The sequence below is a fragment of the Eubacteriaceae bacterium ES3 genome, assembly GCA_030586155.1.
Lineage (GTDB): Bacteria > Bacillota > Clostridia > Eubacteriales > Eubacteriaceae > Acetobacterium.
This window is the reverse complement of record CP130741.1, coordinates 519,045-634,387: the sequence shown is the minus strand read 5'-3', so window position 1 is coordinate 634,387 and position 115,343 is coordinate 519,045. Positions and strand designations below refer to the sequence as shown.

The 115,343-nt window shown below is 40.2% G+C and carries 105 protein-coding genes, 3 pseudogenes and 1 riboswitch (2 of these 109 cut by a window edge); of the genes and pseudogenes, 55 read left to right on the top strand and 53 right to left on the bottom strand.

The features are described 5' to 3' along the window. The 15 genes from Q5O24_02835 to Q5O24_02765 all read left to right on the top strand — a co-directional run. Positions 1-167 carry the final stretch of a radical SAM protein gene (locus Q5O24_02835; GenBank protein ID WKY48285.1) on the top strand. 724 nt of this gene lie to the left of the window's left edge, so 167 of the gene's 891 nt are visible here — the last part of the coding sequence; the start codon falls outside the window, past its left edge; it ends in the stop codon at positions 165-167. A 259-nt stretch (positions 168-426) separates the two neighbouring features. Beyond that, entirely contained in the window at positions 427-639 is a 213-nt protein-coding gene (locus Q5O24_02830; GenBank protein WKY48284.1) for a helix-turn-helix transcriptional regulator, read from the top strand. Then, positions 626-1,117: a hypothetical protein gene (locus Q5O24_02825; GenBank protein ID WKY48283.1), complete on the top strand. Its 492-nt coding sequence runs from the start codon at positions 626-628 to the stop codon at positions 1,115-1,117. Before Q5O24_02830 ends, Q5O24_02825 begins: the two co-directional genes overlap by 14 nt. A 194-nt stretch (positions 1,118-1,311) precedes the next feature. Next, the gene (locus Q5O24_02820; GenBank protein WKY48282.1) at positions 1,312-1,953 is read left to right on the top strand and encodes a Fe-only nitrogenase accessory AnfO family protein; all 642 of its coding nucleotides are present in this window, start codon (positions 1,312-1,314) and stop codon (positions 1,951-1,953) included. Continuing rightward, positions 1,950-2,909 carry a hypothetical protein gene (locus Q5O24_02815; protein ID WKY48281.1) on the top strand — a complete coding sequence of 320 codons (960 nt, stop codon included), beginning with the start codon at positions 1,950-1,952 and terminating at the stop codon, positions 2,907-2,909. Before Q5O24_02820 ends, Q5O24_02815 begins: the two co-directional genes overlap by 4 nt. 551 nt (positions 2,910-3,460) lie before the next feature. After that, a complete protein-coding gene (nifH, locus tag Q5O24_02810; protein WKY48280.1) occupies positions 3,461-4,282 on the top strand; it encodes a nitrogenase iron protein in 822 nt (273 codons plus the stop codon). 21 nt (positions 4,283-4,303) lie between these two features. After that, complete coding sequence (locus tag Q5O24_02805; protein WKY48279.1) at positions 4,304-4,630, top strand: P-II family nitrogen regulator; 327 nt, start codon at positions 4,304-4,306, stop codon at positions 4,628-4,630. A gap of 22 nt (positions 4,631-4,652) precedes the next feature. Then, entirely contained in the window at positions 4,653-5,036 is a 384-nt protein-coding gene (locus Q5O24_02800) for a P-II family nitrogen regulator (GenBank protein WKY48278.1), read from the top strand. Positions 5,037-5,051: 15 nt separating this feature from the next. Continuing rightward, the gene (gene nifD / locus Q5O24_02795; protein WKY48277.1) at positions 5,052-6,641 is read left to right on the top strand and encodes a nitrogenase molybdenum-iron protein alpha chain; all 1,590 of its coding nucleotides are present in this window, start codon (positions 5,052-5,054) and stop codon (positions 6,639-6,641) included. Next, positions 6,641-8,011, top strand: coding sequence for a nitrogenase molybdenum-iron protein subunit beta (nifK, locus tag Q5O24_02790; GenBank protein ID WKY48276.1), 1,371 nt, complete (start codon positions 6,641-6,643; stop codon positions 8,009-8,011). The genes nifD and nifK overlap by 1 nt, the downstream gene beginning before the upstream one ends. A 145-nt stretch (positions 8,012-8,156) precedes the next feature. After that, a complete protein-coding gene (nifE, locus tag Q5O24_02785) occupies positions 8,157-9,512 on the top strand; it encodes a nitrogenase iron-molybdenum cofactor biosynthesis protein NifE (GenBank protein ID WKY48275.1) in 1,356 nt (451 codons plus the stop codon). Beyond that, the gene (gene nifB, locus Q5O24_02780) at positions 9,505-12,216 is read left to right on the top strand and encodes a nitrogenase cofactor biosynthesis protein NifB (protein ID WKY48274.1); all 2,712 of its coding nucleotides are present in this window, start codon (positions 9,505-9,507) and stop codon (positions 12,214-12,216) included. The genes nifE and nifB overlap by 8 nt, the downstream gene beginning before the upstream one ends. A gap of 2 nt (positions 12,217-12,218) precedes the next feature. Next, positions 12,219-12,527: a 2Fe-2S ferredoxin gene (locus tag Q5O24_02775; GenBank protein WKY48273.1), complete on the top strand. Its 309-nt coding sequence runs from the start codon at positions 12,219-12,221 to the stop codon at positions 12,525-12,527. Positions 12,528-12,544: 17 nt separating this feature from the next. Then, the gene (locus Q5O24_02770) at positions 12,545-13,459 is read left to right on the top strand and encodes a hypothetical protein (protein WKY48272.1); all 915 of its coding nucleotides are present in this window, start codon (positions 12,545-12,547) and stop codon (positions 13,457-13,459) included. Then, the gene (locus tag Q5O24_02765) at positions 13,452-14,246 is read left to right on the top strand and encodes a homocitrate synthase (protein ID WKY48271.1); all 795 of its coding nucleotides are present in this window, start codon (positions 13,452-13,454) and stop codon (positions 14,244-14,246) included. Before Q5O24_02770 ends, Q5O24_02765 begins: the two co-directional genes overlap by 8 nt. Positions 14,247-14,268: 22 nt before the next feature. On the opposite strand, the gene Q5O24_02760 is transcribed toward Q5O24_02765, so the two are convergent. The 8 genes from Q5O24_02760 to Q5O24_02725 form a co-directional block, all read right to left on the bottom strand. Continuing rightward, a complete protein-coding gene (locus tag Q5O24_02760; GenBank protein ID WKY48270.1) occupies positions 14,269-14,541 on the bottom strand; it encodes an HPr family phosphocarrier protein in 273 nt (90 codons plus the stop codon). Continuing rightward, entirely contained in the window at positions 14,513-14,917 is a 405-nt protein-coding gene (locus Q5O24_02755) for a PTS glucitol/sorbitol transporter subunit IIA (GenBank protein WKY48269.1), read from the bottom strand. Before Q5O24_02755 ends, Q5O24_02760 begins: the two co-directional genes overlap by 29 nt. 37 nt (positions 14,918-14,954) lie before the next feature. Beyond that, the gene (locus Q5O24_02750; GenBank protein WKY48268.1) at positions 14,955-15,959 is read right to left on the bottom strand and encodes a PTS sorbitol transporter subunit IIB; all 1,005 of its coding nucleotides are present in this window, start codon (positions 15,957-15,959) and stop codon (positions 14,955-14,957) included. A gap of 1 nt (position 15,960) precedes the next feature. Continuing rightward, positions 15,961-16,491 (bottom strand): PTS glucitol/sorbitol transporter subunit IIC, encoded by a 531-nt coding sequence (locus Q5O24_02745; GenBank protein WKY48267.1) that lies wholly within the window; start codon positions 16,489-16,491, stop codon positions 15,961-15,963. Positions 16,492-16,494: 3 nt separating this feature from the next. After that, positions 16,495-17,040 (bottom strand): transcriptional regulator GutM, encoded by a 546-nt coding sequence (locus Q5O24_02740; GenBank protein WKY48266.1) that lies wholly within the window; start codon positions 17,038-17,040, stop codon positions 16,495-16,497. A 200-nt stretch (positions 17,041-17,240) separates the two neighbouring features. Then, entirely contained in the window at positions 17,241-18,347 is a 1,107-nt protein-coding gene (locus tag Q5O24_02735) for a trypsin-like peptidase domain-containing protein (protein WKY48265.1), read from the bottom strand. A gap of 29 nt (positions 18,348-18,376) precedes the next feature. After that, positions 18,377-19,165 (bottom strand): MBL fold metallo-hydrolase, encoded by a 789-nt coding sequence (locus Q5O24_02730; GenBank protein ID WKY48264.1) that lies wholly within the window; start codon positions 19,163-19,165, stop codon positions 18,377-18,379. Positions 19,166-19,309: 144 nt separating this feature from the next. Continuing rightward, positions 19,310-20,569 (bottom strand): UDP-N-acetylglucosamine 1-carboxyvinyltransferase, encoded by a 1,260-nt coding sequence (locus Q5O24_02725; GenBank protein ID WKY48263.1) that lies wholly within the window; start codon positions 20,567-20,569, stop codon positions 19,310-19,312. Between the two features lie 215 nt (positions 20,570-20,784). Between Q5O24_02725 and Q5O24_02720 the strand changes: the two genes are divergently transcribed. Then, positions 20,785-21,795, top strand: a complete 1,011-nt coding sequence (locus Q5O24_02720) for a DnaD domain protein (GenBank protein WKY48262.1) — start codon at positions 20,785-20,787, stop codon at positions 21,793-21,795. After that, complete coding sequence (locus tag Q5O24_02715) at positions 21,785-22,747, top strand: ATP-binding protein (GenBank protein WKY48261.1); 963 nt, start codon at positions 21,785-21,787, stop codon at positions 22,745-22,747. Before Q5O24_02720 ends, Q5O24_02715 begins: the two co-directional genes overlap by 11 nt. On the opposite strand, the gene Q5O24_02710 is transcribed toward Q5O24_02715, so the two are convergent. Next, positions 22,744-23,481 (bottom strand): tRNA1(Val) (adenine(37)-N6)-methyltransferase, encoded by a 738-nt coding sequence (locus Q5O24_02710; GenBank protein WKY48260.1) that lies wholly within the window; start codon positions 23,479-23,481, stop codon positions 22,744-22,746. The genes Q5O24_02715 and Q5O24_02710 overlap by 4 nt on opposite strands. A gap of 437 nt (positions 23,482-23,918) precedes the next feature. On the opposite strand from Q5O24_02710, the gene Q5O24_02705 reads away from it, so the two are divergent. Beyond that, entirely contained in the window at positions 23,919-25,394 is a 1,476-nt protein-coding gene (locus Q5O24_02705; protein ID WKY48259.1) for a diguanylate cyclase, read from the top strand. A gap of 122 nt (positions 25,395-25,516) precedes the next feature. Here the strand turns inward: Q5O24_02705 and Q5O24_02700 are convergent, their stop codons facing one another. Beyond that, a complete protein-coding gene (locus tag Q5O24_02700; GenBank protein WKY48258.1) occupies positions 25,517-26,650 on the bottom strand; it encodes a G5 domain-containing protein in 1,134 nt (377 codons plus the stop codon). A 531-nt stretch (positions 26,651-27,181) separates the two neighbouring features. Between Q5O24_02700 and Q5O24_02695 the strand changes: the two genes are divergently transcribed. Beyond that, positions 27,182-28,549, top strand: a complete 1,368-nt coding sequence (locus Q5O24_02695) for a TrpB-like pyridoxal phosphate-dependent enzyme (protein WKY49198.1) — start codon at positions 27,182-27,184, stop codon at positions 28,547-28,549. 48 nt (positions 28,550-28,597) lie between these two features. Here the strand turns inward: Q5O24_02695 and Q5O24_02690 are convergent, their stop codons facing one another. Then, positions 28,598-28,948, bottom strand: a complete 351-nt coding sequence (locus tag Q5O24_02690; protein WKY48257.1) for a rhodanese-like domain-containing protein — start codon at positions 28,946-28,948, stop codon at positions 28,598-28,600. Positions 28,949-29,132: 184 nt separating this feature from the next. On the opposite strand from Q5O24_02690, the gene Q5O24_02685 reads away from it, so the two are divergent. The 4 genes from Q5O24_02685 to Q5O24_02670 all read left to right on the top strand — a co-directional run bounded on the left by Q5O24_02685 (position 29,133) and on the right by Q5O24_02670 (position 33,025). Continuing rightward, a complete protein-coding gene (locus Q5O24_02685) occupies positions 29,133-29,804 on the top strand; it encodes a response regulator transcription factor (protein ID WKY48256.1) in 672 nt (223 codons plus the stop codon). A gap of 3 nt (positions 29,805-29,807) precedes the next feature. Then, positions 29,808-31,385, top strand: a complete 1,578-nt coding sequence (locus Q5O24_02680; GenBank protein WKY48255.1) for a HAMP domain-containing sensor histidine kinase — start codon at positions 29,808-29,810, stop codon at positions 31,383-31,385. Positions 31,386-31,500: 115 nt separating this feature from the next. Then, positions 31,501-32,313 (top strand): polyphosphate polymerase domain-containing protein, encoded by an 813-nt coding sequence (locus Q5O24_02675; protein ID WKY48254.1) that lies wholly within the window; start codon positions 31,501-31,503, stop codon positions 32,311-32,313. A gap of 22 nt (positions 32,314-32,335) precedes the next feature. Continuing rightward, positions 32,336-33,025, top strand: coding sequence for a DUF4956 domain-containing protein (locus tag Q5O24_02670; GenBank protein WKY48253.1), 690 nt, complete (start codon positions 32,336-32,338; stop codon positions 33,023-33,025). 81 nt (positions 33,026-33,106) lie between these two features. On the opposite strand, the gene lipA is transcribed toward Q5O24_02670, so the two are convergent. Beyond that, the gene (gene lipA / locus Q5O24_02665) at positions 33,107-33,988 is read right to left on the bottom strand and encodes a lipoyl synthase (protein ID WKY49197.1); all 882 of its coding nucleotides are present in this window, start codon (positions 33,986-33,988) and stop codon (positions 33,107-33,109) included. Continuing rightward, a pseudogene (locus Q5O24_02660) lies at positions 33,977-34,930 on the bottom strand (lipoate--protein ligase). Before Q5O24_02660 ends, lipA begins: the two are co-directional and overlap by 12 nt. Before the next feature lie 207 nt (positions 34,931-35,137). Between Q5O24_02660 and Q5O24_02655 the strand changes: the two are divergent. Continuing rightward, positions 35,138-36,286 carry a PH domain-containing protein gene (locus Q5O24_02655; protein WKY48252.1) on the top strand — a complete coding sequence of 383 codons (1,149 nt, stop codon included), beginning with the start codon at positions 35,138-35,140 and terminating at the stop codon, positions 36,284-36,286. 112 nt (positions 36,287-36,398) lie between these two features. On the opposite strand, the gene Q5O24_02650 is transcribed toward Q5O24_02655, so the two are convergent. From Q5O24_02650 to Q5O24_02630, 5 genes are all read right to left on the bottom strand, one after another. After that, a complete protein-coding gene (locus tag Q5O24_02650) occupies positions 36,399-37,862 on the bottom strand; it encodes a BCCT family transporter (protein WKY48251.1) in 1,464 nt (487 codons plus the stop codon). 65 nt (positions 37,863-37,927) lie between these two features. Further along, the gene (locus Q5O24_02645) at positions 37,928-38,575 is read right to left on the bottom strand and encodes a corrinoid protein (protein WKY48250.1); all 648 of its coding nucleotides are present in this window, start codon (positions 38,573-38,575) and stop codon (positions 37,928-37,930) included. 13 nt (positions 38,576-38,588) lie between these two features. Further along, positions 38,589-40,016 carry a glycine betaine--corrinoid protein methyltransferase gene (gene mtgB, locus Q5O24_02640; GenBank protein ID WKY49196.1) on the bottom strand — a complete coding sequence of 476 codons (1,428 nt, stop codon included), beginning with the start codon at positions 40,014-40,016 and terminating at the stop codon, positions 38,589-38,591. A gap of 2 nt (positions 40,017-40,018) precedes the next feature. Next, entirely contained in the window at positions 40,019-41,581 is a 1,563-nt protein-coding gene (locus tag Q5O24_02635; protein WKY48249.1) for a BCCT family transporter, read from the bottom strand. A 24-nt stretch (positions 41,582-41,605) separates the two neighbouring features. Then, positions 41,606-42,526: a tetrahydromethanopterin S-methyltransferase subunit H gene (locus Q5O24_02630; protein WKY48248.1), complete on the bottom strand. Its 921-nt coding sequence runs from the start codon at positions 42,524-42,526 to the stop codon at positions 41,606-41,608. Positions 42,527-42,968: 442 nt separating this feature from the next. Here Q5O24_02630 and Q5O24_02625 point away from each other — a divergent pair, with 442 nt between their 5' ends. Beyond that, a complete protein-coding gene (locus Q5O24_02625) occupies positions 42,969-44,411 on the top strand; it encodes a sigma 54-interacting transcriptional regulator (protein ID WKY48247.1) in 1,443 nt (480 codons plus the stop codon). A 76-nt stretch (positions 44,412-44,487) separates the two neighbouring features. On the opposite strand, the gene Q5O24_02620 is transcribed toward Q5O24_02625, so the two are convergent. Both Q5O24_02620 and Q5O24_02615 read right to left on the bottom strand, forming a co-directional pair. Beyond that, positions 44,488-44,742: a hypothetical protein gene (locus Q5O24_02620; protein ID WKY48246.1), complete on the bottom strand. Its 255-nt coding sequence runs from the start codon at positions 44,740-44,742 to the stop codon at positions 44,488-44,490. Between the two features lie 9 nt (positions 44,743-44,751). After that, a complete protein-coding gene (locus tag Q5O24_02615; GenBank protein WKY48245.1) occupies positions 44,752-45,132 on the bottom strand; it encodes a hypothetical protein in 381 nt (126 codons plus the stop codon). Positions 45,133-45,315: 183 nt separating this feature from the next. Here Q5O24_02615 and Q5O24_02610 point away from each other — a divergent pair, with 183 nt between their 5' ends. Then, positions 45,316-45,789: a hypothetical protein gene (locus Q5O24_02610; protein ID WKY48244.1), complete on the top strand. Its 474-nt coding sequence runs from the start codon at positions 45,316-45,318 to the stop codon at positions 45,787-45,789. Positions 45,790-45,878: 89 nt separating this feature from the next. Further along, a riboswitch (TPP riboswitch) is annotated at positions 45,879-45,966 on the top strand. Between the two features lie 43 nt (positions 45,967-46,009). Continuing rightward, complete coding sequence (thiT, locus tag Q5O24_02605) at positions 46,010-46,654, top strand: energy-coupled thiamine transporter ThiT (GenBank protein WKY48243.1); 645 nt, start codon at positions 46,010-46,012, stop codon at positions 46,652-46,654. Positions 46,655-46,722: 68 nt separating this feature from the next. Here thiT and Q5O24_02600 read toward each other — a convergent pair whose 3' ends face one another. Further along, positions 46,723-46,887 (bottom strand): hypothetical protein, encoded by a 165-nt coding sequence (locus tag Q5O24_02600; protein WKY48242.1) that lies wholly within the window; start codon positions 46,885-46,887, stop codon positions 46,723-46,725. Positions 46,888-47,788: 901 nt separating this feature from the next. On the opposite strand from Q5O24_02600, the gene gltB reads away from it, so the two are divergent. From gltB to Q5O24_02585, 3 genes are all read left to right on the top strand, one after another. Continuing rightward, positions 47,789-52,372, top strand: coding sequence for a glutamate synthase large subunit (gene gltB / locus Q5O24_02595; GenBank protein ID WKY48241.1), 4,584 nt, complete (start codon positions 47,789-47,791; stop codon positions 52,370-52,372). 12 nt (positions 52,373-52,384) lie between these two features. Continuing rightward, positions 52,385-53,848 (top strand): glutamate synthase subunit beta, encoded by a 1,464-nt coding sequence (locus tag Q5O24_02590; protein WKY48240.1) that lies wholly within the window; start codon positions 52,385-52,387, stop codon positions 53,846-53,848. Positions 53,849-54,129: 281 nt separating this feature from the next. Further along, positions 54,130-54,759: a BMC domain-containing protein gene (locus Q5O24_02585; protein WKY48239.1), complete on the top strand. Its 630-nt coding sequence runs from the start codon at positions 54,130-54,132 to the stop codon at positions 54,757-54,759. 79 nt (positions 54,760-54,838) lie between these two features. Here Q5O24_02585 and Q5O24_02580 read toward each other — a convergent pair whose 3' ends face one another. Beyond that, positions 54,839-56,167, bottom strand: coding sequence for an aminomethyl transferase family protein (locus Q5O24_02580; protein ID WKY48238.1), 1,329 nt, complete (start codon positions 56,165-56,167; stop codon positions 54,839-54,841). A 157-nt stretch (positions 56,168-56,324) separates the two neighbouring features. Between Q5O24_02580 and Q5O24_02575 the strand changes: the two genes are divergently transcribed. Further along, on the top strand, positions 56,325-57,815 hold the full coding sequence (locus Q5O24_02575; protein ID WKY48237.1) for a helix-turn-helix domain-containing protein: 1,491 nt from the start codon (positions 56,325-56,327) through the stop codon (positions 57,813-57,815). Positions 57,816-57,869: 54 nt separating this feature from the next. On the opposite strand, the gene Q5O24_02570 is transcribed toward Q5O24_02575, so the two are convergent. The 4 genes from Q5O24_02570 to Q5O24_02555 form a co-directional block, all read right to left on the bottom strand. Then, positions 57,870-58,373 (bottom strand): histidine phosphatase family protein, encoded by a 504-nt coding sequence (locus Q5O24_02570; protein ID WKY48236.1) that lies wholly within the window; start codon positions 58,371-58,373, stop codon positions 57,870-57,872. 92 nt (positions 58,374-58,465) lie between these two features. After that, entirely contained in the window at positions 58,466-59,074 is a 609-nt protein-coding gene (locus Q5O24_02565; protein ID WKY48235.1) for a Maf family protein, read from the bottom strand. A 209-nt stretch (positions 59,075-59,283) separates the two neighbouring features. Then, entirely contained in the window at positions 59,284-62,040 is a 2,757-nt protein-coding gene (locus tag Q5O24_02560) for a methyl-accepting chemotaxis protein (GenBank protein ID WKY48234.1), read from the bottom strand. A gap of 523 nt (positions 62,041-62,563) precedes the next feature. Next, positions 62,564-64,513: an NAD(P)/FAD-dependent oxidoreductase gene (locus Q5O24_02555; GenBank protein WKY48233.1), complete on the bottom strand. Its 1,950-nt coding sequence runs from the start codon at positions 64,511-64,513 to the stop codon at positions 62,564-62,566. Between the two features lie 227 nt (positions 64,514-64,740). Between Q5O24_02555 and Q5O24_02550 the strand changes: the two genes are divergently transcribed. The 3 genes from Q5O24_02550 (at position 64,741) to Q5O24_02540 (ending at position 68,926) form a co-directional block, all read left to right on the top strand. Next, the gene (locus tag Q5O24_02550) at positions 64,741-65,292 is read left to right on the top strand and encodes a PadR family transcriptional regulator (GenBank protein WKY48232.1); all 552 of its coding nucleotides are present in this window, start codon (positions 64,741-64,743) and stop codon (positions 65,290-65,292) included. Between the two features lie 155 nt (positions 65,293-65,447). After that, positions 65,448-66,509, top strand: a complete 1,062-nt coding sequence (locus Q5O24_02545; protein ID WKY48231.1) for a DUF389 domain-containing protein — start codon at positions 65,448-65,450, stop codon at positions 66,507-66,509. A 59-nt stretch (positions 66,510-66,568) separates the two neighbouring features. Beyond that, complete coding sequence (locus Q5O24_02540) at positions 66,569-68,926, top strand: ATP-dependent DNA helicase (GenBank protein WKY48230.1); 2,358 nt, start codon at positions 66,569-66,571, stop codon at positions 68,924-68,926. An 81-nt stretch (positions 68,927-69,007) separates the two neighbouring features. On the opposite strand, the gene Q5O24_02535 is transcribed toward Q5O24_02540, so the two are convergent. From Q5O24_02535 to Q5O24_02500, 8 genes are all read right to left on the bottom strand, one after another. Next, positions 69,008-69,718, bottom strand: a complete 711-nt coding sequence (locus Q5O24_02535) for a hypothetical protein (protein WKY48229.1) — start codon at positions 69,716-69,718, stop codon at positions 69,008-69,010. Positions 69,719-69,723: 5 nt separating this feature from the next. Further along, positions 69,724-69,891, bottom strand: a complete 168-nt coding sequence (locus Q5O24_02530) for a hypothetical protein (protein WKY48228.1) — start codon at positions 69,889-69,891, stop codon at positions 69,724-69,726. 11 nt (positions 69,892-69,902) lie between these two features. Continuing rightward, a complete protein-coding gene (locus Q5O24_02525; GenBank protein ID WKY48227.1) occupies positions 69,903-70,697 on the bottom strand; it encodes an acyl-CoA dehydratase activase in 795 nt (264 codons plus the stop codon). Positions 70,698-70,729: 32 nt separating this feature from the next. Beyond that, positions 70,730-72,457, bottom strand: a complete 1,728-nt coding sequence (locus Q5O24_02520; protein WKY48226.1) for a 2-hydroxyacyl-CoA dehydratase family protein — start codon at positions 72,455-72,457, stop codon at positions 70,730-70,732. Continuing rightward, positions 72,454-73,659: a 2-hydroxyacyl-CoA dehydratase family protein gene (locus Q5O24_02515; GenBank protein WKY48225.1), complete on the bottom strand. Its 1,206-nt coding sequence runs from the start codon at positions 73,657-73,659 to the stop codon at positions 72,454-72,456. Before Q5O24_02515 ends, Q5O24_02520 begins: the two co-directional genes overlap by 4 nt. 20 nt (positions 73,660-73,679) lie before the next feature. Further along, positions 73,680-74,441 (bottom strand): AAA family ATPase, encoded by a 762-nt coding sequence (locus Q5O24_02510; protein WKY48224.1) that lies wholly within the window; start codon positions 74,439-74,441, stop codon positions 73,680-73,682. 172 nt (positions 74,442-74,613) lie between these two features. After that, positions 74,614-75,615, bottom strand: coding sequence for a sigma 54-interacting transcriptional regulator (locus Q5O24_02505; GenBank protein WKY48223.1), 1,002 nt, complete (start codon positions 75,613-75,615; stop codon positions 74,614-74,616). Between the two features lies 1 nt (position 75,616). Then, the gene (locus tag Q5O24_02500) at positions 75,617-76,555 is read right to left on the bottom strand and encodes a PAS domain S-box protein (GenBank protein ID WKY48222.1); all 939 of its coding nucleotides are present in this window, start codon (positions 76,553-76,555) and stop codon (positions 75,617-75,619) included. 282 nt (positions 76,556-76,837) lie between these two features. On the opposite strand from Q5O24_02500, the gene Q5O24_02495 reads away from it, so the two are divergent. Both Q5O24_02495 and Q5O24_02490 read left to right on the top strand, forming a co-directional pair. Beyond that, positions 76,838-77,317 (top strand): glutathione peroxidase, encoded by a 480-nt coding sequence (locus Q5O24_02495; GenBank protein WKY48221.1) that lies wholly within the window; start codon positions 76,838-76,840, stop codon positions 77,315-77,317. A gap of 62 nt (positions 77,318-77,379) precedes the next feature. Continuing rightward, positions 77,380-77,832, top strand: coding sequence for a MarR family transcriptional regulator (locus Q5O24_02490; GenBank protein WKY48220.1), 453 nt, complete (start codon positions 77,380-77,382; stop codon positions 77,830-77,832). Positions 77,833-77,865: 33 nt separating this feature from the next. On the opposite strand, the gene Q5O24_02485 is transcribed toward Q5O24_02490, so the two are convergent. The 3 genes from Q5O24_02485 to Q5O24_02475 all read right to left on the bottom strand — a co-directional run bounded on the left by Q5O24_02485 (position 77,866) and on the right by Q5O24_02475 (position 80,909). Further along, entirely contained in the window at positions 77,866-78,510 is a 645-nt protein-coding gene (locus tag Q5O24_02485; protein WKY48219.1) for a hypothetical protein, read from the bottom strand. 218 nt (positions 78,511-78,728) lie between these two features. After that, positions 78,729-79,019 (bottom strand): MoaD/ThiS family protein, encoded by a 291-nt coding sequence (locus tag Q5O24_02480; GenBank protein ID WKY48218.1) that lies wholly within the window; start codon positions 79,017-79,019, stop codon positions 78,729-78,731. A gap of 6 nt (positions 79,020-79,025) precedes the next feature. Further along, the gene (locus Q5O24_02475) at positions 79,026-80,909 is read right to left on the bottom strand and encodes an aldehyde ferredoxin oxidoreductase family protein (protein ID WKY48217.1); all 1,884 of its coding nucleotides are present in this window, start codon (positions 80,907-80,909) and stop codon (positions 79,026-79,028) included. Between the two features lie 635 nt (positions 80,910-81,544). Here Q5O24_02475 and Q5O24_02470 point away from each other — a divergent pair. Further along, positions 81,545-81,988: an Lrp/AsnC family transcriptional regulator gene (locus Q5O24_02470; GenBank protein ID WKY49195.1), complete on the top strand. Its 444-nt coding sequence runs from the start codon at positions 81,545-81,547 to the stop codon at positions 81,986-81,988. A 60-nt stretch (positions 81,989-82,048) separates the two neighbouring features. On the opposite strand, the gene Q5O24_02465 is transcribed toward Q5O24_02470, so the two are convergent. The 3 genes from Q5O24_02465 to Q5O24_02455 form a co-directional block, all read right to left on the bottom strand. Continuing rightward, entirely contained in the window at positions 82,049-83,221 is a 1,173-nt protein-coding gene (locus Q5O24_02465) for an NADP-dependent malic enzyme (GenBank protein ID WKY48216.1), read from the bottom strand. Between the two features lie 180 nt (positions 83,222-83,401). After that, on the bottom strand, positions 83,402-84,751 hold the full coding sequence (locus tag Q5O24_02460; GenBank protein ID WKY48215.1) for a permease prefix domain 1-containing protein: 1,350 nt from the start codon (positions 84,749-84,751) through the stop codon (positions 83,402-83,404). Continuing rightward, positions 84,739-85,098, bottom strand: a complete 360-nt coding sequence (locus Q5O24_02455) for a PadR family transcriptional regulator (GenBank protein ID WKY48214.1) — start codon at positions 85,096-85,098, stop codon at positions 84,739-84,741. Before Q5O24_02455 ends, Q5O24_02460 begins: the two co-directional genes overlap by 13 nt. Before the next feature lie 173 nt (positions 85,099-85,271). On the opposite strand from Q5O24_02455, the gene Q5O24_02450 reads away from it, so the two are divergent. Then, positions 85,272-86,072, top strand: coding sequence for an EcsC family protein (locus tag Q5O24_02450; GenBank protein ID WKY48213.1), 801 nt, complete (start codon positions 85,272-85,274; stop codon positions 86,070-86,072). Positions 86,073-86,116: 44 nt separating this feature from the next. Here Q5O24_02450 and Q5O24_02445 read toward each other — a convergent pair. The 3 genes and pseudogenes from Q5O24_02445 to Q5O24_02435 form a co-directional block, all read right to left on the bottom strand. Beyond that, positions 86,117-86,404, bottom strand: a pseudogene (locus Q5O24_02445) (GNAT family N-acetyltransferase). Positions 86,405-86,462: 58 nt separating this feature from the next. Then, the gene (locus Q5O24_02440; protein WKY48212.1) at positions 86,463-87,377 is read right to left on the bottom strand and encodes an AraC family transcriptional regulator; all 915 of its coding nucleotides are present in this window, start codon (positions 87,375-87,377) and stop codon (positions 86,463-86,465) included. A gap of 330 nt (positions 87,378-87,707) precedes the next feature. After that, a complete protein-coding gene (locus Q5O24_02435; GenBank protein ID WKY48211.1) occupies positions 87,708-87,887 on the bottom strand; it encodes a hypothetical protein in 180 nt (59 codons plus the stop codon). A 268-nt stretch (positions 87,888-88,155) separates the two neighbouring features. Between Q5O24_02435 and Q5O24_02430 the strand changes: the two genes are divergently transcribed. From Q5O24_02430 to Q5O24_02405, 6 genes are all read left to right on the top strand, one after another. Continuing rightward, complete coding sequence (locus Q5O24_02430; protein WKY48210.1) at positions 88,156-89,952, top strand: hypothetical protein; 1,797 nt, start codon at positions 88,156-88,158, stop codon at positions 89,950-89,952. Positions 89,953-90,344: 392 nt separating this feature from the next. Next, a complete protein-coding gene (locus Q5O24_02425; protein WKY48209.1) occupies positions 90,345-90,608 on the top strand; it encodes an iron-only hydrogenase system regulator in 264 nt (87 codons plus the stop codon). An 81-nt stretch (positions 90,609-90,689) separates the two neighbouring features. Continuing rightward, on the top strand, positions 90,690-91,733 hold the full coding sequence (gene hydE, locus Q5O24_02420; protein ID WKY48208.1) for a [FeFe] hydrogenase H-cluster radical SAM maturase HydE: 1,044 nt from the start codon (positions 90,690-90,692) through the stop codon (positions 91,731-91,733). A gap of 51 nt (positions 91,734-91,784) precedes the next feature. Further along, a complete protein-coding gene (gene hydG / locus Q5O24_02415; GenBank protein WKY48207.1) occupies positions 91,785-93,203 on the top strand; it encodes a [FeFe] hydrogenase H-cluster radical SAM maturase HydG in 1,419 nt (472 codons plus the stop codon). A 26-nt stretch (positions 93,204-93,229) separates the two neighbouring features. Further along, entirely contained in the window at positions 93,230-94,438 is a 1,209-nt protein-coding gene (hydF, locus tag Q5O24_02410; protein ID WKY48206.1) for a [FeFe] hydrogenase H-cluster maturation GTPase HydF, read from the top strand. Continuing rightward, positions 94,438-95,760 carry an aspartate ammonia-lyase gene (locus Q5O24_02405; protein WKY48205.1) on the top strand — a complete coding sequence of 441 codons (1,323 nt, stop codon included), beginning with the start codon at positions 94,438-94,440 and terminating at the stop codon, positions 95,758-95,760. The genes hydF and Q5O24_02405 overlap by 1 nt, the downstream gene beginning before the upstream one ends. Before the next feature lie 91 nt (positions 95,761-95,851). Here the strand turns inward: Q5O24_02405 and Q5O24_02400 are convergent, their stop codons facing one another. From Q5O24_02400 to Q5O24_02385, 4 genes are all read right to left on the bottom strand, one after another. Beyond that, positions 95,852-96,661: an ABC transporter permease subunit gene (locus tag Q5O24_02400; protein ID WKY48204.1), complete on the bottom strand. Its 810-nt coding sequence runs from the start codon at positions 96,659-96,661 to the stop codon at positions 95,852-95,854. Then, positions 96,630-97,544 carry an ABC transporter ATP-binding protein gene (locus Q5O24_02395; protein ID WKY48203.1) on the bottom strand — a complete coding sequence of 305 codons (915 nt, stop codon included), beginning with the start codon at positions 97,542-97,544 and terminating at the stop codon, positions 96,630-96,632. Before Q5O24_02395 ends, Q5O24_02400 begins: the two co-directional genes overlap by 32 nt. A 229-nt stretch (positions 97,545-97,773) precedes the next feature. After that, entirely contained in the window at positions 97,774-98,265 is a 492-nt protein-coding gene (locus Q5O24_02390) for a nitroreductase family protein (protein ID WKY48202.1), read from the bottom strand. 56 nt (positions 98,266-98,321) lie between these two features. Continuing rightward, positions 98,322-98,831: a flavin reductase family protein gene (locus Q5O24_02385; GenBank protein WKY48201.1), complete on the bottom strand. Its 510-nt coding sequence runs from the start codon at positions 98,829-98,831 to the stop codon at positions 98,322-98,324. A gap of 519 nt (positions 98,832-99,350) precedes the next feature. Between Q5O24_02385 and Q5O24_02380 the strand changes: the two genes are divergently transcribed. The 4 genes from Q5O24_02380 to Q5O24_02365 all read left to right on the top strand — a co-directional run bounded on the left by Q5O24_02380 (position 99,351) and on the right by Q5O24_02365 (position 105,101). Continuing rightward, positions 99,351-100,604 (top strand): ammonium transporter, encoded by a 1,254-nt coding sequence (locus Q5O24_02380; GenBank protein ID WKY48200.1) that lies wholly within the window; start codon positions 99,351-99,353, stop codon positions 100,602-100,604. 12 nt (positions 100,605-100,616) lie between these two features. Beyond that, the gene (locus tag Q5O24_02375; protein ID WKY48199.1) at positions 100,617-100,955 is read left to right on the top strand and encodes a P-II family nitrogen regulator; all 339 of its coding nucleotides are present in this window, start codon (positions 100,617-100,619) and stop codon (positions 100,953-100,955) included. A 106-nt stretch (positions 100,956-101,061) separates the two neighbouring features. After that, complete coding sequence (locus Q5O24_02370; protein WKY48198.1) at positions 101,062-102,129, top strand: response regulator; 1,068 nt, start codon at positions 101,062-101,064, stop codon at positions 102,127-102,129. A 38-nt stretch (positions 102,130-102,167) separates the two neighbouring features. Further along, on the top strand, positions 102,168-105,101 hold the full coding sequence (locus Q5O24_02365) for an ATP-binding protein (protein WKY48197.1): 2,934 nt from the start codon (positions 102,168-102,170) through the stop codon (positions 105,099-105,101). Between the two features lie 59 nt (positions 105,102-105,160). Here Q5O24_02365 and Q5O24_02360 read toward each other — a convergent pair whose 3' ends face one another. Further along, a complete protein-coding gene (locus tag Q5O24_02360) occupies positions 105,161-105,715 on the bottom strand; it encodes an XRE family transcriptional regulator (protein ID WKY48196.1) in 555 nt (184 codons plus the stop codon). 206 nt (positions 105,716-105,921) lie between these two features. On the opposite strand from Q5O24_02360, the gene Q5O24_02355 reads away from it, so the two are divergent. The 3 genes from Q5O24_02355 (at position 105,922) to Q5O24_02345 (ending at position 107,460) form a co-directional block, all read left to right on the top strand. Further along, positions 105,922-106,629, top strand: coding sequence for an AzlC family ABC transporter permease (locus tag Q5O24_02355; protein WKY48195.1), 708 nt, complete (start codon positions 105,922-105,924; stop codon positions 106,627-106,629). Further along, complete coding sequence (locus Q5O24_02350) at positions 106,626-106,952, top strand: branched-chain amino acid transporter permease (GenBank protein WKY48194.1); 327 nt, start codon at positions 106,626-106,628, stop codon at positions 106,950-106,952. Before Q5O24_02355 ends, Q5O24_02350 begins: the two co-directional genes overlap by 4 nt. A gap of 172 nt (positions 106,953-107,124) precedes the next feature. Next, positions 107,125-107,460: a CGGC domain-containing protein gene (locus Q5O24_02345; protein ID WKY48193.1), complete on the top strand. Its 336-nt coding sequence runs from the start codon at positions 107,125-107,127 to the stop codon at positions 107,458-107,460. Positions 107,461-107,499: 39 nt separating this feature from the next. On the opposite strand, the gene Q5O24_02340 is transcribed toward Q5O24_02345, so the two are convergent. The 5 genes from Q5O24_02340 to Q5O24_02320 all read right to left on the bottom strand — a co-directional run bounded on the left by Q5O24_02340 (position 107,500) and on the right by Q5O24_02320 (position 112,771). Beyond that, positions 107,500-108,870, bottom strand: a complete 1,371-nt coding sequence (locus Q5O24_02340; GenBank protein WKY48192.1) for a HAMP domain-containing sensor histidine kinase — start codon at positions 108,868-108,870, stop codon at positions 107,500-107,502. Between the two features lie 2 nt (positions 108,871-108,872). Next, positions 108,873-109,553 carry a response regulator transcription factor gene (locus Q5O24_02335; protein WKY48191.1) on the bottom strand — a complete coding sequence of 227 codons (681 nt, stop codon included), beginning with the start codon at positions 109,551-109,553 and terminating at the stop codon, positions 108,873-108,875. Between the two features lie 173 nt (positions 109,554-109,726). After that, positions 109,727-109,909, bottom strand: coding sequence for an SHOCT domain-containing protein (locus Q5O24_02330; protein WKY48190.1), 183 nt, complete (start codon positions 109,907-109,909; stop codon positions 109,727-109,729). A gap of 17 nt (positions 109,910-109,926) precedes the next feature. Continuing rightward, the gene (locus tag Q5O24_02325) at positions 109,927-110,310 is read right to left on the bottom strand and encodes a DUF2680 domain-containing protein (GenBank protein WKY48189.1); all 384 of its coding nucleotides are present in this window, start codon (positions 110,308-110,310) and stop codon (positions 109,927-109,929) included. Between the two features lie 88 nt (positions 110,311-110,398). After that, the gene (locus Q5O24_02320; GenBank protein WKY48188.1) at positions 110,399-112,771 is read right to left on the bottom strand and encodes a copper-translocating P-type ATPase; all 2,373 of its coding nucleotides are present in this window, start codon (positions 112,769-112,771) and stop codon (positions 110,399-110,401) included. Between the two features lie 119 nt (positions 112,772-112,890). On the opposite strand from Q5O24_02320, the pseudogene Q5O24_02315 reads away from it, so the two are divergent. From Q5O24_02315 to Q5O24_02300, 4 genes and pseudogenes are all read left to right on the top strand, one after another. Next, a pseudogene (locus Q5O24_02315) lies at positions 112,891-113,145 on the top strand (SPFH domain-containing protein). A 2-nt stretch (positions 113,146-113,147) separates the two neighbouring features. After that, positions 113,148-113,348, top strand: coding sequence for a PTS ascorbate transporter subunit IIC (locus Q5O24_02310; GenBank protein ID WKY48187.1), 201 nt, complete (start codon positions 113,148-113,150; stop codon positions 113,346-113,348). 234 nt (positions 113,349-113,582) lie between these two features. Then, positions 113,583-114,794 carry an IS256 family transposase gene (locus tag Q5O24_02305; GenBank protein WKY48186.1) on the top strand — a complete coding sequence of 404 codons (1,212 nt, stop codon included), beginning with the start codon at positions 113,583-113,585 and terminating at the stop codon, positions 114,792-114,794. A 352-nt stretch (positions 114,795-115,146) separates the two neighbouring features. Continuing rightward, positions 115,147-115,343: the start of a transposase gene (locus Q5O24_02300; GenBank protein ID WKY48185.1), read on the top strand. It continues 340 nt past the right edge of the window; the window shows 197 of its 537 coding nt (coding positions 1-197); the start codon lies at positions 115,147-115,149; its stop codon lies beyond the right edge, outside the window.

The following is a 115,343-nucleotide window of genomic DNA, read 5'->3' as shown; positions in this document are numbered from 1 at the left end:
ATTACGGCAATCGCTATTCCTGTGGATCACTCAAGGCCACAGACTTGAAAAATATTTTCCAGAAAGAATGTGATCATCAGCAACTGCTTTATTCAATGCCGGCCATTATCGAAGCCTATCAGAAAAAAACGCTCCAGAAACAGATTTCAATTTTTGATTTGCCCTAACTCAGAAGTTATCTGACAATCCTGCCAGAAAAATCAAAGATGACAATCTTTGTTCGATCACAAAATATGATCCTCATTATCTATCACAAATCAACTTCTGCCGGTAATTAATCGCATTAAACAAAGGTAATATTTTTTATTAGCTTTTCTTTAATGCATTTTTTATTCCGCTTTATGTAATATATATTTGACATTTTAAGTTTTATATATTACAATGTGCTTGCATTAAAATTTATCTAGGAGGCCAATCAGTGATGTTATGAAAAATTTAAAAATGAAGGCTGCACGCGCTCAGAAAGACTATTCTCAGGAAGATCTGGCCCGGATTGTAGGGGTAACCAGGCAAACAATCGGCATGATTGAAGCCAATAAATTTAATCCATCCCTGCAGCTTTGTCTTTCAATCTGCAGGGCACTTGATAAAACTTTAAATGATTTATTCTGGGAGGAAAATGAAAATGAAAAAATTTAAAAAAGTCATCGATGAGCGCCAGGAAATGGAACTTTATAAAATTGAACATCTTTTTTTCTGGGTGCTTTACTGGCTGCTTTTAGGCAGTATTATTGTTCAAGCGACATTTATGGGTTCGCCTTTTAAAGAATGGGCTTTTGAGTGGTTTATTTTTATGATTGGATCTGTTGGTATGGCAATTGGCAGTTATAAAAAAGGTCAGTGGGACTATTACACTAAACCGACAATCAAAACCTATCTGTTGTACAGTCTGGCGGGTTCCGGCATTTTTTCGGTAATTTTTTCCATTGCTGCATATCTCAATAATGATTACCTGAAAACCAACCTTTCAGCCCTTTTAATATTTACCTTTTTTTTATTTGCATTTCTCTTTATACTAATTTTTGCACTCCTTGCCTTGACAGGCCATCTGACAAAAAAACGCCAGACAAAACTGGCTCAGGAATTTGATGAAGAAGGCGATGACAGCACTCAATAAGCAACGGACTGAATTTCAATCCGTTTTTTGCAATCGTTTTTTTTCTTAATTGTTCTAAACTACAAACATTTTATGCTATACTAACATTAATTTAAGAACCATCTTAAAATCCAGAAAATGTTTGATTTTTTCATTTTTGGCAGCAGAATGAATAATTCAGGCTTTGAGATTTAAATAATCGCGAGGTGAACAAAATGAAAAAAAACTTTGGTATGATGGCTGTATTTACAGATAAAAATGATAATATTTCGGAATTTTCATCTATGGCCGTCATTAAGATATATGAAAATCTTAATGATACATGGGAAATCTCAAAATCAATTGCTTTTTCTCCGGATATGACACTTGCTCCCGGTGAACTAAGGAAAAAGCTCAAAGAAACTGCTGAAAGCATTAAACCCTGTCGGGTAATTATAACCAGTGGCATAAAAGGAATGGCCTATCAAATTTTTGATCAATCCGGCTTTATCATCTGTGAATCTGATTCTTTTGATATTGAACTTCTTGATGCCATTCGTCAGGACCTGTTGGAGACACAAAAAGAGGATATGATGGCTAATACTAACCAGCCAACTGCCCCAATACCAACTGACGAACCCGGCCGATATTTTATTGATCTTGACAAATTACAAAAAAACCGTCCAGACATCTCATCAAAAATGGCTCTGATGCCCTTTTTTGAAAAAGGTGATTTTATACTATTGGATGTTATCTGTGAACATTTTCCACCATGGTTTACGGAACGTTTCCCGCAGATGGGGCTGACCTTTACCATTGTAGAAGACTCCAATAAAATGACCCATGTAATTGTCGAAAAGAAAGGATCTGTCAAATGAGTACCTACACCCACCCCAATTATGGAACACTAACTGGAATAAAACACGTAACGACCTATGAGTCCGGAATGATTAAAGCCTGCAAATTTGAAGAGCCTTTTACTTTAAACACTGATTACGGCGATTTGGTTCCTGCCTATGGTGAAGTTAACGTCAGAAAAAGAAATGGCTATGACCTGGAGTTTTTTGATAACGGCGAAATCAAAGCCATTAATCTTGAGGATTCTGTTATAATCGAAACTCTTTTTGGAAGCTTTCCGGCAGAACGGTTAAGCTTCTATCCATCGGGAAAGTTGCATCGCCTGTTTCCATTAAACGGACAAATCAGTGGCTACTGGAGTGAAGAAGATGAAGCCGCATTAACCACGCCCTATACTTTGGAGCTGACTGTTGGTACCATCACTGCTAAAATTATCTCTTTTTCTTTTTACGAATCTGGTGCCCTTAAAAGCCTGACGATCTGGCCAGGGCAAATGATTGAACTCAACAGTCCAGACGGTCCGGTAAAATGCCGTTTTGGCTTTTCACTATATGAAGATGGTACACTCCATAGTTTTGAACCAGCCATTCCCGAACCACTGACAACCCCTGCTGGTGTAATTCTGGCCTTCGACCCCAATGCCCATGGTATTAACTGCGATATCAATTCGGTTGTTTATAAAAAAGAAGGCGCTATTCAGGCACTTAAAACGATCCACTCAGGAATCCAGGCCATACTGTCCGGTGAAGAAATCCTGATCAAGGCTTTAATGATCCCATCAATGATCAATCCTGAGGTTTCTGTTCCCAACCCATTAATTATTCGTTTTGATACGGATGAAGTATTTATCAGACAAAACAACACCGCCTACACCCTTTTTATTAAGGACATTATCAAAAGCATCCTGGTAGAAGAACCTCAAATATCTGGTTGTGGCGACTGTTCCAGCTGTTCAAGCTGCAGTCACAGCGGTTGACCCTTAAGAATGTTTTAAGTATATTAAGGACATTGTATCATGTATACAATGTAAATTTTTGAAACTGATTTCACCCTTATAAACCCACACTTTTACACCCATAAAAATTAAATACAATTGTTCGCACCACACTATACGTTTTACCATTCTTTTGTCGTATCACGATTCTGTAAAGGGTTTACAGCAAAATTGATTTGACTTTTAATCCTCAAACATGGATAATATGACCAAGAAAACAAACACATACGGAAACGGCAAACGACAAAGAGGTCTTAGTCAGCTCCCTACACGGAGCTTTCTAAGACCTTTTGTTTAACCACAGTAAGACAATGAAGTCTTGGATGTTTTATAAAAAACTCCAAGACTTCATTGCGTTTACAAACCGTTTGACCAAAACTTTTACAGCCGGCACTACAAATTGCTGCCAGTACCAGCTGTAATACAGGCTAAGCCACTGCAAAGACAACGAGGTCTTTTTCGCAAAACGAAAAGGCCTCGTGTTTTTATATCCGTAGCAGTTTTCAAAACTTTTTTTATTCAGGAGGAAGAATATGAGACAAGTCGCAATTTATGGAAAAGGCGGAATCGGTAAATCAACCACAACTCAGAATTTAACAGCAGGTTTAGGTCGTATGGGTAAAAAAATCATGGTAGTTGGATGTGATCCAAAAGCCGATTCAACCCGATTATTACTGGGTGGTTTAGCTCAGCAGACCGTTCTTGATACCTTAAGAGAAGAAGGCGAAGAAATTGAACTGGAGTCAATCTTAAAACCTGGTTACAAAGAGATTATGTGTGTAGAGTCAGGTGGACCGGAACCAGGTGTTGGATGTGCCGGACGAGGTATCATTACTTCAATCAGTATGTTGGAACAGCTTGGTGCTTACACAGAAGAATTAGATTATGTTTTCTATGATGTACTGGGAGACGTTGTATGCGGTGGTTTCGCGATGCCAATTCGTGAAGGTAAAGCTCAGGAAATCTACATTGTAGCTTCTGGTGAAATGATGGCCCTGTATGCTGCTAACAATATTTCTAAAGGGATTCAGAAATACGCTAAAACCGGTGGTGTTCGTTTAGGTGGTATCATCTGTAACAGCCGTAACGTAGACGGTGAAGCTGAACTGGTTGAAGCATTTGCTAAAGAACTTGGTTCTCAGATGATTCACTTTGTACCTCGTGATAATATGGTACAGCGTGCTGAAATCAACAAAAAAACAGTTCTTGAATTTGACGATACCTGTAACCAGGCTAATGAATATTTAACCTTGGCTAACGCAATCGATAATAATGAACTGTTTGTTATTCCGACTCCTATGGAACAGGATCGTCTGGAAGAACTGTTGATGGAACATGGTTTAATGGATATCTAAGTAAGGAAAGGGAGTGGAAATATGTTAATGGTAAGAGCTATTATTCGACCTGAAAAAGCTGGAGTTATTTTATCGGAAATGTTGGATGCTGGTTTCCCGGCTGTTACAAAACTGGATGTTTACGGACGTGGTAAACAAAAAGGAATTAAAGTGGGTGAAGTTCATTATGACGAAATCCCCAAAGTAATGCTTTTAACAATTATTGAAGATGCTGATAAAGATGATCTGGTTCGCGTAATTCTTAAAAATGCCAAAACCGGCGAAGCAGGAACTTTTGGAGATGGACGTATCTTTGTTTCTCCAGTTGAAGAGGCTTATACAATCAGTACAGGAAAAGCAGGACTTTAAGGTCTTGTGAAGGAGGAACCAGATGAAAGAAGTTATGGCTATTATTAGACAGAACAAGGTTAATCAGACTAAAGAAGCCCTGGTTGCCGAAGGTTTTCCCGCATTCACCTGTTTAAAAGTCCTTGGTCGAGGAAAAAAATCCATCGATTTATCCTTAGTCAACGACATTGTCGCATCAGGTGAGATGCCATTATCAGATGTTAGTGAATCTATGACCGAGTCCTCTCGGCTCATCTCAAAAAGATTCTTTACATTAATTGTCGAAGATAATGATGTGGATCAGGTTGTATCCATCATTATGGATGCAAATACCACTGGTAATCCGGGAGATGGCAAAATTTTTGTTCTCCCAATCGATGAATCAATCCGAGTGCGTAGCGGCGAACAGCATGCTGATGCATTTTAGAAAGAGGTGATTTAATTGGATTCAAGAGAAAAAGTATTAGATAAATATAGTTCTAAAGTATATAAAAATAGAAAAGACCATGTCATTACTATTCAAGAAGGCGAACCTAATGTAATTGCTGCCGATACAAGAACGCTTCCTGGTATCATGACTAACCGAGGCTGCTGCTACGCCGGTGCCAAAGGGGTTGTTATCGGACCACTTAAAGATGTTCTAACCATTACTCATGGTCCTATCGGTTGTGGTTTCTACAGCTGGGGAACTCGTCGTAATAAAGCAAAAGGTGATGAAGACACAAAATCCTTCCTGGAGTACTGCTTATCAACCGATATGCAGGAAACCGACATCGTATTCGGTGGCGAGAAAAAACTCCGACAGGCAATTAAAGAAGCGGTAGAAATTTTTGATCCCGAATGTATCGCAATTGCCTCAACCTGTCCGGTTGGACTAATCGGTGATGATATTCACGCGATTGCTTCGGAAGCAGAAAAAGAATACGGGATTACCGTTATGGCATTTAGCTGCGAGGGTTACAAAGGGGTTAGCCAATCTGGCGGCCATCATATTGCCAATAACGGTTTAATGAAAAAAGTCATTGGTACCGGTGATGCAGCACCTGTAAAATACTCCATCAACTTACTTGGTGAGTACAATATCGGTGGTGACGGCTGGGAAGTTGAACGTTTATTAAAACGAATCGGCTACAATGTTATCTCTATCATGACTGGTGACGGATCTTACGCAACCCTTAAAAACGCACATACTGCCGACTTGAATCTTGTTCAATGTCACCGTTCTATTAACTACATCGCTGAAATGATGAAAACAAAATATGGGACTGACTGGATGAAAGTTAACTTTATCGGTATTGACACAACTAAAAAATCACTCCGTGATGTTGCCAAATACTTCAACGATCCGGAGCTGATAAAACGAACTGAAGAAGTTATTGCTGAAGAAGAATCATCAATTGCTCAAGGGATTGCCGCTTGTAAAGAAAAACTTACAGGTAAAAAAGCCGCCATCTACGTTGGGGGTTCACGAAGCCACCACTACATCAATCTGCTAAATAGTTTAGGTGTGGACACTGTTTTAGCCGGCTATGAATTTGCTCACCGTGATGACTATGAAGGTCGTGAAGTTATTCCAACCATTAAACAAGACGCTGATTCTAAAAACATTGAAAGTATTACTGTATCAAAAGACGAAAGCTACTATAAAGAACGTTTAACTGAAGAAGAACTGGAAGCCCTGCGGGCTGATGGTATTCCAATGGAAGAATACAACGGTATGTGGGAAGATATTATGGATGGCGCAGTTATCACTGATGACTACAACCATTTCGAAACTGAACAATTTATTAAAGAACTTGGCATTGACATCTTCTTCTCAGGTATCAAAGACAAATACGTAATTACACGAATGGGTGTTCCTTCTCGACAGTTACATTCATATGACTACTCTGGTCCTTATGCCGGATTCAAGGGTGCTCTCAATTTTGCCAACGATGTAAGCATGGCTACACATATTCCAGCCTGGGATATGCTGACTGCCCCATGGAAAAAAACACCAACATTGAACGGCAGCTTAGGAGGTAACGAATAATGTTAAATTTCACAACTAAAGAAGTCGCAGATCGTAAAGCCCTGCGAATCAACCCGGCAAAGACATGTCAACCGGTTGGAGCAATGTATGCTGCTCTAGGTGTTTATGGCTGTATGCCCCACAGCCATGGTTCACAGGGATGCTGCTCATACCATCGAACCTTCCTGACCAGACATTTCAAAGATCCAGCAATCGCTGCATCAAGCTCATTTACCGAAGGTGCTTCAGTTTTCGGTGGTGGTTCCAACTTAAAAACAGCAATGCGAAATATTTTCGACATCTATGACCCAAAAATTATCGCTGTTCACACCACTTGCCTGAGTGAAACCATTGGTGATGACTTAAATGCTTATATCACTGATTATGAAAGCAAAATTCCCGAAGGAAGATTTGTTGTTCATACAAATACTCCAAGCTATGTCGGTTCACATATCACTGGTTATTCTAACATGATTGCCGGATTTATTAAATACCTTTCTGAAAATACCGGCGAAAAAAATGGCAAAATGGCATTAATCCCTGGCTTTGTTAATCCTGGTGATATGCGTGAAATGAAAAGAATTGCCACACTGATGGGTGTTGACTACACGATGCTTCCAGATACCAGCGGTGTTATGGATGCTCCAATGGGAAATCATTATGAAATGTATCCTAAAGGCGGAACAACTGTTGAAGAAATTCAAGATTTAGGTAACTGCGAAATGTCACTGGCCTTAGGCGAAATTGCTTGTGAAATGCCAGCTGATGTTTTAGAAAAACAATGTAAAGTGGCTTATCAAACTCTGCCACTGCCAATAGGTGTAGAATATACTGATAAATACATTATGGCTTTGAATGAATTCTCAAAAACTGAAGTTCCTTACGCGCTTGAAGAAGAACGTGGCCAGCTGATGGATATCATGCTGGATTCAAACCAATATTCAAATGGCAAAACTTGTGCTATCTACGGAGATCCCGATACTGTACTTGGTATCACTCAACTTGCCTGTGAAATTGGAATGATTCCAAAATATGTTATTACCGGAACGCCTGGATCGCTGTTTGAAAAACGAGCTAATGCAATCCTGGAAAAATTTGGGATTGAAGGTTCTACCGTTAAAGCAAACTCTGACCTCTTTGAAATGCACCAGTGGATCAAAAATGAACCTGTTGATGTATTAATCGGTGGCAGCTACGGAAAAGCAATTGCCCGTGCCGAAGATATTCCACTGGTTCGTGCTGGATTCCCAATCCTTGACCGTTATGTACACTCTTATATGCCAATTGTTGGATATAAAGGAGCAATGCGACTAATCGAACTGATTCTGACAGCTATTATGGATCGTATGGATCGCGATGCTGCTGAAGAAGATTTCGAAGTCGTTATGTAATACCCTGAATTTAAAATTTAAACTGCTCAACTCTTACGCCGGTAAATTACCTCTAGTTTCTTTTATTCCTAATTTATCTAAATTTTCCGGCGCTTCTACCTCAGGGAGGATTTCCTCCCTGTTTTTATTAAATAAGGAGGCTAAAATGAAAACTGCCAATGATATATTACCAGAAAGATCACAGTCCATTCGTTCAACTGGCTGCAGTGGCGATGGCAGTGGTATCAAATGCGAATCTGAGAGCGTCTCCGGAGCTATCAGCCAGCGCGCCTGTGTTTACTGTGGCGCTCGAGTCGTTCTCAATCCCATTACAGACGCATTTCATATTGTCCATGGTCCAATTGGCTGTGCCAGTTATACCTGGGATATCAGAGGAAGCCTCTCAAGCGGTGAAGAAGGCTATCGAAACAGCTACTCCACCGACCTTCGCGAAAAGGACGTAATTTTCGGTGGAGAAAAGAAACTGGCGGCCGCGATCGACGAAGTGATGGAAGTTCACTCACCAAAAGTTATCTTTATTTATGCTACTTGTATTGTCGGCGTTATTGGTGATGATGTGGATGCGGTTTGTCGTCTGGCCTCAGAGAAGTACAATATCAAAGTTATTCCCGTTAAATCTTCAGGCTTCTCCGGAACCAAAAAAACTGGTTATAAAATGGCCTGTAACGCCATTATGGATCTGATTACACCAGAAGAACCACTGGAAAAAGTTGATGGGGTTAATATTTTAGGAGATTTTAACCTGGCCGGTGAAATGTGGATTATGAAATCTTATCTAAGACGCATCGGTGTTAATGTGGTTTCTCACTTCACTGGTGATGCCTCGGTTGATAACCTGCGTGAAGCACCAAAAGCTAAACTCAATCTGGTTCAGTGTGCCGGATCAATGACCTACCTGGCAAAAAAACTGGAAGAAGAATATGATATTCCTTTTATAAAAGTCTCTTTCTTCGGCGTAACTGACACCTCTGATTCGATCATGCGAATCGCTTATGCTACCGGAGATCCTGACGTGATTAGACGAGCAAAAGAGTTTACCAAAGAAGAAGAGCATCGTGTCCTTCCCTTACTTGAAAAATACAAGAAAAATTTGGGCGGAAAAAAAGCCTCTATCTATGTAGGTGGTGGATTCAAAGCTATTTCACTAATCAGACAGTTTAATGAATTTGGGATGAAAACTGTCATGGTCGGTTCCCAAACGGGTAGCAAAGATGACTATGAATTAATCGGTAACCTGGTTGAGGAAGACGCTGTTATTCTTGATGATGCCAACCCCGCAGAGCTTGAAAAATTCATGCGTGAAAAAGGTGCTGATATCCTGGTTGGTGGCGTAAAAGAAAGACCCCTTGCCTATAAATTGGGCGTAGCCTTCTGTGATCACAACCATGAACGAAAGCATCCTTTAGCCGGCTATGAGGGCGCACTTAACTTCGCCTCAGAAATCAACCTTTCGATGAACAGCCCGGTTTGGAGTACAATTGGAGGTGCTGAAGATGTCTAAAAATCTTGTTAATTTAAATGTTAATCCCTGTAAAATGTGTATGCCAATGGGCGCTGCCAATGCCTTCTATGGTATTAAAAAATGTATGAACCTGCTCCACGGCTCACAGGGCTGCTCTACCTATATCAGACGTCATATGGCTACTCATTATAATGAACCAGTCGATATTGCGTCTTCCTCTTTAACTGAAGAAGGAACCGTATACGGTGGCGAGAAAAACTTGAAGCTGGGACTTGAAAATCTGATTAAAATCTATGGTCCGGAAGTCATTGGTGTTTCGACCACCTGTCTGGCAGAAACCATTGGCGAAGACGTTGCTTTTATTATTCAGCAGTTCTATCAGGAACATCCTGAGTATCAGGATGTGACCATTATCCCAGTTCAAACAGCCGGTTATGGCGGTACTCAGTTCGAAGGCTATATGGCTACTATAAAATCCATTGTCAAGAATGTCCCGATGGATACCACGCCAAATAACAAGATTAATGTCATCACGTCAATGATCTCTCCTGCTGATACCCGATACCTGAAAGATCTGTTTGCAGCCTTTGGGCTTGATATCATTTTACTGCCTGATCTTTCAGAAAACCTGGATGGCATTCACCAACCCGACTATGATCGCTTACCTGCTAACGGAACCAGCATTGAAGACATTAAAAAAATGGGCGGAGCCAGACATACTCTGGAAATCTCCAACAGTATTCGCCCTGAATTTTCCGCAGGCGTTTATTTAAATGAAAAATTTGGGATTCCCTATCAGCGCTTAAACCTGCCAATAGGTCTTAAAAATACTGATACCCTGATTAAAACTCTTTCCAAAATTTCCGGGAAAGAGATTCCAGAGGCCATCAAGAAAGCCCGCGGCCGTTTCCTGGATGGGATGGTTGACTCCCATAAATACAATGCCGAAGGTCGAGTTGTTATTTTTGGTGAACCGGACTTTGTGATGGCAGCTGTTGAACTTTGTTGTGAAAATGGCATTATGCCAGTCGTTACAGCAACCGGCTCAAACGTACCGGAGCTTGAAATGCACATTAAACCGATTATTCAAAAACTGGCGGACCGCCTGTTTATTGAAGAATTTGTTATCTTAAATGATGTTGACTTTGAAACCATCGAATCTGAAGCCCTTCGACTCGAAGCAAACATGATGTTAGGGAATTCTGATGCCCGTCGAATCGAAGAAAAAACCGGAATTCCCCTAATACGAACAGCATTCCCGATTCATGATCAGATTGGTGGTCAAAGAATTCGCACCCTTGGATATGACGGATCGATGAATCTACTGGATAAAATGACCAACACCGTTCTTAAAAAAGTTGAAGGCGGTTTTAGAGCTCACTTGTACAATAAGTATTATGAAGAAGGTCCTAAAACTAAATATGGACTGGAATCCCCTGCAGAAGCTGAGGCTCCTGAAGAGAAAGATGCTAAAGAAAAAGAGGTAAATGTAGAGATGACTAATAAAGCGATGACTTTAGAAGAAAAAACAGCAAACCACCCTTGTTTTAACTGTGGCGCTTCACAGAAGAATTCCCGAATGCATCTTCCTATTGCCCCTAAGTGTAATATACAATGTAACTACTGCGTCAGAAAATATGATTGTATGAACGAAAGTCGACCTGGTGTTACTACTGCTGTATTATCGCCTGAAGAAGCTTTTGCTAAATATAAACAGGTTAAAGAGAAAGTTGAAAATTTGACTGTTATCGGTGTTGCCGGACCTGGTGATGCCCTGGCTAATTTTTCCGAGACGAAAAAAGCTTTAGAACTAATCCATGAGGATGATCCTAATATTACCTTCTGTGTCTCAACCAACGGACTGATGCTTCCCTACCATGCTAAGGAGCTGGCAGACTTAAATGTCTCTCATGTTACTGTCACTGTCAATGCAGTTGACCCTTCCATTGGAGCCAAAATCTATAAATTTGTTAATTTCATGGGCAAACATTATACCGGCGAAGCTGCTGCTTCCATTCTTCTGGCCAATCAGCTAGCCGGCATCAAACAACTGGTTGACCTGGGTGTGGTCGTTAAAATCAATACCGTTACTTTAAAAGGCATCAATGATGGTCATATTGAGGAAGTCGTTAAGACCATGCGCGATTTGGGCTGCTATATTTCCAATATCATGCCACTGATTCCGGTTAAAGGCAGTGCCTTTGAAAACCTGGAAATGGCCAGCAATATTGAAATTACTGAAATTCGCGACCGATGCGGCCTTCATTTAAAACAGATGTACCACTGTAAACAGTGTCGGGCTGATGCCATCGGAAAACTTGATGAAGATTTATCGATTGAATTCAGACAAATCAAAGAAGAACCCGCTAAAATTGAAGCTAAAGAAAAACCATTAAGATTTGCAACTGTTTCCAAAAGTGGTATCCTTGTTGATCAGCATTTTGGGCAGGCTACTGAACTTTATATTTACGACTATGCTGAAGATGCCGTCGCTTTCAAAGAAAAGCGAACCGTGAAAAAATACTGCGAAGGCGTTGAAAACTGTGACGATAAAGAAGATAAGATTGATAAAATTTTAAAAGAACTTGAGGACTGCGATGGAGTAATCTCCATGCGAATTGGTGAAGGACCTTCATCTCGGCTTGAAAAAAAGGGAATTAAAGTATTTTCAACCTATGACCGTATTGAAGATGCCGTTAAGACAGCGGCTGATTCATTAATAAAAGTATCAGGAGGAATCTAACAATGGTATCACCTAAACATCACATTTTTGTATGTACAAGCTCACGAATTAATGGTACGCAACAAGGTTACTGCTATCAGCAGAAGGGCGTTAGTATCGTCCAGGCATTTCTGGAAGAAATTGATGATCGGGAATTATCCGGCGATGTTATGATTAACAATACTGGTTGCTTCGGTATCTGTGATAAAGGACCAATCGTGGTTATTTATCCCGAAGGTGTCTGGTACGGTAATGTATCACCCGATGATGTAGAAAGAATTATGGATGAACATATTGAAGGAGGCACCCCCGTCGAAGACCTCCTGATTTAAACAGGAAGAGGTATATTATGATTACCATTATCGATCGGACCATGGGTCATGTAAATAGTTTTCACGCAGATCGTGAATCACTTTATACATTTATTATCAGTCTGTTTAAAAGCGGGGTCACTCATATTGAGGCGGCCCCTGTCCTTTTTTATCGGGTTTTTCCTGAGACTTATAAAGATTTCAGCGCTCTAGCAGCTAAGAAGTCCTGTCTCTTAAGCATTGATGAAAACCATCAATTTTTGATGACGGAAAACCTTTATCTGCCCTTGGATAAATCCCTCAATGACCTTCCAGATTCCAATACTCCCTGTCGTTTGACAGGAATCAGTGATTTAATGGATACTGACCGGTTTGGTGATTATTTAGCACATTTTGAGGACTTTCCTAAGAATTTAAACTTTTCTCCGGAAAACACCCTTCATTGTGCTACGGCTTTAAGTATGGAATGGTTTGCCCAAGGCGGACAAAGTATCAGTGTCAGTTTTACCGGAATTGGCTCCATGGCGCCGCTGGAAGAAGTTTTGATGGGCCTGACTTATCATTTTCCTGATAGCTTTACCGGGGATTTATCAGCCCTTCAAACTGCTAAGTCAGCTTTTCTTGAGTTCTCGAGGGAGGTTATACCAGCTAATAAACCTGTTCTTGGCGAAAGAATTTTTAAGGTTGAGTCCGGTATTCATGTCGACGGTATCCTTAAAAATCCATCTATCTATGAGCCCTTTGATCCTCAAATTGTTGGACAACAGCGGGAAATTGTTTTAGGCAAACATTCTGGCCAAAAGTCAATTACTCATAAATTGAAAGATTATCAGCTTTCTGATTTATGTTTAAAAAAGATTCTTTCAACCATCAAAGAACAATGCACACACCTGGGACGTAATCTCTCAGATCTGGAACTGGCAACACTCGTTATGGAGGTACAAAATGATTAACAAATATATAGTCGATACCACCCTCAGAGATGGTGAGCAAACCCCGGGACTGGCTTTTACCCATAATGAAAAGGTAGCTATTGCTAAATCTCTCGATCAGATGGGGGTCTCCCGAATTGAAGCCGGAACTCCAGCTATGGGCAAGGAAGAATGCCAAAGCTTTGAACGAATTAAATCAATCTGCAATCATTCAAAAATAATTGGCTGGAATCGGATGAAGATGGGTGATATTGAAGCTTCAATCAGTTGTGGTGCTGATATTATCCATGTCTGTGCTCCTGCTTCTGATCTTTTAATTACCGAAAAGTTAGGAAAAACAAGAGATCGTATTCTTGATGAATTGACTCAGTGTGCTGACCGGATTCGGTCAGCTAAAAAAGAATTTACCCTGGGCCTTGAAGATGCCTCACGTGCTGATGCCTCTTTCGTTAAAACATTGATTAAAAAGGGTATCGAATTGGGTGCTACAACCTTGAGGTTCTCTGATACTGTGGGTATTCTGACGCCACGATTATGTAAGGAAGCCATTGCCGCTTTACCAGAAAAAATCAATATTGAAATCCATATGCATAACGATTTGGGCATGGCTGTCGCTAATTCAATTCAAGGGCTGAAGAGTGGGGCAACTTACGCTGACTGCACCCTGTTTGGGATTGGTGAACGGGCCGGCAATTGCAACCTGGAGCATCTGCTGACTGCCGGCGCCCCACATTTTAATTTTGGTATTGATCGTAATGAGCTTAAATGGCATCAGTCAATGCTTCATGCTACTATATTTAAACAATAAAAAAACAGGCTAAGCCTGTTTTTTATTCTCCAAAACCATTGTTGACCAGGGCTGCCAGGGTCTCAACGGCAATCATTTCATCGTTCCCTTCAGCGGTAATTAAGAGGTTCATCCCTTTCTCTACCATCATTGAAACAACACTAATCACCGATTTAGCATTGCCATGCCGTTCCTCATCCCCCATCCTGGTAATCAGAATTTCTGAATTAAACTGGCTGGCAATTCGACAGAATTCAGCGGCGGGCCTGGCATGTAAACCAGACTCATTAATAATCTTCACTTCTTTGCGATGCATTGTAACCTCCATCCTTTCCTGAACTTCTTATCTGAAAACAGTCGCCTGTCTTTAATATCGGTTTTTTAACCCCTTTAAGCTCAATCCAGCCAGGATTTAAAGTCTCTGTTCTGCCACTAAAAGAGAAAGTACAATGGCCCAGATTCTTAAGCGTATTATTTGCCGCACTCCCTACCGCTGTGACCAGATAAATTTGATCGCCAAAAATGACCGAATCACCCTTCTCCACATTTTTTTCAAGGCTTTCAATAGTGTGCAGAACAGTAATTTCCTGAACTGCCACAGGAGCATCTTCGTTGAATACCACCAGTAATCCCGACTTAAGCAGATCTTTTACCATTTTGCCAATCGCAGTTATCCTCGTATTATAATACATTTTCCCCTATTATCCTTTCCAGACAACTCTTATCAGTTTATAACAGACCATAAAGCCATAACGAAATAAACAATACGATCAGAACAGCCCCAGGACCCGTTAATAGTCTGGCGATCAGGACAGCTTTTTGGCCAATTTCCCGGTCGTTTTCATCAGCTTCACCCAATGTCAGTACATCGGATATCAAATCACAGCCAGCCTGGGCATTTACTGCAAATAAAGCCGGTAATGCCAAGTATACAGGAACCGCCCCCAGCGCAATGCCAATCCCAATCAGCACTGATAAAAGCTGGCCGACCAAAGCATTTGACCCAATTTTCGCTGATATAAGCGGAATAGAACAAATAAAAGCCAAAATCAGCAAGCCTGGCACACTGGCAAGATATGGAAAAAGGTACTCTTTCATCAAATCCCCCAATCCAGTGTACATAACTGCACCGGCAATCAAAGCAAAAAACAGCATGAAGGGAATAATATCGCGAATCGCACTATCAACAGCGTCCTTGCCGGCATCTATAACAATGTCTGTTAATGAAGCCCTCTGAACTTTAATTCTCGGTTTCCGCTCCTTTTTTGTATCCGCTTCAAAAGTCACTTCTTCCGCTTCAGTTACAACTTCCTCCAACTTATTTGAAACTACCGGTTCAGGAAGCTCTATATCAAATATTTCCAAACTGTCTACCCGAAAAACATTATCTGGTGTCACCCCTGAAACATAGTTCTCTTTGGTCATAAATTCTTTAAAGGGTCCGGACTGCCCGACAGCAACCAGATTAATCGTTGGAATTTCTTTTTTGGGATAAAGGCCACAACGAAGCATTCCACCACAGTCAATCACCACACAAGCGGTTTCTTCATCCGTAACCGCTTCGTTATAACCATCTACAGCGACAGCTCCGGTCAGCTGGGCAATTTTTAAAGTAACTTCATCAATCCCGCCGCCAGTAATCGATACTATTTTATCCTTCTCTTCGTTCGGTTCGATCAGAAGAGGACCACCCCAACCGTTCTTACCTTTTTCGATAAATACCGTTGAATACATACTACACCTCTTTATTTTTATGATATCTCGTCATAATCTCAACGATAATCCTGGTTATCAGACTTCGAAACAGCATCACGATCAATCCTGTCACGAAATAGGCAATCGCCAGAAAAGAGATATCATAACCGGCCATATAAACACCAGTTCCAATCCCCAGAAAAATAAACAGCTGCCGCCTGTTTGCACTGGGAAACAGCCCTGTTGCAGGATGTGAAAAAGAAACAGCTGCATCTAAAAAAGCTGCTTTCTGCCTGTTTTTCAATAGCGCTGCTGCGCCTAAAAAACCAGGAGTCCCCAACAAAATGACTGAAAAGATTGGAAATAAAGTCCATCTGCTCAGGACATTACTACTTAATAACAAAAGCAGTTTTTCGATCCTTTCCTGACCTAATAAGTTTCTAAAAACATTGACCAGCATAATTAAAAGAAGAATCACTGGTAAAAACTTCTCAAGATACATCAGGAGAAATTCTGCACCTTCCTGAAATAGTCCATAATATTTTTCACCAGCATCTGCCAGAAGATTCATATTTTAAGCTCCTTCCACTTCTTTTTCCATTTCATTCAATAAAGAATGAAAGCTAAGACGCTTAGAGTCTTCAATTTTCTTAAGTCTCTTTTCGTTGATTGCCATTATCTTTTGCTTCTGAATCCGCTGCTCTAGTGCTTCAACTGCTTGGAGCAGTGCGCCTTTACGGTAAAAAAGATCGGCTAACTTTGTATAATTAACTTTGAGTTTTTCAGCTCGGCGATTAAGTAAAAAATCCTCATAAATTGCTAGTTCCCGTAGTTCATCCAGTGAATAACTGTCATATATTGTAAGTTTTTCAAAGGGTTGCCATATTTTTATCCCTGCCAGTCTTCTGCACCCGACTATCCGATTCGACTTTTTATCCACTGCCAGAATTATGATCGTTGCATTGCCAGGAAATGGAATGCCATTTTGATGACCGATTCCCAGTACTACCTCTTTATTATAAAGTTCTTTCAAAGCTTGATGATAATTTTCAACCTGCCGCTTCGAAAGATATGCTAGAATTATTAATATTGATATAAACAATAGCATCAGATAAACCAAATTTTACCTCCAGCTTTCGTCCTGTTATTATTCTCATTATAATACATTTATTCACTTTTAGCCATTCTCTTTTAAAATGATTCAATGGTCATCTATTTTATCCCCCTACTGCCAACTATTAAACGAACTGACTAACAGTCATAAAACATAAAAGTGCATCGAAACACACGTTTTCGATGCACTTTTTAAACTTTTTATATTTATGATGCTGATACTGTCACTTCAGCAGTCTGACTACTGCCGTTTCTTAAAAAGGTCACTGTGACCGATTCACCGGGATCTTTTCCGTAAAGGATTTCTTTCATTTTAAGCATAGTGTTAGTTTCCACACCATCAATAGAGAGAATAATATCCCCTTGTTGCAGACCAGCTTCAGCAGCTCCATAGCCCTGTTGAATAGAGGCGATGTAAATGCCCTCATCAAAGTCATCTCCAGCATCCGTCAGATAATAATCGGCAATTGCCCGGTCGTAGCCGGTAATACCGATTACTGTCGGAGTAAAGGTACCAGTTGCTACAATCTCATTGAGGATAGGTTTTAAAATATTGATCGGAATCGCAAATCCCATTCCTTCGCCAGAGCTGAGTTTATAGGTATTAATCCCAATTACTTTTCCGTTTTTATTGACCAGGGGACCACCACTATTTCCTTCGTTAATAGAGGCGTCAGTCTGAATCAGGTCTTCAGCCAAACCGTTATCCAGTGGAATGCTTCGATTAAGTGCTGAAACAATCCCGGAGGTAACTGTCCGTTCAAAATTTAAACCCATGGGATTCCCAACTGCAACAGCCAACTCGCCCACAGAAATATCATCAGAATCACCTAATTCCAACACCGGTAAATCTTTGGCATCAATTTTAATAATTGCCATATCGAGAACTGAATCTGACCAAATCAGATCGCCCTCATAAGTACTGCCATCATCAAGAGAAACGGTGATTGTACTTCCCCCTTCGACAACATGGTGATTTGTTGCAATATATCCATCACTTGTTAAAATAAAACCCGAACCGACACTGGTGCCTTCAGCCGCTCCCATTACTGTCATCGTCGTAACGGTGGTTTCTATACCCACCACCGACTGGGGAACTACCTGAGCTACAGCTTCTACCACTGAATCCGCATTGGAATCACTGACAACAATCTGCTGAGTAGCACCTTCAACTACCGTATCAGCACTGCCATTTAGGGTAAAAAAAGCCAAAAAAGCACCACCTACGATTAGTCCGCCAATAATTGCACCGATTATTCCGACCAGAAAGAGACTTACTTTCGATTGTTTGGGGATTTTTAAATCATCATTCATTGTTCCACCTCAAATTTTTTTTGAAGTCTTTACAATTTAATTATTTCACTCACGCAACTTCGCTTGGCAACCGCTAAACAAATATCCTTTTGAGGGTTAATCCCTGCTTCCGATAGAATTCGCGAGGTTGTTTCATAGGCCAGCAAAGGAAAATTGTTTTCCTGACTCAGATGTGCCAGTAAAACAGTTTCGGTTCCATTCTCAACCAGTGTTTTCACGAGATTCCCGGCTACTTCATTAGATAAATGTCCAAAGTCACTTTTTATCCTCTGCTTTAGATAGAAAGGATAAGCACCAGCTTCCAGCATACCCAGATCGTGATTGGACTCAATCACGGTAAGCTTGCATCCCATCAATGCTTCAATCATCTGTTCTGTAACAACGCCGGTATCCGTTGCAATACCCATTTGGCAAGTACCGTCATCAATTACAAAACCACATGATTCAGCTGCATCATGAGAGGTTTTAAAAGGCCTGATCTGCAGTTCTTCAATGTTCAGGTCCTCACCGGATTCAAAAGTCTTTCGATTATTCTCAGCAATTTTCCCCAGACTTTCACCCATTGCCTCCCAGGTTTTTGTGGTCGCATAAACAGGCAAATCAAAACGCCGCGATAAAACACCAATCCCATGAATATGATCCCGGTGTTCATGGGTCACCAGAATCCCTTTTAATTTTTTGGGGTCTTCCTCGATGGCTTTCATTGCATTCTGAATCTTTATGCCACTCATTCCTGCATCAATCAGCAAGCTCGTTTGCCCGTGTGAAACAAATAAACTGTTTCCAGAACTTCCGCTATATAAGCTACAAAATTTCAATCATTTCTCCCTTGTTTATTGACTCAATGGTTAAAGTTTCTTTGTTAAACCGGGATCTGATTGCTTCCTTATCCTATCGAAGCATACTTAAAGATGACTTAACGGAACTTTATCCGATTTAAGAAATAACTATCCGAAAAACTCTTACAGAGCTATACGGCGAATCACGGCGCCCAGACTGCGCATATTTTCCTGAAGTTTTTCATAACCACGATCTATATGAACAATATCGGTAACCTTCGTTTCCCCGTCAGCCACCAGGCCAGCCAATACCATAGCTGCTCCAGCCCGCAAATCTGTGGCCTTAATTTTGGTTGCCGATAATTCTTTCACCCCATTAATCGTCGCTGTCCGACCATTAATTGAGATATTTGCCCCCATTCTACGCAGTTCATCCACATATTTAAAACGACTTTCAAAAATACTTTCAGTAATAGTACTGGTACCCTCAGCAATGGTCATTAAAACTGCCATCGGCTGCTGGAGGTCAGTTGGAAAACCTGGATAGGGCATTGTTTTTACATTACAGGCCTTCAGTGGCTTGGTTCTTGCCACCCGAATACCATTATCTTCTTCCGTTACCGAAACACCCATTTCCGTCAGTTTCGCTGTAATTGCTTCCATATGTTTAGGTATAATGTTTCTGATTAGTACATTACCGCCGGTCGCTGCTGCCGCCATCATATAAGTCCCAGTTGTAATCTGATCGGGAATTACCGAATATTCACAACCATGCATGGACTCCACACCAACAATTTTGATCACATCAGTTCCTGCCCCCTTGATATTGGCACCCATTAAGTTTAAAAAGTTGGCTACATCAACAATATGGGGTTCTTTAGCGGCATTCTCAATAATGGTTTTACCCTCAGCCCGACAGGCAGCCAACATAATATTGATGGTTGCCCCCACACTTACCACATCCAAAAAAATATGTGCACCCTTCAGCTGTGGTGCATCAAGTTTTGCCTGTCCATGTTCAATGACAACTTCAGCCCCAAGAGCTTCAAAGCCTTTAATATGCTGATCAATTGGCCGATCTCCAATATTACAACCTCCTGGAAGCGGTACAATAGCTTTTTTATAACGACCTAGTAAAGCGCCCATTAAATAATATGAAGCTCGCATCTGGCCTGTTTCTTCTTCATATTCTGAGACATCATATGAAATCGGTTTGGCTGTATTAATAATAACTGTATCTTCTTCTCTATATATATCTGCACCCAGTTTTTCCAGAATATCCACCATTTTGTTGACATCCTTAATATCCGGTACATTTTCAATCTTACTTGAGCAGGCACAGAGAACAGCTGCTGGAATGATTCCCAGAACCGCATTTTTTGCACCCGAAATTGAGACTTCTCCGCAAAGCGGATTGCCTCCTTCTATAATAAAAGCATCCATTTATACTTACCTTTCACAAAAAAAAGTTTGCAATATCAATTGCTTATTATAACATATATAGGCAGATTATCAAGCAAACTCTTGCCTTTCCCCCATTTATTTGTAAATTCTTAAGCTTAAGGCTATCATGAACTTATAGCAAAAATTATTCTATGTGCTATAATAAAAAGATGAATTAAAAATTCATTTTGTAATATTAAAATATAGAGGTATCCATGAACCATTTTAAATTTGTTCTCAATCATGATGACCTGGGGGTTACTCCTCTGGAAAATATTTTCATCAATCATTATATGCCCTCAGCCCGGGGAGACTATGTTAAAGTCTATTTATATGGGCTTAAACGCTGCTATAACAGCAAATTGTCATCAATATCAAATACTGAAATTGCAAAAGATCTGAGACTGCTGGAAACGGATGTGAAGCGGGCATGGGATTATTGGGCTGAAGAAGGAATAATCAGTATTGATTACATTGGTACTTCAGATGCCAATATCTGCTTTTTAAATATTACCGGCACCTATCTCTATAAAAATAAGCCAATAGAAACACCTGCTAAAGATAGTACTGCCCTTAATGAAATGGAAAAGCGAATTCAGCAGATGTACGATAAAATTCAGGATATGTATGAGAGCCGATCGGTTTCAAAGGCCGAAATGCTGATGTTCAAGCACTGGTTACAGAATTATAACTTTACTCCAGAAGCCGTCATTTTAATTGTTGAATATTCCATAAATATGATCAACAACAAGGAAAAAAGTTTTACTCCCGCCCAAGTTAAAAATTATCTGGAAAAAGTTGCGGAAAGCTTCTATGGTTCGGGCGTTCGCGACCATCTTGATGTGGAAAAACATATCGAAAAGTTGCGGACACGCCGAAAAAATTATTATGAAATTTTGAATCTGTTGGGACTCAGAAGAAATCCCATGGCCTCAGAGCAGGCTATTATGGACCGCTGGCTTACAGCATTTCCCATGGAAATAATCAAAGAAGCGCTTTCGCGCAGCAATCAGCCGAATCTCAAATATATTGATGGAATTCTCAAAAAGTGGCAGGATAAAGGTTTTACAACGCTTGAAGCTGTGCAGAGCGAAACACGACCGTCCACCCGAAAGGAAACAAGCATGGATCCGATCAGCGAATCACGAAAACAGGCATATGTCGATATGAGCCCGGAATATGCCGTAGATTTATGGGATGAACTGGAGATTAGTGATGAAAACTAACAGAAAAGCCAATGCCCTTTTATTAAGCCGACAACGTGCCTACTACAACCAAAGACGACTGAAGCAGGAACATAATGAAGAAAAATACCCAGAACTAAACGAACTCCATCAGCAGTTAAATAGTCTGGGGATCAGATTAATGAAAGAAACCGCTACACAAAATCCTGAAATGGTCGAAACAATCAGGAAGGAAATGACGCTTACCGATACTCGCATTCAAACCTATCTGAAAGACCATAAAATTGAACCACTTTCTGAGTATTACTGCCCATTGTGTAAAGATAAAGGTTTTATAAACCACCATATTTGTCAGTGTCTTGCCGACTGTATTTTAGAAACCAGTTCTTTAGAAAGCGATTTTAAGAATGCTGCTCTTAATCAGCGTTTTGATTGCTTCGATTTAAAACTCTATTCAGAAGAAGCACTTAAAGAAGGCGGACTAAGTCCTCGCCAAAACGCCAAGAAAATTTTTGACAGCATGACCTGGTATAGTGATAATTTCTCACGAATAAAAACCAGCCTGCTATTTACCGGACCACCTGGAATTGGAAAAACCTTCACTTCCAATTGTATAACCAATGCTCTAATGGAAAAGGGCTACAGTATCATTTATATCACTGCTGCCCATCTGGTTGCAACAGTTCAAGACCAGCTATTTCGTGATAAAAAAAGCCAACTGGAGGTTTTTAAACCCTTTTCCTTGTGCGACCTTTTAATTATTGATGATCTGGGCGCTGAACATTTATCTGACTACGGTCAGAAACAGCTTTATGAGGTTATCGACGGACGACTGAATAATCAGCAGAATATGATTATTTCCACTAATCTCTCAGTCGAAAAAATCAGAGAAATTTATGATGAACGCCTATCTTCAAGAATTACTGGTAATTTTACCGTTTATCCCTTTATCGGAGACGATATCCGTCTGCTTAAAAAACGAGGTGCCCGCTAAAATCCGTAAATCCGCCTGAGTTCTTCTGAATACTCTCCATCATCATTATAAACTATCAGGGGCGGATTAACCACAAGACCAGGTTTTCCGCTCTTTCTTCCCTCAATCAAAACAAGATTTGCTTCCTTGTCAATTTTTGTATGGACCATCTGTAATTGTTTCACCTCTAATCCATACTGTCGCATCAAGAAAAAAATATCATTCAATCGTTCTGGTCGGTGTACCAGGTACAAACGGCCATGATCTTTTAATACCCGCTTACTGGTCACAATCACATCCTCAAGTGTACAGGCTACTTCATGCCTGGAAATCGTCTTTGTTTGCCGCTCATTCTTCAGACCTCCGCTGCCACGCATATAGGGCGGATTACTGACCACTACATCATAAGTATTTGGTAAAATACCTTCATTGATGTTTTTGAGATCTCCCTGAATAATTCTAATTTGTTCACAAAGACCATTGAATTTGATACTACGCTGTGCCATTTCAACCAGGGCTGCCTGAATCTCCAGTCCATCAATCAGACAATTTTGAGATTTTCCATAGATCAGTAATGGTATAATCCCAGTACCTGTTCCAAGATCAAGTATTTTTAGATTTTTTTTTATTTCCTTTGTTGAAAACCATGATAAAAGTACCGCATCCATACCAAAACAAAAAAAATCCGGATTCTGAATAATTTTTAGCCCTTTTAACCCCAAGTCTTCAAGTCGCTCATTTTTGTAGTTATCCACAGTAATTTTCTCCTAATTCCACACCTTTTTGAAGATTTCCCCAGTTTTTTGCCGACTTTATCCACATACCTCTTCGATTTGTGCACAGATTGTGGATAAAATTGCTTTCTTTAGCCTTAAGTCCACTCTTAACAGGCTTTTAACATCTATAACATTTTTTAACATTTGTGGATAAACGCTAAAGGATTTATCCACAAATTCACAGGTTCTTATTTTAATAAATTTTATCCATACTCAACAGCCTAAAAACCTACAACTGCTCAATTATATTACAAATTATTTACTGTTGATAAATCTTTTCCAAACCTTTGTTACATTTTCCTTTTAACTCAGCATTTTCTTTGCTATAATATTAATTTGTAAAGGTGTTTTAGTATCATATCACATTTTTGCCGTAATTTAAATTTTCTACGTATTAATTATATAGGTGTAAAGCGATGGAAAAAAAGACAATTGATGTCAGCCTCCAGAATGAAAAACTGAATAATATCCTTCATAAGAAACAGGATCTGGAAGCTACCATCGAAGATTATGAAAAAAGAATCGATGAAAAAATATCTTCCCTGGTTGCTGATGGCTTTATTCCAGAAAAAGGTCATGTTTCTGAAAATATCATTGAACTTGAGGAATCAGCTCCTGTCGTTCAGCCCATTATTGAACAGGAGCAGGAAGATGTTTTCGCAAATATTGATTTGACCGATGATGCCGCTCTTGACCAGGCTGTTTTGAAATCCAAACCAGTCTCTTATCTGCCCGAAAGCTCCCAAGAGCCCAGCTTTAACGAAAGTCTGATCTTTTCTGTCTCCGATGATGAAGATCTCAATCCTGAAATCCTGCCAGAAAATGAACATGCAGAAGTCAATTTTGCTCTCGAAGAACCAACAACAGAGGTAACAGCCGCTCCTGCAGAACAGGCTTCTGTTACTCTGACCGAAGCAGAATCTTCGAATGAACAATCAGAAAAGCTTCTTGAGCCGGAACAGGAGCAGACAGAAAACTCCGAAATTTTTGAAACAGAAAAGCCTAAGCAGAATCGAAAAGTCAAAGAAAAAAGAACGGACTCCAATCCATTACTACAACCTAAAATTCAGGATATCCTTTTACCTGCTGTTCTATTCATTTTAGGAATTGTTGCCTGTTCCGTCTATTTTATTGGCTTCTCAAGCAACTTCAGTTTTATAGATTACAGTATTTTGTTTATTCTACTGACCTGCTTAATCTTTACCATTGCCCTGCCATACAGTGCCAGTATCTTTTTTATGGTATTTATCACCGTAGGGTACGGCCTATTTATCATCTTTTCAACCCTCTATATCAAGATACCGCTAGCGGCATATCAATTCGGATGGTTCTTACTGATTCCGCTGACTCTGACCGGTAGTGCCCTATTGGTTAAACGCATCCGGGAAGTATTTCTCTTTAAGAAAGAACTGGAAAACCAGATTTCTTCTTATGACAGTATGGAAAGCAGTCCCGGACTTACTGCTGAAAAGGCTTATTACAAGGACCTCAAACAAGCCATGGAACGGGCTTCAAAGAATGAAACAGTGCTGGTATTGGAACTACTGGCGATTCCCCATCTTAGTACCTTGCGTTCCATCAACGGTTCAAGATTGTGGGACGAAATCCTTTTTAAAACCCTGAAAATCATCAAAAGGCACTGCTATAGTTCACACCTGATTTATATCCTGGAAGGTAATGTATTCAGCATTATTATGGAAAATACTTCCGGTAAAAACCAGGCGTTAATCAACCAGGAAATTCAAAATGAATTTAAGCAACTGCTCGTCTCCTATGACAGCATTGATGATGACAGCGGCGTTGAGCTGAAAATTATTTCTGTTCCGTATTCCCGCGAAATCAGTAACCCCTTTGATTATCGGGCCCTTCTATTCAAACATCTGGAACAATAAAAGATGGTTATATCAACCATCTTTTTTTGTATAAAAAAATGAGTCTAATGGCTGTGATATACCCCCTGTCAGGTAGACAGGGGCATATCAGTCCATCAAACTCAATTCTATGTTGTGAAGCCTTAAGGATAAACGATATAGGCTTCCAGATTTTGTCGACCAAACTGAATACACTGTTCGTATGTATCCATATAGATATCAATAATTCCTGCTGTAACAGCGCCACCCCGGTCTTCAACCGTGAAGGTCGTATTGAGCGCTGGAATATACACTTTTGTCCCAAAAGGTAGTCCGCTCCAGGCAGCAATCGTATGATTAGCCGTCGGCATTACACCTGATGCAGTGGCATTTCCTGTCGCGGTGTAAGCAGTACAGTTTAAGGTCATTTTCACTGCCTCTTCAGGGATTCCCGCTGCAGAACCCATATTATCGGCAGGTGTTTCTTCTACTGCTGCCGGTTTTTCAGCTGTCTGGGTCTTATCTTCAGTAACCACTGGCGCAACTGTTTCCGGAACAGCCTCCGAAGCTACATCATCTGAAACAACAACATCTGGAGTAGCTTCAACAACTTTGGTTCCGAATTCAACAATTTCATCGACCGCTTCTTTGGTAACGATCTCCGAGGTAGTTACGCGTAAAACTTCTTCATTATTTTCATACAAAACACGTTCTACAACCGATTTAGTACCATTCTCGCCTTGCTGAACCACTTGTCTTGCTCCCTGTTCCAGGTTTTCATTTTCCAGTTCAACCGTTTTGTAAGGAACACTCAGGGTTTCAGGCAGCTCTCCGACTTCGACGCGAATCACATCTACTTCTGAGACGTCTGATAATGACTCATCCTTTGAAGGTTCAACCCGATCCAGGTCCGCAAGCGTAATCCCCTGTTCTTCGAGCAAGTCAGCCACTGTTTGGGCGCCAGTGTCATAAAAAATCACGCGACCGTCCACTCTCAGTTTTCCGGTATTTTTTCGTGTTACTTCAATTTCATCAACAGCCACCAGAAAAGTATCGGAATCGACATTTAAAGTGTAGTCATCCGTAACTTCAATACCATGGTTTTCAAGAACACTGCCAACATTTTCGAAAAGTTTTCCGCTAATGACAGTTTCCTGTTCATCAACAGAAATGGTTACTTCTTTAGCCAGTACAAAGGTCCCTGTTACCCCAATTAGACTGGTTGTCAGGATACCAGTTGTTAGGGCTTTAAGTACCATTTTCCCGGTATTACTAAATTTATTAAAATTCTCTCTCATTCAACCTCCATCAGCACGTAAGGCTGATTTTTGTTACATTTTGTTTACAAATAGAATTTTACCTGATTCCCGACAATCTGTCAAGAATTCTTTTGTCAACCTTAACTTTTTCAAATATTTTAATTGACAAACGTTTACTGATCAAATAGAATTTAAGTAATTAAATCTTTAAACCGTTGAAGCGGAGATAAAATCAGGAAGAGCACTTACAGAGAGTAAAGAATGCTGAGATCTTTACAGAACGCCCCCTGGTAAATGGACCGCTGAGGGCATGGTCAAAGACTTTTGTCGAGTATTCCATGACGTCACAACTACGTCAGTGTTGAGGAATATGATAGTATTCTTAATGAGGCAGATCATTCTGCGAAAAAAGGTGGCACCACGAGCGTATCTCGTCCTTTAAGTTTCTTAAAGGACGAGTTTTTTATTTACCAAAATTTGCCACTTGTTCAACTTTTTAGTCTTATATCGCCCTGATTTAAACGATTTAAATGCACTCCCATTAAAAATTCAAAACCAGAAAGGATTAGACTGATGAAAATTCCCTACAAAATTTACTTAAGTGAAGATGAGATGCCCAAACAATGGTTCAACCTACGTGCCCAGATGAAAGAATTGCCTGAACCATTTGTGAACCCTGCAACTGGTGAATACTGCACAAAAGAAGAATTACTTCCAGTATTTTGTGAAGAGCTGGTCGATCAGGAGCTTAATGTAACCGATACCTATATCGATATCCCGGAAGAAATTCAGAACTATTACCGGATGTATCGTCCCTCCCCACTGGTCCGTGCCTATAATCTGGAAAAAGAACTGGATACTCCAGCTGAAATCTATTTTAAATATGAAGGTACCAATACCTCCGGTTCACATAAGCTAAATTCAGCAGTCGCGCAGGCTTACTATGCAAAAAAACAGGGATTAACCTGTCTAACCACAGAAACCGGTGCCGGTCAATGGGGGACCGCATTATCAATGGCTTGCGCTTATTTCGGACTGGACCTGTCAGTTTACATGGTTAAAGTTTCTGCTGAACAAAAACCTCACCGTAAAGCTGTCATGGAAACTTACGGCGCCAAAGTTATCGCCTCACCTTCTAATACGACTGAAGCCGGTCGTAAAATTCTGGCTGAAACCCCTGATACCAACGGCTCATTAGGGTGCGCCATTAGCGAAGCTATCGAAGTAGCCGTAACCACCGAAAACTGCAAGTATGTCCTGGGGAGTGTCTTGAACCATGTCGGTATTCATCAATCCGTCATCGGAATGGAAACCAAGCTGGCCTGTGACAAATACGACATCAAACCAGACATGATCATTGGCTGTGCCGGTGGTGGCTCCAATTTATTAGGTCTGATTGCGCCCTTTATGGCCGATAAAATCAATGGTAAAAACGACATCGAATTTACGGCGGTTGAACCCTCCTCCTGTCCATCACTGACCCGTGGAAAATACGCCCTTGATTTTGGCGATACCGGCCGAACCACTCCGCTCATCCGGATGTATACTTTGGGCAGTGGTTTTATGCCTTCACCAAATCACGCTGGTGGCCTAAGATACCATGGAATGAGTCCAATCATATCAAAACTCTATCATGATGGCTATATCAATGCTAAATCCTATGCTCAGAAAGAAGTTTTTGATGCGGCAGTTGCTTTCACCCGAGTTGAAGGAATCCTACCCGCGCCAGAATCCTCTCACGCCATCAAGGCAGCTATGGATGCGGCTCTGGAATGCAAGAGAACCGGCGAAAAGAAAACCATTATTTTCGGATTAACTGGAACCGGATATTTCGATATGACAGCTTATATGAATTACAATGCCGGGAATATGACCGACCACATTCCAACTGATGAAGAACTTCAAATCGGATTTGATTCACTCCCAAAAATCGATTAAATAAAAAAGGGACGATTCTGAATTTTTCAGAATCGTCCCTTTTACTTTTTATACTGCTGCCCGTCCCTTGCTTCTTTCAATTTCATATGGCCAGGTTGAAATCCCGCCAATATTGGTTACATCTGAATAGCCAACTTTTGAAAGGTATTCTCCGGCACGAGATGATCTCCCGCCACTTAAACAATAGACAAAAATCTTTGCGGCCTTATCTTTCAACACTTTTTCTGCCTGTTCAATTCGACTTAGCGGTATATTAATACTGCCAGGAATATGCCCCTGTACATATTCATTTTCTTCTCTAACATCAACAAGAACAATTTTTTCTCCAGAATCCAACCTTTTTTTTGCCTCATCCTGACCAATTCGTTTTACACTATCCTTTGAAAAAAAATTAAACATCGTAACTCTCCTTTTATATAAAAATTAATTTCGTTTTTGTTAATTACATTCTAACCTGAATCCTATTTCATTTCTGTAACTGAATCACCTAAAATTTTCAAGTTCTCTTCAAGGCTTCTTCACTTAATAAACACTTAACAAGGGTACCCTATTTATATTATAATGCTTTAAAGAGGTGATGACGATGTATAAAATACTTATTACAGATGATGAAGAAAAAATAAGAGCCCTGATTAAAAAATATATCCGTTTTGAAGGCCACGAGGCTTACGAAGCTGCTAATGGAATGGAAGCAGTAGAATATTGTCAGAAAGAACAGTTTGATATTATTCTGATGGACATCATGATGCCAGAGCTTGACGGCTTTTCAGCAGTTAAAGAAATCAGAAAAACTCAGGATATCCCAGTCATTATGCTTTCCGCCCGTGGTGAAGAATATGATAAGATACATGGCTTCGAGCTGGGAATTGATGACTATGTGGTTAAACCCTTTTCTCCCAAAGAGCTGATGATGCGCATTGATGCGATCATGAAGCGGTCTACCAGGAATCATCAGACAGATCACGAAATATTTTCGAAGGAAGGACTGTCAGCCGATTTCACAGCCAGACGCGTAACCATTAATGATCTGGAAGTGGAAATGTCTCCAAAAGAATATGACCTTTTATTCTTTATGATTAAAAACAGAAATATTGCCTTAACCCGCGATAAACTGATCACTGAAGTCTGGGGATATGATTTTTATGGCGATGATAGAACCCTTGATACACATATCAAACTGCTGCGAAAAAGTCTTGGTGATTACGCCTCCCTGATTACTACCCTTCGCGGAGTGGGGTATCGCTTTGAAGGCTAAGCTATGATTATCACAAATCCATTTAGTGATTCTCCAAAAAAACCGCGAAATATCAGCGTTAAGTGGAAAATATTTTTGTTTCTTCTTGGTTTTTGCGGCCTGCTGCTGGTTCTGCTTTGGCTGTTTCAGGTCGTTTTCCTAAACAATTTTTACAAATCCATTAAAATCAATGAAATCAAAACCGCTGCCACAACAATCGAGGAAAGCATTAACGATGAAGACCTGACTTCGCTTATTTATTCAATATCCCATAATAATGAAATCTGCATTGAACTGCTTGATCAGGAAGGAGAAATTATTTATTCCTCTCATGTCCTGAAAAACTGTATTATTCACGCCCATGAGGGTTTCGAAGAAGACGGCCTGCCAGGAAAAGTAAAAAACAACGATGGTGAACTCTATCAGTTTTTTTCTCAAACCATGGCTGAACTTGCTGCAGCAGAAGGTATTGACTTGGATGCTCCTCCTGATTCAAGTGAAAATGGTTCAGACTATAACCAGGATTCTCAAAACATCGAGGACGAATCTGACCAAAAAACTTTACCGGATGATAAACATGAGGGGCAAAATTCAATTATTTATTCTAAAAACATTTATGATTCACAAGGCTCTCAGTATACACTTGTTCTAAATTCGGTTATTTCACCTGTTGACGCTACTGTTAATACTTTGCGGGTACAACTATACTATATTACGGGATTTATGATTTTCTTTTCAGTCATTCTAGCTTTGATTCTATCGAAATGGATATCTCGTCCTATTGAGGCCATTAATGAGAGTGCTAAAGTTTTAGCTACCGGCGATTATTCAGCCACTTTTTCAGGGAAAGGATATAAGGAAATTACCGAACTCTCCGATACCTTGAATTATACCGCAAAAGAACTCTCGCAGGTGGAGCGGCTCCGCCAGGAATTAATTGCCAATATTTCCCATGACTTGCGTACCCCTTTAACTTTAATTAGCGGTTATGCCGAAGCCATGCGGGATCTGCCTGATGAAAACACACCGGAAAATGCACAAATCATCGTGGATGAAACCCATCGTCTAACCACCCTGGTCAATGATGTAATGGATATTTCAAAATATCAGTCTGGCAATTATGCCGTCCATATGCAACCATACAATTTAACCAAAAGTCTGTCTAATACAATCAGCCGAATGAACAAACTGCTTCAAAAAGACGGATATCAGATTATTTTCGAGGCGAATCAGGACGTTACCGTCATTGGAGACGAAACCCGCATTTCCCAGGCCTTCTATAATCTGGTTATCAATGCCATTAACTATACCGGTCATGATAAAAGCGTTACTGTCGTTCAGCAGTTAATCTCAGATCAGTCTCAACCTTTAGTTAAAATCGAAATCAACGATACTGGCGAAGGGATCGAAAAGGATGATCTTCCCTATATCTGGGAACGCTATTACAAAATTGACAAAACCCATAAACGGGCAGTTACCGGGACAGGATTGGGCTTATCCATTGTCCGTTCAATCATTGAAATGCACCAGGGCCAATACGGTGTAGATTCCACAGTTGGTCAAGGCTCCAGTTTCTGGTTCACCCTGAAAACTGAAATTTAAACGAAAGCTCACCTGAATTCAGGCGAGCTTTTCTTCACCAAAAAAACACATACTTAACATGCTTTTAACAAAGTACCCCTCTATAATATGATTATAAAATAAAGGAGGCCCTGTTATGGTAATCAAAACATTTAAACGCTATGAAAAAAAATATCAGCTGACTGTATCACAATACGAGCAGCTGCTTCCTATTCTATTAAAAGAAATGGAACCAGACCTTTATACTAAAGAAAATCAGTTTTATTCTATCTATAATATTTATTTTGATACCCCCCAGTATGATCTGATTCGCCATTCCCTAAGCAAGCCATATTTCAAAGAAAAACTGCGGATTCGCAGTTACTCGATCCCCAACAAAGCTGACGAGCCAGTTTTTATTGAACTCAAGAAAAAAATCGGTGGCATTGTCAATAAAAGACGAGCTACTATCCCGCTTACCGATGCTTATTCATTTATTTCGAATCGTAAAAAACCCCATACTGAAAACAGTTTGGATAATCAGGTCCTGGATGAAATTGACTATTTCCTTCAGACTCATCATTTAGAACCAAAAGCTTTTATCAGTTATGACCGGGCTGCCTATGTCGGAAAATCCAATCCTGATATGCGGATCACCTTTGATTTCAATCTTAAATCACGCCAGTTTGATCTCTCCCTTGAAAAAGGTGCCTACGGGGATAACCTGATTCCTGAATCAACTTATTTAATGGAAGTTAAAATACCAGGTACCATCCCAATATGGCTGGCTCATGCTTTTTCTGAATTAGGAATTTTTTCTTCCAGTTTTTCAAAATATGGTACTGCTTATAAAAACGAACGCATCCGTTGCCTTGCGAAACAGCGAAATCATTTACCGGTACCTGCAGCTACCACAAAATTACCCACCAAAAATACTCAACTGAATGCCAAAAATTTGTGCATCAGCTAATCAGAATTTAAAAGGAGTTAATATGTTAGATACTATTTTATCATCTGTTGTCGATGAAACCCTTACCCTAGGGACAACACTTTCCGTTCTCTTTTCTGCACTGGCGCTAGGGCTTTTAATCAGCATCGTTTATATTAAAACCCGCGGTAAGGAAGGCTATTCACCAGGCTTCACCATTACACTAATTATGCTGCCAACCATTATCGCAATCATTATTCTGCTTGTTGGCAATAACGTCGCAAGGGCTTTCAGTTTGGCGGGCGCATTTAGTCTGATCCGATTTCGAAGTGCCCCTGGCGACCCTATTGATATAGCCTATGTTTTCTTTACTCTAGGTATTGGTTTAGCTTGTGGAATGGGCTATATTTTCTACGGCGTTGTCTTTGCGATTGTTTTATGCTGTGTCATGATCCTCTTAAGCATTACTCGTTTTGGGCATCCTAAGAACTCAAAAATGCAGCTTAAAATCACAGTCCCCGAAGACCTTGATTACCAGGACAATTTTAACGACATCCTTGAAGACTATACTGATTCTTATCGCATTAACAAAGTTAAAACCTGTGATTTCGGCTCACTATTTGAAGTTTTTTACAGTATTCAATTAAAAAACAGTGTAAATCAAAAAGAATTTATCGACCGCCTCCGCTGTCGTAATGGTAACCTGACCATTGTTCTAAATCTGGATATCCCAGAAGAAAAAGTATTTATTTAAGCACCTGATTAAGACCTATCAAAAGAAAGAAGGACAACGTCCTTCTTTCTTTTGATTATGAATCCCTGATACATTCAGCTTTTAAAAATCCAGTTCATCGGCATGGTAAGAACTTCGCACCAACGGAGCAGAAGCAACTGATTTAAAACCTAGTTCTAATGCAATTTTTTTATAATCATCAAACTGATTTGGCGAAATGTACTCTTCAATTTCTAAATGCTCTTTTGACGGTTGCAGATATTGTCCCAAAGTCAAAATATCACAACCATATTCAATTAAATCGTTCATTGTTTCAATTACTTCTGCTTCTGTTTCTCCAAGACCCAGCATCATTCCAGATTTGGTTTTTAAATCAGGTCTTGTTTGTTTGGCATATCTAATAACATCTAGTGACCGTTGGTAGGATGCCGTCGGCCTAACCCGACCATATAATCTTGCTATTGTTTCAATGTTATGGTTCAAAAAATCCGGTTCAGAATCAAGGACGATATCAATCAATTCCTCCTGTCCCTGCATATCTGGAATCAGAAGCTCAATCCTTGTTTCCGGTGAAGCCTTCCTGATTTCATATACAACTTGAGCAAACTGTTTGGCTCCCTGATCTGGTAAGTCATCTCGCGTAACAGAGGTAATCACTGCATGACGTAATCCAAGGTTTTTAACCGCTTCGCCTATACGTCGCGCCTCATCCTGATCAACCGGATCTGGTTCATTTTTTGTGACATTACAAAAAGTACAGTTTCTAGTGCAGTTTCGACCAAGAATCATAAAAGTGGCAGTCTTGCGATTATAGCATTCTACACGATTCGGACAGTTAGCTTCAAGACAAATCGTATTTAATGAAAGATCTGATATCAGATTTTTAACTGTCTTCATTTCAGGTGTGCTCTTAAACTGAACTTTCAGCCAATCCGGCTTCTTTTTATTTTCAAAAAAACCATTCACGAATTGACTTTTTTTCATTCCATCTATGTAATTATCAATCATTACATCCTTTAACGCCACCGTCATTGCTTTTTTTTCATGTTTAATCCCAATCAATCGCCCTTCCAGCTTTTCAATTGTTTCTTTACCAAAAAAATCCCCTTTAACTGTCAAGTGTTTGATCACTCCATCTTCCACATCCAGATAAAATTCGACAAGTCCAAAGGGATACTTTTCGCAATGTTTATAGTTATATTTGTTATTATTGCCATAGTTCCATTCCCTATCCATAAAACGTGACTTCATAATCAACTTTACCTGTTCATCTTCATCTTCATTCAATCTTCTAATTTCTTTAATTTCATTTTCCTGAATAATAAAATCCTGAAGATATTTTTTAAATTTTTCAACATTCATCGGATTTTTCAGATACTTGTTAATATTGGTAACTCTCGAAGCTACAGAACGTACACTTTTATCCTTAAACTTTAACGGATTTGGCTTCAATGCACCAGCTAAGAGGGATAAATCCCCTGAATATAAAATCGTTCCATGATGAAGTAATCGATTCTTGAAATGATACTGAGCATTTCCAGAAACTTTCTGACCTTCGACCAAAATATCGTTTCGTCCTGAAAATTCTGCCGCTATCCCAAGATATTTAATGGCATTAACAACTGGTGTGGCAAATTTTTCAAATCCTGTATTTTTTCCTTTTTTGTTGGTTATAAATGTAAAATTTATATTACCCTCATCACAAAAAACGGTACCACCTCCTGATAATCGGCGGACAATTTCGATACCATTTTGTTCAGCAAACTCGACATCAATTTCTTGAAATGTATTCTGATTTCGACCGATTAAGATACTCTTTCGATTTCTCCATAAGATAAAAACTTCATCTTCCATTTCTGTTAAAATATATTCTTCTATCGCATGATTATAGAAAGGATTTAAACTGTCATTCTCAATAAAAATCATTAATTTCACCTAATTCTTGTATTTTTTTTAATATTCTATCACTATATGATTATTTCATCAATATAATTCTATCTCTCAAAAACATCCATTTTGTATAAATCTGAAGGATAGAAGAATTTACAAATTTATATTGCACAATTTTTCATGGACCTGTAAAATATAGTAACAGAAGTAAATTTCACTTAAGTACCATCAAAGGAGAAAACTATGGGTTTTAAAGATCTGATCCAAGATGTAACTGATTTGGCCCAGGACAGTATCGACTCAATCCAGTCAGAAATTGCCCTTAAAAAAGAAGCTCAACAACGACTGCGGGAGGAAATGAACCGAAGGATCAGTGCTTATACCGATACTTTGGTAAAAAAACTGACCGAAAACGCAAGTCCCGCCTGTCTGCTTAACACCGACACAGATGTAATCGTTTCATTTACTGAGTCGTTTTCTCAGTACTATTATCTGCCAGTGAATAATTCTGCCAGCTCAAAACTGGTCTTTTATCCCAATCATCAGAATGCCATTAAAAGTATTAGGAAATATTTCTTCAACTACACTGATGATGAACAATTTCTGATGCAATTTAAAGATGCTCAGGGGCAAACACTGATTCTCACAACAACCGGTTTGCACTTTAAAGTACTCTTTCCAGAAAATGCCGCCTTTTATGTGATTGGAAAACTTAAAAAAGAGGAACTCTGTGACTTAAATCTTGTCGATACTGAAGACTCTCTTGCCTTTCTTGTCAATGGATATCCGCTGATTCTGATTCCCAAAACCTCTTTTAGTCCAACCGACAGTTTAAGTCTTTTGGCCTATCTGAAACGCTTAAATAGCCAGGATTACAGTATCTCGACCAGACAAATTCATGACTTTATTTTCTCCAAACTTGATATCGATCACATCGAAAAAATCAAGCCTCATCTTTCTGAGCATGAGGAACTTCTATATTTTGCCTGGGGCCTGGATAATATGAATTCCAATAAATTTTTAATCTGTACCACTTTAAAAATAATCGTCTTTGATGAGGAAATCAGTTCAGAAAAAGAATACCTCTACAAAGAGATCACTCGTTTAACCACTAAACCCAATACCGTCAATCTCTTTGATATTTCTTTATCCATTGGTATAAATCCGGATGATATTATTATTGAAACATCCCAGTCAACTGAAACTATCAGTATTCTTTATTCCAAGGAGGCCCAACACGTTGTAGACCTTTATACTAAATACAAAACCTTGAATAACAATGAAGCCGACCCTGTTACTCTCCTTGAACGGCTGGGCGTACTTAAAGAAAAAGGTGTTTTAACAGAATCAGAATTTCTTGAGAAAAAGAAAGAATTGCTTGCCAAAATTTAGATGCAGTCCTCAAAATTTATCGCTTAAAAATCAAAATTTCTCACTCTATTTATTAACTTATAAATCTTTTTTTATAAAATAAAAGCTGTCCGGAAAAATTCCGGACAGCTTTTTAAATTTCATCCTTTAAAGATTTACCAATCGACACACAAATGAAGATCATCACAAATAAAAAGGGAAGCGCCATCATAATTGAGGTGTTACGCATTGCCTCCAGGCCGCCGCTGTTAAGCAGCAGGATTGCCATCAAAGAAAGAATTAGTCCCCAAACAATTTTAATCCAGTTGTCGGGATTTAATTTACCCTGTTGCGAGTACATACCCAATACAAAAGTCGCAGAATCTGCAGATGTCACGAAGAAAGTCGTAATCAGTAAAATAGCTATCAATGAGATTAAACTTCCAAAAGGCAAATGAGCCAATGTCACAAACAATCCCACTGCGACATCCGAATTGACTACGGAGACAATATCAAATCCCTGAAAAATCTCCTGATAAAGCGCTGTCCCACCGAAGACAGAAAACCAGATAAAACAAAATCCTGCCGGAACAATCAAAACCCCTAACACAAACTCTTTTATTCTTCTGCCCTTTGAAACCCGTGCGATAAATGTTCCAACAAATGGTCCCCATGAAACCCACCAGGCCCAATAAAAAATTGTCCAATCGCCTACCCAGGGATCTTTCAGAAACGGATCTAAGGGCAAACTCAGTGTCAGAAAATTCCCTAAATACCCCCCCAATGTATTAAAAAACAACTTAATTAGAAAGGCTGTTGGTCCAAATAGAAAAACGAAAAACAAAAGACTTAGTGCAATAATAATGTTTGAGTTACTGAGAATACGTATTCCCTTGTTTAGTCCTGTCGTAGCCGATAGTAAAAACATAACCGTAATGACTAGAATAATAATAACCTGAACCCAGATCGAGTTGGGCAGATTAAAGATACCAGTCAATCCACCAGCAACTTGAAGTGCCCCCATTCCCAGAGATGTTGCCACCCCAAATACAGTGATTAGCAGAGATAATGTATCAATGATACCACCAGCAATTTTAAATTGCTTTTCTGGCAAAAAGGGTTTGAAAATCGAACTGATGAGACAAGGTAAATCTTTTCGATAGGTAACATAAGCAAGGGACAAGCCTACAATCGCATAAACAGCCCAAGGATGAAAGCCCCAATGTAAAAAAACAAACTTGAATGATGATGCTGCGGCATCTAATGAATTTGCCTCTATTCCTATTGGTGGGGCTGAGAAATGAAAAACGGGCTCTGCGACTCCCCAAAAAACAAGACCGATCCCCATTCCTGCCGAAAAAAGCATGGCAAACCAGGAAAAGTTTGAATATTCCGGACGATCCTCATTCTTTCCCAGGCGAATATGTCCATATCGACTGAAGGCAAGATAAAGTACAAAAAATAAGACACCTAAAACTACAACTAAGTATAACCATCCCCAATCATTCGTGATCACCGTGAATAAAAATCCTGTAACTGCCGCAAATTCGTCTGGACTGAAAAAACCAATTCCCAGAAACAACACAATAAAAAGCAGCGAACTATAAAATACTTTCATGGTTCCTCCTTCTAAAACACCAATAGGCACCAGTGTAAACTGGTGCCTTTTACCAATAAATTTTCTTAAGCTAATAATTTCTGACAAAGTTCAACGGCTTCATCAGCAGTTTCTGCCCAGCCATCGGCGCCAATATCTTCGCCCCATTTAAGACTGGTAGGACCACCACCAATGATAACTTTATACTGATCTCTAACACCCTGTTCAACTAGGAAGTCAATTAATTCTTTTTGCGACTTCATTGTCGTTGTTAAAAGAGCACTGGCAGCAATTATCTTAGCATCAACTTCTTTTGCTTTGTTAAGGAAATCCTCAGCTTGTAAGTCAATTCCAATATCGTACACTTTAAACCCTGCAGCTGTCAATAGCGCCCCAACGATGTTTTTACCTATATCATGGATATCTCCGGCAACGGTACCCAGAATAATTTTTCCTTTATCTTCATAACCATCCCCTGAAGCTTGGGCTTTTGCCAGCTCTGGTTCCAGTACTTTCATTCCTGCACTCATCGCATCAGCAGCCATCATGACATCCGGTAAAAATGCTTCGCCATCAATCCAGGCTTTACCTACTTCTTCAATTCCTTTAATTAAACCATTCTGAACCGCTTCAACAGGATTAACATTTTCCTCAATTACTTTTTCTGCCAATTCAATAGCTACATCTTCATCGCCTTCAATAATTGCTTCTCTTAATTCATCAAAAATACTCATCTTTTTTCTCCTCCTAGATTAATTCCTTTGTTCTTTTTTCCATATAGGCCAGTAATTCTTTATTAACAGCTTCATCTAAAGCCGGTGGCTGGTAACTTTCAAGCACTGCTTTCCATTTAGCAGTAGCCCGATCACAAGCAGTCAGACTTTCTTTTGCCCAACCATCATAAGACTGACGATCGCTTAAACCTGGTCGGTAAAATTCAGTTTTAAAATTCTTTCGGGTATGTTTCTGAGTCAGGAAATGTCCCCCAGGACCAACTTTTTCAATAACTTCAAAGGCCATTTTTTCATCGCTGGACATATCAAAACCAGCCAGATAACGTTTGAGCATTCCACACATTTCTTCATCAATAATGAACTTTTCATAAGACATAGCCATATAGTATTGCATAATTCCTGCTGAATGAAGAACAAAACTAACACCTGTTGTGCTGGCTGCCATTAATAACATCATTGATTCGTAACCAGCCTGTGCATCAACAGTTTTAGCATCAGTCAAACCACCGCCGCCTCGGCATGGAACACCATAGAATCTGGATAACTGGGCACTAGCTGAGGTGAATAATGCATTTTCCGGATTACCAATCGATAATGAACCTGTTCCCATGTCAGAAATCGCTGATGTCGAGCCATAAACTACAGGTGTTCCAGGATTGATACACTGTGCCAGGGTAATTCCTGCCAGTACTTCAGCATTTTGTAAGGACAAGGCACCTGCTAATGTGGCAGGTCCAGTTGAACCAGACATAACAAGTGAAGCAATAACCATGGCCTGTCCAGTTTGGGCGTAAGCCATCAGTCCGCCTAACATACGGTCATCGTATTTAAGTGGTGTAACTGAATTAATCAGACAAATCAGAGCCGGTTTTTCTTTGATTACATCTTTGCCGCCATGGAGGATTGCTGCCATTTCGATTGCATCCATCGCATATTCATAACCGGATGAAGAACCCATAAAGACCTTGTCTGAATTGGTGATATGGCTGTATGCCATTTTCATGTGTCGGATATTTTCGTTAATATCAGTTGGTTCACAGACAGTTCCACCTGTCATATGAAGATGCTTGCTGGCACCAGCCAGTTTGACAAAGTTATCATAGTCAGCCATTGTTGCATCCCGTTTGGTCCCATCAGCTTCATAGATAAATGGGGCCCCATAACCTGGCATATAAAGGGATTCGCCGCCGCCACAGACTAAATTGTTCTCTGGATTACGAGCATGAAGGGTAAAGCTTTGAGGGGCTTTTTCAATCATATTTTCTACAAATTCAGTATCCAGATAAACGCGATGTCCTTCAACTCGCTGATTGTTCTTTCTAAATACTTCAAGAGCCGGTTCATAAGAGAATTCAACTCCGATTTCTCTTAAAATACGCATACTGTTTTGATGAATCTTATCAATTTCATCCTGTGTTAAAATATCAAATTTTGTGATCAATTTCATGCACCTTCCTTTAAATTAATATCTTGTTCCACAACAATTTCATTGTCTGGAAGTTTAACTTTTTTTAAGTAGTTCGTTTCATAATCCTCTTTCAAAGCCTTAACCATACTAAAACACATCACAATCATAATCAGCATGAAGGGAAAGGCAGCTGCAATCGAAGCAGTCTGCAAAACGCTTAAAGCTGAGGTTCCGCCGACAACGATCAGAACGATGGTAATCAAACCCTGGGCGACTCCCCAACCACCTCGAAGTTTTTTACCAGGATCCATGTCACCGCCTGACGTTAACATCGCCAGAACATAAGTTGCTGAATTAGCGGCACCTATAAAACAGGCAACAATCAGGACAATCGCTAAAACTGATGTGATTGTATATAATGGCAACTGTTCCAACAGAGCAAATAATGCAGTGGTATAATTTGCACTGACGGCGGTTTCAATGGCGCCACCTGACAGACTGTTGAGATTAAAGGCAGCACCTCCATAAATGGCAATCCAGATTAAAGAAAATCCTGATGGCAAGAGAGACACAGCAATTATAAACTCACGTACGGTTCGGCCTTTTGAGACTCGAGCCACAAACTGTCCAACAAAAGGTGCCCAGGCGATCCACCATGCCCAATAAAAGACAGTCCAGCTGTTTAACCATTCAACATTCCCCATCCAGAAAGTCTGACCAATGATATCCTGCAGATACACACCTAAACTGTTAGTGAAATTATTTAAAATATAAACCATTCCACCGAAAACAAAGATAAAGGCCATAAATGCTATAGACAGCCAGATTTTTACATCCGCTACCTTCTGCATTGCACTGTGCAGTCCCGACATCGTTGCCAGGGTAAACATTGCAGTGATAATTGCAATAATAATCGAAACAATCAAAGGTGACGATTCGATTCCAAAAATATATTCAAGACCTGTTGCAATCTGGTTGGAACCAAAACCAAGACTGGTTGCAACACCAAAAATTGTTGCAAAGACTGCTAGAATATCGATTGTTTTGCCGATCGGTCCGTGCACTTTTTCTCCAATTAAAGGATAAAAAGCTGAACTAATCAAGAATGGCATATCTTTGCGGAACTGAAAATAGGCTAAAGCCAAACCACCTATTGCAAAAATGATCCAGGGATGAAATCCCCAATGAAAGAAAACTTTCGTCATTGCCAGATCCATAGCTGCCTGGGTACCGCCTTCACCTATCGGTGGCGATAGATAATGCATAATCGGTTCCGCCACCGACCAGAATACCAGGCCAATTCCCATTCCACCACCAAACAACATGGAAAACCACTGGAAATTGGTGAATTCTGGTTTATCATCATCTTTGCCCAGCTTTATTTTCCCGTAAGGGCTTAGTGCCAGGCCCAAGGCAACAACAATAAAAAACGCAACTGCTACCAGATATAGCCAGCCAAAGTTTGTTGTAATGAGGGAAAAGAGATTTCCAAAAACATTACTCATTCCCTCTGTAAAAACGATACTTGCTATCACAAACGCAGCGGTTATCCCAATCGATACATATAGTACCGTATTACTTTTCGCGTTCTTCTCCACTTTTCTACACTCCCCTTTTAAATTTTAGAATATTTTCATCAGTGGATGTTCCGGTGTCCCCAATTTTGTCTTAGTCAGCTTATTGCTGTAAGCAATCATTGCGTCAGTTGTGGCAACTGCCCGATAAACCCATGGCGCATTAGCAATCGGTCCGTAAAGGATAAAGTCTGCTCCGTGAGCAACAGGGAAAGTAAAGACTGAAGCTCCTGCAACTTCAAAATAGGGACTACCTTTAGAACGCATTTTTTTCCACAAGTAAAGAGCATTTGATGATGCACATCCGCCAGGCAGACCATATTCATCTTTAATGTCAGCAATCGCTCTGGTTGTCCAGCTGCTGCTGGCAACATCGAGTACCCCAGGATCAACCAGGAACTGTTCTACCCCAGCCCGTTTTGCTTTACCTAGAAGACCTTCTTCTTTTTCTGTTCCAGCCAGCAATTCCACTCGTTTAGCAGGTTTTAAGTGTTTTTTACTGAATGCCAGGATAACTGCTGTTTTAACACCGCAATCTTTAATCACAGCCAGCTCATCTTCAGTACAATTTTCTTCCAGAGAATTGTAGATGATTCTTGACATCGCTTCTTCATCGTTAGCAAAGTTTTTCAAAGCCGCCATTCGTACTTCTGGACTGGGACTGTCAAACAATACAGGACTGTTGGTATTCTTAAGTACAAATTCCACATGCTTTGTTAACGCGATTTCCGTATCACCCAGCACATCTACAATTCTTGGGTTACCGGTTTCTTCGCACATTTCTGCTTCCTGATCTAAAAGAGCTTTGGCAGCCGCTTCATCAAAAATTCCTTTTTCTGAATCCTGCATAATTTTATGTCCGCGATAAAAGATACTCCCAATCAGCACAGTTGGATATTCACCCGGCTGCCCCCCAATTTTCACACCATACACATCATATACTTTTTGTTCTGCATTAAATCTAAACATTACCTCTCTCCTTTATAAGCTTTAGAAATTTTAAGCCCTGCTCCTTTCGTTTGTTTGGCATTTAGTAACGCAAGTCCCGTGCCAAGTTTTCAAGAAACTTTTCCACCATTTTAAGGGCTTTTGAATACGTTAAAAATGTAATCTTTTTCAGATGTGGAAATCATCCACCATTTTATTTCATTTTTGGTAAATTCTATAATTTTATTATTTCTTCGCTTTTGAATTACACTTCTACCACTTACAAAAGCAATTTACTTTCCTTATAATAGGCTGTTTCTGCGTTGTTTTTCTTTTTTGGAGTTTTATCTCGAAAAATTTTATTATTGGTATTCTTTACATTTATATAGTTTATTAATATAATAACAATTACCCGCTCTGACGATTATATGAAAAAGCGTCATGGCCTTTCGACAATGAAGTCGTTAACAAGAAAGGTGCAACAATGGATTATCAATACGAACATAATGAAGAATATTTGAATTACCTAAAATCTTTACCTGCAGAATTCTATTTAAATATTTTGGAAAATTGTTTTTTTGAAATCACGGTAACTGATGAAAAAGGAAATGTGCTTTATGCTAACCCTGCCTGTCTGCAATACCACGGACTAACAGCAGAAAAAATGTGGAAACTAAACTTCAGAACATCCTTTCAGGGCTTCTGGACACCACCTTCAACAGACTGTGCCATCGAAAAAAAAAGAACCATTATTTCCCGACAGAAATCAATTTTAACCAACGAGGAACATATCACCATCACAACACCTTTATATGATCCTTCTGATCATCTGTCACTGCTTGTTTACAATACCTTGAAACAGGAATCCTTTGTCCATTTTGACCTTGATTACCGAAAACCGGAATCAGCAGAAGAAGAAATAACAGACAGCAAAGCTGCCAGTAAACAAGTATTAAATGAAAAAACCAAAAATGAAAACAATCTGGTCGGCAGATCTTACGTGATCTACCAGACCCTTCATAAACTGAAGAAGGCCTCAAAATCAGATATTCCGATTCTACTGTTGGGAGAAAGCGGCGTTGGAAAAAGTCTGATTGCTAAATTTATTCATGACTACAGCGCCCGTAAAAATGAACCTTTTGTCTCAATCAATTGTGCTTCCATTCCCGATAATCTGATCGAAAGCGAGCTATTTGGCTATGTCCCTTATGCTTTTACAGGCGCTAGTCCGAAAGGCAAAAAGGGGCTAGTTGAAATGGCAAATAATGGGACTCTGTTTTTAGATGAAATCGGTGAACTCCAACCTAACATCCAGGTTAAACTGCTGGAATTTCTGGAAAATCAACGTTTTATCTCTGTCGGCGGCACAGAAGCTAAACAGGTTGATACACGTATTATCACCGCCACCAATAAAAACCTTGAAGAACAGGTGAAAAACAATAAATTCAGAGAAGATTTATTCTGGCGTATAAATGGGATAACTCAAACAATCCCCGCCCTTCGAGAAAGACAGGATGATATTTATCCGATTGCCCAATATTACCTGAAGAACTATAATCAAAAATATAATCAGAATAAAGTCTTTTCCAACAACGTAATTGATGCACTTATTCAATATAATTGGCCCGGAAATATTCGTCAACTCAAAAATGCCGTTGAACAAATGGCAGTTATGAGTATGGGAAGTGTCATCGGAATCGATAAACTTCCTGAGCAGATCGTAGATTTTTATCAACATCAGGAAATTACAGAAAAAAAATTAGTCTTCGATGACCTGGTGGAAAACTATAAAAAAAGCCTGATTCAAAATTATTATGACTCCTGCGAAAATGTTTCAGAAATTGCAGACTTACTTGGGCTAAGTCAAACCACAGCTTATCGACTGGTAAAAAAATATGTTCCTGACCCTGAAAAAAAGCATTCGTAAAGTGATAAAAAAAAGAACTGATAGAGGCAACAGGTAAACCTGTTGCCTCTATCAGTTCTTTTAAAAATATTTCACTCTAGGACTTTTTCAGTCGTTCTTTTGTCCAGAAAGATTTTTTATCCCAACTGAAATCAATTTCAACTTTTTTCTCAGTAAAGAAGTCTTTAATCAACTGATGAATCTCATCCATTTTTTTAAAGCCACTACCAGAAAGATCTTCCAGCCACATACTTTGTCCGCTGCAGGCATCGCTGAGGTGCACTTTGCAATCTAAATGTCTTTCTTCAATCCGGTCATTCAGTTCTTTAATATCATCCCAAGCTAGTATCATTTTCTCTCCTTATTCATTTGTTGTTCTGATTACTCCATTATAATCAGCAATCATAACAACTTCATTCTCATTGAGTCTCCTAATAAATTCATCCAGGTTAATCGACTCATCAACCTCGATAACATCAACATGCTCAGACAAATTCCGCCCTTTTATTACCTCACTGCTATCTAAATTCAGCAATCCGATATCCGCTTTAACACCTTCATTATAAATGATTACCACCTGTCTTTCAAGGTTTTCATTACTATCAAGAAGCTCAATTTCGTCCATACTGCCAATCATCGTTTCCTCCTGATTATTGATTCTGTTATCAGTTGATAGAAATGCAATAAAAACTACCAACACCAGACCGATAAAAATAATTATGATATTTTTCGAATACTTCATTTTACTCCCCTTTCCAAACAGTCTAACTAAAAGTGCTGAATTTAAACTTATAATACTTACATTTTCCTGAATATAGTCTTAAATCGGTATTCCAGCTAAAGGTGGATTACAGGTTGAAAATGATAATATATCTGCGAACTAATTAACTTAATTTATTGCCTTATGGCGGAAACGGAGTACTAAATGAATCAGACTCAAAATGCCGGTAAAACAAAGCTTTCACTGTCTCTTTTTATCGGTGGTATTATTGCGGCCCTTTTTGGTGCAACCAACATTATTGTATCAATCGTAATGTTTAAAGACAACCTGGACTACTATGTTTCCATGGGTTATGACTCTTCTGAAGTGATGGGTCAACTCTTCCCCACACAACTTCTACCAACTCTTTTAGAAGGTGTTGTCCTTTATGGTGGAATAGCTCTGTTACTTTTTTTTGCCAGCGTTGCTTATCAAAAACTGACTTTAATGAGTACCGAAAGTTTGGAAGCAATTGAGATTTCAACCGAACTGACTGATATGACCAGCGAATCAGCAAGTATTGAAGGAGACTATCAAGAAGAAATTTCAGCAACTCAGGAAGCTTCTGCAGCAGAAACTGAAGCCGATGAAAAAATTGAAACCGCCCTTCCTGGTGAAGCTGAACCTGAAGAAAAGTAACACAAGTTCCCCGCCGCAATCAATTTTTGATACAGGTGGGGATTTTTTAGCCTTGACATTTTATTGTTTACAAGTTAGGATAGTCCCATAGTAAAAGCTGGGGGAGCCATGTGCTGAGATTTACCCTTATTACCTGATCTGGTTAATACCAGCGGAGGGAAGCCTTTTGTTGTACGCCCACACAACATCCCCCTCCTTTTATATAAAAGGAGGTTTTTTTATGTCGGAAGAATTATTTCAATCTATGCTCGAATCGACGATGGCCAAGGCCATCATTGCCCTGCTGATTTTTTCCGGTTTACTGGTCATCTTTCTGATCACAGACAAAAAATCAGATTCTACAAAACCAAAAGCCATGACTTTTTCAGCCATTGCCATAGCTTTTGCTTTTGTGCTAAATCAGATTACCCTATTTCGCTTACCCCAGGGAGGTTCCATTACTCCGCTTTCGATGCTCTTCATCATCCTTGTCGGCTACTTTTTCGGGGTTCGACAGGGTGTACTTGCCGGTATCTGCTTTGGTCTTCTGGATTTGATGATTAATCCTTATGTTATCTCACCAATCCAGATGTTAGTCGATTATCCCCTCGCTTTTGGCGCTCTGGGACTTTCCGGTCTCTTAAAAGATAAAGAATCTGTCATTCCTGCTTATTTACTAGGAGTAAGTGGTCGCTTTATATTCAGCTTTCTATCCGGACTAATCTTTTTTGGTATGTATGCCCCGGAGGGTTTTAACGGTTTTACCTGGTCCCTGGTCTATAATGGTTCATACCTTTTTGGTGAAGCTGTATTGACTGTTATTGTACTGACCATTCCAGCCATTAAAAGGCTTATTCTTCAGGTCAAACAGACGGTCACTATATAAATAATAATAAGATCATCCTTTAGTCGTTTAAAAGACTTAAGAATGATCTTTTCTTATAGGGCTTTAATCTATCTATTTTCCTGATATGGGTCAGGATTTAATTCGCCATATGAAGGTGAATTATCATTAATGCCAGGATTCTTTATCTGGTTTTTATCTCCTCCGGCAAATACCATACTACTAAAACTTAACAGAAGTAAAGCCATCAGTAGAATCGCAATTCCTTTTTTCATGATCTCTCCTCCATTTCTGTAATAAAAACTAAAACCGATTCCACATTTAATCTGCAGAACCGGTTCTAGTTTTGAATCTCAGTCGTCATCCTATTGGAATCCTCCTTCTGATATTAATCAAATCTCTTATTCTTTTTTCAATCAATAATCATTTTAGAAACTTTTCTTAAATTTTGTTTATTGCTTTTATTTCTGTTCTAACTAATCTTTTTTGAAATGTTTTATCAGTCTCCTTCGTTTTTAATCATTTCAATTTTGATTAATCTTAACTTTCTTTCCAACAATAACTCAATTTTAAAAAATTATCCAGTTTTTAATCTTTTATGAACCATCTTCTATCAATCTATTATTTGTTTTATAAATCATCTTTTGATTTTTCATAAATCTAATACCGATTTCAAAGAAATGTATTCATTACTTTGATTATTTATTTTTCTGGATCAGTGAAAATTTTTAGTTTTAAAATTTTATATTTTTCTAAATTCTTTTCACCTTGAATCTTATAAATGATTCTTTGTTTATTGAATAATGATCTTTGATTTAACTTTATTATAACATCTTCTAAAATAATGTAAATAGACATTGTGTAAACGTTTGTATCGTATTTGTAATCCCCCTCAATTTTTCACCTTAAAAGTTTCTTCATAATAGATAAGTTATGATAAGATTCTTTTTTTATTAATCCATATACCCTTTTTTCTTAATTTTGTTAATTTTTTTTTGATTTTACTTTAATAAACTAAATTATCCTCTTGAAAAATCTTCGAAATTTTAATATGATTAAGAATAAATTATTCGGTTTGATTTTCTTATTAATCCATTTATTATTTATTCTGATATAATAACATAATAAAAAGACGATTCTTTATGAATAAAACCACAGTAGAAAGGAAACACGCCTATGAAAAACACCGGTATTCCACCAAAGCAGGGACTCTATAATCCTGATTATGAACATGATGCCTGCGGAATTGGTGCAATCGTACATATTAAAGGAAAAAAATCAAATTCCATTGTTAAACAGGGACTTCAAACACTTACTAACCTCCAGCATCGTGGTGGTAGAGGTGCAGAAACCAATACTGGAGATGGTGCCGGTATTCTAATCCAAATCCCTCATGACTTTTTAAAGCGGGTATCCGTTGAGGAAGGCTTTATTTTGCCGCAATCCGGCGATTACGGATTGGGGATGCTTTATCTCCCGACTGATGAAGCGAAACGAGCTCAGGCAGAAGCCATGCTATCAGAAATCATTAAAGCCGAAGGCCAGCGCCTGATCGGTTTCCGTGATGTACCGACTAATCCTGAAGGACTAGGCAACACAGCTCTGGAAAGCATGCCATTTATCAGACAGGTCTTTATTGGCAAAAATCCTGAAATAAAGGATACTCTCGCCTTTGAGCGTAAGCTTTACACAATCCGAAAACAAATGGAAAAACAGGCAAAAAAGAGTGACCTTTATTTCTATGCCGCCAGCTTTTCATCGAGAACCGTTGTTTACAAGGGCATGCTGACTGAAGATCAGGTCGGACTCTTCTACAAGGATCTGCAGGAAGAGGATGTAACCACCGCTATTGCCATGGTTCACTCCCGTTTCAGTACCAATACCTTCCCCAGCTGGGAACGCGCCCATCCAAACCGTTATATGATCCACAACGGCGAAATTAACACCCTCCGCGGTAATGTCAACTGGATGTATGCCCGCCAGTCACTGCTTCAGAGCGAGTTATTTGACAACGAACTGGAAAAAACTTTCCCCGTTCTCGATGTCGACGGCTCTGACTCTGCCGTATTTGATAACTGTTTTGAATTCTTAAGCCTGACTGGTCGGTCTTTAGCTCACAGTGCCATGATGATGATTCCGGAACCATGGTCAAAACATGAATCCATGTCACCGAAAAAACGAGCTTTCTATGCCTATCATTCAGCTTTAATGGAACCATGGGATGGACCGGCAGCAGTCGCCTTCACCGATGGTGTCCGATTAGGAGCAGTTCTTGACCGAAATGGTCTGCGACCATCCAGATACTATGTCACCAAAGATGATCTGGTAATTTTAGCTTCGGAAGTTGGCGTTATCGATATTGCACCAGAAGACGTTGTTTTAAAAGAACGTCTAAAACCAGGCCGTATGCTGATGATCGATACCGAAAAAGGTCAAATCATCAACGATGAGGATTTGAAAAATGAAGTTGCTTCTGAACAACCTTATCAGGAATGGATAGCAGCAAATTTAAGAAAGCTGTCCGATTTCCCGGAAACCGATTCTTGTGCTGATGCGGAACTGGAATCACTTCTGTGTCGTCAAAAAGCCTTTGGCTATAATCATGAAGAATTGATGGACATCATTCTACCAATGGCCAGAGACGGGGTTGATCCTCTCGGTGCGATGGGTAATGATGTGCCTCTAGCCGTGCTTTCTGATAAACCACAGCTTCTCTTTAACTACTTCAAGCAGTTGTTTGCTCAAGTAACCAATCCCCCCATCGATGCCATCCGTGAAGAACTGATCACCGGTAGCGAAGTTTATCTGGGCGGTGAAGGCAACCTGATTAATCCAGTGCCGGAAAGCTGTCGTCAAATTCAGCTGGATCACCCAATACTTGATAACTGCCAGCTGGAAAAAATCAGAGCCCTCGACGAAGAACATTTCCGTTCTGTCACTTTAAAAACTCTGTTCCCAAGTGGTTCAGGCGGTGACGGACTTAAAAAAGCGCTTAATCAATTATTTGATCAAGCCGATGAAGCGATTAAAAATGGTGCTACAATCATCATTCTTTCAGACCGCGCTACCAGTAAAGAAGAACTGCCTATTCCTTCACTGCTGGCTGTTGCTGCTCTGCATCATCACCTGATCAGAAACCGTACCCGTACTCAGGTCAGCTTAATTGTAGAGTCCGGTGAACCACGAGAAGTTCATCACTTTGCCCTGCTGATCGGTTACGGCGCTTCTGCTATCAATCCGTATCTTGTTTTTGAAACAGTTGAAGATATGGTAAAAACAGGTATCCTACCTGGCATCAGCTTTGAAAAAGCTGAAAAAACCTATATGAAAGCCTCGGTTAAAGGGGTCATTAAAGTTTTATCAAAAATGGGAATCTCTACGATTTTAAGTTATCAGGGCGCCCAGATTTTTGAAGCTATTGGAATTCATGAGGAAGTTATCGAAGATTATTTCACCCGAACACCATCAAGAATCGGCGGAATCGGTCTGGACGAAATCGCTAAGGAATCGCAATTACGTCATGATGAAGCTTACAATAACCCATTCACTCATAACCAGCCACTGGATGCTGGTGGAAATTTCCAATGGCGTTCTGATGGAGAATTCCATACTTATAACCCGGAAACTATTTACACCCTGCAGAATGCCTGCCGCAATAATGATTATGCGCTCTATAAAAACTATACTTCGCAAATCGACGAGCAGACACAAAAGCAGTGTACCCTGCGCGGTCTAATGGAGTTTAAAGACTTGAGTCCAATTTCTATTGATGAGGTTGAATCTGTTGAATCAATCTGCAAGCGCTTTAAAACCGGTGCCATGTCTTACGGCTCTCTAAGCAAGGAAGCCCATGAAGCGCTGGCCATTGCTATGAACCGTATTGGTGCTAAGAGTAATACCGGTGAGGGCGGTGAAGATTTAGAAAGACTTATTCCTTTAGCCAATGGAGACTCTAAATTAAGTGCCATCAAACAGGTCGCTTCAGGTCGTTTTGGGGTTACCAGTCAATACCTGAGCACTGCCAAAGAAATTCAGATCAAAATGGCCCAGGGCGCTAAACCTGGTGAAGGTGGACAATTACCGGGAAGAAAAGTTTATCCCTGGGTAGCTAAAACCCGTTACTCGACACCTGGTGTAGGCTTAATCTCACCACCTCCTCATCACGATATCTATTCGATCGAAGATCTGGCCGAACTGATCCATGACCTGAAAAACGCCAATCGCGAAGCTAAGATCAATGTTAAACTGGTATCAGAAGTTGGTGTTGGCACAATCGCTGCTGGTGTTGCCAAAGCCCGTGCCGATGTTATTTTAATCAGCGGCTACGATGGCGGTACTGGAGCATCTCCACGAACCTCTATTCGTCATGCCGGCCTGCCATGGGAACTGGGACTGGCTGAAACCCACCAGACTCTGGTATTAAACAACCTGCGAAGCCGGGTCAAAGTTGAAACAGACGGAAAACTCTTAACCGGTAAAGACCTTGCTGTTGCTACCCTTTTAGGTGCTGAAGAATATGGTTTTGCTACTGCTCCGCTGGTTATCCTTGGCTGCGTCATGATGCGAGTCTGCCACCTGGATACCTGTCCAGTCGGTGTTGCTACACAAAATCCTGAACTGCGTAAGCGCTTCACAGGCGATCCTGGACATATTGTTAATTTCATGTACTTTATTGCACAGGAATTAAGAGAAATTATGGCTGAACTTGGTTTTAAAACCATCGATGAAATGGTTGGTCGTTCTGATAAGCTGCAGATGCGTGCCGCTATCGACCACTGGAAGGCAAAAGGGCTGGATTTCTCCAATATTCTTTATCAGCCTAAGGTGTCTAAAAACGTAGGACAATACTGCCAAATTGAACAGGATCACCGAATTGATCAGTCTTTGGATTTAACTGAACTTCTTGAACAATGCAAACCAGCAATTGAAGATCAGAAGCCAGTCAAGATTTCAGCAAAAATCAAAAACACTAATCGTGTGGTCGGTACCGTTATCGGTAATGAAGTTACCAAGAAATACGGCGTTGACGGTTTACCGGAAGACACCATCAAACTCAAATTAAAAGGTTCTGCCGGTCAGAGTTTGGGTGCATTTATGCCTAAAGGTATGACCATTCAGCTGGAAGGTGATGCCAATGACTATTCCGGAAAAGGCTTATCCGGTGGTAAAATGATCGTTTATCCGCCTAAGAACGCCAGCTTTGTAGCAGAAGAAAATATTATTGTCGGAAATGTCGCCTTCTTCGGCGCAACTCAGGGGGAAGCCTTCATCAGAGGAGCTGCCGGTGAACGTTTCTGTGTTCGTAACAGTGGTGCTACCGCAGTAGTTGAAGCAATCGGCGATCATGGTTGTGAATATATGACTGGAGGAACAGTGGTTGTTCTTGGTCAGACCGGCCGAAACTTTGCTGCCGGAATGTCAGGCGGGATTGCCTATGTACTGGATGAAGATGGGACTTTTGCCAACCACTGCAATCAGGATATGGTTGATCTGGTTAAACTGACAGATCCTACTGAAATTGGCTATTTAAAATCTTTGATCGAGAAACATCTGCAATACACTAAAAGCGATCTGGCTCAGAAAATAATCGACAATTTTGATGCATATCTACCGAAGTTTACAAAAATACTGCCTCGCGACTATAATCGGATGCTAAAAGCCATGGAACGGGTAACCGCACAAGGACTGACTGGAGATGATGCCCTAATGGCTGCTTTCCAGGATAACATCAATGATTTATCACGCGTAAGCGGCAATTAAAGGAGGCGAATCATGGGAAAATCAACAGGATTTTTAGAATATAAACGTGAGGTTCCGGATGATCGAGAGCCACTGGAACGTATCAAAGACTGGGATGAATTTCATCTCCACCTGCCCAAAGAAAAACAGGAAATTCAGGGAGCACGCTGCATGGATTGCGGCGTCCCCTACTGTCACTCCGGAATTCTTTTAGCAGGCGGCGCTTCCGGCTGCCCTATTCACAACCTGATCCCGGAATGGAATGATCTTATTTATAAAGGCTTGTGGGAAGAAGCCTTTAAACGACTGATGAAAACCAACAATTTTCCGGAATTTACCGGTCGTGTTTGTCCGGCACCATGTGAAGGTGCCTGTACTGTCGGATTAAATGAACCCCAGGTTACTATTAAAGTCAACGAATGTAATATAATTGACCGGGCTTACGAAGAAGGCTGGATTAAAGCAGCTCCACCTGCTGTTCGCAGCGGTAAAAAAGTAGCTGTTGTCGGATCTGGCCCAGCCGGACTTGCCTGCGCTGATGAACTCAACAAAGCTGGCCACCTGGTTACCGTTTTTGAACGGGCAGACCGTGTTGGCGGACTTCTAATGTACGGTATCCCCAATATGAAATTGGATAAAGAAAAAATCGTTGGCCGCCGTATTAACCTGATGAAAGAAGAAGGAATCGAGTTTGTTACTTCCACCGAAGTTGGAAAAGACTATTCAGTTTCTGAATTAGACCAGAACTTTGATGCCGTAGTACTTTGCGGTGGTGCCACTAAACCTAGAGACCTGCCTATCGAAGGCCGAAATCTTTCCGGCGTTCACTTCGCAATCGACTTTTTATCGGCAAATACAAAGAGTCTGTTAGACTCAGGATTGAGTGACAATGCTTATATCTCTGCCAAAGATAAGAATGTTGTTGTTATTGGTGGTGGTGATACCGGTACAGACTGTGTTGCTACTTCCATCAGACATGGCTGTAAATCTGTGGTTCAGCTGGAAATCATGCCAAAACCGTCACTCGAGCGTACAGCGAATAACCCTTGGCCGGAATGGCCTAAAACCTATAAATTAGATTACGGCCAGGAAGAAGCAGCTGCTTTATACGGTGATGAGCCCCGTCAATACTGCGTCACGACCAAAAAGATGGTGGGAGATGACGCTGTAACTGCTTTGGATACCGTTTCTATTGAATGGGTTAAAGATGATAGTGGCCGTATGACCATGAAAGAGATCCCCGGCACTGAAAAAGTACTTGATGCCGATCTGGTTCTTCTGGCTATGGGCTTCTTAGGTCCCGATGATCAGTTAGTCGATCAGCTTGAACTTGAACGCGATGGTCGTTCTAACATTGTTAGTGACGCAAGTTATCAGACCAGCCGGGAAAAATACTTTACCGCTGGCGATATGCACCGCGGACAAAGCCTGGTTGTCTGGGCTATCCATGAAGGTCGTGAAGCAGCCCGTTCGGTTCATGCTTTCTTAACAAAATAATCTTGAAGCTCAGGCAATTTAGTCTGAGCTTTTTATTTTACTTTAAATCTCACTGCTGATCCATTCTAGTTATAACTAACAGATAATAGCCCAGCTAAAAATCTAATATGCTATCTTGCGTAACTGTTCAATAAGATTTTAGTACCGTTTTACTAGGATTATTATTCGTCTGTACATAAATTTTGTCATTATGCAACAATGATTTTAATTTACGAATGCCTGAAAAAATGGTAAGATAGAGAAAATGAAGTTAAAGGAGATCTAAGATGACCGGAGACCGTGTGAAATGTAATCTAGTTTACAGTAAGCTTTTAACCGATGTTGAAGATATTTATCTCGAGGAATTTGAACTGCCCGAGGGCTGTATAGATATTGGAATATTCACCACCCAATATGACGGTGTTGGCTATTGCGCTGCTGATGAAGCGACCAAATCCGCCAATGTAGAAGTCTGTTATCTTAAAACGCTTTACGGATACGGTGCTGGCCTCAATGATGGTCAGGTCTTTGGGGTTATTACCGGACCAACTGTATCTGACGTTGAAAGCGGCCTTCGCTATATAAGAGATTATTCTGAAAATAAATCATCTGTTTATAGTGTTAATGATGATGATTCAAACCTGATTTATGCTCAATTGGTGCCCAAAATCGGAAAATATTTTTCCGAAACCTACGACTTGCCAATGGGTTCTTCAATTGCTTTTTTATTTGCCGGAGCATTGGAAGGGATTGTCGGAATTGATGAAGCTTTAACCGTTGCTGATGTTGAAGTAGTTAAATTCTTCACTCCGCCAACCAACTCGAACTTGAGTGGCGTGATTTTAACTGGTACTCAGGCTAATTGTAAAACTGCCTGTGAAGCTTTTAAAAATGCTATAATGGATCTGGTTGAAGATCCGCTGGATTATTAAGATATTGTTATTAAAACAGCATTCTCGTTGCGAGAATGCTGTTTTTTTAATACGTCCCATTCTAAACTCATGGTAACTGTTATTTACTAAACTTCGGTATTTCATTCACATCAATTTCTTTATTATTTTCCAAATTCATATATGGTGTACGAGCAACTTTAACACGAATTTCTTTTTGCGGTTTTCCCGGTGTTCCCCATATAAGTGTAAATTCTTTTCCTTCAACTGCATATTCAGGATTGATAAAGGCCAGTGAAATCATCCGTCTGTAATAATAGCTATTCAGACGACCGCTGGAAATTCCGATCTCATTCCCATCAGCAACAACTTTGTCGGCATGATAGAACATCGAAAATCCACTGTTATAGTACATATCCATTGGACGGTCATCCATAGTTTCAAACGGCTCAACGTCTTGTCCTCTAAACTGAGAGGCAAAAATTTCACCCAGATCATCGGGATGCCATTCCAGAGTTACCAAAGTTCTTGCAGGATTCTGTGCAATCTTTTCAAGAGCCGCTTTACCGGGAAAATCATGTTCAAATTTAATCAGGTACTCCCATCCCAAATCATAGGGTGTCACAAAACGGCTTTCCAGATCATTTCCAACACTGCCAACAAGAACGCGGTTAAGATTAAAAAAACCCTCCATCGGACGTGTGGCAAGATAGTCTTTCAAACCTTCAGTTTCATACCATGGCAGCGGATAATGCATATTGATGTTAGGAAATCCCGCTTCTGTATGATTCATGGTATAAGCAACCTGTCCCAGTTTTTTTGCATCATATTTTTGCGCCACTTCCCATATACAATTATAGACTGTTTCAATATCTGCCATATCGCCATGTACTTCATAACCCAGGGTTCCTGCCATACCAAGTCTTAGGATTCTAACATCAATTCCGGCAATTTTTGACATTCGGTGTTTGGTAAAGGCAATATCGTGAAGATCACTCTCTGAAGCCTGTTCCAGAATTTCCAGAGATTTTGGGCCAGCCAACTGAAAAAAGAATTCCTTACCTGATAAATCAACGCCTTCAATATCCATTTTGGAAATAGATGCATAATAGCCGACCACCGGATTTAACCAATAGGTTCTGAAATGATTATCCGCAATCATCATAACCACTCCATCTGTGAGAATCTGGCCTTTTTCATTGCACATAACCGCATGACGAATGCTACCTGGCTTCATCTTCATAAAACTGTTTACACAAATTGAGGTTAAAAATTTTGCAGCTTCAGGTCCTTTAACATCATAAATAGGTGAATTATTCAATGTTGTCCCAAACCATGCTGTCGATTTTGATGCTAAAATCTCATTTTCATAGCCCGTATACTCATAAGCAATCAAATTTCCACCTTGGTTAAACAACGTGAACGCGTCCTGGATAATAGAATTTAACATATTCTTCTCCTTCTTTCGAATGATTTCAGCTTTGTAATCCTTATCATTCGTTACTTTCCATTATTATATTCTTCTTGCTTTTACAAGTCATTATTCATATAATAAAAAAATAAGCCCTTTGTTTATACAATATTGTACAATCATGATGGAGGTTACAATGAAATTAAGTATTCAAATCTTGTTTGAAATGATTACCTTTTCAGATACACGGCTTGTCACCAGTCAAAACATTAAGTTGAATCTCTCCGGCATTCATTTTTTTCATAAAAATAATGCTTTAAGTGACGAATTTATTTATCTCATCAACGCTCAACAATTAATCAGCTTGAAATCACAAGAAAGCGCTTCTTTCATTTGTCTCGGAGATATCGATGAGACTCAGCTTCCCAGTCAATGGTCTGTTATCATTATGCCTTCACAATCGGATAAAATCGAAATTTTTGAAGTGTTTCAGGTAATCTTTGATCGTTATCATAACTGGTCCAGCCGTATTGATGATTACATTTTTAATGGCCAACCTTTACAAACCATTTTTGATGCTGCCTGTGCCCACCTTAAAAATCCCGTTGCTTTATTTGATGACTCTCAAGGTCTCCTCATGTATACCAGTCTAAAGGACCCCGATAAGGTTGATGCTATCTGGAAACATGTTTTGGATAAAGGTTATTCTTTTAAGGAAGCCGACAGTATCGCCCTTAATGAAAATTTCAAGTCCGAACATATGCCCTTTTATTATCAGTCTCCCGATTCCTTCGGTAATATTAAACGCCTGATTGCTCCTATCACAGTCAATGGACAAATCTTTGGTTCGTTAGGAATGACTGAACTGATCTGTCCATTTACCGATTCTGAATTTACCAACCTATACCTGGTTCAGCAAATGATCGAAAATGCCCTTAAAATCAATGATGAATTCAGAAAAAACCATGAAGCTCCCTGGTATATTTATCGACTACTCAATAAAACTTATATAGATAGCAATATTCTTGCCCACCACCTGGAACAAAAAGGGAAAAAAATAAACGATCCTTTTCTCTTATGGTGTTTTAGTCCATCCAGTCAGATCAACAATTTGAATGGCTATATCAATCAGCTTTCTAAACTGTTTAATAAAAGAATTATCTTTTCTTATCATTCGGAAATACTCGTCTGTGATTATGAAATGCTTCTTAAAAAAAGTGATAAAACTGAACCAATTCGAAATTTTCTTTTGAAAAACGAATTTCAAGCCACAACCAGTATGGTTTTTAATAACCTCTTTGAGCTCAATCTGGCTTATGCACAATGTCAGGTCTCAAAGGAATTCAGTGACGAAAGAGCCTTTAAAATCACTTTCTTTGAAGATATTTATTCTGACTTTGTCCTGAACATCCTTGACAAAAATACGGAACTTGACCTTCTGATTACACCTCAGCTGAAAAATCTTAATATGAATGATCCTTATACCAAAGAACTGCTTTTATGCCTCAGCGCCTATATTGTAAATGGTAAAAATATTTCAGCTGCAGCAACGACACTTAATATTCATCGTCATACTGTTGTATACCGATTAAAAAACATCGAAAAACTCACCGGCCTCAACTATGAAAAAATTCAAGATCATGCTCTGTTTCAGTTGTTTCTGTCCTGCAATATTTTATTACGTTAGTTTCGTTTGCACTAAAAAGATCGGTTTGCTTAATTACAAACCGATCTTTCATGGTTAATCCTTCTTTACTTTTTTTCCATTCGTTAGACGATGAAATTCACCAGGTTTCAAAGCCTGAACCAGTTTCCCTTTGATTTCTGCTTCTTTATCCACTTTTATGATAGCCGCCCCGCCTTTTTTATACACAATAGTTTTGCGACAAAGTCTTTCACTCCAGAAAGACAAGTCTGGCTCATGGCCGACCATGATAATCGTCGCCTCTTCCGGCATATTTTTTAAACTTTTCAATAATTCTTTATATTCACCGGTTTCTAAAAACTCTTTTGTGTAGATCTTTTTGATGTCACAAATCCGAGAAACCAGGTCTGCGGTTTCCCTGGCTCGCCGTATTCCACTTGTCCATAAAAAAACCTCCGACCTGTTTTTCAGATGAATCAGTAAATATGGCAAATCCCGTTCTAATTTTTCTATCCCTTTCGGTACCAGCTGACGGTTCTCGTCCGGTGAAACAGAACCTCTCTGTTCCGCTTTGCCATGACGAATTAAAATTAACTCCATATTATTCCCCTTCCTAAATTTATTTCACGTTTAAAAAACTATTGGAAAACGCATGTCAAAATCTTACTTTAGTCTTTCTATTACTTTCCCACTTACTTAAATTTCTCCAATTTGTATATTCTTTTATAAAGTTCTCCAACAGGTAGACCAACAATATTGTTGTAATCGCCTTTTATCCATTTGACAAACAATCCGGCTTCTTCCTGTATTCCGTATGCCCCCGCCTTATCCATGGGTTTTCCAGTGTCGACGTAATGATTCACAGCCCTTTGCATCTCTTTATTCCAAGGACGAAAACGAATTCTTGAGCAGGCTACAAATTGTTCATACTTGCCATTTTCAATTAAGGTCACACCAGTCATTACCATATGCATTTTCCCGGAAAGTTTTTTAATCATCAGATAGGCATGGTCTTTATTCTGCGGCTTCCCTAGTATTTCTTTTCCCAGAACAACTACCGTATCAGCCCCAATCACCAATTTATCAGGATAGCTTTTATAAACCGCCATTGCTTTTTCAAATGACAGCATTTTTACCAGCTCTCTCGCCATTTTTTTTGAAGGTCTGTGCCCGTCGAAAAGACTTTTTTCAATTTTCTTTTCATCTACATCTGCCACTTCTACCTGAAAGTCATCGGTGATCAATTTCATCAGTTCTGCTCGACGCGGTGATTGACTTGCTAAAACAATCTGCACACTCATAGTATCTCCCCGATTTTTTATTATATTTTTTTCAATTTATTTTTAACGTCTAACCAGCATTTCCAAAAGCTTTCATATTTTTTACATTCTTCTTAATAATACTCCATATCTTCTAAAATTGAAAGGAATTAAAAAAACCATCTAAAACTAAATCATATAATCCAATAGTTTTAGATGGTTTTCATCATATTTCAAATGTAATATTTAAATTAATACTTGTCAAATCCTTCATCCAAGTCGATTACAGGTTCTGAAACAAACTCCGATTCAAACGAACTCTCATTAGCTATGCTTTCAACCGGCTTATGGGATACCTTTTTATTCAATGTCTGCTGTTTTATTTTAAAAGCAGCAACCATTTCTTTTAGCATTTCCGCCTGACTGAAAAGTTCTTCACTGGCAGCTGCACTTTGTTCTGCTGTTGCCGAATTATTTTGCACCACCTGGGAAACCTGCTCAATTCCCTGACTCACCTGAGTAATACTAAATGCCTGATCATTTGATGCTTTAGCAATTTCTTCGACCAGTACTGCTGATTTTTCAATCCCTTTAACAATTTCCACCAGAGATTCAGCAGTTTCATTGGCAATCTCTGTACCAGTTTTAACCTTATCAATCGATCCTTCGATTAATATCGTAGTATTATTTGCCGCTTCTGCACTTCTAGCCGCAAGCGATCTGACTTCTTCAGCAACCACTGCAAAACCTTTACCGTGTTCTCCTGCCCGTGCCGCTTCAACCGCAGCATTTAAAGACAGAATATTAGTCTGGAATGCAATATCATCAATAACCCTGATAATTTTTGAAATATCCTGGGAAGACCGGTTAATTTCTTCCATTGAAGAAAGCATCATTGACATCTGACTATTCCCTTCAAGGGCCTTCTGTTTTGCTTCGGCAGAAAGTTCATTGGCCTGATTGGCATTAGTCGCGTTCCGCTTAGTCTGATCGGCAATTTCGGTGATTGATGCTGCTACTTCCTGAGTCGTGCTGGCCTGTTCTGTTGAAGCCTGAGACAAGGCCTGACTGCCATCCGATACTTGTTTGGAACCGGAAGCTACCTGTTCGGCTGCATCGCCAATATCACCCATAACCTGGCTCATTGAACTGATAATATTATTAAAAGAATTTTTGATTGACACAAAATCACCCAAATAATCAGCAGTAATTTCCTGATTTAGATTACCATTTCCCATTTCCTCCAGGACACGAGAAATTTCATAGACATATTCTTTCAGATTATTGATTGTATCATTCAAAGCAATTTTTATAGCCGCATGATCTCCACTATAATCTCCCTGCATTGAAACAGAAAGATTTCCTCTGGCCATTTCCTGAAGAACCTGAGACGCCTCATTAATCGGTTGAATCACTGCATCTAAAGTCTCATTAATCCCGACAATAATCTTCTTATATTCACCAGTAAATTTCTCTGCATTGCCACGCTTGGATAGCTCTCCTTCAATCGCAGATTTTGACAACAGCTCTGTTTCTCGTGTTAAATAATTTAGGTTCTTAATCATCTGAAGTGCTGTTGGAATGAGTCGATCCTGATCACTCATTCTGCCGATATTCTCTAAGTTCTCCAGATCTTTTAGATCGCCATTGGATACATTTTCCAGAACTTCAATCATCATGCCAATCTGAACACCAAGTTTGTTGACTGAATCAGCAATATTTTTATAGATCCCCTGGTATGATCCCGCTACCCGAGCATCGAAATCGTTAACCGTCATTCGCTCAATTACCTGACTGCCTTCTACAAGGCCTTCCAAACCATCAATACAGGCGTTGATATTATTGCGGATTGTTTCAAAATCACCCTGATAAGGTTCCGTAATTTTTTCCGGAATCTGCCCTTTGCCAATTTTATCAATGTAACCAGCTGCAGTATTGAGTGGTTCAACGATAGCATCAAGGGTATTATTAAAGCCCTCAACAGTTTCACGATAGCCGCCTTCAAATTTATCCAAACTTCCCCGCGTTTCAAGTTTCCCTTGAACGGCAGCCTGGGACAAATTATCCACTTCTTCAACCAGCGCACTTAAATTTTCAACCGTCGTTTTCATTACCGGAGTAATTTCGTCCTCTGGATCATCAATAGTGAATGATTGGCTCAAATCCCCCACCGAGATCTTCTTCATAGTCCCAAGTACATTCTGCTGTAAATTATCAGCAAACAAATCCAGATTCTCAGCTAGAACACCAACTTCATCCCGCTGGTCAAGATTAAGCCGTCCACTGAGTTTTCCTTTAACCATATCATGAAGCATTGCTACTGATCGTTTTAACGGCCCAGTTATAATTTTTATCAGATACATCGAGAACAGAAGCACAATGATCAAACCCACCACATCAATAAGAACCATTGATGTTATCATGCTGCTTTTTTGATCCTGGCTTCGAACGATAGATTCCTGAAGGCCCATTTCAACCAGCTCGCCTATGGCATTAATATGCGATCTGGCATCATCAAATTTCGTTATAAAATCAGTATTTCCGGTATTTCCCGCAAGTTCCTCTTCGGCAACATCCTGCCAATCAGAGAACGCTTTTACAAATTGTTCATAATGCTCGAAAATGGTCAAGCCATTTTCTTCATCTTTAAATGTTTCCCAGAAAACCTGGTCGCCAGCAAGAATGTCAACCGCCTCCTGCATCCGTTCATTCACCTGATCAATATTCTCGGCATAGTCCGCAGAAATACTGTTCATCATATCTTCAGATAAATCGCCAGAAAGCATTATTCGGTTCATGGTATTAATACTGTCAATCGCCTGATAGGCATCGCGATCAGCATTTAATACCAGCGCAATACTCTGAAAACCCTGTTCATAAAGAGTCTCTGTTAATCGTGTACTGATTCCGCTAACATTTCGTACTGCCGTAACGGTGATTAGGATAAGCGCAATGACTGGAATTGCGACTAACATCAGTAATTTGGTTTTGATAGATAATGATTTCATTTTCTACCTCCTTTTATCATTTGGGTAATTTGAATTTGCCTTGTATTGTATTGATTTCGTTTACAAACCATCTCATCCAATCAGTGATTAAATTTCTTAACCATCCTTAAAATCGACTAAAGATGCTATAATGCGTACTTCTAAAGCTCTAATTATCGTAATTATTAGTATTATACCCGTTTATATATTTTAAATCATTTCTATCAATAATTCAATTATTTTATTTAACAAGCTTTTAACATTTGTATAAATTTAAAAAATCCCAAATTATAAAATTTGGGATTTCAGGGTGTAATCGGACACCATATCGACTTATTGGATTTCGTAGTTTACACTTAGATTCATATAATTACCCAATTTATAATCGGCAATTATTAGTGTTCCCAGCAACTATTCACCAAAGTAGATGTTCTTCCCTTTGGGGACAATGAAATGACAATCGACAGTGCCAGGTGTTTATATTAACTTTTGTCTTTCATCTATTATCAGTCGTGATTATTTACATCTTAATCTTTTCTTAAAATTAAATATCTAATGCTGCATGATGCCCCTGATAAACCGCTGCTGTAATATTTGCCGGTTTAACACAATCACCAATTGTTGAAACTCGAGGAGCACAATCATACAGCTCTTCTACCGTTTGTCTTAAAGCTTTCTGTCCCATGGCAGCGACAATTGTTTCCCCGGAAATGATAACATGCTCACCATTTTCATCTTCACAAATAATTCCATCCGGCTTAACTTCAACACCTTTTAGTCCTGTTCGCACATCAATCTCACATTTTTTAATTTCATCCAGTAATAAAGGCCGATGACGAATATTAGCATCAACCGCCAGTTCATCACGCATTTCTACGAGACTGACTTTTTTTCCTTCTCTGGCAAAATGAATTGCTGCCTCGCAACCAGCCAGACCACCGCCCAGCACAATCACACTGTCTTTAACCTGGTCTTTTTTTAGATAATAATCATTGACTACAATGACATTTTTACCATCAATCCCTTTGATCGGGGGAATCAACGGTTCAGATCCCACTGCAATAATCAGTGCATCTGCTCTTTCAGTTAAGGCATAGTCTCTAGTGACTTTGGTATTCAAACGAATTTCTACCCCTTCATCCTTAGCCAGCTTACCCAGAGTTTTGCCTAATTCATACATTTCGTATTTAAAAGGAATTGCCCGTTCGCCCTTAAGGATTCCGCCTACTTCATCACTAGCTTCACATAATATAACCTGATGACCACGTTTTGCTGCAATCAGTGCCGCCTGTAATCCGCCAGGTCCGGCACCAGCTACCAGTACTTTTTTCTTTTTGGCAGCAGGCAATATTTCCATACCGTCCATTTCCCGACCGATTAACGGATTGACTGCACAACGTCTAGTTGAGGTGACAGCCCGCTCAGCCATACAGACAAAACAACGCAGACATTTAACAATATCTTCATCGCGATTTTCCATAACCTTTTCCGGAAGTTCCGGATCAGCCAGAAGTGCTCTGGCCATATCGACCACATCAGCTTTTCCGCTGGCAATGATTTCTTCCATCATTTCCGGATCATTAAGACCACCAAGTGTTGCAACTGGAACACTGACGTGTTTTTTAATCTCTGCCGCCAGATAAACATTGCATCCATGGGGCACAAACATTGAAGGATGGGTGGTTCCAAATCCCCGCTGATAGGTTCCTGCTGAAATATGCAGAAGATCAACTCTTGATTCCATCAGCTTGGCAATTTCTACTCCGTCTTCCAGAGTATAGCCTCCGTCAAACAGCTCAGATCCACTCATTCTAAACTCAATCGGGAAGCCTGGTCCGACATTTTCCCGGACGCAATCAAGAACCTCCTGGGCAAAACGAACACGGTTTTCAAGGCTGCCACCGTACTGGTCTTTTCGCTTGTTGAAATAAGGTGACAAAAACTGGTTAATCAGCCAACCATGACCACCATGTACCATAATCATTTCGTATCCTGCACGTTTGGCCAGAGCCGCACAGCGGCCATAGGCTGCAACAATATCAGCAATCAATTCAACTGTCAGCTCTTTTACAGGTAAACCGTCAGGTCGAACAGTTTCACTTGGTCCCCATTGTGCCAATCCCTGTTTTTTATCTTTATCAGTCAGGTAAGTTCCAGCATATTGACCCGAATGGGAAAGTTCTACACTGGCTATTGCTCCATGTCGGCGAATCGCATCAGCTGTATAGGTAAAACTTGAGAGCGATCCCACAGTCTGCAGATCCAAATGAAACATATGCGATCCTTCTGTTTCCGGATGAACAACGACTTCACTAACCGTTACAGAGGCTGCACCACCCTTAGCTCTAAGTTCATAAAAAGCTGTTGTTTTGGGTCCTATAGTACAGTCTGCGGTTATATCAGTTCCACCCATTGGGGCCGAAAACATTCTGTTTCTAAAAACAACATCACCTATCTGTATAGGTTTACATAAATTAGGGTACTTTCTTTCCATATTTTACTCCTTCAATATTAAGTGTTCCAGATTTACTTTTAAACTGTCTTATATTAATGCTTCTGGTTTAAAAAATTTATTGAAGTCATTATAACCCTGAAATTCAAACATGTCAATGTATACATGTTTGAATTTTGACAAATAAAGAGATCACTCTAACAAAATCATGACAAATGTGTTAACTTGTTGTAAAATAGGATTGAAAATCAATTCTCAGAGAGGACACTATGCGAACACTTAAATATGCCATTCTTGGTCTAATTAATCGGGAATCCATGACCGGATACGATTTATCGAAAGTTTTTAACAAAGATCTAGTCAATTTCTGGTATGCCAACCATTCACAAATTTATCCCGAACTCAAAAAACTGACCAAAGAAGGTCTCATCACTTACGAAGTTGTCCTGCAGGGAGAGAAACTCGAGAAAAAACTTTATTCTATCACCGAGGCTGGTCGCAGCGACCTTTATTCCTGGCTGGCAACAATCGATCCGCTCGAACCAACACCAAAGGATATTTTTAGACTTAAGGCATTCTTCATGGAAGCGCTTGCTGCCCAAGATATTTTGAGACATTTTCACTCTCAACTCACGCAACGTCAGGAAAAAGTCGAAAAGCTAGAGAATACGATGATATCCCAACCCTGTTTTCATCATCAAGACAATAAAATTTCTCCGGAATTCTGTGATTACCTGGTTTTAAAAGGAGCTATCATGCGCGAAAAAACTTATATCAGATGGCTGGAAGAATGTATTGCAGAAATTGGTGAATCTACCTGATTCTTTTAAATTTTTAAGCATATTAAAAGCTCCTATCTTGGAGATTACTCATAAATCACAACTGAATAGTCTTAATGTCAATAAGCTTTCTGCAAACAATCCTTTCTTCAGTTCGTGATACAAAATTTTACTTAAAAATTTTTACAGGAGATTTTATGAAAGAATATTTTTTGAATTTGTTTAACTCGCTGATTGACAACTTAAATGATGATCAGTTAACTACTGAAGAAATCCATGCTTCTATAGTTTCAGGAATTAGACTTAATGGTGCCCCCTTAATCATTTTGTTTTGTGCTATCATCGTTGCCTCGGTAGGATTAAACGTAAACTCCACTGCCGTTATTATTGGGGCTATGCTGATTTCGCCACTGATGAACCCTATCATTACAATTGGCTACAGTGCCGCTATTTATGATGGATTTCTTTTGCGCGATGCCTTTGTTAAATTCGGCCTTCAGGTGATTATCGCCCTGATCGCTTCCAGCATCTATTTTTTATTTTCACCACTGGATACCGCGACCAGCGAACTAGTCGCCAGAACTTCCCCATCATTTTTTGATATGCTGATTGCTTTCTTTGGAGGCGCAGCTGGAATTATCGGCTCCACCCGCCGGGAAAAGTCAAATGTTATCCCTGGTGTTGCTATTGCCACCGCTTTAATGCCGCCTATGTGTACCGTTGGCTATGGGATTGCCAACCAGAAGATCGACTTTATTTTAGGCGCCGGATATCTATTTACCATCAATGCTTTTTTTATCATTCTGGCTACCTTTTTGATTGTAAAAATTATGAAACTCAGACCAGAACTTAGCGTTTATAAAAATTATAATATCTTTATTAAAAGAATCATTATTGTCGGTATCATTCTAATTGCTTTGCCGGCAACGATAACCACCCTGTATACCGCCTATAACACATTTCAAAATACCGTAGTTACAACCGTTGTGGAAAACTACATCAATACTGAGGTGGACAGTTCAACAACGACGACTATCCGTGCCATTATCAATCGCTCCAATAAAACGCTGGAAATCGATTTGATGGGAGACCCTTACACCGACGAGGAACTCGCCTCAATCATCTCCCAAAAAGACGATTACGGCCTGGAGGACTACACAGTAAGTATATCCCAGGATATTCGCGACATTTTATACCGTTATTTTTCCAAAATTAATGATGATGGCGTCTCGAAAAACATTATTACCATAGAGAATTAAAGGGCTGCACAAATGTGCACCCTTTTTCTCTTATTGGTCTAAAAACAAAAGGAATTTTTATGGATAATCTAACAGAAATTAAGTTATCAGTCAGAAGCTTTGTGGAGTTTCTTCATCGTCACGGAGATATTGATTCACAATTTATGAAAAGCCAACGCGCTGTGGAAGGTACAAAAGCTCATCAGAAAGTGCAAAAATCTTATTCTGAAAGTGACTACCTGGCAGAAGTCCCTCTTAAATATTCGCTTAGCTATAAAAGCTTTAATTTTATAATTGAAGGGCGCGCCGATGGTATTTTTACCAATCACGACGAATTTCCCGTTATCGATGAAATAAAATCGACCACCCGTCCCCTGGAAGATCTGCCAGCTTCTGGCTACACTGTTCATTGGGCACAGGCAAAAATCTACGCTTTTATCTTTGCGACTCAAAATAACCTTTCCCAAATCGGTGTGCAGCTAACTTATTTTCAACTGGAAACCGAAACTGTCCAACACTTTCGTGAAATATACCTCTTATCAGATCTTAAAACTTATTTTCACACCCTGCTCGACCACTACCTTAATTGGGCTAAACTTGAAACAAGTTCACGAATTACCCGCAATCAGTCCATCAAAAACCTGTCCTTTCCTTATCCAAACTACCGCAAAGGACAGCGCCAACTGGCCATCTCAGTTTATAAAACCATCGTCGAAAAACAAAAAACATTTATCCAGGCCCCTACCGGCATCGGCAAAACCATCTCAACCCTATTTCCTGCCATAAAGTCTATCGCAGAGCATCAAACTGAGCGAATTTTCTATTTAACCGCCAAAACCATCGTCAGGGAAGTGGCAGAAGAATCACTAAACACCATGGCTAATAAAGGACTACTCCTTAAAAGCATCACCCTGACAGCAAAGGATAAAATCTGTTTTTTAGAAACGCGTATTTGTAGCCCCGAGCACTGCACTTACGCCAAAGGCCATTTCGATCGGGTCAATGATGCCTTATATGATCTGCTCAACTCCAATAACCAGATCACCCGGAGGCTTATTGAAGATTTTTCCCGAAAACATCGGGTCTGTCCCTTTGAGTTTTCACTGGATTTAGCCGCCTTTTGTGATGTCATTATCTGCGATTATAATTATGTCTTTGACCCCCGGGTTTCTTTAAAACATTTTTTAGGGGATAGTAAAAACACGGTATTTCTAATTGATGAAGCTCATAATCTGGTGGATCGGGGCCGGGAAATGTTTTCTGCCCAACTCAGCAAAAAAATGATTCTGGATCTCAAGCGCCAGCTTAAAGGCGAAGATAAAAAAGTTCTTTCATCATTAAAAAACCTAAACAGTCTGATGCTCAACTTAAAAAAGAACAGCGAAAACAAATCCCTGTCTGTTCTTAGTGAAGAGCCTAAAGAACTCGAAGGGCATCTCTATCATTTTATTTCGACAGCCGAAGAATGGCTGACAGAAAATGAATCCCATCCTTACCATGCTGAGCTCTTAGCTTTTTATTTCCTTGCCCTTGCTTATTTGAGAACTGGAGAATTTTTAGATGAGCGATATATCACTTATGTCGAAAATAGTGGCAATGATACCAGAATTAAACGCTTTTGCCTAGATCCTTCCAAGCTGTTAAGCCAATCTTTAAACACAGCTGAGGCTACCCTCTTCTTTTCTGCCACCCTATCGCCACTCTCTTACTACTCTGAGTTATTGGGGGGTAAAGAAGAAAACTACCATCTGCTCTTTCCATCACCTTTTAATAAAAAAAGGCGCGCTCTTCTGATTGCCAACAACATTTCAACAAAGTATACTGAACGGGAGAACACAAAGAACTATATAGCAGCTCTAATTGATGCCACTGTTTCTTCTAAAACCGGTCATTATCTTGTTTTTTTTCCGTCCTACCAATATATGAATATGGTTTATGAGAATTTTATTGCACGTTTTCCTGAGCATAACTGTTTAAAACAGGAAGCGGAAATGACTGAAGGTGATCGCGAGATTTTTCTGAACCAATTCAGAATCGATTCAGAATCTGAACTGATCGGCTTTTGCGTCCTGGGTGGTATTTTTTCTGAAGGCGTTGACCTTGCTGGCGATTCTCTAATCGGCTCAATAATTATCGGTGTGGGACTTCCACAAATCTGCAGCGAACGCGATCTGATTAAAGACTATTTTAACCTGAAAAACCACCAAGGTTTTGACTACGCCTATGTCTATCCGGGGATGAACAAAGTTTTCCAGGCCGCCGGTCGAGTCATCAGAACTGAAACCGATCAAGGCCTAATCTTACTGATCGACAGTCGTTTTTCCCATAACCGCTATCAGAAACTCTTTCCCCAAGACTGGTTTCCCCAACAAATCGTTACAACGACAGATGATGTGAAAAATTTTTCCAATGCCTTCTGGCAAGGACAAGAAGATTAAAAACACCTTCAAATCTTGAAGACTAATTTTTAAAACAATAAAAAAATCGGACAGGCTCTGTAGACCTGCCGATTTTTTTCTTTACGCACTAACAGATTGATGCATTTTTTTAAGCCCCTCAACCTCATCACAGATATCACTGAGCTGACAGGACTGGCAATCCAGATTAATTCCATCAAACATCGTATTGAGTGCTGAAGTGGCATCTTTAATCTTTTCAGCAATAGGCAGAAATTCTTTATACAAAGGACTCTCTCCCACTATCATGATTATTTTGACATCCTCAACCTCCGGCAAGGCCAGAAAACCTTGATACATGGATGCCCCCATTCTCCCAAGGGTAAAACCATTTTTCATGGCTTTTTTACCAATCCGCAGATTGGTAAAAAACTTCTCGGAAGACATCCGCACCATCACATCCGTAAAGTGCAAACGAATATCCGAAAATTCCAAAGACTTCAGATAATCATATACCCCTTCAGTTTCAATTGCATTACTTTTAATCAGGACGATTTTACCAAATGAAAGGTGTTTGGCTTTTCCAGATAAAAGTGCCGGATCACCGATAAGATACACCCCACCCTGGTTTTTGAAATCAAAATTTTGTGAAGAAACCATCAAATTCAGGCTTTCTTTGGGATATCCTCCCAGCTCCAAAGCGGTATCCCTTTCCATGATGAAGGTATTCTTATCCGCTGTTGTCCAAAGTTTCTGCTCCCTGTCCAATCGCTGTAATGTCTCAATCCCCAGCCTATTTTCTATTTTTTCGGCATATTGATCGAAAATATCCATTTCTTTTACAGCCTTCTGTCTCTAGGCAAGCGGTCATAATATGCATTGAAAACCGGGAACAATTTATGTACAAGTTTACTATCGAGATTAAACCAGTAGATAATAAAGGTAATCCCAAAGAAACAGGCCAAGACTTTTCCTGTAATTGTTAATAGATTTATAAAATTACTCATCTTTTACCCTCCTATGCCAAACCTTTTTGTCGTGCATATTCGGCAGCGCCCAAAGCACCCATCAACTGTGGATCAGTTTTTAAATCTGCAATTTTAAGCTTTAATACATGCTCAATGGCATGAACCAGACCATCGTTTTTAGCACATCCGCCAGTCATTGTAATCAGACCGTCGGTGCCGGCTTTTTTTGCCATGACAAAGCAACGTTTGGCAATCGACATCTGCAAACCTGCGGCAATCTCATCTCGTGGTTTTCCGTCACCAACCAGGGAGATAACCTCTGATTCAGCAAATACTGTGCACTGGGCGGTAATCGGAATGACATTTTCAGCGGTCAAAGACAGCTTGGAGAAATCGTCCAGACTCATTTCAAAGGCTCGGGCCATAGCCTCGTAGAATTTCCCGGTACCAGCGGCACATTTATCATTCATGGCAAAATTTTTAACGGTTCCGTCTTCATCAACAGCAATCCCTTTAACATCCTGGCCGCCAACATCAATAATACCGGTTACGTCAGGATTGGTCACATGAACGCCCATAGCATGACAACTAATCTCTGAAATGTTTTCATCCGCAAAAGGCACCTTGTTACGGCCATAGCCGGTACCAACAAGGTAAGAAAGGGCTTCAACGTTATTCAAATCATCAATTCCGTCCATCGCCTCGGTCAGGGCAAAATTTGCTGTCTCGACCGGATTGATTTTACTGCGCACAATCGCGTGTCCGCAAATATCACCCTTTTCATTAATAATCACACATTTCCCGTAGGTTGATCCAACATCACATCCACCAAAATATTTACTCATTTATCTTTACCTATCCTTTTTTATTTTTTTATTTACCAGCTAATACTGTCATCAAAATCTCTAAGCGTCGGATCAAGAGGGGTTTCATTCATGACCGCTTCCATATAGGTGCTGATCTGATCCCGCATATCCCGACGACTAATGGTTCGGGCATCAACCAGATCCTGCTTGAGCCAGACCAGTTTAATACCTCTTCTGCGGGCCTCTTCCTCGACTAAACCAGCAACTGCTGCCGGTCCCTTACAGGAAATCTGGTCAAACATCACAATCATGTCGCAATTATATTCTTCCACCTTCACCCAAAGATCATCCGTATAGGCGTTATAGCCACCTTTACTGTGAACCCTCATGGTTGCTTCCTGTATAACCTTCGCGACTCCAGACAGCATGGAATCGACTGAAGAAGTGTCAATCGGTCGATGTCCCTGATTTTCAATAAACTGAAAAACTGCTTCTATCCCCCAACAGTTTAGCATCCATTCATCCAAGGCACTGTACATATTGGCAATGGTGTTCCAGACAATTGCCCGGTGACGGGGTTTTATCGGATATTTTCTTGGCTTGCCCAGACTTTTTCGCATAATCTTATTAACCTTGCGGTCATTTTTAATGGCTACCGGATTTCCGCTACTGTCCTGATAAGTGAATACCCGATACATCCAGTTGGAAGCCCCATAGTGTGTCGGATTATCTGTAGCGTTCATTTCCCATTTTTCCAGGCGCAGAGCATTCTGCTCATTCCAGCGTTCACAGGCTTCCCGTAAAAGTTGGTAGTTATAAGTTTCGCCGGTATGTTCTTCCATGAACTTGATACATTCTTTTAACTCCTCTACCGCATATTCCTGGGTATCCTCACGGGTATGCCGCATTGGCGTGTTCAATACATAGGTAGGCAGCTTAAAACGGCGATCCAGGATAGTACTTGACATAATCGAGCCATCACAGGGCATATTGGAGGAAATATAGCAACAGCCGATATTTGGAAAGTCGTCTTCAATCGCTACTCCACATTCCATTGATGGCAAACCGCAGACATCGGCCGGAACACCATAACTCTCAGTAACATCCAGATAATGTTCGGGAGATCGGTGATCGATGATTGAAGGCAGGTAATGGGGCACCAGATGCTGTAAAACCCCCTGATGTTCCGCAAATCCGGCAACAATCAGTTTTGGCATATAAGCATCGATGCAAATATATTTTTTAGCCTTCTCATTACCGGGATTGATATTCCGGTCGGCACCGAAAAGCTCTTCCATGTTGGCCGTCAGCAGTCTGGCAATTGTATTTAGGTTATTCCGACCTGCCCTAAGCATGGTCCCTTTAAAACCTGGTACATTATGGTCAAAAAATGATGGTGTGGTCAGGTAGATGGCCATCCAGCGGTAACGCAGCAGGGCTGAAACATTGGTAACCGGGTGCTTTAACAGCCATTTTCCAAGAATTCCCCACAACTCCAGCCATTTTCCGTAATCATAAAGTGTATCTACCGGACCCCGCCACTCTCGGTGCTTGTAGATTCCAGTTTTATCTTCAATGATATCCTGCAGGCCATTTCCGGTCAGGTACTGATCTACCGCTTCTTTAATCGAAACCTGACCGGTCAGCAATGGTTTTAATTTATTGGGATCAAACTTTGTTTTTAAGGCACTTAAAATCTCTTTACGATCATAGTCGGCTATTTCCATCTTGATCGCTTCCGAAAAAACTTCACCGAAAAGTTTAGCGTTATCCTTCAGATTATTGCTTGTCACTGTCATTTCTTATCCCCCTCTTCTTTTTCTTTCTGAATTTTTTTGATTTCCAGACTTTCGACAAAAGCCTGAACCCTTGTCTTTAACTGGCCGGATGCCTGAACTGAATACTCTCGGTCCAGAGCGACTGTCGGCGCACCCATTTCTTCATGTAGCACATGCGAGGCCACAGCCCGTTCATATCCCCAGTAGTCACAGAATTTAATCTGCTCGTAGATAATTCCGTCCGCATTGTAATCTTCATACAGACCTTTAACCACATTCCGACGTTCCTGAATTTTTTCCTGAGACATAAAACGGGGACACTGATTACTTTCCAGATAAAAGCGACAGACCGCTTCAACAATATCTTCGTCTTCTCTGACTGGAATCTGCTGACGTCCAGGAGTGGATCCAAAGCAGTAGCGATCAGCAACCACATAGGCGCCACAGTACTCCATCAGCTCAGTAAAGCCGTAATCATCCATCTCCGAACCGACAACCACGACACGGGCACGGTAACTCTTTTTATCATCCGGTTTTCTCTTTTTAAGTTCAACCAGTGTTTCTTCCAGATAAGGCAGAATCAGGCTGGTCGGACAAGTATAGGAGACCAGATTTAGAATATGAAACTCTGTCGCTGTAATACGCGGGTTGTCAGCTTTTTTCATTTCAGAGATTTCCTCAAAAATAGCACACATCCGATTGTGCTCTTCTACTGCTTTACGAATGGCTGTTTCTGAAATATCAATCCCAAACTGATCGCGCAGGGGTTCTAAAAATCTGGTTCTAATCTGATTAATGTAATGCTTGGTTCCATGTGGGCTTACTTTCAAAGGGGCATCAATAATAGAGTGATAAAAACTTTCATTGCCAATCAGTTTCAATTCATAAATATTTTCCACAAGTCTATTCATCTGCTGACAGGTTTCACTGGAAAAAAAGCCGTCCAAAAAGTTATAGCCGCCTTCAAAGGCCCGTTCAAGAAGGGCCCTGACAAATGAGCAATTTAGGCTCCCCATATAGTATTGGGAGATATCAAGACTTCCTGTTTTAGGCGCTCTAAGCCTTACTGAGAAGGCTTTTCCCACATTCAAAAGTGCTTCTGGAATATAATAACAAGTGTAGCCAACAGCTATTCCACCCTGCTTTTTTGCTTCTCTGACCAGTTCATTGTTGGCCTCTTCCAGCAGAGAAGTATAAAAGTGGATATGCTTAAGATCTTTCATATCAATCGTCCTCTTCTTTCTTAAATTACATTTATTTGAATCAAAGCTTCTCTAAGCCCTTTTAAAGCCAAAGCTTTGACATCCAGTTGTAAAAGACTATTTCCCTTAACATCCATCATACTCAAGTCTTCGTCTTCCGGGATAAAATTTAGAACCATAATATCTCCGGTATCAACCAAGCCTTTAACCGTATCATTTTTGACCCGATTAATGATTGCACCAGATTTATTGTACATTCCTAAATCCTTTGCCACATCCCGGATCGTTTGAATGACTCCGATCCCTTTTTTACTGGCATCGCTGACCAGAATCAGATCGGTAACTTTTTCCATCACCCGGCGATTGACCTGTTCAATACCCGCCTCTCCATCAATAACCACAAAGTCAAATTCTTTTGTTAAAACACTGATGGTTTCCTTTAAAAAACTGTTGACTGAACAATAACAACCGGCGGTTTCAGGACGGCCAATAGCCAAAAAAGCAAATTTTTCCGTTTCAACAATGCTGTCGGTAATTTCATAATGGGCTTCATTCAAAAAAGAAATTGCTTCGCGCTTTTTTCCCTGCTCTACATGTTCGACAAATTTCTTTCTGACATCATCAACTGTATGGGTCACCTCTACACCTAGAGCAGTTGCTAAACCTACAGCTGGGTCTGCATCAATTGCCAAAACCCGGGCCTCAGGATATTCTTCGATGAGAAGCCTAACGGTCAATGCTGCCAGGCTTGTTTTTCCCACACCGCCTTTTCCTGAAAAGGCGATGATTCTTGTATCCTCCATTTATTTTTCCTTTCTTGAGTCATTAAACAAACTCAATTTCATACAACACCTAATACGCAACTATCATGCCAACTATTTTTTGACGCTTTGACAAGCTTTTAACAAAAAAAATAAAAACAACCGTCCCAAAAATGGGACGGTTGTTCGAACGATGCGTTTCGCTTTGCTACGTTTACTTGTTTCTAAAAATCTTTTCCACAACAATATTGTGGTGCTTAACCTTTCGATAGAGTGTCGATTTAGCAATGGACAGTTGTCTGGCTGCAGCCGTCATATTACCACCACAGTTCTCTATCGCTTCCATAATTGCTGCTTTTTCAGCGTCCTCAATTCTACTGGTGGCAGTCGGTACTCTAATCGGTTTCGCTTTCATCTCCACTCCTCTTATCGTATCGGGTAAATCCTCTATTGATAATTTAGAGCCTTCACTAATACAAAAAGAACGAACCATCATATTCTGTAACTGTCGAACATTTCCCGGCCAATCAAAGGCCGAAAAAGCTGCCAGCACTCTCTCATCAATTGTATATATTTTTCGATCATTTTCCCGGTTCAGTCGCTGTAAAAAATACTGACTTAAAAGAACAATATCACCTTTTCTCTCGCACAAAGGAGGAATTACCAGCGTGATGGTATTGATCCGATGCAGTAAATCCAATCGAAAGTTTTTATTTTTTACATCTTCTTCCAGATCCCGATTAGTCGCTGTGATAATCCGGATATCAATTTCCTTCTCCATTTTTCCGCCCAACCGAATAATCCGGTGATTATCCAGAACCCTTAAAAGCTTAGACTGAATATTAAGCGGCAGTTCTCCCACTTCATCTAAAAAGAGGGTCCCGCCATCAGCAAGCTCGATTTTTCCTGTTTGCCCTCCCTGTTTGGCACCTGTAAAGGCACCTGCCTCATAGCCAAAAAGTTCGCTTTCAACCAGATCAGCCGGCAGAGCGGCGCAGTTAAGGGCGATAAAAGGCCCCTTAGCGCGACTGCTTTCATTATGCAGAGCATGGGCAAAAAGTTCTTTTCCGGTACCACTGGGACCAGTGATTAAGACACAACAATCGATCGAAGCAATTTTTTTTGCATACCTGATCAGATCAAGCATTTTGGGGTCTTCGGTAATGATATCCTCAAAGGTATATATCGCTGAGTTACCGGTCATTTTGTTAATCATTTTATTGACCGGTTTTAGCCTCTTTAAATACAATGGCATAAAAAATTCTATTGTGGCTCAGTTCGACAATTTCCACATCTCCGATGCAGTGTATTGTTCGCCTGTTCAAGCGGAAATTCAGCTCTTTATCTTTTTTATGCAGCAATTCCTCAAGCTTATCAAATTGAAGCGATTTGCGAATATCAAACTCATAAAGCCCTGCTTCGGAAAGCCCTAAAATCATTTTGGCACTATCATTCATCTCTTCAATCTTATAATTCTGATCGAACAAAATCATCCCTTCAGACATTGTATTAAAAGTCGTTTTAAATAATCTCAAAGCCAGTTCCAATCTCATCTGGTTCTCGATTAGTTCGGCTCCGGCGGTTACGATCCCCAAGGAATGCTTACTGTACTGCTCCAAAAGGCTGATTAAGTTCAAACTCCCGATTATTCTTCCGGAATCGTCATGGATCGGAGCTGAAGAACCGGCACATATCTGCTGGTTGACACAAAAGTGTTCCGCGCCAATAATACGAACCGGTTTGTCAAGCCGCATCGCCAAATCCATTGAGGTCATTCCATTTAAGTCCTCACTCCAACGATAGCCTGGCAGCAGTTTCGTTTCATTAGCCGGAACAGAGGTGCTCGAATCCTTATATTGTGCCAGAATACAGCCTTCGGCATCAGTAATAAAAACTAATGTATCCAGGTTTGCAACGGTATGATAGGCTTTTTGCATTACGCTTTTGGAAATTTGAATGAACGCCTTATTATATTCCAGCTTTTGAGTAAATTCTTCTCTCCCCACTTCAAGGCCCATAGCTGAATGATAGTCGATTCCATTTTTTTTGCACCTCTTCCAGCCCTCAGCAATATCTTTTCGGACATTTTCATGAACAACACCCGTTTGGATAAACTGATTCCAGTAATTTATCAGATTGCTTTGTTTTTTGATCATCTTATCCTCCTGTTGACGAGCCGTTTTTCAGCATTATATTATATAAGCTCCCTTTTGTCGATGATTAGTGACTTAACGACTATAAATAACTTACTGTCCTTTAAAGAAACTAATAACTGAAGCAAACTCGAAAAGTTTGCAAAAATCCTGAGCAGTAAGTAACTGATAAAATGATTTTCTTAAATCCATTAAAGTAATCCCAATTTTATATTGCGCGCAATTTAATTGTTTGCTATAATTATTTTACAAATAAATTTCCTGTCCCAGAAAAGGAGTAAGAAAATGAAATTATATGATATTACTGTTAAAGATGCCAACGGTTCAGATGTCCTCTTAAAGGAGTATGAAGGCAAAGTCCTTCTGATTGTCAATACTGCTACACACTGTGGCTTGACTCCCCAGTATGCCGGCTTACAGGATCTTTATGATCGCTACCAGAAAGACGGCTTTGAAATCCTCGATTTTCCCTGCAATCAGTTTGCCAATCAGGCTCCCGAAGCAACCGACGAAATAAAAACCTTCTGCGAGTCGCGTTTTGGAACGACTTTTCGTCTGTTTGACAAAATAGATGTTAATGGTGCTAACGAATCCCCTTTATATACTTACTTGAAATCAGAAAAGGGTGGTCTGCTGGGTTCAGCTATCAAATGGAATTTTACAAAATTTCTGATCGATTCCAAGGGAAATGTCATTAAACGATTTTCACCTAAAGATACTCCGGATAAAATAGAAGCTGATATTAAGAAATTACTTACCCTCTAAGTCAGTATTGATAAGTTTCTAAAACAAGGGTAAAATAGAGCAAAACAAAAAGGATGTACCCGATGAACGAAGACCATTTAAAGCTGGAAAACCAATTGTGCTTCCCCCTATACGCTGTTGCCAAGGAAGTCGTCAGACAGTATAAACCTTTGCTTGACCGTCTGGGACTGACCTATACCCAATATATCACCATGATGGTCCTCTGGGAGCATGAGTCCATTAATGTAAAAGCATTGGGGCAATATCTGCATCTGGATTCCGGAACCCTGACCCCGCTGTTAAAGCGTCTGGAGCAAAATGGCTACATCAGTCGTTTCCGGTCAAGGGAGGACGAAAGAAATGTTTTGATTAACCTCACTGATGCAGGAAAAGAGCTTAAAAATCAGGCCATGTCAATTCCTGAGCAGATTGCCTCCTGCCTTCCCCTTACGGAAGAAGAAGGAAAAACCCTATATCAGTTGCTTTACAAAATCCTTGATTCCAATCTTTGCTCAATTAAAAAAACAGGTGCATAAAAATCACCTGTTTTTTAACCATTCCCTAAATTGTTATTGCTGATATTTAGACCCTATAACTTTACCGGTCACTCCATCAAAAGATACAAGAATATAGGATGAATCCTGATTCATCCAGACCAGACCATATACTTCATGATCGGCAGACCCTGATTGGATCATTTCAATTCGCAGCAAACCCTCGCCACCCAGATAATCCTTCACTTCCTGATAAGACATCCCTTCGGTGATTCCTTCAACCTGGTCCTCTGTTACTCTTGCCTTGCAAAGCTTAATCCAATCGCCACCGCCAATAGGTGGAATCAGGGCTTTTAAAACCACCTGATCGTTAACATTAAAATAAACGACAACTGAATATCCGGTAGAAATATCGGTATAATGAAAGGCTCCGTCCGCTTCCATTATTGGCTCCATCCCTAAACGAGCATTAACCGCCTCTTTACTCATAAGCAGGCCGATCTGATTGTAAAAACTGTAATAAATTTTGTCTTGTCCGATTTTGGCGATCTCAGTCGGTGTTTCCGAATCACTTTCTAGCGTTATCGCGTTTTCGTCACTGGCTTCAACGGCATCGTCTGAGCGGAAAACGAAAAATATAACTGCTATTGCCGCAACAATCAAAACTAATACAATTGCAGCGATCAATATTATTTTCTTACTGAGTTTTGGTTTTTTCATCCCTATCTCTTTCTAAATTAAAATCACTTATATTTTATAGGATTTCCGCAATAAAATCCAGTATTTTATATTTTTTTTAATTTTATCCAGAAAACAATATCATTTTATTTAAATAAGAGGAATATAGTTGCATTTATTTACTTGCGCCTATATTCTTCTCGCTCTTTATTGTCTTTTCAATCCAATCACCGGATAGAAAAATTTCCCATCAAAAAATTTCATCCGCCACCCAAGGGTGGAAAAATCAGAATTTCATCCCCCTCGTTTAGTTGTGTCGCTAAACCTTTTATGGCCCAGATCACACACCCATTCACAAAAACAGTAATCCCCGCATTCAAATTTTTTTGATCATCAAAAAGTCTGTGCTCCAGTGGTTGTCCATAAATCCTGCACAAAGTGACTAAGGCATCATAAACCGTTGTTCCCTCTGAAAGTTCAATCTCATCTTCCCCATTTCCATTCATCAGGACTTTCAGCCCGATGATTGCCTTAATTTTAAGCTTTATCATAACCTTTTATATCAGATCTAAATTTTTAAGCACTTCTTTTGCCTCAGGTAGATCAAGTTCGTCCAGTTTATCCGGAGTCGGTACCCCTTCATTGGTCCAGTTTCTGGCTTCATAATACTCATTAAGCATCAAATCCAGGTCATCATGGCTGATTAACTGACCTTTTGATCCCCCCTCCTTAATCGCTTCATTCATAATTCTTTCCGGAAATGTATCATCCGCTCTGGTAAATCCTGCTGATATATTATAGACCCGTGCCAGATTATTAACTCGCTCACCTACTTTTCCAACATCTTCCTTTGTAAGGCCAATACCACTTGCTGCATTAACCAGGTCTGCCGTGTTTTGTTCGGCAATCGCTGGCACTGCCATATCCATCAAAAATCCGCACATTGTCGGACAATCAGTTGTGGCGCAACGAATATCCTGATTCCATTTCGTCAGTTTCCCTTTCCCGTCTACAGCAAAACGATCAACTGCTTCCGGTACAGGAATGCCAAATACTTCCTGGAATGCATATCCACGGTTATGATCTGCACCGGTATAACTAGTCGCAAAATTTAAACCATGGGCTTTAGCTCCACGGGGATCATAGGCTGGCAGCTCAAGCCCTTTGATCTCCATGGCATATTTGGAAACATCACCGCCAATTTTTTCAGCCATCACTTTCGATCCATCACATAAAAGACCTCCCAAACCTTTTCTTCTAAAGGCGATATCCGAAATCAACCGGGTTACCGCCTCATAATTACCAAAGCTTAAATCGAGACCATCAGTGTCTTCAAGAGTCAGAATCCCTTTTTCAAATAATTCCATGGCAAAAGCTATGGTTACCCCAACCGACATGGTATCCATACCAAGTTTATCACATAAGTGATCATTGTAAATAATGCTGTCGATATTATCCACTCCCACGACACTACCCAAACTATAATATGTCTCATATTCGGGATCAGACATCCCACCTTCATAAAGCTTACCCTTGGCCAGTTTTAGCTGAGTACAGCCGACCGGACAGCCGTAGCAATGTTCACTTCCTTTATTTCGACTGATACTCGATTCAGCGCCGATACCCTTTGTATAATCTTTTTCTCCCGTCGATTTATAATTTTCTGACGGAAAGATCCCCAAAGCTGATGTTGCATCAACTACCATTGGTGTACCCATTTTGGAAAATTCCGGATAAAGCACCGGACTTTCTTTCATGGCACCAAGCATAAATTTTCTGGCTTTATCAAAAGCTTCTACATCAGCGACCGGAACCTGATTCGTTCCCCGAACAGCTATAGCTTTAAGGTTTTTAGATCCCATAACCGCGCCAACACCTTTTCTTCCAAAAGCACGTCTTTCATTAATGATTGAAGCCATTTTAGATAAGTTTTCGCCAGCCGGACCGATACAGGCAATTCTGGTATTCTGATCGTTTACATCCTGCTTAATGACAGTCTGGGTCATCATTGTATCCATCCCCCAAACCTTTTGGGCGCTTCTAATAGACACTTTATCATCCTTAATTAGTAGGTAAACAGGTTTTTCCGCTTTCCCCTCAATAATCAGAACATCATAACCGGCGAATTTAAGCTCAACCGGAAAATAGCCACCCGACAAAGACATTCCTACCGCTCCCGTTAATGGTGATTTTGTAGTAACTGCCATTCTACTCGCACAAGGAGCAGTGGTTCCACTCAAAGGTCCTGGTGCAAAAATCAATTTATTTTCCGGACTTAATGGTTCAGTATCTCCCGGCACTTCGTCAAACAGATATTTAATACCAAAGCCAGCACCACCGATATAGTCCTTTGCCACTTTTTCCTGTAACTCCTCTACGGATATTTCCTTCGTTGACAAATTAACCCTTAATACTTTTCCCATGTAACCACCTTGAATCATTTCTTCCTCCTTTAGGTTTTTGGATTTATTAGATCAGTACCATTTAAAGTTTTGTGAAGCAATACTCTTAGGTTTTAAAATTATTCTGGACTTATTATATTTTCAAGCCAATTAACCAAAATGGCTAAAGTTAGTCCATAAACCTAAAATAATCAGAAGTTCCTACTGCCCTTGTCACCAAGGAACCTCGGACTGATAAATAGAGGATTAAAACATCTGACATTCAAATTTCTGATTCATTAGAGCTGCTTACAATAAAAATTTAAATAATCACTAATATAAACAGTATATTGCGCTTTTTTGTTTGTAAACAAGGCAGGACTGTATATTACATATAACTATGTTACCGTTATCATACCCCAGCCAGACTTACAAAACAATATTTTTCTCTATTTGCAACTTGAACAGAAGCATACCACTCACTAATTAGAGCAAATCATTATAATTTATTTTTTCAATTAATCAATCAAAAAGCACTGTACTTAATTATTTTAAATCACAACTATTTATAACTAATCCATTTCACTTTCTTACTTAATTATTTTATGCTATAATAGTCGCAGTTTTTAATTTCTTCTGCCTTTTTTATCCCGGCACAAGACTTTGTATCAGGAGGATTTATGAAAAACAAGGAACTGGATTCGATTGATCGGAAAATTTTGAATATTCTTCAAAAGGATGCCCGCATATCTATTAAAGAGCTTGCAGCAAAGGTTTATCTTTCATCACCGGCGGTATCAGCACGAATCGAACAACTGGAAAAAGCCCAGTATATAAAAAAATACCAGGCAGTTGTTGACCCCATTAAAATGGGATATCATATAAAAGCATTTGTCAATCTTAAAGTAGAACCAATCCAGAAAAAAGATTTTTACCCCTACATTGAAAAATGTCCCAATGTGATTGAATGCAATTGTGTTACCGGAGATTATTCAATGCTACTGGAAGTACGCTTTCCCAGCACCCACGAGCTTGATGCATTCATCGGAGATCTGCAGCAGTTTGGCCAGACCAAAACGCTGATTGTCTTTTCAACCTCTGTTGAACATCGAGGTATTGAGCTTCCAATTGAAGCCTGATGAACTGACTTCTTTATAAAAAAGGCGACCCAAGGCCGCCTTTAAATTCGTATTTTCAATTTATAATCGTGCTACCCCTGAATCTTTTGCCGCCTGGTGGACTGCTGTAGCCACAGCTTGACCAACCCGTTCATCAAAAGCCGGAACGATGATATAATCTTCTTTTAATTCTTCTTTTTTAATCAGTCCGGCAATAGCTTTGGCTGCTGCGATCTTCATTTCTTCATTAATATCTGATGCACGGGCATCAAGGGCACCTCTAAAGATTCCCGGAAAAGCAAGTACATTGTTAATCTGGTTGGGATAATCCGACCGCCCTGTTCCAATAATTCGGGCTCCGGCTTTTCTCGCCTGGGCTGGGTCTATCTCCGGATCAGGATTGGCCATTGGCAGAACAATAGCATCGTCAGCCATCGAAGCAACCATCTCTTCTGTCACGATTCCTGGAGCTGAAACCCCAATGAAGACATCTGCACCCTTCATGGCGTCGGCTAAGCTTCCTTTAATCCGCTCTTTATTGGTCATCTGAGCAATTTCCTGATGTACCCAATTAGAATAATTTTCATCTGCTGATAAAATCCCTTTGCTGCTGCAGACAATAATGTCTTTTACACCCATAGATAAAAGCATTCTGGCAATGGCAGAACCGGCTGCACCAGCACCGCTCATAGCAACCCTCACATTGTCCCAGTTTTTTCCAACCAGCTTTAAAGCGTTTAGAAGTGCTGCTATCACAACTACCGCAGTCCCGTGCTGATCATCATGAAATACCGGAATATCCAGTTCTTCCTTGAGTTTTCTTTCTATTTCAGCGCAACGGGGTGAAGCGATATCTTCAAGATTAATACCGCCAAAACCTGGAGCAATCAGTTTAACCGTTTTTACAATGTCGTCCACGTCCTTGGAATCGATGCAAATTGGAAAAGCATCTACCCCGCCAAATTCTTTAAATAGCACGGCTTTTCCTTCCATTACTGGAAGACCGGCTTCGGGTCCGATATCCCCTAGTCCCAAAACAGCCGATCCATCTGTAACAATGGCAACGGTGTTTCCTTTACCAGTATATTTATAAACATCACCTTTATTTTTTTCGATCATCCGACAAGGTTCAGCTACCCCGGGTGTGTATGCTAAAGATAAGTCTTTTTCGTTTTCTACCGGTACCTTGCTATCAATCGTTAATTTTCCTTGCCATTCTTCGTGCTTTTTTAACGCTTCTTCCTGAATTCCCACTTTTTTCTCCTTCAAATTAATTCTGCCTATGAAATAATATAGAATTTTAATTCTTTATCATCGTTTTTCAATACATACAATCATAATCAATTTAAGCAAAAGATGTCAAGAAGCTTTTGTTTAAAGCGTTTTCAGAATGTCAGTGCTTTTAATGATGTCTTTTTTTTATTTAAAACTTTTCTATGCAAAATTAAATAAAATTGGAAAAACAAAGGCTACAAAACCAAACCATAAAAAATAGATATTAAGATATACAGTCTGAAATTTGACCAGTTGTTCAAAAGAGCTTTTCTTTAAAATAAATCGTATATAATAAAAAGCCAAACCCAGAAGATTTATCAACATAGCGATGTTTGCTCCTAAAGCTGCCATTTTATTGGGCGTAATTCCATAAGCGCTTAGTCGGAAAGTAATTGCAGACAAGGCAATTCCGTCAATCAGCAGGGCTACAAGTATTAGTGCCAAGCTTAAATAATCAAATAAACTTACCTTATCTTCTGATTTTCTCGACGATATTACATAAAGTACTAATGCCAATACCATCATCAGCATAAAATCAAAGGCAATCAGAAAATCTCGGTCTACAAACGGACTAGTGCCTGTGACAATCATCGCAATCAGGAAAATAACAATAGTCAGTAAAAAAAAGGGGGAAAATATTTTAGCTAACACGGGAGCAAAATTTTCAACCATACTTTTTTTCGTTTCTACCAGAAAAACCGTAATCATCACTGCTCCTGTCATCCCGTAATATATCAGAACATTTTCTACAAAGAATTCCGCATCAATATTAATCGCCTGAAAAATGGCCATCACAAAAACTGCTAAAACGATCAGTCCGCATGCTATTAGCGTTCCATAAATAAATGCCTCACCGGTAAAACGCACAAAATTCATCCGCTCACGTCTGCTACGCCATTCATCTCCCATATAAAAAATCCCGGTGACCAGCCAGAAAAAAAGCGGTAAATGAAGAGCTGTTAGAAAAGCTGTATCTCCAGGTGCTGTAAAAGGATATAAATTGACCGGAAAAACAAGTAAAGCATACAGGGCCAACAGTCCCCATATTCTCTTATTCTCAATCCTATTTTTTAAAAGAAAAAACAAGCCAACAAAGGGCAGGATAAAAAAACTAATATTCTTTAAATAAAACAGTTCATCACTTGCCACAGACAGTCCAAACCATTCTGGCAGTTTCATCAGGCTTCCCGAAAGAACTGAAAAAAGCACCACTAATCCGATTAGTCTTTTGTTGTCATCTTTTTCGATAGTCCCTTCTGGATTTAACAAAAGCTGTTTCCAGAGCTGGTCTGTATTCACTTTTTTATATTCTTTTGACAGTTCGTGGATATTTCCAAAACGTTTAACACTGATTAAAAAGGCCTCTTCTTCCGATAATCCGGCTGCCATTAGATCTTCAATCTCGTCACGCAAATGGTTTTCCATTTCCAGTAAATGGTCATCAGCAATTTTACCTTTGTCGATCAGAAATACCTTCCAATCGATAATCTGCTTCTCTAAATCAAACATAGGCATTCCTCCATAGCACCTACCCAGTTTTCCGTTTTCTTAAGAGCCTGCCGGATTACTTCCCACTGTTTATTCTGCTCTTCAAGTTCCTCCAGACCTTTTTTTGTGATCTGGTAATACTTGCGTCTCCTTTTTCCTGCTTGTTTCTCCCAGTAGGATTTTATCAGTTCTTTTTCCTCCAGCCGATGCAATACCGGATACAGCATCCCCTCGGACCATTCAAGATTATTACCCGATAAGTCTTTTACTTCTTTTATCATCTGATAACCATATGAGTCCTGCTTTTTTAAAATTGATAAAATCAATGGAATAGCTGACGCAGCCATCAAATCTTTTGATATATTCATAGTCCCCTCCTTTATTAAGTGCCTTAAAGGCATTTGTATTTTACCTTGTTCTTCTAGGTAATAATACCTAATTTATCTAGGTATGTAAAGGATAATATTTTGAACTTTTATTGTTTAACAAAAATTTAAAACTTATAAACTATACTTACTAAAAAAGAAATGGATTTTTTACTATGACAAATAAAAAAACACTTATGAAAGAACTCAGGAGAATCGAAAAAAAAGAACAGCGCCTGCAAAACAAAAAAAAGAATCAGGTCGTCCGGGAAAATATCGATCCAGTCATCGAAAAAGTACAGGAAAAGATTCCTCAAAAACTGGAGGAAACTCTCCAAGCTGCCTTTTTAAAAGGATTTTCTCTTGTCTTCGAAAAGGGAACGCCCTACATCGAAAAAACCTGCAATAAAGATAAGTTGCTTGCACAACATCAGAAAAATGATGCAGCTGTAGATAAACAAAAAGGCCGTAAATATTTTCATCGAATGAAACGATCTTCATCACAGTCCGCCTTTTTTAATCAGTCGCTTTCAGCAATTGAAGGAGGTGCTTTAGGCATTCTGGGTATTGGAATCCCCGATATTCCGGTCTTTATTGCCGTCATCTATAAGTCGCTTGTAGAAATTGCACTTCATTTCGGTTATTCCTGCGAATCTGATGCTGAAAAAGCTTATATGTTAATGCTTATCAGTGCAAGCATGGCAAATGATACAAAAAAAATGGAATACGATCAAAGAGCATCTCAATTAGGCCATCAAATCGATAGTTATGATGCCGTTGCCCTCGATCTGACAGATCTGATGAAAGAAACTTCCGAAGTCCTCTCCAGTACATTGCTCACTACCAAATTTATTCAGGGACTCCCTCTTGTCGGAGTTCTTGGGGGGCTGGCCAACCCACTTATCCTAAATAAAATCACTCACTATGCTGAAATCAAATATCAGAAACGTTATCTGGAAAAAAAATTAGATCAGTAAAAAAGTCCGTGCAAAGAAATAGATTCCTTCGACACGGACTTTTTTTAACTCCATTCTGAATAAACATCCTTATAATCCGGTTGACGGGCCAATACTTCACCGGCATAGGAGCAAGTACTGCTTAAGTTTTTACCATTTTCGCGGGCATATTCCACCATCTTTCGAACCAGCAATTTGCCGATCCCCTGTTCCCGCAGCTCCCGCGATACATAAACGTGCTCAATTACCAGCATTTTCTCGCCTTCCTCGTGATACCGGACAAAAGCTACCGGATCTTCCTCAAAGGCGCCAATATAAAACCGATTGTCCCCACTATGAATCCGTTCCATAAAATCCCCTCCTTTTAAGTCTTTTACCCATTTATGTTTTAATCAATCAAAAAAACGACTGTTAGGACAGTCGTTCGTCTGCTAAATACTCCAAATTTTCGCGATAATACTTTTTACGATATGCTGTGGGTGTTAAATTAAAATGTCCTTTAAAAGCAGTGGAAAAATGACCAATGTTGCCAAAGCCACAGGCTTTAGCAATTTCTGTTATGGAAGCACCTGTTTCCATCAGCATTCTTTTTGATTCCTGAAGCCGAATCTGAATTAGACAGTCGAGCGGATTTTTGCCAGTCTGACGCTTGAACCAGCGATTGAAGTGATCTTTGGATACCCCAGCCTTTTCCGCCAGTTCGTGCATATAAATAGACTTACTTAAGTTCTGCTGCATATAGTCAATTATCCCATCTACATCAAAAACAGTAATAACTGGCCTGGGAATCACTTCATCCTTTTTATATGAACGAATCAACTGCAAGGTAAGGGATTCACCCAACAAATCTTTGAGTCGTGAAGACAAATTTTTAGAATTTTCATCCATAAAATTTCTTATCTCTTTAACTACATTCTGAGGAATTGGAAACAGTTCAAAACCATGATAAACTGAGAAGTCGGACTTAGCAATGGAATGATAACAATTTTTAAACAGATCTTCTTCTACAAACACTACAAGCCCCTGAGGAAAATCTTCTTTTATTAATTCTTTGTGGGGTACATCCGGACCAATGAGGGCACCCAAATAATGATCCTCAGGCAAATCAATAGTTTCTTCAAAAAAAGACATTTCTGGCTCAAAAAAAATAATCACCGAATAAGCCGGGTGAGCATGATTTTCCCTAACCAGATCTAGACAACATCCCATCCTAGGTTCAAACACACCAAATTTTTCACTGACATGATAATCAATATTTCTAAAAAGCTCTCCGTTTATGTTTTCACCTATCAGCGGCTTTATCGTTTCAAGATCCATATGATTCATATTCTTTCACCTTTATTTTGAGATTATTAGAATTTTATCATATTTCATGCAAAAATGTCATCAAAAGCACCAATAAATTGTTGTCATCGTTTTAGCTCATTTCATTATTTTAAAAAAATATTAGGGTAATAAAATACATCATTTTTATAGGGTTAAGCTCTACTTGAAAATTTTCAGTCTAACTTCACATCACTTTCCCTTAAGACTGACTAAATTTAATAATTTTTCAAAAAAGTAAAAGCGCGTAATTAGAATTACCGCTTTTACTTTTTTCTGTATTAATCTAACATAAGTTCTTATTAAATACTTTTTTTCAGTTTAAACTGCTGCTTAACTTAATAGCAATGACTGATCATAACTTACAAAAGTTACATAATCAAACTGATCTTCCTCCTTTTTAGGGACAGACTTAATCCCACCAACCAGGCGACCGCCTTTATCAACAGCTTCACTGATTTGTCTTGCAAATTCTCCGGCATCATTACTGGTAATAATATTGATTTTTTTCATCGTTAAACTCCCTTTCAAAGTGTTTTTATGAATATAGCACATTATCGTGATGATGTGAAAGTTATCTTATGTAAAATTTTTACCTTTACATAAATTTGATTTTGCAAACGTTGCAATTCTAATTTATTACGATAATGTGTTGCAATAAACATCTAACCTTAAAGCTAACTGAATGGATATTTTCATTCAGTTCTAACCAAATGCTCACAAGTTCATCACATGCTCCCTTTATAATTTAATTAAATAATCATAATATAAGGAGTTTGAAATGAAAAAGATACTGACATTATTTCTGGCAGTTGCAGTTATTACATTTAGTTTAAGCGGCTGTTCAGCAAGCGGTGATGGCGAGACCATCTACGGTCAGGTAACCGCAATAAGCGGCAGTAGCCTGACGATTGAAACCGGAACACTTAATGAAGATACGGTATCACCCAACGATACAAACGAAAGCACGGAAGGTTCCTCTACGGAAAGTGCTGTGGATTCTTCGAATCAGGACTCCGACGGTACTACAACTGAACCACCTGTCGATGCAGTAAACCAGGATGGCACTGCACCCGAAATACCTGAAGACGGTGCTGCACAAGACGGTACACCACCCGATATGCCGGCGGGCGATTTCTCCGGAACAATGCCTGAAGGTATGGGACAAATGTTAACATTAGATGGTGAAACAATTGAGATAACGATTGATGATTCCACCACTATCACCCAACAGGCAATGGGGCAATCCGATGACGAAACTGCAGCTACTGAAGCAGTTTTAGAAGATATTACTGTTGGTTCTATCCTTCAAATCACTTATGCTTCAAACGGCGAAGAAATCTCAGCTATTGAAATTCTTTCCGGAGGTGGAATGAGTGGTGGTGATATAGGCGGCGGCAGTCAGACAGTAGAAACCGGAACTGGTGCTTATAACCTCACTGATAGCGAAAGCCTAAGCGGTGGTACTTATACTTCTAGCAATGACGATGAAAATGCCGTACGTGCTGAAGGTGAGATCAGCGCCTCAATGACTGATGTGACTGTTGAAAAAACTGACGGAACAGCCTCCAGTAGTGATGCCAGCAGCTTCTACGGACTCAATGCCGCTATTCTGGCACTGGATGGGGCCACCCTTGATATCAGTGGTGGCACGGTTACAGCTACCTCCGAAGGGTCTAATGGGGTCTTTGCCTACGATGGCGCTACCATCAATATCTCCGACACAACTATTGATGTCAGCGGCGGTAACGCCGGTGGAATCGAAGTAGCCGGCGGAGGAATCATGAATGCCAGCAACCTAACCGTTAATGCTACTGTTAAAGCGGCAATCCGTAGCGACCGCGGCGGCGGAACCATGGTTGTTGATGGCGGGACCTACACTACCAGCGGCAGCACCGGTGCTCCAGCGGTTTACTCGACTGCTGATATTACCGTAAAAAATGCGACTCTGACAGCCAACACATCTGAAGCGATCGTAGTTGAAGGACTTAATTCTGTTATCCTTGAAAATTGTATTGTCAGTGGCAATATGACAGGTTCCAACAGCGGCTCAGATGCCGACAATATTCACAACGTTATGCTCTACCAAAGTATGTCCGGCGATGCCGAAGTCGGAAATTCCAGCTTTACTATGACTGGCGGCAGATTGACTTCTTTAAGTGGTGATATGTTCTATGTCACCAATACGACTTCTGATATTACCCTTAGTGACGTGACCCTGGTTCCTGCTGCCGATACCTATCTGCTGATGGTTGCCGGCAATGACGGAACTCAAGGTTGGGGCACAGCCGGATCAAATGGTGGTGAGTGTGTACTGACCACATCTTCACAAACGCTGGAAGGTGACATTATGGTCGATTCGATTTCAACATTAGATATGAGCCTATCTGAAGGATCTACTTTTACCGGGTCTATCAACAATGATGGAACAAGTGCATCTTCACTAAAAGTTACACTGGATGAAAACAGCACCTGGGCACTAACAGCTGATTCTTATATTACTGAGTTAGATGGTGATATGAGCCAGATTACAACTAATGGCTATACACTTTATGTGAATGGCATTGCCGCTAATTAAAAACTGCCAATCATTTATAAGCTTAAAAAGACAGGCTCTGCCCTGTCTTTTTTTATTTATCAAATTATCATTCGACTGCTCCTACTTTCATCGTTTGTTTAATCCTCATAATAAAACTGATAATTTTTTTTATTTTTTCAAGGATTTCCTGACGCTTTTTCATAAATAACTGAACAAAATTATCCTGCATTTACCGCTTGTCTTTGATAATAGTCCATGATATATTTTTATCGATTTGATCGCTGGAATCTTCCACCGATCAAATCGATAACAGGAATTCATACTGACACAAAGAGTTTTCTGAGTGAAAGACAAATGAGTCCATGCATTTTATGCGGATTAGTGCGCCTTTCAGAGGCGCTTTTTTTGTCTAAATAAAAAGGAGGTTAAAAATGGAAACACGTGTAGCTGTAATCGGTATCATTGTTGAGGACGCGAATGCAGTCGAAAAACTCAACGCGATTCTTCATGAATACGGTCAATATATTATCGGTCGGATGGGGATTCCCTACCGGGAAAAGAAAATAAGCATAATCAGCATTGCCATCGATGCCCCCCAGGATGTTATTAGCGCACTGGCAGGAAAAATTGGAAAACTAAAGCATGTTAGTGCCAAGACCGCCTATTCACACGTTATCTCAAACCTAGAAGAATGAAATCTTGACCCAAAACACATGATCAGCCCTTATTAACTGACACAAAAACTGACCGGAAAGGTTAAATGGAAGAATGCGAACATGAAAAAACTGATCGATAAACTGGAGCAACAACAAACTCTTATTCATGATGAATTTTTAGTTTTACTTAGTAATCGCGACGCAAAAACAGCCTCTTATCTGTTTTCCCGGGCACAGGTGGTGAGAGAGAAAGTTTACGGGAACAAGGTCTTTATGCGTGGATTGATTGAATTCAGCAGTTTCTGCAAGAACGACTGTTATTATTGCGGTCTCCGATGGTCTAATCGAGAAGCTGATCGTTATCGTCTAACAAAAGAACATATACTCACCTGCTGCACAAACGGCTATGACCTTGGTTTTCGTACTTTTGTCCTGCAGGGCGGTGAAGATCCTTACTATAACGATGAAAAAATCACCGATCTGATTATATCCATTAAAAAAATTCACCCTGACTGTGCTGTAACCCTATCCATCGGAGAAATGAGCCGTCAAAGTTATCAGGCTTTTTTTGATGCTGGCGCCGATCGTTATCTGCTCCGACACGAAACTATCAATGACGCACATTACCGGAAGCTGCACCCATCGGATATGACTAGCAAAAGTCGTCGGCACTGTCTGCATGATCTCAAGGAAATCGGCTATCAGGTCGGTTGTGGTTTTATGGTGGGTTCTCCTTATCAAACCATGGATAACCTGATTAACGACCTGATCTTTCTCAGGGAATTTGATCCCCAGATGGTTGGTGTCGGTCCTTTTATCCCGCACCATGCCACTCCTTTTGCTGACCAATCCGCGGGGAGTCTGGAGCTGACGCTTTTTCTGTTGGGAATCATTCGCCTGATGCTGCCAAATGTTTTACTGCCGACAACCACCGCCCTTGGAACAATTGATCCTCAAGGACGCGAAAAGGGCATCCTTGCCGGTGCAAATGTTGTGATGCCAAACCTCTCACCCGTGGATGTCAGGAACAAGTACCTGCTCTATGACAACAAAATCTGCACTGGAGACGAAGCAGCTGAATGCCTTACAAGTCTGGAACAAAGCATTGAAACGACTGGCTGTCGCTTAGTTATTGACCGCGGAGATTACAAAAAAAATAAATAAAATTTAACTGACGGGAAAGATTATTCTGACCCAAAAGAAAGGACTAATAACATGTATAACTCTAAATCATTAAAATCTGAAGAATTTATTAACCACAACGAAATTCTCGAAACCCTGGAATATGCTGAAGCCAACAAAAATAACGCCGCCCTGATCGACGAGATTCTTAATAAGGCCAGACTTCGAAAAGGTCTAAACCACCGCGAAGCAGCCATCTTGCTCGACTGTACGCTGGAAGACAAAAATCAGGAAATATATGCTCTGGCTGAACAGATAAAAAAGGATTTCTACGGTAATCGAATTGTGCTCTTTGCACCCCTCTATTTGTCAAACTATTGTATCAACGGCTGTGTTTACTGCCCCTATCATGCCAAAAATATACACATCGCCCGAAAAAAACTGACCCAGGAAGAAATTAAAAAGGAAGTCATGGCGCTGCAGGATATGGGACATAAACGTCTGGCTCTGGAAGCCGGTGAAGATCCGGTCAATAATCCCATCGAATATATTCTGGAATGTATCGATACAATTTACAGCATCAAACATAAGAACGGTGCCATCCGCCGTGTCAATGTAAACATTGCCGCAACAACAATAGAGGACTACCGAAAGCTTAAAGATGCCGGCATCGGCACCTATATTCTCTTTCAGGAAACCTATCACAAGGAAAGTTATGAAAGACTCCATCCCACCGGACCCAAGCACGATTATGCCTACCATACCGAAGCCATGGACCGGGCCATGGAGGGTGGCATTGATGATGTGGGTTTAGGGGTTCTGTTTGGACTGGAACTCTACCGATACGAATTTGCCGGCCTTCTGATGCACGCCGAACATCTGGAAGCTGCCTTTGGGGTCGGTCCGCATACCATCAGTGTGCCCCGCATCAGACGAGCCGATGACATTGATCCCAATGTCTTTGATAACGGTATTGATGATGAAGTTTTTGCCAAGATTGTTGCCTGTATTCGGGTTGCAGTCCCTTACACCGGGATGATCATTTCCACCAGAGAAAGCAAGGAATGTCGGGAAAAGGTCATTCATTATGGGGTCTCTCAGATTAGCGGAGGTTCTAGAACCAGCGTAGGTGGCTATTGCGAACCGGAACCGGAAGAAGAAAGCTCTGAACAGTTTGATGTCAGTGATAAAAGAACGCTCAACGAAGTTGTCAAATGGCTGATGGAGAATGATTATCTGCCGAGCTTCTGTACGGCCTGTTATCGTGAGGGCCGAACCGGTGATCGTTTTATGAGTCTTTGCAAAAGTGGACAGATTCAAAATTGCTGTCATCCCAATGCCCTGATGACCTTAAAGGAATATCTGGAAGACTACGCAGCGCCAGATACTAAAACAATCGGGGAAAGATTAATCGAGGCTGAAATTGCGAATATTCCCAAAGATAAAGTACGACAGATCGCGGTGGATAACCTTGCCAATATCGAAAGCGGTAACCGAGATTTCCGTTTCTAAAACAAAAGGAAAGAGAGTAAAGTACAATGGGACTGAATGATACCCCCTCAGCAGATAGAGTGCATATTGCCTTTTTCGGCAAAAGAAACGCCGGTAAATCAAGTGTGGTCAATGCTATAACCGGACAAGATCTGGCCGTTGTATCCGATGTCAAAGGCACAACAACCGATCCCGTCCATAAAGCCATGGAACTTTTACCCCTGGGACCAGTCATGATCATTGACACTCCAGGTATTGATGACACTGGCGCGCTGGGTGAACTGCGTGTAAAAAAAACACGTCAGGTTCTCAATAAAACCGATGTGGCCGTCCTGGTCGTAGATTCGGTACGCGGGCTGACCAATGAAGATTCCGAACTGATTCGTCTGTTTGAGGAAAAAGAAATTGCCTTCCAGGTCGTTTATAATAAATCTGACTTAATGACCAAATCCAAAATAGAGAATGCCAGAGAACTCTCAGTCAGTGCGACTGAAAGAACCAATATCGACACACTGAAGGAACGAATCGCTACTTTGGCCGTCACCGAAGAACCAAAGCTTAGAATCGTGGCTGACCTGCTTGCCCCGTCAGACTTTGTCGTCCTGGTCACCCCAATCGACAAAGCAGCCCCTAAAGGCCGCCTGATACTGCCCCAGCAACAAACCATCCGAGATATTCTTGAGGCTGATGCAACAGCAATTATGGTCAAGGAGTTTGAACTAAAGCAGACCCTTGAAGATCTGGGTAAAAAGCCTAAAATGGTCATTACCGACAGCCAGGTTTTTGCCAAAGTCTCAGCTGATACCCCTAAAGATATTTTATTAACCTCCTTTTCTATCCTCTTTGCCCGCTATAAAGGCCTCCTGGCTGCAGCGGTAAAAGGAGCTGCGGCCCTTGATAAGCTTTCAGATGGTGATAAAATCCTGATTGCCGAGGGCTGCACTCATCATCGTCAGTGCGATGATATAGGAACAGTCAAACTGCCGCGCTGGATCAAAAACTACACCGGCAAAGACCTGCAATTTGTTTTCAAATCAGGCTCTGAATACCCCGATGATTTGACCGAATACAAGCTTGTTGTTCATTGTGGCGGCTGCATGTTAAACGAACGAGAAGTCCGCTATCGAACCAAGTGCGCGCTTGACCAGAAAGTCCCAATCACCAACTACGGAACCGTGATCGCCTATATGCAGGGAATTTTAAAACGCAGCCTGGAAGCCTTTCCCCATATTCTGGCGGAGATGGAGGAAGAATAATGCGCACCGAGAAAGACAAGCTGGGTCAAAGGCAATTACCGGATGATGTCCTTTATGGCCTGCAGAGCCTGCGTGCCCAGGAAAATTTTCCTCTCGACTATCAGAAGACCGACGTTCATCTGATTTTCGCCATGGTCAAAGTCAAAAAGGCGGCGGCACGGGTTTTTGCAAAACTGGATTCCCCAAAATCCGAAATCTATCGGGCTATTGAGACAGCATGTAACCAGGTTCTATCCGGTCAGGCAGCTGATTCCTTCCTGACTGATGCCCTCCAGGGCGGCGCGGGTACATCAACCAATATGAATGTCAATGAGGTGTTGGCCAATCTGGCCCTTGAAAACCTTGGCAAGCCCTGCGGCGCTTACGAAATAATCCATCCGCTTGATGATGTCAACCGCGGCCAGTCCACTAACGATGTCTATCCTACAGCATTGCGTATAGCCGCCATCGAAAAGCTTCGTGATTTGAGTGAAGCTTGCGCCAAGCTGCAGGAATCCCTGCAAAAAAAAGAAAACGCCTTTGATGATATTAAGAAACTGGGGCGGACAGAGATGATGGATGCCGTACCGATCTCTCTGGGCTCCGAGTTTGGGGCTTATGCCCAGGCTATTGCCCGTGACCGCTGGCGCCTCTACAAAGTAGAAGAACGTCTGCGACAGGTTAATCTTGGTGGTACTGCGGTAGGCCTCTCCAATAACGCCGAACGCAAATATCGCTTTGGAGTGATTGAAGAACTGCGTGAATTAACCGGTATCGGCTTAGCCGCTGCCGAATATCCCATGGATATCACCCAGAATAACGATGTTTTTGTAGAGGTTTCAGGACTTTTAAAAGCCCTGGCTGTCAATCTGATGAAAATCGCCAACGATCTGCGACTGATGAATGCAGGCCCTTGCGGCGGCATTGGTGAGATCAAGCTTGCAGCCCTGCAGACCGGTAGCACCATCATGCCCGGCAAAGTCAATCCTGTTATCCCTGAAATGGTCATGCAGGTGGCCATGAAAGCCATCGCTAATGATACAGCCATTACCCTGGCGGCAGCCCACGGCGAATTTGAATTAAACGCCTTTTTACCGCTGATCGCAGATTCTCTGCTGCAGAGTTTGTCACTGCTGACAAAGGCCGTTACAATCTTTCGCACAAAATGCATTGATCTGGTTGAGGCCGATCGCGACCGGTGTTTAATGTGGCTGAACAGCTCCTATGCTTTTGCCACAGGCTATACGCAAACGCTTGGCTATGATCGGGTCAGTCAAATTATTGCAGAAAACAATGATGATCCAGCACAGGTAAAAGCTGCCCTGGATCGTGAAAAACAATAAGAAAAACTGCGATGTTTTTGACATTGCAGTTTTTCTTTTAGGATTCTATCTCGCTCTTTTATGAATTCATCATAATTTTATCAAATAATTTTCAAACAGGCATCTGTTTATTCTTAAAAATCAGTACAGACGCGGTTAATAAAAGAACAATCAATCCGATATAAATTAGATTAATCTGAGCAGTAGCAGCTCCACCAACAATCTCAAGTGGGTCATACCAACCATAAATTGAAATCTTTTTTAAAATCTCTGCCTGGTCTGAAGCCCCGCCCAGCATATTAAAAAGAATAAACATGACCGGGATTCCAGCCCCAAAGGCTAGCGAGTTTTTCGTTGTATTGAAGATACTTGAAAAGAAAAATGATATGGATAAAGCTAATATATTAGCCAGACCCACAGTTACGTTCAACTGAATAAAAGCATCAGAATCAAAATAATCCGGAAAAAAGGCCTGGCTGATAGCCATATTTAAGATGCAGAGACTAGCCATTAGAACAATCATTGATAAAACGGCGTAAAATGCTTTTGTCAAAATAATAGTCACCCGTGAATCAGGAGTCATTAATAGACAAACGATTGAGCCCGAATCCATTTCCCGGGCTACCAGGCCATTGCCCAAAATAATACTGTAAACCAGTGGAAAACCGATCATTAAAAGTCCATAAAGCCAGCTGGCCAGATAACCGGTAAGATCAGTAAAACCTGATGAAAAGTTCATCGCCTCCATCAGTTTTGGCGGGAACATCTCCGTCATTGCAGTAATCGCCTGCATATTTTCAGGATCATACATGGAAATCATGACTGAAGAATACATGGTCAGGACACCGAAAAAAATCACAAACAGCTTCCAGTTTTTTTTGAGTGTCAATTTAAACAGCGTCAGACTCAATGGTTTTTTCATGATCTTCCTCCTTTTGATAGAAATGCAGAAAGATTTCTTCCAGACTGAGTGATTTGACATCCAGGTCAGTTACCTCCAAAACAGGCAGCACTTTCACAAAAGCCCCAATCTGGTCACCCGAAATTGTTACATCGATAAAGTGTTCGATCTGTCTGGTTTCAAATCCTTGCGCTAACAGCCCTTGAACCGCAGCAGAAGGATCCTTTACTTTCAGACGATACACTTTTCTCTGTGCGCTTTTTAAGTTCTTTATATCCGATTTCGCCACAATCCGTCCATCTTTAATAATAATTACTTCATCACAGGTTCTTTCCACCTCTTCAAACATATGGCTGGACAAAAGAATGGTTTTTCCCCGTTTCTTTTCCTCCAAAATTAAGTCGACAAAACGATTCTGCATCAGTGGATCAAGCCCACTGGTGGGTTCATCAAGAATCAAAATATCAGGATCATGCATAAAGGCCGCAACAATTCCCAGCTTCTGTTTCATCCCTTTGGAAAACTTGCGAATACTCCCTTTAGGTGAAAACTCCAGCATCTCAATTAGCCTTTTCTGCAGGCGATTATTGTTGAGTCCCCTCACATCGCTGATATATTTAAGATACTCTTCCCCTTTCATTCCTTCCAGAAAAGCGATTTCTCCAGGAATATAGCCCATAATCCGGTTGATGTCCGGGGCATTGTAAAAGCAATCCAGCCCATTAACAGTACATGTCCCCTGATCAGGTTTCATAAAACCAGTCAGCTGCCGGATAGTCGTTGTTTTGCCGGCGCCGTTAGGGCCAAGATAGCCCATCACTTCTCCTTGGGCAATCTTAAAGTCCAAATCAAAGACCCCTTTACCTGACTGATAGGTTAATGTAGCATTATTGACTTCAATCATATTTTCATCCCCCCTTTTTTCTATGTAAATACCCGTTTTTCCCCTTTCCATGCAATGATAAATCATCCGTCGTATAAAAAATAAACTGCTTTGCTGATTGTAGCTGTCTCTGTCATTCAATAAAAATAATCCCGGCTCAACGAGCATTTTGATACGCTGAACCGAGATCGTTTTATAGAATTAAAATTTTCACACTAGCGTTACAACAGCTGAATCCAGATATGCTTATTTACTCAAAGTGCACTCGGGCAGCATCAAACCTATCCTGCCGTTTAGCTTCAGCTTCAGGATAACCAAGAGGAATTACGGCATAAGGCACTAAATTATCTGGAACAGATAAAATTTTAGCCACACTCTCCATTCGGTCTGTCAGTGGCGCGACACCAATCCATACTGCCCCTAAGCCTAGTTCTACAGCTTCCAGTAATATATTCTGGGTTGCCGCACTCATATCGATATCGGCAAACTCAGGCATCCTGAGCTCCTTTCGATAAACCGGCACAATCGCCAGAGGAGCGCCGGCAATACAACCACCATAAGGGCTGGCTTCAGCTAAGGCTTTTAGAGTTTCTCTATTCTTTACCACAAAGAATTCCCAGGGCTGCTGGTTCGCTGCCGAAGGGGCAGCCATGGCAGCTTTTAGCAGCAAGTCTATTTTTTCCGCTTCCACTTCTTTACTCAAATACTTTCTGACACTTGTTCGATTAAAAATAGCGTTCATATTTTCCTCCAATTAATCAGATTTCCAGCCTGTTCTTTTCAGTTATTTCCGTCATATTATGTCTGCAGGATTTCCTGCACTTCAACGATATACAGATCGTGATAATCTGAATCACCATACCACTGTTTGTCAACACTTTCATCAATAAAACTTTCTGGCGCAAGATACTGACGGCAGAGTTTTTTACAAAGAAACACTGTTTTAGCTTCCTCAAAATAGGGAATCCCATTTTTATAAAGCACTGTTAATCCGGTTTTCTCAATTTTATTCTCATCACGACCAGAGACGCTTCCCATATAACCAAGCATCTTCTGGTATTTTTCATGGTCAAAAAATGTCAATGAAAAGGAATCCGAAGCATCTACCAGTTGTTTGGTAAAGCGACTTTTTCGAATCACCACATAAGCTACATTTTTACCCCACATTACCCCCAGACCACCCCAGGAAGCGGTCATACTGTTTACTTTCCCTTCGCTCTCAGCGCTAATTAACATCCATTCCTTGCCGATCAGGCGAAATGGGCTAAAATCAAATTCATCAGGACTGATACTTTTAAATTCACTCATGATAACTCTCCTTTTTTGTAAACTTATCCTAATTTTCTAACGACGATACCATTTTACCAATTATTTTCATAAAAGCAAGAATTCACTTCTAAATCATTTACTCTCCCAGCAGTTAATAAGTGTCCTTTCCTTCAAACTAATTTTTTGCTTGCTACTGACAAATTTTTATCTATTCTTATTGACGACTTTCATTAATGCTGTTATAATTGTTTCTTGGTAATAAACTATCAACCTTGCACATTTAGCGAAGGGTTTTTAATCCACAAACGTGGTTCCGTTATATAAATACTTTATCAAAGGCGATAACACTCACTGCTATAATCTTGTACTGTTCGTTTTAGCTACAGTCGATGATCATAGCCGTTTCTGTTATCGTCTTTTTTAAGCGGGTAAAATTAAAACCAACTTAACAATGGGGTTAGGAGTAGCGGCTGAATATTGTCAGTTTCAAAAAGGTTGATACTTAATCACAATTACAGTGATCTGAAATATATCATTACGGTATTTCAGGAGGTAACAATGCTCAATTCTGGTGATATGGCATTTATGATGATCTGTGCCATGCTTGTATTCTTTATGACACCTGGTCTTGCCCTTTTCTATGGCGGTATGGTCAGACGAAAAAATGTCATAAATACGTTAATGTCGGTAGTCTTTTGCTGTGGCGTAGCTACCATTCTCTGGTTTTTATTCGGCTTTTCTGTGGCTTTTGCTCCCGATGCTGGGGGGCTCGGTTTTATAGGTGATTTTAGCCATGCTTTCTTTAATGGGATCAGTGCAACTGAAGCCGGTGACTATGCCGAAGGTATCCCTGGCGCTCTGTTTGCAATTTTCCAGCTGATGTTCTGCATCATTACACCAGCTATTCTAGTTGGTGCTTTGTCTGGTCGAATGCGTTTTAAAGCCATGTTTATCTTTGTTGCGGTCTGGCTGACGCTGGTTTATTTCCCCTTGGCTCACATGGTCTGGGGTGAAGGTGGCCTGATTTTAAATCTCGGTGCTGTCGATTTTGCCGGTGGAAATGTCATTCATATCTCTTCCGGTGTTTCCGGACTGGTGGCCTGCCTATTTTTAGGTTCCCGAAAAGGCTACGGTATTCGTTCCTACCACCCACATAATATCCCCCTCTTTTTAATTGGCGGAGCTATTTTATGGGTTGGCTGGTTCGCTTTTAATGGCGGCTCAGCACTGGCCGCTGATGGTCTGGCAGTTCAGGCTATTGTTAACTCCATGCTTTCATCGGCGGCAGCCATGATGTCCTGGATGGCAATTGAAGGCCTTCTCTACAAAAAAACAACTCTGATGGGAGCTGTTACCGGAGCAATAATTGGACTGGTTGCCATCACACCCGGAGCCGGATTTGTTCCCTTCTGGTCCGCTCCTATTATCGGCGCTCTGGTCAGCCCAATCTGCTTTTTCTTTATGACAAAGGTCAAACTACATTTTGGCTATGATGATGCTCTGGATGCTTTTGGCTGTCACGGTATCGGTGGGATCTGGGGTGGTATTGCAACAGGTTTATTTGCTCAAACCAGCATTAATCCGGTTGCCCAGTGGAACGGTTTATTCTTTGGTGACACCAAACTTTTCATCGCTCAAATTCTGGCTATTGTGATTACCATTGCTTATGCTACGATTATAACAGCGGTAATTATGTTTGTCTTGAAAAAGGTTATGGAAATTCGCGTCAGCACTGAATCTGAAGATATTGGACTGGATATTGGTGAACATAGCGAACAGGCCTATGCTGCATTCTCAGGGATTGACCAGTAAAGGGAGGTTAGTATGAAACAAATCGAAGCAATTATCCGCCCGGAAAAGCTGGAACCGTTAAAAGAAGCTTTTCACGCGGCCAAAATCAATGGAATGAACGTCAGACAAGTCTTAGGCTGTGGTAATCAGCACGGCTGGGTTGCCCATAATCGGGGAACCACGGTGATGATCAATATGATGTCAAAAATCGAAATTAAAATCGTTGTGGCTGATGATCAGGTTGAAAAAATCTGTAATCTGATTATCGAAGTAGTTCGTACCGGCGAAATGGGCGACGGTAAGATTTTTATTAAGCCTGTTGACGAGTGTATCCGGATTCGAACCGGAGAACGTGGCGACATCGCCCTTTAAGAAAAAACCTCTGGCATATTGTCAGAGGTTTTTTAAGTTGCAATTGTAAGCCATTCTGGCTTATGCTAGAATATTATTCATAACTATATCAATTAAAGAGGTTACAATGGTAGAATCAAATCAAACCTTTATCCGCAACAATTCAAAAATATTAATCGTCGACGATCTTGAATCTAACGCCTTTCTGCTGGAACAATTATTGAAGGTAAACGGTTTCATCAATATTAAGAAAATCACTAATTCACAAGAGGCTGTTGATACCTATCTGGAATACAAACCAGATCTGCTACTGCTGGATCTTAAGATGCCCAAACCAGATGGTTTTGAAATCCTTAAACAACTTGATTCGCTAAAAAAGGATGATTATGTCTCAGTAATCGTCATTACAGCTCAAAACGATCAGCATAACCGCCTCAAAGCACTAAAAGCCGGTGCCAAGGATTTCATCGGCAAGCCTTTTGATCATGCAGAAGTCATCATGCGCGTCACTAATCATTTAGATATTCGAATACTTCATAACCAAATCCAGGAAAATAATCGACTACTGGAAAGACGTGTCCGAGAAAGAACTGCAGAAATCGAAAACCTCCAATTTGAACTGGTTGATAAGCTTCTGATGGCTGCAGAATTTCGTGATGACGATACCGGCTATCATGTTATCCGTTTGGGTAAATATACTGAAGCAATGGCTCGTTTGCTTAATTACGATGAACATGACATTTATCGCCTTACCAGCGCCAGCATGATGCATGACATTGGAAAAATCGCCATTTCTGACGACATTTTATTGAAACCCGGAAGGCTCACACCGGATGAGATGTTGATTATGAAAAAACACGCTGAGCGAGGAGCAACTATTCTTTCTGAAAGTCAATCTGATATCCTCGCTTTAGGCGAGATAATAGCCCTGACACATCATGAAAAATGGGATGGCAGCGGATACCCTGCCGGACTAAAAGGCGAGGAAATTCCGATCTCAGGACGAATTACATCTCTTTTTGATGTATTTGATGCTCTATTATCAAAACGACCATATAAAGATGCCTGGGAACTTGACAAGGTTCTTAATCTACTGAAGCAGGAAAGCGGATTTCACTTTGATCCCCAATTAGTCGAGCTTTTCTTTGAAAATTTAGATGTTTTTCTGGCTATCCATAATCGCTTCAGCGAGTAGTTAATTACTCTCCATAATATTTTTTGAAAGGATTCTCAATGAAAAAAAAGAAGGACCTTAGTATAAACCGCTGGATCTGGCTATCCTATTTAAAAGCTGCTTTGATCCCATTGATACTGGTCGAACTGGTCTTTATCAGCATTTATTTTTCTGCCAACAGCTGGTCGCGGCTGGAAACAAGAGACTATATCCATGAATCAGCAAACACAGAACTTAATCTACTGGCTGAAAAGCAGACCCAGGTTATCAGTCAACAATTACAGAGCATTTCCAGTTCAACCCATCTATATGCCGACCAGGTTCAAACTGCGCTTAGTCAAAACATGAACCATTCGTCTGAAGATTTAAATCGTCTGGCTTATTCCCAAAATGGCGCATATTACACAGTAAGTGATACTGCTAATGGTGGTATAGCTGTTTTTTATAGCGGTTATTATCCTATTAACGCTGCTGAAAGACAAAAAACAGCTAGTCTCCTCTCTCTTTCTGATTTGATGAAATCCACTGTCAATTCCTACGATCTGGCCAGCCAGATCTATTTTAACACCTTTGATTCACTCAATATTATTTACCCATATTTTAATGTACTTGAGCAGTATCCTGAAAAAATGAATATCCCTTCCTATAATTTCTATTACGAAGCTGACAGCACTAATAATCCCTCACGCAAGGTAGTATGGACCGATTCCTACCTGGATCCTGCTGGCCAAGGTTGGATGGCTTCATCTATTGCACCAGTTTATACTGGAGATTTTCTGGAAGGTGTTGTCGGTATTGATATCACTATCAGTACAATTGCCAACGAAATTCTTAACCTTGAATTCCCTTGGGACGGTTACGGAATTCTAGTTGGCCAGGATGGCACCATCCTGGCCCTTCCACAACAAGGAGAGCATGATTTTTCACTAACCGAATTAACTGACCACCATTATGAGGAAGCAATTATGGCTGATACTTTTAAACCAGAGGATTTTAATGTCTTTAGCCGCCAGGAATTTTCTGATATTGCCAATGAGCTGATTACAGCAGACAGCGGAACAACCACTATCACCCTTAATGACAACAGTCGTCTGATTAGCTGGAATACAGTATCCGAAACAGGTTGGAAGTTAATGGTCATCGTTCCTGAAGAAAATATTTATGCCTCTAGTAATGCCATTAACCAATCACTTCTAAGAATAGGGATGTTAATGATTGCCGGATTGATTGTATTTTATATGATCTTTTTTTACGTTCTTTCAAAAAGAGCCAATGCCATGAGTAAAGATATTTCTCAACCCCTTGACAAAATCAATGAGATCGTCAGTAATATCGGGAAAGGTCATTATTACCAGTATGAACCTGAGATGCCAGTTGTGGAACTGACTGAAACTGCTCACAATCTTATTGTCATGGGTGAAAATCTGGGACAATCCAATCAACGCCTGGTTTTAACGCAGAATGAATTGCAGGAAAGTGAACAACACCTACAGGCTCTGGTCCACTCAATTGATGATATCATTCTGCAAATTAATAAAAACGGATCTATCAAACGAATCTGGGCCAAAGATGATGCCTCCATTTTGGATTTCTTCAGTGATAAAGGTATGTCTCTCTGTGCCGTTTTTGATCCCGAAGATCAATTGACCTGCCTGGACAAAATCAGTGAGGTTGCTGAAACTGGTTCATCAACTACGTTGGAATACAGCATCAATACCCGTCAGGGAAAACAATGGTTTCAAGCCCGGATTTCCAGAGTTTCCAATAATGCCGATAACCTGGTTGTCTCAGCAAGAAATATCACTGAAAGAATTTTTATGGAAATGTCCATCAAAGCAGCTAAAGAAGATGCTGAAAAGGCCAACCAGGCAAAATCAGAATTTTTGTCAAATATGAGTCATGAATTAAGAACCCCGCTAAATGCTATTCTGGGTTTTTCTCAACTCCTGGAAATGTACCCTGACACACCACTTACGGAAATTCAAAATCAGTATGTTCATGAAATAAGCAAAGCCGGAAATCACCTTTTGACCTTAATCAACGAGATCCTGGACCTATCTTTAATCGAATCCGGCAGTTTTTCATTATCGATTGAGCCAGTAGAAATTGTTTCAATAACCGCAGAAGTCATCCGTTTAATGCAACCGCTGGCAGACGATAAAAGTATAGTCCTAATTTTTGACCATGAGCTCAATACCCTGGTCTCTAATACGGATCAAACCAGGATTAAGCAGATCCTAATTAATTTGATCTCCAATGCTATCAAATATAATTACGCAAACGGAACTGTTACCGTTAGAATAGAAAATGACGAAGCCTACACTTATCTGCATGTCATCGACAATGGATTTGGCATTCCCCAGGATTATCTTGATAAGATTTTCAATCCTTTCAGCCGTCTGCCAGAAACCAGCAACGCTATTGAAGGGACCGGAATCGGATTAACTGTTGTCCGACAACTGTGCGATTTGCTCAACGGAGAAATTTCCGTCACCAGTAAACCTGACCAGGGCAGTCATTTCATCGTAAAGCTTCCAAATGTCAAAGAGCAGGACGAAGCAGTTTCGTTAACAACCTCCGATGATAATGTTAACAAGCTGCTTGGTAATAATCATTACACACTTCTCTATATTGAAGATAATACAGTGAATATGAATTTAATGGAAGAAACCTTTGAACAAATCCCAAATATCCATTTGATACCTGCTTCCAGCGGTGAAATTGGACTTGCGTTAATAAAAGAATATCAGACAGATATAATTGTTTTAGATATTCATTTGCCAGGAATGGATGGTTATGAAGTCCTGAAGCGGCTTAAAGCAAATCCGCAAACCAGAGACATTCCCGTCCTTGCCTTGAGTGCCAATGCCATGCCGGAAAGCATTGAAAAAGGTTTAATGATGGGCTTTGCTGATTATTTTACAAAGCCAGTTGAAATGAGTCGATTCCTTTTAAGGATAGCTGATCTTTTGATTAAACAGCCCGAAAAATAATTTTGCTTTAAAGAATCCGCTCAATGAAAATTAATTTCATTGAGCGGATTTTTTTCAGATTAATTCTCTATATAATAAATCACCATACTCAGAGTCGCAGTGTCTTGACCAATATTACGATAGGAATGTTCTACATCAGCTTTGAATTTTATCGAATCACCACGATTCAGAACAAAACTTTTACCATCAACAACCACTTCAATCGTTCCTTCAAAACAAGTCACATATTCCTCAGTTCCCTGAAGATGAGCCAATGAAGTCTGACTACCGTCCTTTTTCAATACTACGCGATAGGTTTCAAACAACTTTTTTTCTTCAAATAAGAAAATGGGGTAATTAATGAACCGTCCTTCATTCTCAATCAATGGGTTAATCTCGTCACAGGGAACAAACATGGTAGCTTCGGTCTCTGGTTTTAATAGCGATGAAAATGAGGTTTTATAACCATTGGCAATCTTCCATAAAACAGAAATCGTCGGATTGACATCACCCTTTTCAATCTGTGCCAGCATACTTCTGGAAACGCCGGTCTCCTTGGCCGCAGCATCTAAAGTCAATTTCTTTGTTTCCCGTATCTTTTTTATATTTTTTCCAACAATATCATTAATATCCACGCAGTCCTCCGCTTGACATTATATTATACCAGTAGTACAATATACTGGATTCTTCTATTGTAACCTTTTAGTACAATATATCATCAATTTATCCAGTGGTCAATCTTATGTCAATATTTCTAGTTACTTCTAATACGACTGCTATAATTATCTTACCCTAAGCTCTAATAGCCTTACCGCTTTTAGAATAGTGAAAGGAATTCTCCATGAATGATCAATCTAACCACCTAAAAAATGCATTTAAGGCAGCCTTTCCCAATACTCTGCCAATTTTAACCGGCTTTTTATTCCTGGGTATTGCTTATGGCATTTTTATGACTTCACTTGGTTTCTCACCAGTCTTTCCGATTTTGATGAGTATCTTTATTTTTGCCGGCTCGATGGAATTTGTAACCGCCAATCTATTGCTTGGCACCTTTAATCCTATTGGCGCTTTTATTCTGACCTTGATGGTCAATGCCCGCCACCTTTTCTACGGACTTTCCATGCTCGACAAGTACCAGTCAGCTGGAAAAATTAGCCCCTATCTGATTTTTGGTATGTGTGACGAGTCCTTTTCCATTAACCTGTCTGCTTCCATACCGAATGATGTTGAGCCGGGAAGATTCTATTTTTTCGTCACCCTCCTCAATCACATCTATTGGGTCGCCGGAGCAACCATTGGGGCGCTATTCGGTTCACTCCTGCCCTTTTATCCTAAAGGCCTTGATTTTGTCATGACCGCCCTCCTGGTAGTTATTTTTTTAGACCAGTGGTTAAAAGAGGACGATCATCAAAGTGCTTTAATTGGGATGGGGCTAACCCTTGCATCCCTGTTGATTTTCGGCTCCAACCGCTTTGTCGTGCCGGCAATGATCGCCATCCTGGGCGTCTTAATTCCCCTATCCCACCAGAAAGAAGGTTTGAAAGAATGACTACCTCACAACAAATCATCACAATTGTTATGGTTGTCTTAGGAACTATGACCACCCGTTTCCTGCCATTTATCCTTTTTCCTGCCAATAAACCCACACCAGTTTTTATTCAATCACTGGGTAAGATTTTACCGTCTGCGGCCCTGGGCCTGCTAGTGATTTACTGCCTGAAAGATATTAATCTTATGACTGGCAGTCACGGTCTTCCAGAACTGATTTCAGTAGGGTTCGTAGTCGTGCTCCACGTTTTGAAACGCAATATGTTTTTGTCTATTACCGGCGGTACATTTCTGTATATGCTGCTAATTAACCTTGTTTTCTGATTTATTTAGAAGTAGAAATCACCTTTTAATCTGTGTAATTTTCAGCCCATAAGCAAATCATTCCAAATGCCTGACGATGTCAGGAAACTTCCAATCTACTAAATAATGATTGCTTGTCCAACAGGTTTCATATTAAAATGATAGTGAATAAGTCTTTTAACGGTGAGGTAAAATGAAAATAGGATTAATCCGATGCATGAAGGCAAATAAGGGTATGCCAGTCATGGATGAGTTATTAGAAATGCTACGGGAAAACGGGATTGAAAATATAAGCCCTGCAGATATCAGTCTTTCAGGACTCAATTCCTGCGGTGGCTGCCCTGGTTTTAAAGCCCTATCAAATACCGAAGACTTAGTTAAACACGGCGCTGACACCATCATTTTTATATCTCCAATCCTAAAAAATAATTCAAAAACCTATCACTGTCCCCATCTCAAGCGGATGGTGGAAGCCGCCAAAAGCAAACTGGGAGAAGATATTATTGTTCTCCAATACGCTAAAAGGTGATTTTGAATAATAAAAACAGGCTTTACGCCTGCATATTATTTAATCATTTTTTGTGACATGATCTAGGTCAAGAGGTATACGAACAGTAAATTTACTGCCTTTTCCTACTGTTGACTCTAGATCAATAACACCTTTGATTTTTTCCAGATTTTCTTTGACCACATATAGACCAATTCCGTCTCCTGAAGTATTTTGTGAATTATCCCCCCTGAAATAAACATTAAATATTTTTGATTGTTCCTCTTTCGAAATACCTTTTCCACTATCTTCAACGACAATAGTCAGCATATCCTTCTGACTAAAATAATTAATCGTGACTGATCCGCCATACTCTGTAAACTTATATGCGTTAGTCAATAAGTTGTAAACCACTTGACTTAATTTATATCGATCTGTCTTAACAGAAATCTTCTGATGGCTAATTAAATTTAACTCAATTGATTTTTTGTCAAACTGCATTTTCAGACCAGTGACAATCTGTTTGAAAAGCGAAGCCATCTCCACCTCTTCAATAATGACCGGTTCAAGCTCTTTTTGAGCATCGATCATACCTGACATATTACTGATTATCGAAGTAATATTCTCAATTTGAGTCTCACAGATCTTTACTTCTTCCGGTGTAAACTCGATGATTCCATCCTGAAAGCCTTCCAAATGTGTTCTTAAAATGGTCAATGGTGTTCTGGTCTGATGAACCAGTTCATCAATCAGTTTTTTACGGCTGGTCTGTTTCATTTTTAAACGGGAATTTAATGTATCCAAACTGTGCTGAATCGTACGGATCTCTTCGACTTTAGATTTAGGAACCGGACTGGTATTTCCCAGATCAATGTCAATTGCTTGCTGTGCAGTAGCCCTTAAATCTCTACTCATTCTTCGACTGATAAAAATACCAATAATAAAAATCAATGTAAAGACTATGCCAAAGGAAAGAAAACCACTTCCAGCCAACGAGAGCATAAATTTTCTGGCTTCCAGAGAATCACTGATCGAGCTGTATCGGGTTATTATCAGTTCTCCGATCACCATTTCATCAACGACTATGTCGCGTGTATCAATTTCCTCTGTCTGACTCGAATTCATTCGTCCCATCATTCCGCTCATCATCGGAACACTATAATTGCCAACTTCACCCATAAGATTGCCATTGACATCATAAATTCTTATTTGCTTAATCGGATCACTTAAATGCGATTCCAACTGCATATTTATTTGCTGCTCAGTGTAGGAGTCATCAAGTAATACTTTTTGTGACAACTCTTCCAGCTGGGCTACATGGTTGCCATAACTTTCAGTCGAATAGTCAATAAATGTGCGGTTAATCAGAATCCCAAACACCGTCGAATTAATGGCTACCGATAAAACTACCGATAAGATTAGTACGGTCATCCATTGTCTTCTAATACTCATCATTATTCTCCACCAAAAATATAACCAGCGCCATATTTTGTCTTAAGAATATGCGGTTCTCTGGGATTTTTTTCAATTTTCTGACGAATCCGCTTAATATAACTGTCAATATTTCGATCATACCCATCATAGTCAGCGCCAAAAGCCTGTTCAATCAATTGTTCTCTGGACAGCACCTGCCCCTGATTTTTAAATAGAACCAACAATAAGCTGTACTCGGCAGAAGTAATCACAATATTATCTTGACCGCGGTACAGCTTCATACTTCCAGTATGCAGGCTGAAATCTTGATACTTATAGACGATCTCATCTATTTCTTGATAAACCCTTTTTAATAAACGCTGAATTCTAAGCATCAGTTCTCTGGCACTAAATGGCTTAACGACATAGTCATCAGCGCCAATTTTCAAGCCTTTGATTCGATCAACTTCCTCCTGCTTCGCCGTCAGCAAAATAATCGGCACTTCCGATACTTTGCGGATTTCTGTCAACACTTCAAATCCGTCAATACCTGGCATCATTACATCAAGCAAAATGAGATGGGTGGTGTTGCTGTTAAAAAGACTCAGCGCTTCAAAACCATCTTTTGCGATCTGAACTTCATAACCTTCATGATGGAGATATTTTTCTATGACGCTGCGAATTTCTTCCTGATCTTCTACCACCAGTATCTGATACTTCACTAACCCACCTCATTTTTCTAGGGATTTGTCATTTTTCACCTACATTTCAATTTCCAAAAACAATCATAACAGCTATGTAACAATTTTGCCATTTAAACAAACCTGTTTCTCTAATAATCAGCATTTAAACATTTGCCGCAAGGCTTACACCCTGGACTTTTTTCTATTTTACCTCAGTGTTTGAGAACCTCAAGCATTTTCTGATATTGTTCTTCGTCAATTTCGCCCTTGATATATCTTTGTTTGAGCAATTCAAGAGAACTATCTGACTTTTGGTTGGCATTTAACAAATCTTTATTTTTAAATAAGAAATAGAGGATAATCCCAACAATCAGCAAACCAATCAATCCCATCATGACATCCTCCTTTTAAGTTAGTCTTCATCACCATCATAGCAGCCATAGCCGCCCATCATACCACCGCGACCAAAACCGCCCATCATTCCGTAAACGCTACCATCTTCTTCATGATGTTCAATCATTTCATCCACTCTTTCCAATGCCAAGTCAGCCTGGTCCTGAGTCATTATACCATCTTCAAGAAACGTGTTAATTGTAGCCTTTCGCAAATTAATCATCTGATTAAAAGCATCATCCACATCTGCCTTTTGTTCTTCTGTCAGATCGGTTGTAATAAAACCAAATCCGCATAAACCGCGAGCCCCCTGTGCAATTTCTGCATCCGATGTTGCAGCTAAAACGCCTGCTGGAACAGAAACCAATAATATTACTGCCAAAATCATCAAAACTTTTTTCATCATATTCACCCTTTCTTGTGTGATCTAGTTTATATGATAACTATACTCCTGAAATATGGCACAAATATGATTAAAACAGTCTTTTACTTTAAAACTTTATTAATCTGGCATTAATTGCCACGATCACTGTACTCAGAGACATTAGAAGCGCACCAACTGCCGGGCTGACTAGAATCCCCTGGTTATAAAGAATCCCGGCCGCCAATGGCAGAGTGATCAAATTATAGGCAGTCGCCCATACCAGATTTTGGATCATTTTCTGATAAGTCTTTTTCGATAAACTAATTAGTGAAACCACGTCATTGGGATTGCTTTTGACCAGAATAACATCCGCGGCTTCAATTGCTACATCCGTTCCAGCTCCGATAGCGATCCCTAGATCAGCTTTAGCCAGAGCCGGGGCATCATTTACACCATCACCCGTCATTGCCACTGTCTTACCCTGCTCGATTAACATTGAGACCTGATTGACTTTATCTTCCGGTAATACCTCGGCTATAATCTGCTCCATTTTCAAAGCTTGCCCAACCCGATTAGCTACCGTCTGATTGTCACCGGTTAAAAGTACTGTTTCGATTCCCATAGCATGTAAACCATTGATCGCCGCTTCTGATTCCTCTTTAATTTTATCGGATAGGGCAATCATTCCCAACAGCACTTTGTCGAGTAGTACAAAAACAACAGTCTTTCCGTCATCAGCTAAATTCTGAAATTTCGCTTCATCATAAGAGATTTGGGCCTTTTTCATAAAGCCGGGACTGACAATTTTCACTTCTTGTTTGTCAATTTCAGCGCTTAAACCCTCGCCCGTGATATTTATATAATTTACAACCGACATAAGTTTGAGCCCTCTTGTTTTGGCCTCTTTTACAATCCCCTCAGCAATTGGGTGTTCGGAATTTATTTCTAATGATGCTGCAATAGTTAAAAGTTTATCATCAGAATCCTTTTCACTGACCAAATCAGTCACTTCAAATTCCCCTTCGGTTAGAGTCCCTGTTTTATCAAAAACAATGGCAGTCATCTTGCGGGCATTCTCAAAGGCAGCGCGATTTCTGATCAGTAAACCATGCTGGGCTGCAATAGATGTTGTTACCGCCGTTACTAAAGGAATAGCCAGGCCCAACGCATGGGGACAGGAAATGACAATAACCGTAACGGCTCGGGTTATGGCAAAATTAAGATTAGCGGTTACAAAGATCCAGGCCATAAAAGTTATAATTCCTACTGTTGTGGCAATATAAAAAAGCCATTTTGCAGCCTGATCGGCCAGACGTTCGGTTTTTGATTTGTTTTTCTGTGCATCTTTGACCAGTTCAATCATTTGAGATAAAAACATCTCCGAACCAGTACGTAATACCTCAACCTTTAATATGCCATCCGCATTGATGGCTCCACCAACTACCTCATCATCTGCCTTTTTTTCCACTGGTACCGATTCACCCGTCAGCATCGATTCATTAACATAGGAAGTTCCTTCGAACACCTTACCGTCGATCGGTATTTTTTCACCAGGCTTAACCAGGACAAAATCTCCTTCTTCCAGTTCGTGAACTTTAACTTCTTCCAGTTCATCCGCATTTTTAATTCGATGGGCCGTTTCCGGCATCAGCTTTGCCAGTTCATCAAGGGCTTTGGAAGCACCAATCACCGATTTCATCTCAATCCAATGCCCCAATAACATAATAACAATCAGGGTTGCCAGTTCCCAGAAAAAATCATTGCCTTCAATAAAAAATACTGTCATTAAGCTATATACATAGGATACTGTAATCGACATGGCCACCAAAGTCATCATAGCCGGAGATTTTTTCTTTATCTCATCGATTGCTCCTGTTAAGAAAGGCTTACCGCCATAAAAATATAAAAAGGTAGCCAGAACAGAAACGATATACTGATCACCGGCAAATCGCCAACTAACACCCATAAACCCCTGGATCATCGGTGAGAGTAACAGCACCGGAATCATGAACACAAATGAAACATAAAAACGTTTTTTGAAGTCCATGGCCATCATTTTATGATGATCAACGTGCTCCATTCCCCCATGATGATCATGACCGCCCATATCGCTATGATGGTTATGCATATCCATTTCACCCATATCTTCGTGAGAGTCATGTGTCGTCGTTCCCTTGTGATGCTCATGCCCATTCATTATAGCGTGCCGATCATGTTTTTTCATTTCAGTATGTTCAGTGTGACTCTCCATATTTTCGTGTTGGTCATGAGTCATAGCCTCTTGGTGATGAGTATGTTCATTCATATCATTATGGTGGTTGTGTTCTTCCATATTTATATGCTGGTCGTGATTTTCCATTTCCCTGTAGTGGTTTTTTCCTTCATGTTCAGTCATTTGAGTATTATGGTCATGACCTGCCATCGAACCTTGATTTTTATGTTGATCGGACTCCATTTCCTGGTGTTCTTCCATCTTTTGAGGATCTTTATGATCGTTCATATTAATCATTCCTTTCTGAAAATTTGTCTTATTAAAATTCTACCCTGAATTAGAAATTAAAATCAGTTAAATTTAACATTTTCTATTCTTATAATCTTGTAGCATTTCTATGTATAGGCACTTATCTGGCCTATGCCACAGAAATCGCCGCCGCTATGCTGCAAAGACAACAAGCCGCTGCCATTGTTGATGCCCGCAAATTAATTGTCGATGGTGCTGTAGGAATGGTAGAAATGGCCCTGGAACGTCTTAATGAAAAAGAAATTGTGGAGCTGGATGAAGAACGAAAAGCAGCAATGGTCTCTAACTTATTAGTTGTTCTTTGCGGGAATCATGATGCTCAACCAATCGTCAATTCTGGAAGCCTCTATTAATCATGGCTGAAAATAAAAAGAAACAGATCCCTTTAAGACTTTCCCCAAAGCTCTATGAAGCCATTGCTGCCTGGGCTGAAGATGATTTTCGCTCAGTTAACGGACAAATTGAATATCTGCTGACAGAATGTGTCCGTCAACGTAAGAAAAATGGAAAATATGTCTCTGATGAATTGGATATTCCACCTGAGTTGGATGTTTAAAGTAAATACGAGAAGGCTGCCAATTCTGATATAATTGGCAGCCTTCTCGTCCTTTGGATACAAATTCATTAAATTATAAATAAGTTTTTGTTATGCTGACAATAGCTTAAGACCGATATTCAAGTTGAACATTAGATAAAGTCCGTATAATGGTGTAAAAAGAAAATGAGCCAAGAGCTCAAACCTCGGTTAAAATAAAAGTACCACCCAATACCTAATCGAGGAGATGAACAAATGGCTCAATTAAATATTACACTGGACACAGAACTTTTGCACGGACTTTTTACAAAAGATTCCCGGGATGAGGCTTTTTCAAAGCTTCTGGAAACAATTCTTAACCAGGTGCTTGTAGCGCAATCGGCTGAGCAACTTGGTGCTGAACGCTATGAGCGATGCGAGGATCGGACAGCTTACCGTAACGGTTTTAGGGATCGTGAATTAACAACGCGAATCGGTGGTATCACCCTGCGGATCCCTCGTCATCGTAACGGCGAATTCAGCACGACGATGTTTCAGCGCTACCAGCGGAGCGAGCAGGCTCTGATGCTGGCAATGATCGAAATGGTCATTAATGGGGTTTCAACCCGCAAAATCGAAAACATTACAGAAGAACTTTGTGGCCAGAGCTTTTCAAAATCAACAGTTTCAAAGCTGTGTGAAAATCTGGATCCGGTAGTAAACGGTTTTCGTAACCGAACGCTTGAAAAGCATTATCCATTTATAATTGTGGATGCTTTATATCTCAAAGTTCGCGAAGACAGCAGAGTCCGGTCAAAAGGTCTATTGGTAGCAACCGCAGTCAACGAAAATGGCAATCGTGAAGTAATTGGTTTTCAGCTGAATGATACCGAAACAGAATCAAGCTGGGGAGATTTTTTTCAAAATCTCAAAGAGCGTGGTCTGACAGCCGTTGATCTGATAGTATCCGATAATCACAAAGGACTTGTAAATGCGATTAAAAAACATTTTCAGGGATCCACCTGGCAGAGATGCCAGACACATTTCTCAAGAAATGTACTGGATAAAACGCCCAAAAATCAGCAGTCCGAATTGAAATCCTATCTGAAACGCATCTACAATGCAGTAAATATTGAAGATGCCCGCAACCTGCTGAAAGACACACTGAGACATTTTGAATCCAAAGCACCAAAAGCGATTGAAATACTCGAAGAAGGTTTTGATGATGTGATGGCTGTAATGAGTCTTCCTGAGAAATACCGGAAAAGACTGCGCACAACCAACAGTATCGAACGACTCAACGAGGAAATCAGGCGTCGTGATCGCGTGATCCGCATTTATCCCAACGAAAAATCGGTTATCCGTTTACTGGGTGCGCTGCTTATGGAACAGGATGAAAAATGGTCTTCCGGCAGAAAATATCTGGATATGCAGGATTACTATGAATTTTTAAAAGAACAGACGGCTGCTGTTTCATCAGCAGCCTAGTTAAACCCACCGAGGTTTTTACACACTATTTTGGACTTGACTTGAACATTATCAAACTATAATCATCAAACTAAACCCAGTAACAGCTAACTATGTGAGCAGAATAAAAGTCTCTTTAAATCTTGTCTTCCTGAAAGACCTACATTAATAACCCAATATCCGGCTGCTCTCCCTTCATGGCATAAAAGCCCATGCCATACTGAAAATGTTCCTCCAGCAATGCGCCTACATTGTTAATTAGCAAATTATAAATGTCAAAAGAGCCCTGAACTAATCAAATTATTCCGGCAAACCTGGCTTTTCAATTATGGTATAATGATTAATCATTAGTCACTTTAAGGAAGCACAAACCATGGTTCATCTGGAACACTTTTCTGACCACCCGCTGGATTATATCACCGAATTCTACACCACTGAAAGAGTTCGTATTGACAGCTGTCCACATTGTTACACCCGCCATCGACTTCATCTTCATGGTATCTATCACCGGCATGTGATCTGGTATGAGGATGTCTTCTCCATTCCGGTCCAACGTCATTACTGTATTCA

Excerpts from the sequence above, each read along its gene's own strand:
- Q5O24_02830 (WKY48284.1), top strand. The coding sequence starts at position 427 with ATGAAAAATTTAAAAATGAAGGCTGCACGCGCTCAGAAAGACTATTCT.
- Q5O24_02825 (WKY48283.1), top strand. The coding sequence starts at position 626 with ATGAAAAAATTTAAAAAAGTCATCGATGAGCGCCAGGAAATGGAACTT.
- Q5O24_02820 (WKY48282.1), top strand. The coding sequence starts at position 1,312 with ATGAAAAAAAACTTTGGTATGATGGCTGTATTTACAGATAAAAATGAT.
- Q5O24_02815 (WKY48281.1), top strand. The coding sequence starts at position 1,950 with ATGAGTACCTACACCCACCCCAATTATGGAACACTAACTGGAATAAAA.
- nifH (WKY48280.1), top strand. The coding sequence starts at position 3,461 with ATGAGACAAGTCGCAATTTATGGAAAAGGCGGAATCGGTAAATCAACC.
- Q5O24_02805 (WKY48279.1), top strand. The coding sequence starts at position 4,304 with ATGTTAATGGTAAGAGCTATTATTCGACCTGAAAAAGCTGGAGTTATT.
- Q5O24_02800 (WKY48278.1), top strand. The coding sequence starts at position 4,653 with ATGAAAGAAGTTATGGCTATTATTAGACAGAACAAGGTTAATCAGACT.
- nifK (WKY48276.1), top strand. The coding sequence starts at position 6,641 with ATGTTAAATTTCACAACTAAAGAAGTCGCAGATCGTAAAGCCCTGCGA.
- nifE (WKY48275.1), top strand. The coding sequence starts at position 8,157 with ATGAAAACTGCCAATGATATATTACCAGAAAGATCACAGTCCATTCGT.
- nifB (WKY48274.1), top strand. The coding sequence starts at position 9,505 with ATGTCTAAAAATCTTGTTAATTTAAATGTTAATCCCTGTAAAATGTGT.
- Q5O24_02775 (WKY48273.1), top strand. The coding sequence starts at position 12,219 with ATGGTATCACCTAAACATCACATTTTTGTATGTACAAGCTCACGAATT.
- Q5O24_02770 (WKY48272.1), top strand. The coding sequence starts at position 12,545 with ATGATTACCATTATCGATCGGACCATGGGTCATGTAAATAGTTTTCAC.
- Q5O24_02765 (WKY48271.1), top strand. The coding sequence starts at position 13,452 with ATGATTAACAAATATATAGTCGATACCACCCTCAGAGATGGTGAGCAA.
- Q5O24_02760 (WKY48270.1), bottom strand. The coding sequence starts at position 14,541 with ATGCATCGCAAAGAAGTGAAGATTATTAATGAGTCTGGTTTACATGCC.
- Q5O24_02755 (WKY48269.1), bottom strand. The coding sequence starts at position 14,917 with ATGTATTATAATACGAGGATAACTGCGATTGGCAAAATGGTAAAAGAT.
- Q5O24_02750 (WKY48268.1), bottom strand. The coding sequence starts at position 15,959 with ATGTATTCAACGGTATTTATCGAAAAAGGTAAGAACGGTTGGGGTGGT.
- Q5O24_02745 (WKY48267.1), bottom strand. The coding sequence starts at position 16,491 with ATGAATCTTCTGGCAGATGCTGGTGAAAAATATTATGGACTATTTCAG.
- Q5O24_02735 (WKY48265.1), bottom strand. The coding sequence starts at position 18,347 with ATGAATGATGATTTAAAAATCCCCAAACAATCGAAAGTAAGTCTCTTT.
- Q5O24_02725 (WKY48263.1), bottom strand. The coding sequence starts at position 20,569 with ATGGATGCTTTTATTATAGAAGGAGGCAATCCGCTTTGCGGAGAAGTC.
- Q5O24_02720 (WKY48262.1), top strand. The coding sequence starts at position 20,785 with ATGAACCATTTTAAATTTGTTCTCAATCATGATGACCTGGGGGTTACT.
- Q5O24_02715 (WKY48261.1), top strand. The coding sequence starts at position 21,785 with ATGAAAACTAACAGAAAAGCCAATGCCCTTTTATTAAGCCGACAACGT.
- Q5O24_02705 (WKY48259.1), top strand. The coding sequence starts at position 23,919 with ATGGAAAAAAAGACAATTGATGTCAGCCTCCAGAATGAAAAACTGAAT.
- Q5O24_02700 (WKY48258.1), bottom strand. The coding sequence starts at position 26,650 with ATGAGAGAGAATTTTAATAAATTTAGTAATACCGGGAAAATGGTACTT.
- Q5O24_02690 (WKY48257.1), bottom strand. The coding sequence starts at position 28,948 with ATGTTTAATTTTTTTTCAAAGGATAGTGTAAAACGAATTGGTCAGGAT.
- Q5O24_02685 (WKY48256.1), top strand. The coding sequence starts at position 29,133 with ATGTATAAAATACTTATTACAGATGATGAAGAAAAAATAAGAGCCCTG.
- Q5O24_02680 (WKY48255.1), top strand. The coding sequence starts at position 29,808 with ATGATTATCACAAATCCATTTAGTGATTCTCCAAAAAAACCGCGAAAT.
- Q5O24_02675 (WKY48254.1), top strand. The coding sequence starts at position 31,501 with ATGGTAATCAAAACATTTAAACGCTATGAAAAAAAATATCAGCTGACT.
- Q5O24_02670 (WKY48253.1), top strand. The coding sequence starts at position 32,336 with ATGTTAGATACTATTTTATCATCTGTTGTCGATGAAACCCTTACCCTA.
- lipA (WKY49197.1), bottom strand. The coding sequence starts at position 33,988 with ATGAAAAAAAGTCAATTCGTGAATGGTTTTTTTGAAAATAAAAAGAAG.
- Q5O24_02655 (WKY48252.1), top strand. The coding sequence starts at position 35,138 with ATGGGTTTTAAAGATCTGATCCAAGATGTAACTGATTTGGCCCAGGAC.
- Q5O24_02650 (WKY48251.1), bottom strand. The coding sequence starts at position 37,862 with ATGAAAGTATTTTATAGTTCGCTGCTTTTTATTGTGTTGTTTCTGGGA.
- Q5O24_02645 (WKY48250.1), bottom strand. The coding sequence starts at position 38,575 with ATGAGTATTTTTGATGAATTAAGAGAAGCAATTATTGAAGGCGATGAA.
- Q5O24_02630 (WKY48248.1), bottom strand. The coding sequence starts at position 42,526 with ATGTTTAGATTTAATGCAGAACAAAAAGTATATGATGTGTATGGTGTG.
- Q5O24_02625 (WKY48247.1), top strand. The coding sequence starts at position 42,969 with ATGGATTATCAATACGAACATAATGAAGAATATTTGAATTACCTAAAA.
- Q5O24_02620 (WKY48246.1), bottom strand. The coding sequence starts at position 44,742 with ATGATACTAGCTTGGGATGATATTAAAGAACTGAATGACCGGATTGAA.
- Q5O24_02615 (WKY48245.1), bottom strand. The coding sequence starts at position 45,132 with ATGAAGTATTCGAAAAATATCATAATTATTTTTATCGGTCTGGTGTTG.
- Q5O24_02610 (WKY48244.1), top strand. The coding sequence starts at position 45,316 with ATGAATCAGACTCAAAATGCCGGTAAAACAAAGCTTTCACTGTCTCTT.
- thiT (WKY48243.1), top strand. The coding sequence starts at position 46,010 with ATGTCGGAAGAATTATTTCAATCTATGCTCGAATCGACGATGGCCAAG.
- Q5O24_02600 (WKY48242.1), bottom strand. The coding sequence starts at position 46,887 with ATGAAAAAAGGAATTGCGATTCTACTGATGGCTTTACTTCTGTTAAGT.
- gltB (WKY48241.1), top strand. The coding sequence starts at position 47,789 with ATGAAAAACACCGGTATTCCACCAAAGCAGGGACTCTATAATCCTGAT.
- Q5O24_02590 (WKY48240.1), top strand. The coding sequence starts at position 52,385 with ATGGGAAAATCAACAGGATTTTTAGAATATAAACGTGAGGTTCCGGAT.
- Q5O24_02580 (WKY48238.1), bottom strand. The coding sequence starts at position 56,167 with ATGTTAAATTCTATTATCCAGGACGCGTTCACGTTGTTTAACCAAGGT.
- Q5O24_02575 (WKY48237.1), top strand. The coding sequence starts at position 56,325 with ATGAAATTAAGTATTCAAATCTTGTTTGAAATGATTACCTTTTCAGAT.
- Q5O24_02570 (WKY48236.1), bottom strand. The coding sequence starts at position 58,373 with ATGGAGTTAATTTTAATTCGTCATGGCAAAGCGGAACAGAGAGGTTCT.
- Q5O24_02565 (WKY48235.1), bottom strand. The coding sequence starts at position 59,074 with ATGAGTGTGCAGATTGTTTTAGCAAGTCAATCACCGCGTCGAGCAGAA.
- Q5O24_02560 (WKY48234.1), bottom strand. The coding sequence starts at position 62,040 with ATGAAATCATTATCTATCAAAACCAAATTACTGATGTTAGTCGCAATT.
- Q5O24_02555 (WKY48233.1), bottom strand. The coding sequence starts at position 64,513 with ATGGAAAGAAAGTACCCTAATTTATGTAAACCTATACAGATAGGTGAT.
- Q5O24_02550 (WKY48232.1), top strand. The coding sequence starts at position 64,741 with ATGCGAACACTTAAATATGCCATTCTTGGTCTAATTAATCGGGAATCC.
- Q5O24_02545 (WKY48231.1), top strand. The coding sequence starts at position 65,448 with ATGAAAGAATATTTTTTGAATTTGTTTAACTCGCTGATTGACAACTTA.
- Q5O24_02540 (WKY48230.1), top strand. The coding sequence starts at position 66,569 with ATGGATAATCTAACAGAAATTAAGTTATCAGTCAGAAGCTTTGTGGAG.
- Q5O24_02535 (WKY48229.1), bottom strand. The coding sequence starts at position 69,718 with ATGGATATTTTCGATCAATATGCCGAAAAAATAGAAAATAGGCTGGGG.
- Q5O24_02530 (WKY48228.1), bottom strand. The coding sequence starts at position 69,891 with ATGAGTAATTTTATAAATCTATTAACAATTACAGGAAAAGTCTTGGCC.
- Q5O24_02525 (WKY48227.1), bottom strand. The coding sequence starts at position 70,697 with ATGAGTAAATATTTTGGTGGATGTGATGTTGGATCAACCTACGGGAAA.
- Q5O24_02520 (WKY48226.1), bottom strand. The coding sequence starts at position 72,457 with ATGACAGTGACAAGCAATAATCTGAAGGATAACGCTAAACTTTTCGGT.
- Q5O24_02515 (WKY48225.1), bottom strand. The coding sequence starts at position 73,659 with ATGAAAGATCTTAAGCATATCCACTTTTATACTTCTCTGCTGGAAGAG.
- Q5O24_02510 (WKY48224.1), bottom strand. The coding sequence starts at position 74,441 with ATGGAGGATACAAGAATCATCGCCTTTTCAGGAAAAGGCGGTGTGGGA.
- Q5O24_02505 (WKY48223.1), bottom strand. The coding sequence starts at position 75,615 with ATGATTAACAAAATGACCGGTAACTCAGCGATATATACCTTTGAGGAT.
- Q5O24_02500 (WKY48222.1), bottom strand. The coding sequence starts at position 76,555 with ATGATCAAAAAACAAAGCAATCTGATAAATTACTGGAATCAGTTTATC.
- Q5O24_02495 (WKY48221.1), top strand. The coding sequence starts at position 76,838 with ATGAAATTATATGATATTACTGTTAAAGATGCCAACGGTTCAGATGTC.
- Q5O24_02490 (WKY48220.1), top strand. The coding sequence starts at position 77,380 with ATGAACGAAGACCATTTAAAGCTGGAAAACCAATTGTGCTTCCCCCTA.
- Q5O24_02485 (WKY48219.1), bottom strand. The coding sequence starts at position 78,510 with ATGAAAAAACCAAAACTCAGTAAGAAAATAATATTGATCGCTGCAATT.
- Q5O24_02480 (WKY48218.1), bottom strand. The coding sequence starts at position 79,019 with ATGATAAAGCTTAAAATTAAGGCAATCATCGGGCTGAAAGTCCTGATG.
- Q5O24_02475 (WKY48217.1), bottom strand. The coding sequence starts at position 80,909 with ATGATTCAAGGTGGTTACATGGGAAAAGTATTAAGGGTTAATTTGTCA.
- Q5O24_02460 (WKY48215.1), bottom strand. The coding sequence starts at position 84,751 with ATGTTTGATTTAGAGAAGCAGATTATCGATTGGAAGGTATTTCTGATC.
- Q5O24_02455 (WKY48214.1), bottom strand. The coding sequence starts at position 85,098 with ATGAATATATCAAAAGATTTGATGGCTGCGTCAGCTATTCCATTGATT.
- Q5O24_02450 (WKY48213.1), top strand. The coding sequence starts at position 85,272 with ATGACAAATAAAAAAACACTTATGAAAGAACTCAGGAGAATCGAAAAA.
- Q5O24_02440 (WKY48212.1), bottom strand. The coding sequence starts at position 87,377 with ATGAATCATATGGATCTTGAAACGATAAAGCCGCTGATAGGTGAAAAC.
- Q5O24_02435 (WKY48211.1), bottom strand. The coding sequence starts at position 87,887 with ATGAAAAAAATCAATATTATTACCAGTAATGATGCCGGAGAATTTGCA.
- Q5O24_02430 (WKY48210.1), top strand. The coding sequence starts at position 88,156 with ATGAAAAAGATACTGACATTATTTCTGGCAGTTGCAGTTATTACATTT.
- Q5O24_02425 (WKY48209.1), top strand. The coding sequence starts at position 90,345 with ATGGAAACACGTGTAGCTGTAATCGGTATCATTGTTGAGGACGCGAAT.
- hydE (WKY48208.1), top strand. The coding sequence starts at position 90,690 with ATGAAAAAACTGATCGATAAACTGGAGCAACAACAAACTCTTATTCAT.
- hydG (WKY48207.1), top strand. The coding sequence starts at position 91,785 with ATGTATAACTCTAAATCATTAAAATCTGAAGAATTTATTAACCACAAC.
- hydF (WKY48206.1), top strand. The coding sequence starts at position 93,230 with ATGGGACTGAATGATACCCCCTCAGCAGATAGAGTGCATATTGCCTTT.
- Q5O24_02405 (WKY48205.1), top strand. The coding sequence starts at position 94,438 with ATGCGCACCGAGAAAGACAAGCTGGGTCAAAGGCAATTACCGGATGAT.
- Q5O24_02400 (WKY48204.1), bottom strand. The coding sequence starts at position 96,661 with ATGAAAAAACCATTGAGTCTGACGCTGTTTAAATTGACACTCAAAAAA.
- Q5O24_02395 (WKY48203.1), bottom strand. The coding sequence starts at position 97,544 with ATGATTGAAGTCAATAATGCTACATTAACCTATCAGTCAGGTAAAGGG.
- Q5O24_02390 (WKY48202.1), bottom strand. The coding sequence starts at position 98,265 with ATGAACGCTATTTTTAATCGAACAAGTGTCAGAAAGTATTTGAGTAAA.
- Q5O24_02385 (WKY48201.1), bottom strand. The coding sequence starts at position 98,831 with ATGAGTGAATTTAAAAGTATCAGTCCTGATGAATTTGATTTTAGCCCA.
- Q5O24_02380 (WKY48200.1), top strand. The coding sequence starts at position 99,351 with ATGCTCAATTCTGGTGATATGGCATTTATGATGATCTGTGCCATGCTT.
- Q5O24_02375 (WKY48199.1), top strand. The coding sequence starts at position 100,617 with ATGAAACAAATCGAAGCAATTATCCGCCCGGAAAAGCTGGAACCGTTA.
- Q5O24_02370 (WKY48198.1), top strand. The coding sequence starts at position 101,062 with ATGGTAGAATCAAATCAAACCTTTATCCGCAACAATTCAAAAATATTA.
- Q5O24_02365 (WKY48197.1), top strand. The coding sequence starts at position 102,168 with ATGAAAAAAAAGAAGGACCTTAGTATAAACCGCTGGATCTGGCTATCC.
- Q5O24_02355 (WKY48195.1), top strand. The coding sequence starts at position 105,922 with ATGAATGATCAATCTAACCACCTAAAAAATGCATTTAAGGCAGCCTTT.
- Q5O24_02350 (WKY48194.1), top strand. The coding sequence starts at position 106,626 with ATGACTACCTCACAACAAATCATCACAATTGTTATGGTTGTCTTAGGA.
- Q5O24_02345 (WKY48193.1), top strand. The coding sequence starts at position 107,125 with ATGAAAATAGGATTAATCCGATGCATGAAGGCAAATAAGGGTATGCCA.
- Q5O24_02340 (WKY48192.1), bottom strand. The coding sequence starts at position 108,870 with ATGAGTATTAGAAGACAATGGATGACCGTACTAATCTTATCGGTAGTT.
- Q5O24_02330 (WKY48190.1), bottom strand. The coding sequence starts at position 109,909 with ATGATGGGATTGATTGGTTTGCTGATTGTTGGGATTATCCTCTATTTC.
- Q5O24_02325 (WKY48189.1), bottom strand. The coding sequence starts at position 110,310 with ATGAAAAAAGTTTTGATGATTTTGGCAGTAATATTATTGGTTTCTGTT.
- Q5O24_02320 (WKY48188.1), bottom strand. The coding sequence starts at position 112,771 with ATGAACGATCATAAAGATCCTCAAAAGATGGAAGAACACCAGGAAATG.
- Q5O24_02310 (WKY48187.1), top strand. The coding sequence starts at position 113,148 with ATGGCTGAAAATAAAAAGAAACAGATCCCTTTAAGACTTTCCCCAAAG.
- Q5O24_02305 (WKY48186.1), top strand. The coding sequence starts at position 113,583 with ATGGCTCAATTAAATATTACACTGGACACAGAACTTTTGCACGGACTT.